Raw genomic sequence first — 115343 nt, forward strand, 5'->3', positions numbered from 1 at the left:
ATGAAACTTATATTTATTTCCTGCGGCGATGCGGACGGATTGATGCCTTTCAGCAAAAGAACCAGCGATTATATGAAGAAAAATAAAATCCCGCACATTTTCTACATCGAACCAGGCGGCCACGACTTCAAGGTTTGGAGAAATGATTTATACATCTTTTCACAATTGTTATTTAAGCCTGTTGATAAAACTAAATTTGATGGATTTACTGTTTTGGGAACGCCTGCAGCAACCAATATCAGGAATGCGCAGTATCCTCAAATCCTTCCCGATGGAAGAGTAATGTTCAAGGTAAAAGCTCCGGAAGCGCAAAAAGTTCAGATTGATTTAGGAAAAAAATACGACCTCAAAAAAGACACAGACGGCTTTTGGACAGGAACAACGGATGTACAAAGCGGAAGCTTTCATTATTATTCTTTGCTGATTGATGGTGTTGCAGTTGCAGACCCATCCAGCGAGACTTTCTATGGAATGGGAAGATACGCCAGCGGAATCGATATTCCCTTTGATGGCGATGATTTCTATGCATTAAAAGACATTCCGCACGGCGATATCCGCATCAAAAATTTCTATTCCAAAGTGACCAATTCTTGGAGAAGAGTTTTCATTTATACGCCACCGGGTTACGACCAAAATCCTTCTGAATCTTATCCGGCACTGTATATTTTACACGGCGGAGGGGAAGATGAAAGCGGTTGGGCAAATCAGGGCAAAACCAATCTGATTTTGGATAATCTGATTGCGGAAGGGAAAGCTAAAAAGATGGTCATCATTATGCCAGATGCGAATATTGGACAGAGCGGACTCCGAAATTTTGGCGAGCGTAATCTTCAGGTGTTTGAAAAAGAGCTGAAAGAATCCATCATTCCCTTTGCCGAATCCAATTACAGAATTAAAAAAGGTAAAGAAAACCGTGCATTAGCCGGACTTTCAATGGGTGGGATTTATACATTGTATGTCGGGATTCAGAATTCTGATATGTTCTCAAGCCTGGGTGTTTTCAGTTCAGGATATATGTTGCCGATGCTTCAGGACGTTGCTGACAAACAGTACAAATTTTTAAATGAAAATAAATCTGCCTTTTCATCCAATGTCAAAAATTTCTGGATTTCTATGGGCGGAAAAGACGATATCGCTTACGAAAACGGTCAGAAAATGCTGAAAGAACTGGATAAAATCGGAATTAAATATTCGTACAGAGATTATCCGGGAGGTCACAGCTGGCCGGTTTGGAGAGACAGTTTGCATCAGTTTGCGCAGGAAATTTTTAAATAAACATTAAATATAAAAATAGAGATTTGTCTTATTTGCTTAATAAAAATAAACTTGTTTGTTCTTGAAAAAGCATTAAGTATTCTTAGAATGATTTGCTAAAATTCTTGTCTGATAAAAATAGAATATAATAAAACAGGTCGCTCTTACAGAGCTTTTAATTCTGAAAATATTGTTTTCTATTAACGGTTCACTCCAAAGGAGCTGTATTTAGTCCCAGCGGGACTTTCTGATAGTAGAAAAAACAAAGTAAAAAAAAACAAAGCTCCGGAGGAGCGACCTGTTGATTTATACTATTAATATTTATAAAGAAAATTGATAAATCAGGCTTAATTTCTTAATGTTCTAATCCAAAATCAATCCACCAATGAATTTCAACAGAATAAAAATAAAAGCACTTATTATCACGGTCGTTATTGTATCGGGAAATATTGTTGCGCAATCTTATCAGAAGACAGATTCAGGATTGATGTTTTCTAATGATAATATGAATGTTGAAGTGAAATTGTATGGAGAAAATACGATTAGAATTATTAAATATCCCGCCGGAAAATCATTTGTCAAAAATAGCTTATCGGTCATTAAACAGGAACAGAAAACTAAATTTTCAGTTTCAGAAAACAATCATATTATTTCATTAAAAACAAATGATTTAAATATTTTCATTGATGCTAAAAGTGGCACGATTACTTATAAATCACCTTCAGGAAAAGAACTATTAAAGGAAACCGGAAGCGATTTCAAACCTTTTAATGATGCGGGAAACCCGACTTATTCGGTGACACAGTCTTTTCAGCTGGAAAAAGACGAACCCATCTATGGCTTGGGAATTTTACAGAACGGGAAAATGTCACAGCGAAATACGGATGTAAAAATGATTCAGAATAACACCTGGGATTTTGTGCCGTTTTTTCAGTCTGTAAAAGGGTATGGCGTTTTTTGGGATAACTATTCTCCGACTCAATTTACCGATAAACCCGACAAAACATCATTCTCATCGGAAGTTGGGGAAGGTGTGGATTATTATTTTATCTACGGAAAAAATGCCGATGGTGTAGTTGCCGGAATGCGAAATCTAACAGGAAATGTGCCGATGATACCTTTATGGACTTATGGTTTCTGGCAGAGCAAGGAACGCTATAAAAGTCAGGAAGAATTGGTGGATGTCGTTAAAAAATACCGTGATTTGAAAGTTCCTTTGGACGGAATTATTCAGGATTGGCAATATTGGGGAAACAATTACCAGTGGAATGCGATGGATTTTATCAGCCCTGATTTTCCCGATGCCAAAAAAATGATACAGGATATTCACGATATGAATGCGCATCTTTCGGTTTCCATCTGGTCGTCTTTCGGACCGATGACCAATCAGTACCGTGAAATGGATAAAAAAGGAATGTTGTTCGATTTCAAAACCTGGCCGGAATCTGGCAGAGAAGTGTGGCCGCCTGATATGAATTATCCTTCAGGAGTCCGCGTTTACGATGCTTACAATCCCGAAGCCAGAAATATTTACTGGAAATATTTGAACAAAGGTGTTTTCAGCCTGGGTGTCGATACCTGGTGGATGGATTCTACGGAACCCGACCATCTCAGCCAAAAACCGGAAGATTTAGATACCAAAACTTATCTTGGTTCATTCCGAAAAGTGAGAAATGCATATCCGCTGATGACAGTTGGTGGCGTTTACGACCATCAGCGTGAAACCACGAGCGACAAAAGAGTTTTTATTTTGACGCGTTCGGCTTTTGCAGGACAGCAAAGATACGCGGCTAATACTTGGTCGGGCGATGTCAACTCTTCGTGGGAATCTTTGCGCAATCAGGTTCCAGCAGGTTTAAATTTCAGCCTGACTGGAAATCCGAATTTTAATTCCGATATCGGCGGTTTCTTTGCCGGTGTTTATAAAAGAAACGGAGGTGCCAACAATCCGATGTTTCAGGAATTGTACGTTCGTTGGTTGCAATACGGAACTTTCACGCCAATGATGCGTTCGCACGGAACCGATGTTCCGAGGGAAATTTATCAGTTTGGAAAAAAAAGAGATGTAGTCTATGATGTAATAGAGAAATTCATCAGATTACGTTACAGTATGTTGCCCTACATTTATTCCATTTCTTGGGATGTTTCTAAAAATAATTCGAGTTTTTTGAGAGCTTTGTCGATGGATTTTTCATCAGACCAAAAAACCTGGGACATTAATAATGAATACCTTTTCGGTAAATCATTCTTAGTAGCACCAATTCTCAATCCTCAATACACACCTGAAAAAATAGTAAAAACCGATGAAAATCAAGGTTGGGATAAAAAAAATGAAACAAAGGAAAATTCTCTTTCCAACATTGATTTTACAGAAAATAAAAAAATAAAACTTTACCTTCCTGCAGGTGCAGACTGGTTTGATTTCTGGACGAATGAAAAACACAAAGGCGGTCAGGAAATCGAAAAATCTGTTAACCTTCAAAGCATTCCGCTGTATGTGAAAGCGGGAAGTATTATTCCGTTCGGCCCAGATGTTCAATATGCTACTGAGAAAAAATGGGACAATCTTACGTTGAAAATTTATCCGGGAACTGACGCAGATTTTATCTTATACGAAGACGAATTCGATAATTACAATTACGAAAAAGGAGACTATACCGAAATCCCTTTCCACTGGAACGAAAAATCAAAAACCTTAACGATAGACTCCCGAAAAGGAAATTTTAAAGGTATGATTGATAAACGGAATTTCAATGTAATGCTTCCTGATGGACAGCATAAATCGGTGAGTTATTCAGGAAAGAAAGTGAATGTCAATTTTAAATAATCTTAAAATATTAATTATGAAATTTTTAAGTTTAATAACGGTTTTAGGATTTTTTCAGATTTCCTTCGCTCAAAATCCGATTATCCAAACCAAGTACACTGCAGACCCTGCACCAATGGTTTATAAGGATACGGTTTATCTTTACACAAGCCACGATGAAGACGATGCCTTCGGATTCAAAATGAAAGACTGGTTGCTGTACACGTCCACCGATATGGTCAATTGGACAGACCACGGTGTAGTGGCTTCGCTCAAGGATTTTAAATGGGTAAATACCGACAACGGTGCCTGGGCGCCACAGGTTGTTGAAAGAAAAGGAAAATTCTATATGTATTGTCCAATGCCCAACAATATGGGTATTGGGGTCTTGGTGGCGGACAGTCCGTATGGTCCTTTCAAAGATCCTATTGGAAAACCTTTAGTGAAAAATTCTTCCGATGATATAGACCCGACCGTTTTGATTGACGATGACGGGCAGGCTTATCTGTACTGGGGAAATCCGAATCTTTGGTATGCTAAACTCAACGAAGATATGATATCTCTTGCCGGACCAATTACCAAAGACCCTTCGTTTGCGAAGGTTAAAGACCAGCCAGATCCTTTCAAATATCAGGAGGGACCTTGGGCGTGGAAAAGAAACGGAATTTACTATATGGCTTACGCTTCTAAATGTTGTCCGGAAGGGATTGGTTATGCAATGGCAAAATCGCCTACAGGTCCCTGGAATTATGGAGGCGTGATAATGGATGGCGACCAGAGATCCAGCGGAAATCATCCCGGTATCATAGATTTCAAAGGCAAATCTTATGTTTTCGGATTCAATCATATGCTTAGAATGCAGACGATGAGCAAACATTACGAACGCCGGTCTGTTAGTGTCACAGAAATTACCTACAATGCAGATGGAACCATTCAGAAGCTTCCTTTCTGGACTACGGATGGTGCAAAAAGAGTGGGCACTCTGGACCCTTATAAAAAAGTTGAAGCAGAAACAATGGCTTACAGCGAAGGTCTGAAAACAGAAATGGTCACAGAATGGGAACGCAATCAACCCTATAACAGAGGTAAAAAAATCACAGACCGTGTCATCGTTACCTCAATTAACAATGGTGATTATATTAAAATCCAAGGGGTAGATTTTTCCAAAGGCGTAAAATCTTTGGATGTAAACGTTGCTTCTCTCTATGGAGGAAAAATAGAAGTACGTTCAGATGCTCTTAATGGACCATTGTTGGGAGTTGTTAATGTTACAGGAAAAGGTGAGGGCGACTTATATAAAACCATTAATACACCTCTGAAAAGTGTTAAAGGAATCCACGATTTATATTTTGTTTTTAAGGGAGAAAAAGACCTTTTCTATTTTGATTGGTGGAAGTTTAATTAAATCCAAATTTTTAAATAATGTTGAAGACGAAAATACTTTTAATTGCTGTAACATTTTTGCTGTCGGGAAATATCTCCAAGGCGCAGTCAACCGTTTGGTTAGACCAGTTGGATTTAAGCGTGGCAACACAGGGACACGGAAAACCCGGCATCAATACTTCGGTGGACGGAAAACCTATAACCATTGCTGGCGAAGTTTTCAAAAGAGGTTTTGGAACACACGCCGAAAGTTCTTTGTTGATTAAATTAAACGGTAAAGCAAAAAGCTTTTCCGCAATGGTGGGACTGGATGATGAAATAAAAGGCCACGAGCCCGCAGTGGAATTCGAGATTTATGGCGACAACAAAAAGCTTTGGTCAAGCGGAATAATGAAATTAGGCGATAAAGCAAAGCCTGTTTCTGTTTCGCTAGAAGGTGTAAAACAATTAGAATTAGTCGTAACAGATGGCGGAAACGGACCGTATTATGACCACGCTGATTGGGCAGATGCTAAATTTGAAACTTCAGACGGTGCAAAACTGATAACATTTAATCCGATTTCATCAGTACCATATATTTTGACGCCAAAACCTGCGGCAACGCCAAAAATTAACTCAGCAGGCGTTTATGGCGTTCGTCCCGGCTCACCCTTTTTGTTCAAGGTTGCAGCAACGGGTGACAGACCAATGACTTTTACAGCAAAAAATCTTCCGAAAGGTTTAACCATAGATTCACAGACCGGAATTATCACCGGAAAAATAGATACAAAAGGAACCTATGAAGTTCTTTTATCAGCTAAAAATGCGAAAGGCTCAAATTCAAAAAAATTAAGAATCGAAAGCGGCGATAAAATAGCTTTAACGCCAACGATGGGATGGAATAGCTGGAACTGTTTTGGGCACGAAGTCTCTGCCGATAAAGTAAAACGTGCCGCCGATGCTTTGGTTAAAACGGGATTGGTAAATCACGGCTGGAATTATATTAATATCGATGATTCGTGGCAGTTCAACAGAGACGGAAAAGACCCGTCTTTCAAAGGGAAAATGCGTGATGAAAACGGTTATATTCTGACCAATTCAAAATTTCCGGATATGAAGGAATTAACCGATTACTTTCATTCAAAAGGTCTTAAAGCAGGAATTTATTCCTCTCCCGGACCTTGGACGTGTGGCGGTTGCGCAGGAAGCTACGGCTACGAAAAACAAGATGCCGAAAGCTACGCTAAATGGGGAGTCGATTACCTGAAATACGATTGGTGCAGCTACGGAGGCGTGATTGACGGTTTGCCCGATAATGACCCAAACAAAGTTTCTTCCCTCAATTTTCAGGGTGGAGGAGATTTGGATAAAGGCGTGAAACCATTTAAACTGATGGGCGATTTATTAAAAAATCAGCCTCGTGATATTGTGTATAATCTTTGTCAATACGGAATGGGCGATGTCTGGAAATGGGGAAATGATGCCGATGCACAATCCTGGCGAACAACCAATGACATCACCGATACCTGGGCAAGTGTTAAAAATATTGCTTTGGCTCAGGACAAAGCGGCTCCTTACGCAAAACCCGGCAACTGGAACGACCCGGATATGTTGGTGGTAGGTGTTGTAGGTTGGGGAAATCCGCATCAAAGCCGGTTGAAACCGGACGAACAATATCTGCATATCAGTCTTTGGAGCATTTTTTCTGCGCCATTACTGATTGGTTGCGACCTTGAGAAACTGGATGATTTTACTTTAAATCTTTTAACGAATGATGAGGTCATTGCCGTAAATCAGGATGCTCTGGGAAAACAGGGCGTTTGTCTTCAAACAATTGGCGAATTGAAAATTTATGAAAAAGACCTTGAAGACGGCGGAAAAGCGGTGGCTTTTGCCAATTTCGGAAGGGAAAAAGTGAAGATGTCTTACAAAGATTTCAGGCAGCTCGGTATTTCAGGTCGTCAAACCGTAAGAGATATCTGGAGACAGAAGGACATTGCAAAAATCAATACATCAAATCAGACATTATTACTGGATATTCCGGCGCACGGGGTGGCTTATTATAAATTTATTTCATCAAAATAATAAAATATGATTCAATTTAAATCAAAATATATCGCATTATCATTTTTACTGGCAGGAATTTGTATTTCTGCCCAAAATCCCGTAATCCAGACTCATTTTACGCCAGATCCTGCACCGATGGTGTACAAAAACAAGATGTATGTCTACACCGGAGACGATATTCCCGGCTATGACTTTTATTATATGACGAAATGGAGGGTATATTCGTCGGATGATATGGCCAATTGGACTAACCACGGTTCTCCACTTTCACTGGAATCCTTTAGCTGGGCTCGTGACAGAGCTTGGGCGGCACAATGTATTGAACGTAACGGCAAATTCTATTGGTACATCTGCGTTCAGACCGTTGATAACAATATGGCGATTGGCGTTGCGGTATCAGACGGTCCGACAGGCCCTTTTAAAGATGCACTCGGAAAACCACTGGTGACGACGGGAACCTGGGATAATATCGACCCGACGGTTTTTGTTGATGATGACGGACAAGCCTATCTGTATTGGGGAAACAGCAAATTATTTTATGTGAAACTCAACAAAGATATGGTTTCTTATGATGGGAAAATCACCGAAATTCCGCAGTCGGTGGAAGCTTTTGGAGGATTGAGACGTCCCGGAAGAAGCGATGAGGTTTTGCAGAAACAGGAACAGTTTAAAGATGTTTTTGTGGAAGGTCCCTGGTTCTACAAACGCAACAAGCAATATTATATGATGTACGCCGGAATGACCGACCGAACCGAATGTCTGTCTTATTCTGTAAGCGATTCACCGACCGGACCGTGGAAATATCAGGGAAAAATAATGACCGGTCAGCCGACTAACAGTTTTACCAACCACGGCGGAATTATCGATTTTAAAGGTAAATCCTACCTGTTCTATCACACAGGATTATTGCCCGGCGCAGGAAGTTACGGAAGGTCCACGTCTATTGAAGAATTCAAATACAATCAGGATGGAAGCATCCCGAAAATTGCAATGACTAAAGAGGGCGTAAATCCCGTTGCAACACTCAATCCCTACAAAAGAAATGAAGCAGAAACGATTGCGTGGTCAGAGAAATGCAGCACTTCCGAAAACAAAAAGACGGGAGTTTATGTTTCCGATACCAGAGTGGGAGGTTATATCAAAGTTCGTTCGGTTGATTTTGAAAAAGGCGCCTCTGAATTTTCAGCTTCAATTGCCGCAGGTGTTGACGGTGGAATTTTAGAAGTCAGATTAGATAAATTGGACGGAAATAAAATTGCCGAGATTGAAGTTCCGAGAACCGGTGGCTGGGAAGAATTTAAAACCCTGACATCAAAAATTTCAGAATCGGTTTCCGGTGTTCACGATGTTTATTTTGTCTTTAAAGGGAAAAACATTACAGCCGGAAGAGTTCTTTTCAATTTCGACCACTGGAGTTTTCAGAAAAAATAAATTAAATTCTTTTGGTAGAATTAATAGCGTAAGACTTTTATAAGCGTTAGCGGCTTTGTGAGACTAAAAAAATATTTATAAAAAAACTTTGCGCACTTAGTTGTTCAAAACCAAAAAGTTAAATATGAAAAAAACAATACTCAATCTCTGTTTAATAGCATATTCGGGAATATCATTTTCTCAGAATCCTATTATTCAAACCAATTATACGGCAGACCCTGCGCCAATGGTGTATAACGACAGGCTTTATGTCTACACCACGCACGATGAGGACGATTCCACCTGGTTTGTAATGAACGACTGGAAGGTCTATTCCACCAACGATATGGTAAACTGGACCGACCACGGAAGCATTCTGAGCTATAAAGATTTCGACTGGGCAAAACGTGATGCCTGGGCTGCGCAATGCGTGGAAAGAAACGGCAAATTCTTTATGTACGTTCCGATGTGGTCTAAAACCAACAATAAAGGAGCGATTGGTGTTGCAGTGGGTGACAGTCCGTTTGGGCCATTTCACGACCCGCTTGGAAAACCATTAGTTCAGAGTGAATGGGGCGATATCGATCCGACGGTTTTTATTGATGACGACGGCCAGGCCTATATGTATTGGGGAAATCCGAAACTTAAAATGGTTAAGCTCAATCAGGATATGATTTCCTATTCCGGCGATATTGTGGAAGTGCCAATGACCGCAGAATCTTTCGGGAAAAGGGATGGAAAAGAAAACCCTGAAAGACCGACAAAATATGAGGAAGGACCTTGGCTGTACAAAAGAAAAAACCTGTATTATCTGTTCTGGCCGGGCGGTCCGCTTCCTGAATTCATTGGATATTCCACGAGTAAAAGTCCACAAGGTCCGTGGAAATATGGCGGAATTGTAATGCCAACTGAAGGAAAATCTTTCACCAATCATCCCGGAATTGTCGATTTCAGAGGAAAATCCTATTTCTTTTATCACAACGGCGCTTTGCCGGGAGGAAGCGGTTTTACAAGGTCGGTAAGTGTTGAGGAACTTAATTTTAATAAAGACTGTTCTATTTCACCCATCAAAATGACAAATGGAATTACCAAAGCCATTGCAACCATTAATCCTTATGCTTTTAATCAGGCAGAAATGATTGCCTGGTCTGAAAATGTAAAATCTTATCAGAACAAAGAAGCAGGCGTCTTCATCAAAGCTAAAAAAAGCGGCGCTTATACCAGCGTGAAAAATGTGGATTTTGGCAAAAAAGGAGCATCAGTATTTTCGGCCAGAGTTGGAACGACACACAACAGCGATGTGACGATGGACGTTCATCTGGACAGTGTAAGCGGACCGGTTGTCGCTACGGTAAAAGTTCCGTTGACAGGCGGAGACGACCGTTGGGAAACTGTGAAAACTGAAGTGAAGGAAAAAATTACCGGTGTTCACGATGTATATTTTGTATGTAATGGAAAAGCAGCAAAGGATATTATGTTTTTCGATTATTGGACTTTTCTTGAAACTCATTAATTATGATTAAACTTTTTTTTAAACTATCACTCGCCTTTAGTATTCTCATTGTGAATACTGTTTTTGCACAGGTTGCAGAAATTTCCAGTCCTGACGGAAAATTGAAACTGAACGTTTTTTCAGAGAATGGAAAAGCGCTTTATAATGTTACTTTTCAAGGAAAAACAATGCTTGATAAATCTCCATTGGGCTTGATTACCAATGAATCTGATTTCTCTAAAAATTTAAAATTCATTGACAGCAAAAAAGATAAGGTTTCCAAAAATTACACCAACGAAAAAATCAAAAAATCACAAGTCAGTTATGCGGCTAATACTCTGACAGTCAATTTTACCAATGCGGATAATTTCAATATCGGAATTGAATTTCAGGTGAGCGATAATAATGTAGCTTTCAGATATGAGATTCAGCCGATGAAAGACCGTTTGAGCGCGGTTGTACAATCGGAAATTACGGGTTACAGATTTCCGTCTCAAACCACAACTTTCCTTTCTCCGATGATGAAGCCGATGACAGGTTTTGCGAGAACCGCTCCAAGCTACGAAAGCGGTTACAAAGCTGATGCAGAATTAGGAACAAAAGCCGATTATGGTTACGTTTTTCCGGGATTATTTCACGTGGGAAATGACGGCTGGATTTTATTGTCTGAAACAGGAGTGAACAGTTTGTACTGCGCTTCTCATTTGGATACGACTTCAGAAAAAAATCTTTACCAGGTTGCTTATCCGAATATGGCTGAAAATAACGGTTTCGGAAGTACCGGAGCTGCCATTTCACTTCCCGGAAAAACACCTTGGAGAACTATCACCATTGGAGATTCTCTGAAACCGATTGTTGAAACGACTATTCCTTTTGATGTCGTAGAACCGATGTATGAACCCTCACAGAAATATAGTTTTGGTAAATCTACCTGGAGCTGGATTTTGTGGCAGGACAACAGTATGAATTATGAAGACCAGAGTCTCTTTATCGATTTAGCATCAAAACTGGGTTATGAATACATTTTGATTGATGCGCTTTGGGACAAAAATATCGGAAAAGAACGAATGAAAGACCTCATTCAGTATGCCAAATCCAAAAATGTCGGGGTATTGCTTTGGTACAATTCCAACGGTGCTGCGAACGACGCGCCGATGGGACCGAGAAATAAAATGAGCTCATCCATCGAACGAAAAAAAGAAATGAAATGGCTGAAAGATATCGGTGTAAAAGGTCTGAAAGTCGACTTTTTCGGAGGCGACAAGCAGGAAACGATGCGTCTTTACGAAGATATTCTTTCCGATGCTAATGATTTTGGATTAAAAATTATTTTCCACGGGGCAACTTTACCGAGAGGCTGGGAAGTAATGTACCCGAATTATGCAGGAAGCGAAGCGGTTTTAGCTTCGGAAATGCTTTATTTTTCAGAAGACGTCCGCAAACAGGAAGCTTTTTTCGCAACATTACATCCTTTCATCAGAAATACGGTCGGAAGTATGGAGTTTGGCGGAACTTTCCTCAACAAATATTTAACAAAATCCAACAAGGATAAAAATAAAAGATATACAACAGATGGTTTCCAGTTGGCAACGGCTGTTCTGTTTCAAAATCCGGTTCAGATGTTTGGTGTAATGCCGAATAACCTGACCGATGCTCCAAAATTCCAGCTCGATTTTATGAAAGAAGTTCCGACGCTTTGGGACGAAACGGTGTTCATCGACGGATACCCTGGGAAATATTCCGTGATTGCCAGAAGACATCAGAATCAATGGTATGTTGCCGGTGTGAACGCTGAAAATGCTGTTCAGAAGCTTACTTTAAAACTTCCGATGCTTGCCGGAAAGTCGGTTAGATTCATCAATGATGATTCGAAAGGGGAAACTTCTGAAAAAACAATTACTGTTGGCAAAAACGGAGAACTCAAAATAGAAATTCAATCCAAAGGCGGATTTGTCATTCATTAATATTTCATTTTAACCCGAAAAATAAATCTCAAAATGGAAATCAGAAATTTCAAATTCTCAACGGTTTTTAAAATTCTCTTTTTGATGATGGCTCTTAGCCATCAATTGTCTTTCGGGAAAATTAAACTTCCCGATTTGGTAAGTGATAAGATGGTTTTACAACGTGATGTCGAGCTTAAAATTTGGGGTTGGGCAGATAATGGTGAAAATATTACCATTAAATTCCGAAACGAAACCTACAATACATCACCGGACAAAAACGGGAAATGGTCTGTCCAATTGAAACCACAGAAAGCAGGAGGGCCATTTGTGATGGAAATTAACGAAATTACGATTCGGGATATTCTGGTAGGAGATGTCTGGCTAGCTTCCGGGCAGTCCAATATGGAAACGCCTATTGCACGTTTAACGGAACGTTTTCCGGAGATTAATGTTTCTGATTTTAATAAAATCCGCTACTTCAAAGTTCCTACACAGAACACTGTGGAATCTGTCCGGGAAAATATAGCATCCGGCGGAAAATGGTTCACAGGGACGGCTTCGGAAGTAATGAATTGGACGGCCTTTGCGTATTTTTATGCGGTAGAAGCGTATGAACACACCAAAATTCCGCAGGGAATGCTGGTTTCCAGTTTGGGTGGTTCGTCAATTCAGAGTTGGGTCAGTCAGGAGCATCTCAAGAATTTTCCTGATGATATTATCGATGAACAGGCATTGTCAGCACTCAATTCTTCAAAACTGGACCAGGGAAGAAATCTTTGGAATCAAAAGGATTTTAATGACGGGAATTGGGAAAAGGCAAAAGTTCCCGGAAAATGGAAAGATAATGGAATCCGCGCAAAAGGAACGGTCTGGTTTCGGAAAAACTTTGAACTGCCTGCGTCAATGGATGGGAAATTTGCCCGATTATATCTGGGAGTAATGGTGGACAGTGATTCGGTTTTTGTGAATGGAAAATTCGTAGGCTCTACTTCATACACGTATCCACCAAGGAAATATGATATTCCGGGCGGAATTTTAAAACAGGGAAAAAATACGATTGCCATTCAGCTGACTTCCAATTTCGGAAACGGTGAATTTGTAGCCGATAAACCGTATAAAATTGTAGGAGATGGCGTTACCGTTGATTTAACGGGCGAATGGAAATATAACATCGGTAGAGATACGAGCAAAGATGAAGAATATAAATCAAAACTGAAAAACCTGAGAAGCACACCTTCCGGATTGTACAACGGAATGATTTACCCGATTCGGGATTACAAAGTCCGGGGTGCTATCTGGTATCAGGGCGAAAGCAATGCCGGTCAATCCGAAGATTATGCAGGTTTGCTGAAAAATCTTATCGAAAATTGGCGGGAAGTATTTCAATGGAATCAGATGCCGTTTTTATTGGTTCAGCTTCCGAATTTTATGGAGAAAACAAACGACCCGAATGCGCCAAGCGGATGGGCAGGAATTCGTGAGGCTCAGTTTAAAACGTCACAAACTGTTCCGTACGCGGCAATGAGTGTCAATTATGATATTGGCGAATGGAATGACATTCACCCTCTCAATAAAAAAGATATGGCAAAACGTCTATTTCTGGCTGCCCGAAAATTGGTGTATGGTGAAAAATTGGTAAGTAGTGGTCCTGTTTTCAAATCGATGAAGGTGGAAAATTCTAATATCATCCTTTCGTTTGACAATGTTGGAAGCGGTTTGCAAAGTAAAAACGGAAATCTGAAACATTTTGCGATTGCCGGAAGCGACAAAAAATTTGTCTGGGCTGAAGCAAAAATTAAAGGCAACACAGTCATTGTGACCAGCAAGGAAATCAAAAATCCTGTTGCAGTGCGATATGCGTGGAGCAATAATCCCGAAGATGCCAACCTGCAAAATAAAGAAGGTTTGCTGGCGTCGCCATTCAGAACGGATGATTGGTAGTTTTTATAATTAAACTGATAGTGCACTTTTATAAGCGATAGCGGCTTTGTGAGCCTCAAAACAATTCTTTTTTAAAATAAAAACTTTGTGAACTCAGTGTTCAAAATTTCACAGTCTGACTAAAAATCAGTAAATATTAAAATAAAATACTCATAAAATATTGATTATGAAGACGATTTTTAACTATTTTTCTCTTTTGATAACATTGGTTTTTACAACGATTGTAAAAGCCGCCGACCCTTTTATTTCTTTTACTAAAACGGAAAACTCGGTTGTGTTGAAAGAGCACAATTCAGGTTTGATGCTGTTTTCAGATAGCGATTCGGATAAAGGAATTCTTCGTGCGGTTGCGAATCTTCAATCTGATTTTCAAAAAGTAACAGGTGTTCAGCCTACTCTTATTTCCCAAAATTCCGGGGCGGGCGGAATGCTCATCATTATTGGCGAAGCTGGGAAAAGCAAAACCATTGATGCGTTGATTAAAGCTAAAAAAATTGACGGAAATTCAATCAAAGGAAAGAATGAAAAATATATCATTCAAAATATCAGCAATCCGTTTCCCGGCGTTTCCGAAGCGATTGTAATTGCAGGAAGCGACAAACGCGGAACGATTTACGGAATTTACGAAATGTCCCAGCAAATCGGGGTTTCACCTTGGTATTATTGGGCGGATGTTCCGGTTGAGAAAAAAGAAAATATCTATTTTAAAAAAGGAATTTACACAGACGGAGAACCTGCAGTAGAATATCGCGGAATTTTCCTGAATGATGAAGAACCTTCGCTCGGAGGATGGGCAAGAGCGACTTTTGGAGGAATCAATTCTAAATTTTACGAAAAAGTTTTTGAACTGATTCTTCGTATGAAAGGCAACTACATCTGGCCTGCAATGTGGGGAAAAGCTTTCTACGACGATGATACTTTGAACGGGCCTCTAGCCAACGAAATGGGAATCATTATGGGAACTTCTCACCACGAACCAATGGCTCAGGCGCAAACCGACTGGCACAGATACATCAAGAAGAATAATTTACCGAATGTCTGGGATTATTCCAAAAATGAGAAGGTTTTGCAGGAATTCTGGAAATCAGGGCTTGAAAGAAGCAAAAACTGGGAAAAATTAGTTACAGTCGGAATGCGTGGCGACGGCGACGAAGCGATGGGAGAGGGAACCAATATTTCCTTACTTGAAAAAATTGTAAAAGACCAGCGCAAAATTATTGCTGACGTAACAGGTAAAAAACCGGAAAAAACGCCTCAGGTCTGGGCTTTGTACAAAGAAGTTCAGGATTATTACGACAAAGGAATGCGGGTTCCGGACGATGTCATTTTATTGTTTTGTGATGACAACTGGGGAAATGTGAGAAAACTTCCGGATCTTTCAAAACCTTTACATAAAGGTGGTTACGGGATGTATTACCACTTCGATTATGTGGGCGGACCGAGAAACTCAAAATGGATTAATATCAGTCCGATTCAGAGAGTTTGGGAACAGATGAATCTTTCCTACGAACATAAAGTGGATAAGGTTTGGGTTGTCAATGTCGGGGATTTGAAACCGATGGAATTCCCAATCAGCTTTTTCCTGGAAATGGCTTGGAATCCGAAACAATTCAATTCAAAAAATCTTTTGAAATACACTGAAAAATGGTCGGCACAGCAATTTGGAGAAAAGCACGCCAAAGAAATTGCAGGAATGATTAATCTTTATACCAAATACAACCGCCGTGTAACACCAGAAACATTGGACTGGAAAACTTACAGCCTTCGAAATTATAATGAATTTGAAACGGTTTTAAATGATTATCGAGCGTTGGCATTAGAAGCTTTACGTTTAAAAGAAAAAATTCCGGCAGAATATCAGGATGCTTATTTTCAGCTGGTTTTATATCCGATTGACGCTTGCAGCAATCTGTATGAAATGTACTACGCGGTGGCAAAAAACAAAGAATTGGCAGCTAAAAAAGATGTTGAAGCTAATGTCTATGCCGATAAAATCAAAGAATGTTTTGACAGAAATGCTTATCTCGACAATCAGTACAACAACGTTATTGCCGGCGGAAAATGGCAGCATATGATGGACCAGATGAGAATAGGATACAAAGCCTGGTTTGACGGAAAAGAAAATATAATGCCCGAAGTTACTCGTGTTTCTGAGTCTGAAGTTCCGAAAGAAAAAGTGTTTCAGGAGAAAAACGGTTATGTTTCCATAGAAGCTGAAAATTTTGCAAGAAATAATAATTCAAACCGAATCCATTGGGAAGTGATTCCTGATTTCGGGAAAACTAAATCCGCTGTGACGACTTTTCCGCAAAATGCTTATCCGAAAGCTGATGAAAATCTTTATCTGGAGTACGACGTAAATTTTGAATCAAAAGGCGAATTTGATGTCCAGTTGTTATTAGCTCCGACTTTGAATTTCAATCATAATAAAGGATTGCGTTATGAGATTTCCTTTGATGGCGGAACTCCGCAGGTTGTCAATTTCAATGGTCACTACAAAGGTGAATTGGGAAGATGGCAATCCGAGCATATCATCAGGTCTTCAACGAAACATCAGATTTCCCAACCCGGAAAACATACGTTGCGATTCCGTGTTCTGGAGCCAGGAATCGTGTTGGAAAAAATATTGATCAATACAGGAGGTTTACAGCCTTCTTATCTGGGGGCACCCGAAAGTGAGATTTCAGCAGGAAAATAATTATTCTTCATTTTTAAAATTTAAAATCAAAAAAACACTCAACGAATTGTCTTTGAGTGGTTTTTCGATTTTATATTCGTTATGATTTTAATTTTTGAAGACTATTTCGGGGAATTTGAAATTGATTTTCGGATTAAATTTAGATTTAAATCAATTAAAAATGATATGATTTGTATACTTTAATAATAAATATTGTTTCTTTTTTAATGTATTTATATAAATGCTTATCATAATGTGAGATTACATGGTGATTATGCTTTAAAATTTTCATTTTTAGAATATGCTTTTAAATCTATATTTCAACGTTACATAATCATTAACATAATGATAACATAATCATAATTAATTCAAATTTAAATTATTCTGTTAGATAATAATTTCTAAAAATATTGTGAATTATAGAAGCTCTAGTATTGTTTTATTGTGTTATTTATTATATTAGTGTTGAAATAACACTTAATTATTTTAATTAATATATGGAAGCAAAAAATTTACTTTTCCGATAATCCGAGATAGGATTAAACAAAACTAAAAATCAGTTCGAAATTTCTTTTTAACTGTTTTACGAAAATTTTTCATTCTATACAAAGATGCTATCCAAAACGGCATCCGGTCATTCTTATGCCTTATCTGAAAAAATAAAAATTTAAAAACTATTGTAAAAATCTTTAAGCTATGAAAAAAACTATTTTAAAATCACTTGGCCAACTTGCCTTTATCGCGATGGTATTCCTAAGTTTTCTGGCAAATGCTCAAACACCGAAAGTCCGAATAGACAATACGCCACGGCAAAAAATTACTGGTTATGGTGGTTTCGTATGCAGTCCGCAGTTTGCCTATGATCATATGACGCCTGCAGAAATCGAAAAAATGTGGGGAACAAATAGTGAAGCCGGATACAATATTATGCGACTTTATATTCCCACAACCAGAGAGAATTGGAACTTGGCTCTCGCCACTGCACAAAAAGCAAAATCTCTAGGTCTGATTATTTTTGCAAGTCCGTGGTCGCCACCTGCAGAATGGAAAACCAACGGAAATGATGCTGGAACATACAATGGTGTAGAAGGTTTTCTCAAACCTGAGCATTACGGAGATTTTGCAAATTACCTGAATGACTTTGTTATTTATCTAAGAAATAATGGTGTTGAGCTGGAAGGTATCTCTCTGCAAAATGAGCCAGATTATATAGTAGAATATACAGGATGCACTTGGACAACTACTCAAATGACCAATTTTCTGAAGAATTATTCAGATATTATTAGTTGTAAGATTATTGCGCCGGAAACTGTGGGATTGTCAAACAACTTTGCTAATGCACTTCTTGCCACAGATGTATTGCCGAAGTTTGAAATCTACGCTGGACATCAATATGGAGGAATAGGTTCTGCATATAAAGGTTTCCTTAATACAAATAAAGAAATCTGGATGACAGAGTTTCTGATCAATTGGAATTCCAATGGCGGCACAAGGAATTTTTCTTGGAACACAGATGCATTTGACTTTGCAAAAAGCATCAATGATGTTATTGTAGGCGGTGGAAATGCCTGGATCCATTATGCTACAAAAAGATATTACGGAATGATGGGAGATGGGCTCTACGGAACGGTAGCTGGCGAAATCACCAAGCGAGGTCATATTCTCTCTCATTATGCAAAATATACAACGGGTTACAAAAGATTGGATGCTATCTGGAGCGACCAAGGCGCAATGCAGGGTTCTGCTTTCATCAATGATTCTGGAGATAAAGTGACATTGATGATTTTAAACTCATCGGCTAATGCCTATACACTGAAGGTGGATTTGCCTTTCTACACGACTTCAGCACAAAAAATTATGACCAATGAAACTTCTAATATGGTTTCCTCTAATCAGACTTTTACAGAAACCTTCCGTCCTACTATTCAGGTCAATCCTTCAAGTGTTATCACTTTTGTTTTTGATAAAAGTAATATCAGAGAAGTTTCCAATATGACGGGTCAGGATGTTAATTACTCTAAAATTGAAAGTCAATCTGTTACCAATCCTGCGTTCGGAACAACGTATCAACTAAGTGGTAAAACGGCAACTTTGTATAATTCTACACCGCTTATCAGCTCCAATATGACAGATGCTAATGGATATATAGCTTTAGATGACCGCTACAATAAATTGGTTTTTCACGTCAATAGTTATACAACGAGCAATCTTGCAACTTCATCTAATACAACTTTATATTATGTTGACAATGCAGGCGTTGTGAAATCTTATAATTATGGAACAGTTAACTTGCCATCGTCTGGCTCGTCCAATTTCGATTTGACGTTTGATATCTCCAGGGCAGTTCTTACAACCGGCTGCAAAGGAATTATTGGACTTAGAAATGGTAATTTCAGTTCTGTATTGACATTCAATTTTGGCGATGTCTATTTTGCAATTTCAAATGAAAAAGCAATGAAGTTTGCCGGCGTTTATTCAGATGGAGATAGCAATCTGATGGATGTTTATGAAAATACATATTACACGTCATTGGATTTTACCAGTGTAACAGGGATCAATACTTCAGCTAACTGGAAAAGTAAAATGGCTAATGCCAATAGTATATTTTATGTTAGTAGTGGAGCTGGATTCCGCAAAGATTCTAAAGCAAACAATGCAAATGTAGTTTCAGGAACTGTTGCTGCATCATTGGAATTATCCGATCAGGGCGGTGACTTTAATGCACCTTTCGCTTTCACTGCGACAGCCGCATCGTATACAAAAACATTGAATGGATATGCCGTGATTGTATTACCATTTGAAGCTAATGTTCCGGTTGGTGTACAGGCTTACAATATGCTGCCTTTGTCATCAAAAGTTTTATGCACCAGTGTTCCGAATGGAAAAATTCCTGCTAATACACCAGTGTTGATTAATGGAAACGGAACGTTTACTTTCACAGGATCAGGATCTGTTTCTACACCAAAAGCGATTGTTTCTAATCAGTTCAATGCAGACTATAGCACGGTAAAAGCTTACACAGGAGGATATGTTCTCAAAACAGTTGGGGGAGTTACAGGATTCTATAAAATAAGCAGTGGAAGCGAGACTGTTCCGGCGTTTAGCGCTTATATTTCGGAAGAAAATGCTTATTCTGCTTCACTTCTGCCATTGGAGTTTGAAACACTTGCGGCTCAGGATATATCTGATTCCAAATTGCAGCTTTATCCAAATCCTGCTAAAAACGAGATTTTTGTTAATTGGAAATCGTCCGATGCAGCTTATTCGATTATTGATGCTAAAGGAAGCCTAATCTCACATCAATCGAAACTTGTCAGTGGTAAAAATAGAATTGATATTTCTAAACTTACTTCCGGAGTATATTTTATTGAAATATACGAAGCAGGGAAAAGCATCAGAACGAAATTTATTAAACAATAATTATCATTCAAATCAAATTTTATTAAAAGTCACCCTTTTATTATGGTGACTTTTTTAATTAATATAAGCTAAAAACCTATTTTTTCGAATAAAAATATAGGTCAGTAGCCAAGCTGTAATTATTATTATCTTAAATTAAGTGTTGTTTATACATTTATTAAAAATAGAATCTTATATTTGTTAATAATCAAATATCGAATGTCAGTCTTTGAAATCGATCTGATATTTTAAATCAATTATAATGAAAAGAATCCTGTTTTCCTTATCCATTTTCATTTGCGCAATCTCATCCGCACAGAATTTCAAATATCCGTTCCAGAACCCCAAACTTCCAGTCGAGCAGAGAATTGAAAATCTTCTCGGATTATTAACAGTTGATGAAAAAATCGGAATGATGATGGATAATTCGAAAGCCGTTCCGAGATTGGATATTCCCGGTTACGGCTGGTGGAACGAGGCGCTTCACGGCGTTGCAAGAGCAGGAACAGCCACGGTTTTTCCTCAAGCCATCGGAATGGCAGCAACCTGGGACGTTCCGGAACATCTCAAAACTTTTGAAATGATTTCCGATGAAGCCAGAGCAAAATACAATAGATCTTTTGATGAATCTCAAAAAACCGGACGTTACGAAGGACTTACATTCTGGACGCCGAACATCAATATTTTCCGTGATCCTAGATGGGGAAGAGGTCAGGAAACCTATGGTGAGGATCCTTATTTGACTTCTGTTTTAGGTGTTGCAGCCGTAAAAGGTTTGCAGGGAAATGACCCGAAATATTTTAAAACGCACGCCTGCGCCAAACATTTCGCCGTTCACAGCGGTCCGGAATGGAATCGTCATTCCTACAACGCTGAAGTTTCCAAAAGAGATTTGTATGAAACCTACCTTCCGGCTTTTAAAGCATTGGTTTTGGAAGGAAATGTAAGGGAAGTGATGTGTGCTTACAATGCTTTTGACGGTCAACCGTGTTGCGCCAACAATACTTTATTGACAGAAATTCTTCGCGGAAAATGGAACTACGACGGAATGGTCGTTTCCGATTGCTGGGCTTTGGCAGATTTCTATCAGAAACAGTACCACGGAACACATCCTGACGAAAAAACTACTGCCGCAGACGCCCTGAAACATTCTACAGATTTAGAGTGTGGTGACACGTATAATAATTTAAATAAATCTCTCGCAAGCGGATTAATTACCGAAAAAGACCTCGATATTTCGATGCGAAGAATTCTGAAAGGTTGGTTTGAATTGGGAATGCTCGATCCGAAATCTTCCGTTCACTGGAACTCCATTCCATATTCTGTTGTGGATTCTGAAGAGCATAAAAAGCAGGCTTTAAAAATGGCTCAGAAATCTATTGTTCTGATGAAAAACGAGAAGAACGTTTTGCCTTTAAATAAAAACATCAAAAAAATTGCTGTCGTTGGTCCAAATGCGGATGACGGACTGATGCAGCTGGGAAATTATAACGGAACACCTTCTTCCATCGTAACGATTTTGGACGGTATCAAAACCAAATTTCCAAACGCAGAAATCATTTATGAAAAAGGAACTGAAGTCGCCGATCCGTCATCCAGAACTTCGCTTTACCAAAACTTTTTAAGCCAGAAAAATGGTGAAAAAGGAATGAAAGTAGCGTTTTTCAACAATAATGAATTCAAAGGAACTCCCGCTAATGTTTCTGTAAATAAAAGCGGAATCAATTACAACAGTTTTGGCGGAACTCAGCTCGCCCCGAATGTCGGAAGAGAAAATACATCGGCTATTATTTCCGGCGTTTTCAAAAGCCCTTACACGGGCGATGTGATTCTTTCGCCATCAACTTCCGATGTTTACACACTTTTTGTTGACGGTAAAGAAATCGCGACCAGAAAAGGTCCAGACGCAAGACATCCTTCAGAATTTCCTGTGAAAATGGAGAAAGGAAAAGAATATCTGATAGAATTACGTCACACCCAAAAAGGAAAATATGTAAGCATCACATTTGACGTGTACAGAAAAGATCCTGTTAATTTCGCTGCGGTTAGGGAAAAAGTGAAAGATGCGGACGTTATTGTCTTCGCAGGCGGACTTTCTCCAAGTCTGGAAGGCGAAGAAATGATGGTGAATGCAGAAGGTTTCAAAGATGGCGATAAAACGTCTATCGACCTTCCGAAAGTTCAGCGTGAATTGCTGGCTGAACTAAGAAAAACAGGAAAACCTGTCGTTTTTGTCCTTTGTACGGGAAGTTCATTGGGTTTAGCGCAAGATGAAAAAAATTATGATGCGTTGATTAGCGCTTGGTACGGTGGACAATCCGGCGGAACTGCCGTTGCAGACGTTTTGGCGGGAGATTACAATCCATCAGGAAGATTACCGATTACATTCTATAAAAATCTGGAACAGCTGGACAATAATTTATCTAAAACCAGCAAACACCAGGGTTTTGAAAACTACGATATGGTCGGAAGAACCTACCGTTATATGACGGAAAAGCCATTATACGCTTTCGGTCACGGGTTGAGTTATTCAAAATTTGTTTACGGAAATGCTAAGCTGGCCAAAAGCACCATTAATTCTAATGAAAACTTGACGATTACAGTTCCTGTTACCAATAATTCGGAAAGAGACGGTGAAGAAGTGATTGAAGTTTATGTGAAAAGAAATAATGATCCTGCGGCACCAGTAAAGACTTTGAGAGCTTTTGAAAGGGTTTTAATTAAATCTAAGGAAACAAAAAATATTCAATTAACGATTTCTAAAGATTCATTTACATTTTATGATGAAAAAGTAGATGATTTGGCTCCGAAAGCAGGAGATTACACGATTTTCTACGGCGGAACTTCCGATGAATCAGGTTTGAAAAGTCTTCAATTACAGGTTAAATAATTTCTGAAACTTAATTTAATCAAAACCTTTTAAGCTTAGAATAAATCTGCAAAATCAAGATAATCTGCGAGAGTCTAAATGTATTCGTCTACAAAATACCAATCAATGAAAACAAAAACCAAAATATTCACAGCCGCTATTTCGCTAAGTGTTGCATTTTTTTCAGCCCAAAATAAAACTATCCAAACCCATTTCCTCGATTTGGACGGAACTTCTACCAACATCAAAATCCAGCCCACGATGTACGGGATTTTCTTCGAGGACATCAATTTTGCGGCAGACGGCGGATTATATGCTGAACTGATTAAAAACCGCAGCTTCGAGTTCGACGAACCTTTGACAGGCTGGAAACAACCCAATACAAAAACGCTTTCTCCAAACTTGGATTCCGGTTTTTTGACAATTATAACCGACAAATCCAAATCCAATAAAAACTACGCAAGAATCACGGTTTGGAATGATAAAAATTATATTCTTGAGAACGAAGGTTTCAGAGGAATTGGTTTGCATCAAGGTGAGAAATATGACTTAAGTTTCAATCTGGAAAATGTGTCAGGAAATATTTCTGCCATCAATACAAGTCTGATTGATGAAAACGGAACAGTGATTTCCTCAGTATCTACCATCATCAAAGGTGGAGGCTGGCAAAAATACAATGCTGTTTTTGTACCTTCCAGAACCGTTGAAAAAGCAAAGCTTCAAATCACTTTTACCGGAAAAGGTGTTGTGAATATGGATATGATTTCACTGTTTCCTCAAGACACCTGGAAAGGCAGAAAAGGCGGTTTAAGAAAGGATTTGGTTCAAAAGTTATATGATTTACAGCCTGGATTTTTACGTTTTCCGGGTGGCTGCATTGTCGAAGGAAGAACTTTGGCAGAGCGATATCAATGGAAAAAAACAATTGGTAAAGTGGAAGACCGCGAAAATCTTATCAATAAATGGAACAACGGATTTGCCCACCGTCTGACACCAGATTATTGGCAGTCTTTCGGACTTGGCTTTTTTGAATATTTCCAATTGGCGGAGGATTTAGGCGCAGAACCACTTCCGATTCTCAGCTGCGGAATGGCTTGCCAATTTAACACAGCTGAACTTGTAAAAATGGAAGATTTAGACCCTTACATTCAGGATGCTTTGGATTTGATTGAATTTGCAAACGGCGATTCCAATACAAAATGGGGAAAAATCCGTACAGAAATGGGACATCCGAAACCTTTTAATATGAAATTTATAGGTGTTGGAAACGAGCAGTGGGGAGCGGATTATATCGAACGCTACAAAGTTTTTGAAAAAGCAATTCACGCCAAATATCCCGATATCAAAATCATTTCCGGAAGCGGACCGTCTCCCGATGGCGAATTTTTCGATTACGGCTGGAAAGAGCTTAAAAAACTGAATGCTCAGATTGTGGACGAACATTACTACAATTCTCCGGAATGGTTCTTAAAAAATGCAGATCGATACGATAAATACGACCGAAGAGGACCAAAAGTTTTTGCCGGAGAATATGCCGCGCAATCGGTTGGCGTTGTAAAACCTGACAATAAAAACAATTGGCTGACCGCACTTTCAGAGGCCGCTTTTATGACCGGACTAGAACGCAACGCAGATGTCGTGACAATGACTTCCTACGCACCGCTTTTCGCCCACGCAGACGGTTGGCAATGGACGCCGGATTTAATTTGGTTCAATAATTTAAAATCTTATGCCACTCCGAATTATTATGTTCAGAAATTATTCTCCAACAACAAAGGAACAGATTTAATTAAAATCTCAGAAAACGGAAAACCGTTGAAAGGGGAGAATAATCTCTATGCATCGGCAGTTCGTGACCTTAAAAAAGAAGAAATCATCATTAAAATTGTTAATGCTAATCCTCAGGAAACTTCAGTTGAAATTAATCCGAAAAATAGTAAAACGGGCAATCAATTAACCAAAATTGTACTGACTTCTGCAGGACTTTCCGATGAAAATAATTTCCAATCAGAAACCATTACACCAAAAGAGGAAACGCAGGCCATTAAAAAAGGAAAGATTTCTGTTGAAATTCCGGCAAATTCTTTAGTGATTTTGAAAATAAAATAGCTTAAAACTACCATAAATAAAGGAGAATTTAAAATTAAGTGTAAATATTACATTTATTTAAAATAGAATCTTATATTTGTTTTAACTCTGATTAAAGAACTAACTCAATCTTTTATATTAAAAGGCTTCCACAGGTTCAGCCTGACAATGGTAAATATTGCGGTTATTATGAGAGCTGTCATCCCGAGCTTGGCGGAGGATTTATCAAATAATTCATAAAAAATTAATTATCCACGTTAATGAAAAAGTACGTTATCGGCTTAGACTACGGAACAGACTCTGTTCGTGCCGTTTTGATTGATACGGAAAATGGGGCAGAACTGGCAACTTCCGTAAGCTATTACCAAAGATGGAAAGAAGGAAAATTCTGCAAGCCGGAAGAAAATCAATTTCGTCAGCATCCGCTCGACCATATCGAAGGGTTGGAAAAAACCATTTCAACTGTTGTGAAAGAAAGTGGCGTTGCGCCGGAAAATATCTTCAGCATTTGTATTGATACGACAGGTTCGTCACCGCTTCCTGTGAATAAGGATGGAATTGCCTTGTCACTTTTGCCTGAATTTTCAGAAAATCCCAACGCAATGATGGTGTTATGGAAAGACCATACATCCATCAACGAAGCTGAAGAAATCAACCATCTGGTAAGAAACTGGGGCGGCGAAGATTATACAAAATTTGAAGGCGGAATCTATTCTTCCGAATGGTTTTGGGCAAAAATTCTTCACATCAACAGAGAAGATGAAGCCGTAAAAAACGTGGCTTATAGCTGGATGGAACATTGCGATTACCTTACCTTTTTACTTTCCGATAATCAGGATTTAGCAACATTTAAAAGAAGTCGTTGTGCAGCGGGTCACAAAGCAATGTGGCACGAATCGTGGGATGGACTTCCTTCCAAAGAATTTCTCGGTCAGCTGGATTCTTCACTGGCAGAACTTCGTGATAGGCTGTACGATAAAACCTATACTTCCGATGAAGTTGCCGGAAATCTGAATGAAGAATGGGCAACAAAATTAGGCTTGACGGCCAATACGGTAATTGCTGTCGGAACTTTCGATGCTCATTCCGGAGCGGTTGGTGCAAAAGTGGAGGAAAATACGCTGATCAGAATTATGGGAACGTCAACTTGCGATATTATGGTGGCTCCCAACGAAATCATTGGCGACAAAACAGTTAAAGGAATCTGCGGACAGGTCGATGGTTCCGTGATTCCGGGATTGATGGGATTAGAAGCGGGGCAATCTGCATTTGGTGATGTTTTGGCGTGGTACAAAGATATTCTGACTTGGCCGACACACCATATTGTGATGAATTCCAATGTCATTGACGAAAATCAAAAACAGTTGCTGAAAGAAGAAATAGAAAACAATCTTATTCGCAATCTCACTTTGGAAGCGGAAAAAATTCCACTTTCGGAGGTGGTTCCGGTTGCCTTGGATTGGATTAACGGACGAAGAACACCAGATGCCAATCAGGAACTGAAAATGGCGATCAGCAACCTTTCCTTGGGGACAAAAGCACCGCATATTTTCAAAGCTTTGGTAAATGCGATTTGCTTTGGAGCCAAAAAAATCGTCGACCGTTTCGAAGAAGAAGGCGTAAAAATCGAAAAAGTAATCGGAATTGGTGGCGTTGCCAGAAAATCACCGTTCATAATGCAGACTTTGGCCAATGTTCTTAATATGCCGATTGTAGTGGCAGCTTCAGACCAGGCTCCGGCTTTGGGCGCAGCTATTTATGCGGCTGTTGCAGCGGGAATTTACCCGACTGTTCAGGAAGCGAGCCAGAAAATGGGTTCCGATTTCGAAGCAGAATATTTCCCACAAGCAGAAAAGGTAGAAAAATATGCAGAATTTATGAAACAATATCAGATTCTCGCAGATTTCACAGAAAATAATATCAAATCAAAGAAAAAGTTGATAGCTGAAAGTTTATAGTTGATAGAAGTTAAAGCAGAAAAGCTCCGTAGGAGTGCCCTGTTAATAGCAAATATGTAAATATTATCATCACAAAAAGAGCCTCGTACAAGCGACCTGTAAATATTTACATTAGTGAAAAACCAACAACCATCAACAAAAAACCATCAACTAAAATTATTATGGCAGCTTAATCCGTCTTCCGCTCCCAATCTTTTTTTGCCAGAGCTTTTTCAACGCAAAAAAAGGATTTCCGCTCAAGCCGGGCTGCGTGCAATTCGACGTTCAAAACTTGAATAAGATTATTCAATAGAGGCGGGCTTTAGCCCGTCTACAAAAGAACGAAAACAAATTCGGCTTTAGCCGAAACGTAAATTTTGGCTAAAGCCAAATGAAAATCAAAAATAAGACATCGGGCTAAAGCCCGACGCAATTGAAAAATAAATATTTGATTCTTAAATCAATTAATATTTCAATCATTAATAAAATAAAAATGAGCATCTATAAAGAATTAAAACGAGAATGTTACGAAGCCAATATGCAACTCGATGCATTAAAGCTGGTCGTTTACACATTCGGAAACGTAAGCGCTGTCGACCGTGACAAAGGAATCTTTGCCATCAAGCCGAGCGGTGTTCCTTACGAATTATTGAAACCGGAAGACATCGTAATTTTAGATTACGATGCCAATGTGGTGGAAGGAAATTTAAGACCATCTTCCGACACCAAAACCCACGCTTATCTTTATAAAAACTGGGAAAACATCGGTGGGATTTCACACACGCACGCTATCTATTCCGTAGCTTGGGCACAGTCGCAACTGGACATCCCGATTTTCGGAACGACCCACGCAGACCATCTGACAACAGATATTCCTTGTGCACCGCCGATGCACGATGATTTAATCGAGGGCAATTACGAATACAACACCGGAATCCAGATTCTGGATTGCTTTAAAGAAAAGAACTTGTCTTACGAAGAAGTAGAAATGGTGCTCATCGGAAATCACGGACCGTTCACTTGGGGAAAAAATGCAGACAAAGCGGTTTACAACAGCAAAGTCCTCGAAACCATCGCCGAGATGGCTTATCTCACAAGACAAATCAATCCTAATGTTCCCCGTTTGAAAGATTCATTAATCAAAAAACATTACGAAAGAAAACACGGCAAAAATGCCTATTACGGACAATAATACAATTAAATAAAGGCTGTCATTCTGAACGAAACGTAGTGTAGTGAAGAATCTCAATTATCAACAGAGATTCCTCGTTCCTCGGAATGACAAAACAAAATAATAAACACTATCAACAATCAACCAACAACAATCAACCAACAACAATCAACTAAAAATATGTTAACACCTCTCAATACGAAAGAAATCTGGTTCATCACCGGAAGCCAGCATTTATACGGTCCTGAAACATTAGCGCAGGTTGCGGAACATTCAGCGAAAATCGTAGAAGCGTTCAATGCTTCGTCTCAAATTCCTGTTAAAGTGGTTTTGAAGCCAACCGTAAAAACAACAGAAGAAATTTTTGAAACACTTACCGCTGCCAACTTTGCAAAAGACTGCATCGGAATCGTAACCTGGATGCACACGTTTTCACCCGCAAAAATGTGGATTCGTGGACTGACCGCTTTACAAAAGCCAATGTTGCATCTTCACACGCAGTTCAACCAGGATATTCCTTGGTCTACAATGGATATGGACTTTATGAACCTGAATCAGGCTGCGCACGGCGACCGTGAATTCGGATTTATGGTAAGCCGTCTTCGCAAAAACAGAAAAGTAGTTGTAGGACATTGGGCTGAAGAAAGAGTTCAGAAACAGATTGGAGAATGGAGTAGAGTTGCCGCAGGTTGGGATGATTGGCAAGGTGCGAAGTTCGCCCGTTTTGGTGATAATATGAGATTTGTAGCGGTTACGGATGGTGATAAAGTGGAAGCGGAAACCAAATTTGGATTTTCAGTAAACACTTGGGGAATCGGAGATTTGGTGAGCGTTGTCAATTCAATTGGTGATGGTGAAATCAAAACCTTAATTGAAGAATATGAAGCTTCATACAAAATGGCAGAATCTCTTCTTTCCGGAGGTTCAAACAGAAAATCTCTGGAAGTTGCCGCAAGAATCGAATTAGGTTTGGAAAAATTCCTGAAAGATGGAAATTTCAAAGGTTTTTCCGATACTTTCGAAGACCTTCACGGCTTGGAACAATTACCTGGAATTGCCGTTCAGAGATTGATGGAAAAAGGTTATGGATTTGCCGGAGAAGGCGACTGGAAAACTGCCGCTTTGGTTCGTGCGATGAAAACAATGGGACAAGGTCTTGAAGGTGGAAATGCCTTTATGGAAGATTATACTTATCATTTAAATCCTTCAAATCCTTCAATTCTAGGTTCACATATGTTGGAAGTTGACCCTGTTTTGGCGATTGACAAACCTTCTTGTGAAATTCATCCATTGGGAATTGGCGGAAAAGCTGACCCGGTTCGTCTGGTTTTCAATTCGAGAGGAAATATCGATTCTTTAAATGCCGCTTTGATGGATTTCGGAAATCATTTCAGACTGTTAATCAACAAAACAAAAGCGTTGGAAATTACCGAAGAATTGCCAAAACTTCCGGTTGCGAGAGTCCTTTGGAAGCCGCTTCCTGACCTGTACACGGCAGCTGAAGCGTGGATTTTGGCAGGTGGAGCGCATCACACGTGTTACAGTGAGAACATCAGCGTAGAACAATTGGAAGATTTTGCAGAGATTGCAGGTATCGAATCGCTTGTTATTGATGAAGATACGAAAATCCGTGATTTTAAGAACACACTTCGCTGGAATGAAATATATTATCGTTAAACTTGCAAAACTTCTAAAAAATGAGAAAAACAAGTATCAACCTGATAATTCTTTTTGCCGTTTTATGTATTTTCGGGTGCAATAAAAAAGAAAATCAATCAAAAACTCAACCGGAAACAATGGAAAACATACAGGTTTCAGATTACGGAGTCACGTCAAAAGGCGATTCCATCAAAAAATATACTTTAACCAACAAAAACGGGATGAAGCTGGAAGTCATTAACTTCGGCGGAATTATCACTTCACTTACCGCTCCCGACAAGAACGGAAAATACGAAGATGTCGTTTTAGGATTTACCAAGCCTGAAGATTATTTCAACGGAAATCCATATTATTTCGGGGCATTGATTGGCCGTTACGGAAACAGAATTGCCAATGCCAAATTTACTTTGGAAGGCAAATCATATGACATCGACAAAAACGACGGGCCAAACAGTCTTCACGGCGGAAAAGAAGGATTCCACACCAAATTCTGGAATATTGAACCAGTGAAAGATGCAAAATTCCCGACTTTGAAACTGACTTACACCAGCGCTGACGGTGAAGAAGGTTATCCGGGAAAATTAACGACAACCGTTCTGTATACTTTGACAGATGATAATGCTTTGGAAATTTCTTACGAAGCGGAAACCGATAAACCGACTGTGGTGAATTTGACTCAGCATTCGTATTTCAATCTTTCAGGGAATTTCTCAAAAACCATTCTTGACCACGAATTGCAGATTAATGCGGATAAATTTACACCAGTTAATGAAACTCTAATTCCTACAGGTGAGCAAAAAGCGGTGAAGGGAAGTGTATTCGATTTCACAGCTTCAAAAGCAATTGGAAAAGATATCAATGCAGATGACGACCAACTGAAAAAAGGAAAAGGCTACGACCACAACTGGATTCTGAACGGAAGCGGATTGAGAAGCATTGCCAAAGTTTATCATCCTGAATCAGGAAGAGTAATGGAAGTTTTGACCGATGAACCGGGCGTTCAGTTCTATTCCGGAAACTTTTTGGATGGAAAATTTGATACAAAGACTGGCGGAAAAAATGAATTCAGAACAGGCTTTTGTTTAGAAACACAACATTTTCCGGATTCTCCAAACCAGGCTTCTTTCCCTTCTACAGAACTGAAGCCGGGACAAAAATACCAGTCGAAAACAATTTACAAATTCTCAGTTAAAAAATAAAGTATGGGAAATTTAGCAACTATTGATATCATCATATTTCTGATTTATTTTGTGGTGGTAGCCGGTTACGGAATCTGGATTTATAACAAAAAAAAATCTGCAGCAACAGGCAGTAAAGATTATTTCCTTGCGGAAGGTTCACTCACTTGGTGGGCGATTGGAGCGAGTTTAATTGCTTCCAATATTTCAGCGGAACAGTTCATCGGGATGTCCGGCGAAGGATTTTTCGTGGGTGTAGCGGTGGCAGCTTATGAATGGATTGCTGCATTGGCGCTCATCATTATTGCCATTTGGTTCATTCCGATTTATCTTAAAAACAAAATCTACACGATGCCGCAATTCCTGGAAACCCGTTACAACAAATCGGTTTCCCTGATTATGGCGGTATTCTGGCTGTTTTTATATGTGATTGTCAACCTGACTTCCATTCTTTATTTGGGAGCTTTGGCGATTGATACATTACTTGGAGGCGACAACCTTCATATCATTATGATTGGACTGCTTCTAATGGCTTTGCTAATCGGTCTTGGCGGAATGAAAGTAATCGGCTACACCGACGTAATTCAGGTGGCGGTTTTGATTATCGGAGGTTTTGCTACCGTTTATATGGCGTTGCAAATTGTTGACCAGAGAATCAACGGAGCGGCTGTAGGAAATGCTTTGACAGGATTTCAGACATTGATGAATGAAGCGCCGCAACATTTCAAATTAATGCTGGAAAAACCGGTTAAAACAACAACGACTTTAGCAATGCCTGAAAATCTGGATGTTCAGAAATATGTTGTTCTTCCGGGCTTGGCGATGTATTTTGCAGGACAGTGGATTGTTAATTTAAATTATTGGGGTTGTAACCAGTACATCACGCAAAGAGCTCTGGGAGCTGATTTGAAAACAGCGAGAACGGGGATTTTATTCGCAGGGTTCCTTAAATTATTTATGCCGATTATTGTAATGCTTCCTGGAATTGCTGCCTATGTACTTTATCAAAAAGGACATTTGCCAGGATTTAATGGTGTGAAAGACGGCGCCTATTCTGCAATATTAGGATTTTTGCCGGTTGGTCTGAAGGGTCTTGCAGTAGCGGCTTTGACGGCAGCAATCGTAGCTTCACTGGCAGGGAAAGTAAACAGTATCTCAACGATTTTCACATTAGACATTTATAAAAAATATTTAAAGTCTGATGCAACGGAAATCCAGATGGTGAGAACCGGAAGATGGGCGATTATTATTGCGATGTTTGTTGCTTTGGCGTTTACTTGGACGGATGTTTTGGGAATCGGTGGTGAAGGTGGTTTTACTTTCATTCAGAAATATACAGGATTTATCAGTCCGGGCGTTTTTGCGATGTTCCTTTTAGGAATGTTCTGGAAAAGAACAACCGGAACTGCAGCTTTGGTAGGCGTAATTTTAGGATTCGTTCTGGCAATTTTCTTCAACAGTTTTGCTGTGGATATTTTCGGGAAAGAAACCTGGTTGTATACGGCTTTCACTTATGAAAAACTGGAAAATGGCGTAGTTCACACGATTACCGAAATTCCATTTTTGATTAATATGGGCTGGTCATTCTTCTTCACGGTTCTGACGATGGTTGGGATAAGTCTTGCAGGACCGAAAGTGAACCCGAAAGCATTTGCAATCGATGCATCAATGTTCAAAGTGGACAACAGAACATTGGTTTTAATTGTTGTAACGTTACTTTTACTGACTGCGCTTTATGTGAGATTCTGGTAAATTTTAAAATATTATAGAAAGGATGTCCCTTGAGGCATCCTTTTTATTTTTTATAATTTTGATTGTATTTTGAAAACCTATTTTCTTTTCATCGATACCGAAACTACAGGAATCCCGAAACGATGGAGTCTGCCTTATTCTGAGAAAGATAATTGGCCTTCCGCAGTTCAGGTGGCCTGGGTTATTTATGACGAAAATGCCCAGGAAATTAAACGTGAAAATTTTTATATTTTTAATGAGGATTTGAAAATCAGCTTGAAGTCATTGAAAATCCACGGTATTACCAAAGAATTCTTAAGTAAAAACGGACAGGAAAGAACATTGGTTTTAGAAAAGCTTTCAACGGATATAAAAGAATTTCAACCATTGATTACGGGACATTTTACAGAGTTTGATATTCACACACTGAGCGCCGATTTTTACAGGGCAAACCTGGAAAATCCTTTTCTGCAGAGTCATTTCTACTGCACAATGCTTAAAAGTAAAGAGTATGTTGTTAATCCGGAAGCTGACTATTTTAAACTGCCTCAGCTTTACGAGTTTCTTTTTAATGAAAAAATGGAACATCTCCACAATGCGATGATCGATGCAGAAATGACTGCAAAATGTTTTTTTGAAATCCGGAAACGCGGAGAGGTTTCAGAAACCGACTTTCAGAATATTCATCAGAAAATCGAATCCGGTTTAAAGTTTTTAACCCATAAAATGAAATAACTATGATGCAGGAAAAAATTATTTCACTTTTAAAAATAACAGAACCTTTTCATCTTTTACCCGAAACTGTTCTTGCAGAAATCTCAGAAACGTTCACAAGAACCGAGTTTTCCAAAGATACATTGGTCTATCGCCAGGAAGTGACGGAAATGAGAGGAGTAGACATTATTGAATCCGGAGAATACGAAACATTTTTTTTCGATGCAGCGGAAAATAAAAGATGTATTTCGATACACCATTCGCCTTATTGTTTTGGGGGAATATCTGTGGTTCTGAACAGAGTACGTGCATTGAAATCGGCGATTGCCAAAAAGGGGACAGTTGTTTATACATTACCGAAAAAGGAATTCTACGAGCTGTGTAACGCGTACGAAGACTTTTTCCATTATTTTACATCAGATTTTGGCAAAAAAATGCTGGATGAGGAATTTTCTCATTTCGTGAAAACGCCTGCAACGTTTGAAGAAAGTTATTTTGCCGCCGACCAGCTTTATTCCAGAAAAATAAAAGGAATTACCTACAAAAGTATTGTTTCCTGTGAAGAAAATACTCCTGTTTTTGAGGTGGCTCAAATGATGGCTACTCATAAAGTAAGCTGCATCTTTGTGAAAAAATCAGCAAGTGAGGAAATTATCGGCTATGCGACAGATATTACCTTGCGAGATAATGTTATCGCCCGCTGCCTGGATTCCAGAATTGCAATTTCTGAGGTGATGGATAATCCTATCGTAAGTATTTCCAGCGATGCCTATCTTTATGAAGCGGTTCTGATGATGTTTAAAACCAAATCAAGATATCTTCTCGTAAAAGATAATGGCGAATATGTAGGTTTTCTGAGCAGAAACCGTCTGTTGAGCGAGCAAGGGCAGAGTCCGCTTGTTTTTATACAATCGGTAAAACAGGCTGAAAGTGTAGAAGAACTTAAGAAAAAATGGAAGCAGGTTCCGGATATTATTACTCAATTGTTGGGAAGGGGAGTGCACGGTGAAATTGCCAGTCAGGTCATTACAACAATTGCTGATACAATAACAGGAAAAGTAATAGAAAAAGTTATCAGGCAGATAGGAAAACCACCTGCAAAATTTGCCTTCATCGTCACAGGAAGCGAGGGGAGAAAAGAACAAACGCTGAGTACTGACCAGGACAACGGCATTATCTATGAAGATAAAGCCAATGAACACCGTGAAATGGTAAGAGAATATTTTCTGGATTTTGCCAAAAAAGTTTCGGATGATCTCAATACCATTGGGTTTGAATACTGCAAAGGAAATTTTATGGCAAGCAATCCCAAATGGACCCATTCTCTTTCTCACTGGAAAAGAAATTACAACCAATGGATCGAAGAATCGGTGCCGGAAACCGCAATGAAGCTTTCCACTTTTTTCGATTTCCGTTTTATTTATGGTGAAGAAAGTATTGTGAAAGATTTGAAGAACTATATTAAGGAAAAATTAGCTTCGCCCAATCAGCTGTTTTTTGCTCATATTGCCAAAAATGCTCTACAGTACGAACCGCCTTTGACTTTTCTGAAAAGAATTAAAACCCAGACCATAGGGAAATCAGAGGTTTTCGATATCAAAACTGCGATGTCGCCAATTGTAGATTTGCTTCGGGTGTATGCGTTGAAAAACCAGTTGGAAATAGAGAATACCGGCGAACGAATGAAAAAGCTGACGGAAATAGGAGTTTTCACGCAACAGCAATACAATGAAATGCATCAGTCTTACTATTATCTGATGGCACTTCGGCTAAAAAATCAGGCGGACCAGATTAATATTGATAAAAAGCATCCTGATAATTATATCGAAATCAGTAAACTTACCAAAATAGAGCGTGTCACTTTAATCGAAATCTTTAAAACCATTGCCAATTTCCAGTTGGGAATCAAAGTGAAATTTACAGGAAGTTTTTAAGTTTAAATCTTAAACATAAACCCTTCCGCAATTTTCTTATTGTATTTTTCTTCATCGAAAGTGTAAAGAAAAGACCCTTTTTTAGACGAGCTCATATCTTTTCCTTCCGTTTTCACAAGAATATCCAGCGCATTGATTTTGCTGATGAAATTCCGCTTGTCATACTGTTCGTTGAAGATGGCTTCGTATAAAGTCTGCAGATCTTTCATCGTGAATTTTTCCGGCAGAAGCTCAAAACCGATAGGTCGTGTGGAAGCTCTTCTTCTCAGCCTCAGAACGGCATCTTTCACCATTTCATTATGGTCGAAAATTAAGGTCGGAAAATCCTGTAGGTCAAACCATTTTGCGCTATATTTTTCATTGATCTGAATATTTTTTTCAATATTAATCAGTGCATAATACGAAATCGACATAATTCTCGCCGTCGGTTCGCGGTCGATTTGAGTATAGGAATTGAGCTGTTCAAGATAAATATTTTCCAGTCCGGTAAGTGTGTTCAGGACACGCTGTGCCGCTTCATCAGAGGTTTCCTCGTCCCCGATAAAACCACCCATTAATGACCATTCTCCCATTTTCGGTTCAAAATTCCTTTGTACCAGAAGGATCTTGAGATTTTCACCATCGAACCCGAAAATAATGCAGTCAACAGCTACCAGATGTCGTGGAAAATGAGAATAGTCTTGTGTCATCGATTATAATTTTTATGCAAAGTTAATGCTTTTAGGCTTTGATTTTACAGTTGAAACCATATAAATGTATTTTATACACTTTATTTTGCTTTTTATTTTTAAAAAATCCAAATTTCATCATTTACCTTAATATTTTGGGAGCAATTAATAGCTCTGAAGCTTACATTTTATTCATCAAAAACATTAAAAACAGATGAACTCAATGTTAAAAATATGTTAAAATTAAGTTTCCTTTCATTTTAAATTTACTTGAAAACAAATGCCAAGGCTTAGTCTTAAAAATACGATAAGTTATTTATATAAATTACCAACATCTATATTGGATATTCCGTATTCATTTTTTATACAAGCAATTTCTTTGTATGGTTCTGATTATCGTGATTTTTCATAATCTTAATTTTTATGATAAGTCCTTGCTGTTTTCAGCTTTTTTCCAAGACTTTAAAATAGACTTTTTTTTGATTCCATCGGCTTATTCTGCAAAATTCTTTGTCATATTGATTCTTTCTTTTATTTTTAGAAATGTTGAATAGACATTTATTAATGAATAAAAAATCGCTGATAGTATTTTTAGGTTTAGGCACGCTTGCTTTTGGGCAGCTGAGCAAAACGGTCAGTTATTTTCCGCTGAATAAGGTTGCTTTGTCTGAAAGTGTTTTCAGCAGGGCGATGCAGACGGATAAGAACTACATTATGTCGATGGATGCCGACCGTTTACTGGCGCCCTATCTGAAAGAAGCAGGACTTAATCCTAAAAAAACAAATTATCCCAACTGGGAAAACACAGGATTGGATGGTCACATCGGCGGCCATTATATTTCAGCTTTGGCGTTGATGTACGCTTCTACAGGCGATGCCAAAGTAAAACAGCGCCTCGATTATATGATCGATGAGCTGGAGCGTTGCCAGAATCTTTCAGGAAACGGCTATATTTCCGGCATTCCGAATGGCAAAAAAATCTGGAAAGAAATCTCTGATGGCAATATCCGCGCATCGGCTTTCGGATTGAATGACCGTTGGGTTCCTTTATATAATATTCACAAAATATATTCAGGTTTACGAGATGCCTATTGGTATGCAGACAGCGAAAAGGCAAAGAAAATGCTCATCAAGCTTACCGATTGGATGGCTGATGAAGTTTCCGGACTTTCCGATGAGCAGATTCAGGAGATGCTGAGAAGCGAACACGGAGGACTGAACGAGGTTTTTGCCGATGTTTACGACATTACCAAAAATAAAAAGTATCTCAAGTTGGCGCATCGTTTTTCGCATCTGGCCATTTTAAATCCATTACTGATTCACGAAGATAAGCTGACAGGAATTCACGCCAATACCCAGATCCCGAAAGTAATTGGTTTCAAAAGAATTGCCGATTTGGAACATAATAAGGAGTGGAACAGTGCGGCAGATTTTTTCTGGGCTAATGTTACTCAAAAGCGTTCAGCAATTATCGGTGGAAACAGCGTCAGCGAACATTTCAATCCAACTACTGATTTCAGCGGAATGATTAAAAGCATTGAAGGTCCCGAAACCTGCAATACTTACAATATGCTGAAGCTGACCAAAGAACTTTTTGCCACAAACCAGAAGTCGTCTTATCTGGATTATTACGAAAGGGCTTTATACAATCATATTCTTTCCACTCAAAATCCTGAAAAAGGTGGTTTTGTGTATTTCACACCGATGCGTCCCGGTCATTACAGGGTGTATTCTCAGCCGGAAACCAGTTTCTGGTGTTGCGTTGGTTCGGGGATGGAAAATCACGCGAAGTATGGCGAAATGATTTATGCGCATTCGGATAATGATTTGTATGTCAATTTGTTTATTCCGTCTGTCTTAAAATGGTCTGAAAAGAAATTGGTGCTGAGACAGGAAAATAATTTTCCTCAGACCCCTTCCACAAAATTAATTTTTGATCTTACCCCAAAGTCCGAAATCAATTTAAAATTAAGAGTTCCGGAATGGACAAATGCTTCACAGATAAGCGTTTCCATCAATTCAAAAAATACCAATATTCCTGTCGATTCCGAAGGTTATATCAATATCAGCAGAAAATGGAAAAAAGGCGATGTCATCGAAATGAAAATGCCGATGCATCTTTCTGCGGAACAGCTTCCTGACAATTCAGATTATTATGCATTCAGATATGGACCCATCGTTTTGGCAGCCAAATATGGCAAAGAAAATCAGCAGGGATTGTTTGCCGATGACAGCCGTGGCGGACATATTGCACACGGACCACAGATTCCTCTGAATGATATTCCGACGATTTTAGGATCTTCGACAACTGTTTTGGATCATTTAAAGCCTGTTAGTGAAAAAGATTTAACATTTAAAATTAGCGGTCTTTATCCTCAGAATAAATTCAGCAACGGGTTGGAACTTGTTCCGTTTTATCAGGTTCAGGAAGAGCGTTACATCATCTATTTTCCTCAGGCAACTCAGGATAAAATCGAAATCATTCAGCAGAAAAAAGCTCAGGAAGAAGAAGCTGTCCGAAAACTAGACAATATCACAACAGACAAAATTCAGTTAGGCGAGCAACAGCCGGAGTCCGACCACTTTTTTGACAGCAAAGATGCTTACGATGGCTATATGGAAGACCGTCATTTCCGCGATGCTAAAGGCTGGTTCAGTTATCAAATGAGAAACAAGGATAAAAATGCAAAATATCTTTACCTTCTGTATTTCGATGCCAATAACAATCGTACATTGAATGCCGAAATCAACGGAATCAAAGTATTTTCAAAAGATTTTGAAGGAAAAATGGGAAGTTCACCACAAATATTGTTAATCCCAGTTCCCGAGTCGGAAAAGAATAAAGAAACGCTCACTGTAAAATTTATTTCAGGCGAAAAATCTCTGACTCCAAAAATTATTGAAGTGAGATTACTGAACGAATTACCAAAATAAAAACTAATATGTCAAATAATATTTTCACTAAAGTTTTAAGCTTATTGCTATGCTTTTTTCTCCTTTTTTCTGAGGCTAAAATCATACTTCCCGCATTGGTTTCAGACGGAATGGTTTTACAGCGCAACCAGAAATTGAACATTTGGGGAAAAGCCGATGCCAATGAAAAAGTAGAAGTGAAATTCCTCAACAAAAGCTACAAAACCACTGCAGACCAAAACGGTAACTGGAAAATCGTGCTTCCGGAGCAAAAAGCAGGCGGTCCATACACAATGACCATCAACGAAATTACTCTTAAAGATATTTTGATTGGCGACGTTTGGCTGGCTTCTGGACAGTCGAATATGGAATTGCCTATGCAAAGACTGACGCCATTGTATGCTAATGAAATTAAAAACGCAAATAATCAGAATATCAGGTTTTTTACGGTTCCTCAGAAATATAATTTCAAATCGGCACAAACTGAATTGGATGGTGGAAAATGGGAAGCGACAAATCCTCAAACCATTCTGAATTTCTCTGGTGTTGCCTATTTTTTTGCTAAAGATATCAGTGAAAAAAATAAAGTTCCGGTAGGAATTATTCATTCCAGTTTGGGAGGTTCTCCGATTCAGGCTTGGATGGATGAAAATTCTTTGAAAAAATATCCTGAATATCTGCAAGAAGCCAAAAAATGGCAGAACGATGATTTGATAAAATCCACAGAATCTTCAGAACAGGCGCTTAGCAAGGCTTGGTATGCGGAATTAGACCAAAGCGATATTGGGCTCAATCAACATTGGGAAAAATTTGATTTAAATGATTCTGATTGGAAAACGATGCAAATTCCTGGTTCTTGGGAAGACAAAGAAGGTTCTTTCGATGGTTCTGTTTGGTTTAGAAAAGAAATTATTTTAACAAAAAATCAGGCAGGAAAAGCAGCATTTTTGAATCTTGGAAGAATCAAAGACGCTGATGTAACCTACATCAACGGGACAAAAGTCGGAAACGTGACTTATGAATATCCTCCACGTTGGTACGACGTTCCAGCAGGAATTTTGAAGGAAGGTAAAAACGTCATTGCTGTGAGAGTTTCCAACGGAAGCGGAAAAGGACAGTTCATTGCCGATAAACCGTATTACCTTGAAATCGACGGACAAAAAATAGATTTAAAATCCGAATGGAAATATAAAATCGGGGCAAAGGTCGACAGAATGGCTCCCGGACAAACCTTTATACGTTGGAAACCGACGGGATTGTACAACGCGATGATTAATCCTTTAATTAATTATAATATAACGGGGGCAATCTGGTATCAAGGCGAAAGCAACACCGGAAAACCTAAAGAATATGGCGATTTATTAACCACGATGATTACAGACTGGAGAAACAAATTCAATAACAAGGAAATGCCATTCGTCACCGTTCAATTGGCTAATTTTATGGAGTCAAAAGCACAGCCGATAGAAAGTAACTGGGCGGAACTCAGAGATCAGCAGCGTAAAGTGTCATTACAAGTTCCGAATGCCGGACTTGCAGTAATCATCGACATCGGCGAGTGGAATGACATTCATCCGCTCGATAAAAAAACGGTGGGAGACAGGCTGGCTTTGCAGGCGATGAAATTGGCTTACGGAAAAAACATCATCGCGGACGGACCGGTTTATCAATCAATGAAAGTTGACGGAAATAAAATCGTTCTTACTTTCAAAAAAGGAACCGATGATTTTGCGCCAGTTTCAGAATTGAAAGGTTTTGCCATCAAAAATGCCGATGGAAACTGGTCTTGGGCAAAAGCAAAAATCGAAGGTAAAACAATTGTGGCTTGGAATGACTCGGTAACAAATCCTGTTGCAGTCCGTTACGACTGGGCAGACAATCCCGATGGAAACCTGAAAACCAAAACGGGACTTCCTGCATCGCCTTTTACAACGGAATAACTCAAGGCTTAAATTCCTTAATTTAAATAAACTTGTTTATTTCTAATTTATTTAAACATTAAGGATTTAATAATAAGTAAAAATTTTAAGAAATAACAAGTCAATTTTATTCAAGAAAACTTAAGCCTCTTAAATTCTTAATGTTTAAAAAATCTTTCATCTATCAGTCTATTATCTATTTATCTCAATAAAAAACAACCATAAACTATATGAACAATCCATCTCAGAAAATATCTGTCGTTGAAAAAATCGGCTACAGTTTGGGAGATTTAGCGGCCAATCTGGTTTTCCAGACTTTGGTGACTTACTTAGCTTATTTTTACACCGATATCTACGGATTAAAACCGGAAGACGCCTCCATCATTACTTTGATTGTCGGGCTCATTGCCGGTTTCGGGTTCAATCCGCTGGTCGGCGCTTTGGCAGACAGAACACGAACCAAATGGGGGAAATTCCGTCCGTGGATTTTATTTTCTGCTGTTCCGCTCGGTGCAGCAGCACTTTTTGCATTCAGTACACCCAATTTTTCGTATCAGGGAAAAATGGTTTATGCAGCAGTAACTTACACAATTTTATTACTCCTGTACGCAGCTAATAATTTACCTTACGCAGCACTGAGCGGAGTTATTACAGGCGATATGGGCGAACGAAACAGCATTTCCTCTTATCGTTTTGTAGCGGTGATGTTTGCCCAGTTTTTCGTACAGGTCTTTATGTTGCCAATAATTTTATCGGCAGGGAAAGGCGACAAAGCAGCCGGAATCGAAATTGTGATGACCTGGTTAGCAATTATCGGAACGATTATGTTGCTCATCACATTTTTCACCACCAAAGAAAGGGTCATTCCAAAACCGGAGCAGGAATCCTCTTTGGGAGCCGATTTAAAGGATTTGAAGAAAAATAAGCCGTGGATAATAATGTTGGTAGTTACAGCCTTGATTTTCATTACTTTGGCAATGAAAGGCGGTTCATACGTTTATTATTTCAACAACTACGTTGATGAAACTTCTTTGAAAAATTTCATTTCGCCGATTACCGCTTTTTTCAGTTCCATCGGAATGAATTTCTTCGGAGAAGACCCTCGTTCAGCTGGTTTCGGGCTGTTCAATGCCGGCGGAATCATTATGATGATTGTTGGGATTACCTTCTCAAAAAGATTTGCCGATAAATACGGGAAAAGAGATGCGTTCATCGCTTCCCTGTTTATTTCAACTTTATTTATCGTTGCATTCATCTTTTATCCGCCAAAATCAGTAGGATTGATGTTCCTTTCCCAGATTCTGCACGGCTTTTTCTACGGAATCAGCACACCGTTGCTTTGGGCAATGATTGCCGATGTAGCCGACTATTCCGAGTGGAAAAACAACAGACGTGCCACAGCAATTATTTTCTCTGCAATGATGGTTGGACTAAAAGTAGGGTTGAGCATCGGAAGTTCATTGGTTTCTTCCATTATCGGACATTACGGCTATATTTCATCCGAAGGTACAGAAAACGTTGTCCAGCCGGAATCCGTTGCAAACGGTGCTCAGATGCTGGTCAGTATTTTTCCTGCCATTCCGTTCTTTGCGGCGTGTGGATTATTAATGTTCTACGAAATCAACAAAAAAATGGAAACCCAAATCGAACAGGAACTCAAAGAAAGAAGGAAAAAAGAAGATTAACTTTGGTTTTGATTGTTTGGGCAGCTTAATCCGTCTTCCACTCCCGCTTTTTTGTTCCGCTTTGCTCCACAAAAAGAGCTCCGTTCAAGCCGGGCTGCGAGATTCAGCATAAAAACAAATTTTACCATTAAAGACAATATGGGTTATTCTTTAGATTTAGAATTTTAATAAAGAAAATAAAAATAGCAAAAGCTCCGTAGAAGCGAACTGTTAATAGCCAATATATAAGATAAGCCATCAAGCCTCGTAGAGGCGACCTGTTAAAGTTTCAGGATAATTAATAAAAAAATTAACAATGAAAAAAATAGCCGCATTATTAGGAATTTTAGCCTTGACCGTTTCCTGCAAAACAGCAAGTTCGGCATCCTCAAAAGATTCCCTGAAAGATGCCTACAAAAATAAATTCTACATCGGAACCGCAATGAGCCTTCCGCAAATTGACGGGACTGATGTAAAATCGGATGAAATCATCAAAAAACAATTCAGTTCCATTGTTGCGGAAAACTGTATGAAATCGATGTTCATTCAGCCTCAGGAAGGAAAATTTTTCTTCGATGATGCAGATAAATTCGTAGAATTTGGGGAGAAAAATAAAATGTTCATCATCGGTCACACGCTGATTTGGCATTCACAATTACCAAAATGGTTTTTCGTAGACAAGGACGGAAAAGATGTTTCTCCCGAAGTTCTGAAACAGAGAATGAAAAGCCATATTTCAACGTTGGTCGGCAGATACAAAGGTCGTGTAAAAGGTTGGGATGTGGTGAACGAAGCCATTATGGAAGACGGAACGTATCGCAAAAGCAAATTTTACGAAATTCTCGGCGAAGAATTTATTCCGCTTGCTTTCCAATATGCGCAGGAAGCTGACCCGAATGCCGAGCTCTATTACAACGACTACAACGAATGGTTTCCGGAAAAAGTAAAAACCGTTACCAAAATTGTTAAAAATCTAAAATCCAGAGGAATCCGCATCGATGGCGTTGGAATGCAGACCCACGTTGGATTGGACAATCCGAAACTTGAAGAATACGAAAAAGCAATCGTTGATTATGCTGCAGCAGGCGTAAAAATCAATGTTACCGAAATGGAAATCAGCGCACTGCCTTCACCGTGGGGAACTTCAGCCAACGTTTCCGACAAAGTAGAGTATGAAACCAAAATGAATCCTTACACCAAAGGATTACCTGAAAATGTGACAAAAGAATGGGAAAACCGTTATCTGGATTTCTTCAGACTGTTCCTGAAACATCAGGATAAAATCAGACGAGTGACATTGTGGGGAGTTACCGACAATCAATCCTGGAAAAACGATTTCCCTGTAAAAGGCAGAACCGATTATCCGCTTCCATTCAACAGAAATTATCAGGCAAAACCTGTCGTTGAGAAAATCATTGAATTAACAAAAGAAAAATAAAATCAGCTTTTAAGATTTCAAAAATAAAAATAAATATTTTTCTCGCAGATTTAGCGAATTAAGCAGATTTTATTTAAATAATCTGCGAAATCTGGAAAATCTGCGAGAAATTTAATTCAAAATCTAGTATCTAAAAATCTAAACTATAAAATGAACAAAGCAAAATACCTTTTCCCAAGCGATTATATGGCAGACCCTTCCGTACACGTTTTTGAAGGAAAACTTTACATTTATCCATCACACGACCGTGAAAGCGGCATCGAAGAAAACGACAACGGCGACCATTTCGATATGAATGATTACCACGTTTTCTCCCTTGATGATGTGGAAAACGGAGAAGTTACAGACCACGGTGTTGTCCTTTCGGTGAAGGATATTCCTTGGTCGGGAAGACAGTTATGGGATTGCGATGTGGCTTTCAGAAATGACAAATATTATATGTATTTTCCTTTGAAGGACAAAAACGACATTTTCAGAATTGGCGTTGCAGTAAGCGATAAACCTTACGGACCATTCATTCCTGAGAAACATCCGATGATGGGAAGCTACAGCATCGACCCTTGTCTTTTTGAAGATAACGGAAAACATTATATGTATTTCGGAGGAATCTGGGGCGGACAATTGCAACGTTACAGAAATAACAAGGCTTTAGAATCTGCCATTCTTCCTAACGATAATGAACCTGCCATTTCATCAAAAGTAGTGATGTTAAGCGATGATATGCTGGAATTTGGAGAAGAGCCGAGAGATGTCGTGATTTTGGACGAAAACGGAAATCCTCTACTTCACGGCGATAAGCATCGTTTTTTTGAAGCATCCTGGATGCATAAATACAATGGAAAATATTACTTTTCTTATTCCACTGGAGACACGCATTTGATTTGCTACGCAACAGGCGATAATCCTTATGGTCCGTTCACTTTCCAGGGTGAAATTTTGACGCCTGTTGTGGGTTGGACTACGCATCACAGCATTGTGGAATTTAAAGGAAAATGGTATCTGTTCTTCCACGATTCTGTTCCAAGCGGCGGAAGAACGTGGCTGAGAAGTATGAAGGCTATTGAAATTGAATACGATAACGACGGTAAAATTAAAACGATTGAAGGACTGGAAGACAATCAATAGGAACGGGCTTTAGCCCGTTTAAAAAAAGTGATAACCATTTGGCTTTAGCCAAAACTTAAATAATTTTAAAAATTTAAGAATGCAACATTTCCGACATTACATATTACTGTTTCTAATCCTTCCGTTAATAGCTTTTGCTGAAGACGGAAGTCAGTTATGGCTGAGATATCCGGTCAATCCAAAGCCAAGAAATATTGTGAATTCAAACAGTAAAAGTCCGACTATTGAAATTGCCAAAAAAGAACTGAACCAACATTGGGCAGGACAAGCTATTGATTTAAAGATTGACAGATTTCCGGAAAATTTTAAAGACGGATACAAAATCGTTTCTACTCCGAAAAAAATCAGCGTTTTAGCAAAAACAGACTTAGGATTACTGTACGGAAGCTATCATTTGTTGAATTTACAACAGCAGAAAACCAATTTTTCTAATCTAAAACTTGAAGAAAAACCTTCCTACGATGTACGCATTCTCAACCATTGGGACAATCTCGACGGAACCATTGAACGCGGTTACGCAGGGCATTCGCTTTGGAAATGGGAAGACTTGCCGAACACCATTTCGCCGAGATACGAAGAATATGCAAGAGCGAATGCATCCATCGGAATCAATGCAACAGTTCTTAATAATGTGAATGCTTCACCAAATATGCTTCGTGAAGACTATCTTAAAAAAGTCAAAGTTTTAGCCGATATTTTCAGACCTTACGGAATCAAAGTTTACCTGTCTGTCAATTTTTCTTCGCCAAAAGTTTTGGGCGGATTACAGAATTCAGACCCATTGAATCAGGATGTTCAGAAATGGTGGAAAGATAAAGCGGCGGAAATTTATAAATTAATTCCTGATTTCGGAGGATTTTTGGTAAAAGCCAATTCCGAAGGACAGCCCGGACCGCAGGATTACGGAAGAACCCACGCAGACGGAGCTAATATGATGGCAGATGTTTTGAAACCTTATGGCGGAATCGTGATGTGGAGAGCATTTGTATACAGTCCGAGCAAAGAAGACCGTGCAAAACAAGCTCACCTGGAATTTGTTCCGTTAGACGGAAAATTTAGAGATAATGTCATTATTCAGATTAAAAACGGACCCATAGATTTTCAGCCGAGAGAAGCATTCAATCCACTATTCGGGGCATTGAGAAAAACTTCAGAAATGGTCGAATTTCAAATTACCCAAGAATATTTGGGACAAGCCAATCATCTGGTTTATCTTGCGCCGCTATTCAAAGAAACTTTGGATAGTGATACTTTTTCGGATGGAAAAGGTTCTACGATTGCTAAAATTACAGACGGAACATTACGACCTGCAAAACTGACGGCCATTTCAGCAGTTGCCAATATCGGGGAAGATAAAAACTGGACGGGACATCACTTTGCACAGGCCAATTGGTACGCTTTCGGACGTCTGGCCTGGAATCACAATTTGTCATCAGAACAGATTGCAGATGAATGGATTGAAATGACTTTTACGGATAATAAAAACTTCGTAAATCCGGTCAAAGAAATGATGCTTACTTCACGCGAAACTGCCGTAGATTATATGATGCCGCTTGGTCTTCACCACATTTTTGCCGGCGGGCACCATTATGGTCCGGAACCGTGGGGCGATTACAAAGGCGGAAGACCCGATTGGTCACCGGTTTATTATCATCAGGCCAATGCAGAAGGAATCGGATTTGACAGAACAAAAACGGGAAGCAATGCCGTTTCGCAATATTTTCCACCGCTTAACGAAATCTATGGAAACATCAAGACAACTCCAGAAAACCTGATTCTATGGTTCCATCACGTTCCGTGGGATTATAAAATGAAAGATGGAAAAACACTTTGGGATGAGCTGTGCTATAAATATGATTTGGGTGTTCACGAAGTGAGAGATTATCAGAAAACCTGGGACAAAATGCAGCCTTATATTGATCAGCAAAGATTCTCTGAGGTTCAGGATAAACTGAAAACTCAGGCAAAGGATGCCGTTTGGTGGAAAGATGCGTGTCTGTTGTATTTTCAGACATTTTCCAAAAGACCCATTCCGTCTGATATTGAAAAACCTGTTCACCAGCTTGAAGATCTAAAGAAAATCAAGCTCAATATGGGACATCACAATTAATCAACTTGTTTAAATTTAAACAAATAACTTTCTAAATCTTTTGAGAGAGGAAGTTGTTTGTTTTACAAATTAAGTGTAAATTTAACACTTAAATAAAATTAACAATATAATCTATGAAATTTTTTATTGACACTGCCAATCTTGATCAGATAAGAGAAGCTCAGGATCTGGGAATTCTCGATGGCGTTACCACCAATCCATCTCTGATGGCAAAAGAAGGCATCAGCGGAAAAGAAGCTATTTTGCAGCATTACAAAGATATTTGCGAAATTGTAGACGGCGATATTTCGGCAGAAGTTCTCTCCACGACTTACGAAGAAATGATCAAAGAAGGCGAGGAACTGGCAGCCATTCATCCCAATATTGTAGTAAAAGTTCCCATCATCAAAGACGGAATCAAGGCGATCAAATATTTTTCCCAAAAAGGAATCCGTACCAATTGTACATTAATTTTCTCGGCAGGACAGGCACTTTTAGCGGCAAAAGCAGGAGCAACTTATGTTTCTCCATTCTTAGGAAGACTGGATGATGTTTCCACAGATGGTCTTCATTTAACCCAGGAAATCAGAACTATTTTCGATAATTATGGATATGAAACTGAGATTTTGGCAGCATCTGTTCGTCACTCGATGCACATCATCAATTGTGCAAAAATCGGTGCCGATGTCGTAACTTGTCCTTTGCCTCCGATTTTGTCACTGCTGAAGCATCCTTTAACGGATTCCGGCTTGGAGCAGTTCATCAAAGATTCACAAAAAATGCAATAAAATTATGCACGATATTCAAAAATTAAAAAATATTGCTTCGCAGGTGCGCAGAGATATTGTAAGAATGGTTCACGCCTGTCAGTCGGGACATCCGGGAGGTTCATTAGGATGTACAGATTTTCTCGTGGCTCTTTATTTTGATGCGATGAAAAGAAAAGAGGGATTTGATATGACAGGAAAAGGCGAAGATGTCTTTTATCTTTCCAACGGTCATATTTCTCCTGTTTTTTACAGTGTTTTGGCGCACGCAGGCTATTTCGACAAATCTGAGCTGGCAACTTTCAGAAAACTGAACTCCAGGTTACAAGGGCATCCGACGACGCACGAGCATCTTCCCGGAGTTCGCATTGCATCTGGTTCGCTTGGACAGGGATTGTCTGTGGCAGTCGGTCACGCAGTCGGAAAAAAATTAGATAAAGACCCGAATCTTGTTTTCAGCCTTCACGGCGATGGCGAATTGCAGGAAGGACAGAACTGGGAAGCGATTATGTATGCTTCTCACAACAGAGTTGACAATCTTATTGCAACGGTAGATTATAACGGGCAGCAGATTGACGGCCCAACATCCAAAGTCCTTTCTCTGGGAAATCTTAAAACTAAATTTGAAGCCTTTGACTGGAAAGTACTTGAGGTAGAAAACGGAAACGATATGGAAGAAATTCTGAAAGTTCTGGACGAAGCCAAATCTTTAACAAGGAAAGGTCAGCCGATTTGTATTCTCCTGAAAACGGAAATGGGTTACGGTGTCGATTATATGATGGGAACTCACGCGTGGCACGGGAAAGCACCGAATGACGAGCAATTACAAAAAGCTTTAGATCAACTCGAGGAAACTTTAGGTGATTATTAATTTGAGAATTATTTGGGCAGCTTAATCCGTCTTCCGTTCCCGCTTTTTTGTGTCATTGCGAACGAAGTGAAGCAATGACACAAAAAGAGCTCCACTCAAGCAGGGCTGCGAGAGATTCGCCGTTCCCAAAAAAAATAAATTATCGATAAAGTCAGAAGATTAAATTTCTTAGCTGAGCGAAGCGCCTTTGCGAACGAAAAAATATCCTCAATAAGATAAAAAAATCTTTGCGCTCTTTGCGTTTAAAACAAAATCAACAGATTAATCAAATGAAAAAATATACCTACACAGAAAAAAAAGACACCCGAAGCGGCTTCGGAGCCGGAATGGCAGAATTGACCGATAAAAATCCCGATGTTGTCGGACTTTGCGCTGACCTGATTGGCTCATTAAAATTTGAAAAATTCATCGAAAAAGCACCGGAACGTTTTTTCCAGATCGGAATTGCAGAAGCCAATATGATTGGAATGGCAGCAGGTCTGGCAACGGAAGGCAAAATTCCGTTCACGGGAACTTTCGCCAACTTTTCTACGGGAAGAGTGTACGATCAGATTCGTCAGTCGGTGGCTTACTCAGGGAAGAATGTGAAAATTTGTGCTTCTCACGCTGGCTTAACTTTAGGTGAAGATGGTGCAACACATCAAATTCTTGAAGATATTGGATTGATGAAAATGCTTCCCGGAATGACTGTCATCAACACCTGTGATTACAACCAGACGAAAGCGGCAACCATTGCCATTGCAGATTACGAAGGTCCGGTTTATCTACGTTTTGGACGTCCCGTAATTCCTGTTTTTACTGATGAAAATCAAACATTCGAAATCGGAAAAGCGTGGATGGTAAATGAAGGAAAAGATGTTACGATTGTTGCAACAGGGCATTTGGTTTGGGAAGCCATTAAAGCCGGAGAAATTCTGAAAGAGCAGGGCATCGATGCGGAAATTATTAATATTCATACTATTAAACCTTTGGATTCGGAGGCCATTCTTAGTTCCGTTAAAAAAACAGGTTGTGTAGTAACTGCGGAAGAACATAACAGATTAGGCGGATTGGGCGACAGCGTTGCACAGCTTCTGATTACAGAATATCTTGCACCACAGGAATATGTTGCCGTAAACGACAGTTTCGGAGAAAGTGGAACACCCGACCAGCTGATGGAAAAATATGGTTTAACTGCAAATGACATCGTGGCAGCGGTTAAAAAAGTGATGAGCAGAAAATCAGAAAGCCTGTAATATTGCATTGTTAGAAAATGTGTTTATTACCACAAGGAACACAAAGTTCGCACGAAGGTCACAAGTTTTGTGCTCCTTGTGAATCTCTTTGTGCTCTTAGTGGTTAAAAAGAAGGTCATCGAAACAGAAAAAGAAGAAGGTCTCTGTTATCAATATGAAATCCGTCAAGTCACCAACTGTCTTCTCCGATTGAGCAGGACAGTCACCTAAGCAGAAAACCGTAACTTTAGTCATTAATTTAAATTTAAACTTAAACTTTCCATTCAATATAATTTGCAGATTTTATGCAGGAGAATTTAATAAATTACACAAATGAGGCCTTTCGGTCAGCTTTTGAATCGGAGCCGGAACGAATTTTTCTTGCCCCGGGAAGAATCAATATCATTGGAGAACACGTAGATTACAGCGACGGTTTTGTGCTTCCGGCTGCCATTGATAAGCACATTTGCTTTGCCGTAAAAAAAACGGATGATTCTACAATTTCTTTTTTTGCGAAAGATTTCAATGATTCTTTCAGTTTTGATGTTAATGAAAAACAGTTTCCGGTCTCGCAGACGTGGGTCAATTATTTGTTGGGCGTTTTTAATGTCATTCAGGAATCGGGAAAAGAAGTCGGAGGTTTGCAGATTGCTTTCAGTAGTACGATTCCGATGGGTTCAGGTCTGTCATCATCGGCAGCTTTGGAATGTGGTTTTGCTTATATTCTCAACGAAATTTTCGATTTACATTTGAATAAAAAAGAAATAGCAGTCATTGGTCAGAAATCCGAACATACTTTTGTAGGCGTAAAATGCGGAATTATGGACCAGTTTTCTTCAGTCTTCGGAAAAGAGCATAAAGTGATTATGCTCGATTGCAATTCTTTGGAGCATCAGTATTTTGAAGCTAATATTGACGGTTACAGCTTGGTTCTTTTTGACAGTTGCGTAAAACATACCCATCTCACTTCCGGTTACAACGACCGAAGAAGAGATGTTGACAACGGTAAAAAAATATTATGGGAAAAGTTTCCTGAGATAAAGAAATTCAGGGATTTCAGTTTTGAAATGCTGGATGAAGTAAGAGGAGAAATGGGCGAGACGTCATACAAAAGATGTTTTTACCTTTTGAAAGAAATAAAAAGGGTAGAGCGGGCCGCAAAAGCTTTATCAGGAGGTGATGTAGAATATCTTGGTCAACTTTTGAATGAAACCCATTCCGGACTTTCGACAGAATTTGAAGTAAGCTGTGATGAGCTCGACTTTATAGTTGAGGAAACTTTAAAGGAGGAAGGCGTTTTAGGAGCAAGAATTATGGGTGGCGGTTTTGGCGGCTGCAGTATTAACCTTATTAAAGATGAAAATGTTGATGAAGTTATTGACCATATCAGTGCTCAATATAAACAGGCTTACAACATCGAAATGAAAGTCTACAGAGTAAAAATATCGGACGGAATTAATGAATACAAAGAAAATGAATTCGTCATTTAATCAAAAAAATCATCCTCACAGAAGATACAATCCGCTTTTGGACGAGTGGATTCTTGTTTCTCCACAAAGAGCAAAACGACCTTGGCAGGGGCAAACAGAAAAAACATCAGAAGAACAGCTTCCCGCTCACGACCCGAATTGTTATTTGTGCTCAGGAAATATCCGTGTTAACGGCGAGAAAAACCCTGACTATAAAGGTGTTTACGTTTTTGATAATGATTTCGGTTCGCTGATGAAAGACGATGTTGAATTTTCTGAGGAGACTTCAGATTTCTTTTTATTAAAGCCTGAACGAGGGATCAATCGTGTTATTTGCTTTTCAGAAAATCACAGTCTTACGTTGCCAGAAATGGAAGTTGGTGATATTAATAAAGTTGTTGACGTTTGGCAAAATCAATATAAAGAACTGGGAAATCTGGATTACATCAACCACGTTCAGATTTTCGAGAATAAAGGTCAGGTGATGGGTTGCAGCAATCCGCATCCACACGGACAGATCTGGGCGCAGTCTTCGATTCCTTCGATTGTTTCAAAAACACAGGAAAATCTTAAAAAATATTTTGACGAAAAAGGAACTTCTCTTTTGGAAGATTATGTGAAAAAAGAGGTGGAAATTAATGAAAGAATAATTCTTGAAAATGAGGATTTTGTCGCATTAGTTCCTTTCTGGGCAGTCTGGCCTTACGAAACGGTGATCGTGAGCAAAATAAAAATTGAAAATCTGGCTGAGTTCTCCGAAAAAGAAAAATTATCTTTAGCATCAATTATAAAAGATTTAACCACGAAATACGATAATCTTTTTGAGATTTCATTTCCTTATTCGGCAGGAATCCATCAATCACCAACCGACGGAAAACCGCACCCTGAATGGCATTTTCATATGCACTTTTATCCACCATTGCTAAGAAGTGCTGAAGTGAAAAAATTTATGGTCGGCTACGAAATGTTGGCAGAAGCTCAGCGTGATATTACGCCGGAGCAGAGTGCTGAAATCTTAATTAATCTTTCAACTATTCACTATAAAAGTAAGTAAAAAGATAGTTTTATCTTTGCGGAGCTTTTGTTAATCATAGGAAATCAGAAGATTTTCTATAAAATTAAATTTATGAACGACATTAAACTGATTGTCACCGATATGGACGGGACTTTTCTTAATTCTCAATATGAAGTGAGTCCAGATTTCCCACAAATTTACCTAGAATTGAAAAAAAGAAATATCCTTTTCGTGCCTGCAAGTGGAAGACAAATGCCTGGAATTACTCAGTATTTTACAGAAATTGAAGATGAAATCGGTTTTATTGCGGAAAACGGCGGTTATGTGGTTTATAAAAATGAAGAATTGTTTGCGGACAAATTAGAACATCAATTCGTTATCGATATCATTAAAGCAGTTCGGGAAATTCCTGGCGCAAGAGCGGTTCTTTCTGCAAAGAAAAAAGCGTATTACGAAAGTGATGATGAGACATTTGTTAATTATTTTACCAGATATTACACAGAAAATCAGAAGGTTGATGATTTGACTTTGGAAGTTGATGATGATGCTTTTAAAATTGCCATCTATCATCCGGAAGGTGCTGAGAAAAATATTTATCCTTATTTAAAACATTTCGAAGACGAAAATCTGGAGGTTGTAGTTTCGGGGCAATATTGGGTTGATATAATGAATAGAGATATTAACAAAGGAAAAGCTTTAGAAATAATACAAAAAAAACTGAATATCCTTCCGTCTCAAACAATGGCTTTTGGTGATTATATGAACGATATTCAGATGCTTAAAAATTCAAAATATTCTTACGCGATGCAAAATGCGCATCCTTCTGTGAAAGAAGCAGCCAATTATGAGGCTGGAAATAATGATAGTTTTGGGGTTTTGGAAGCTATTAGTGCGTATTTAAATCTTGATTATAAAAGAGTAATCGTATAAAAGTCTGAATTAAATTTATTTTATTTAAAAATGTAAACACAGCGACAGAAGCTGTATTAAAGTTAAAAATAAAAAGGAATTTAGAATAGGGTTAATTGAAAATTTTGATAACTATTTAATTACTTTTCCTATTACCCTAAAAATGAAAAACCTCTTAAAATCAAAGATTTAAGAGGTTTTTTTGTACCCAGTGCCGGAATCGAACCGGCACATCTTTCGATACTAGAGTTTGAGTCTAGCGCGTCTACCAATTCCGCCAACTGGGCTGATGTTTGTTTTAAATTGGTGTGCAAATATAGGATTATTTTCTAACCGATGAAAATGAATTTGAATTATTTTTTCTCATTAATTCGTAACATTGTGTTAATCAGAAAAATATTTTTCCTAAAATTCTATTTCCAAACCATCATAAGCTAAATGAATATCGTCTGGAATCTCATTTTCGACTTCTTCGTGGAAGCCAAGATGATGACTAATATGAATTAAGTATGTTTTTTTTGGTTGAAGTTCCTTTACTAATTCCAAAACCTGAGGCAAAATAAAATGCGAATGATGAGGTTCTGTTTTTCTAAGACAATTAATAATAAAAAAATCTAAGTCCTTCAGTTTCTCTTTTTCCTTATCATCAATTTTACTCGCATCAGTGATATAAGCCAGATTTTTAAATTTAAAACCAAGAATGTTAATCTCAGAATGGATAATATCAATTGGCTGAACTTTCACTTCATCAAAAAGTGTAAACTGCTTGTCAATTTCAAATAAATCGAAACTTGGTGCTCCTGGATATTTATGGTCTTGAAAAGCGTAAGGAAAACGGTCTTTGATTTCTTTAGCAACACGGGAATTACAATAAATTGGCATTGAAGCTTTGTTTTTGAAAATCAAAGGTCGCAAGTCATCAAGACCAATTATATGGTCATTATGTTCGTGCGTAATCAGCACCGCATCGATTTGCTCCTCCTGATTCGTCAACATTTGCTGACGAAAATCGGGACCACAATCAATTAATATTTTCTTTCCAGAGTCGGATGTTATTAGTGCAGAAGTGCGTAAACGCTTATCTTTTTGGTCGTTGGAAAGACAGACAGGATGATGGCTACCAATAACAGGAATGCCTTGTGAAGTACCAGTTCCTAAAAATTTTAAAAGCATTTTTGTTTTTGCTGTTATTTTGGTAAATTTACAAAATAAATCTAATTCTTTGTGATAAAGCCAAAACTTACCCCAAAACAGAAAGCTTTAGCTATTAATCTCGATTCTTCAATTTACGGAACTTTTGCGGAGATAGGCGCGGGACAGGAAACTGTTCGTCATTTCTTCCGAGCTGGTGGCGCTTCTCAAACTATTGCAAAGGCGATGTCTGCTTACGATAAGGATTTTTCCGATGCCATCTACGGTAAGGAAGCTAAAAACCGATACGTAACTCAGAACAGACTCAGAAAAATGTTGCGTTATGAGGTGGCTCTTATCGAGGAAAGAATCCCAAGAGAGAATAATCCGGGTAAAAAATTCTTTTCTTACGCCAATACCGTTACAACCATCAATTTTGATAAAACGACTAAGGGTCACGGTTGGGTAGGAGTAAGGTTTCAAAATTCTGAAAATGAGGAGTATAATGAAATAATCATTCACGTAAAATTCAAAGAAACGAATCCGACTTTGCAACAGGAAACTTTGGGAAGTTTGGGTGTTAATTTGATCTATGGTGCTTATTTTTATACAGATAATCCGAGAATTCTTGTAGAATCTTTGTACGACGACCTTTCTTTGGATAGATTGGAAATTGATATGATAGATTTCAGCGGACCGGCTTTCAAATATGTAGACAATCGTTTGATGAGTCTTCAGTTGGTTAAATTGGGGATGACAGATGCTGTGATTTTCAATTCTCAGGGAAACAATATGTTACCGGCTGATATTCTTTACAAGAAAAATATTTTTGCGGTAAGAGGTAGTTTCCGACCTGTAACAAGGGTGAATATTGATATGTTTGAGCACGGTTTGGAAATGTTCAATCAGGATAATTCCTGCGACCACGAGAATACACAGATTCTTTTTGAAATTACGATTTCTAATCTAAGAGCTGCTGGAGATATTGACGAAAGAGATTTCCTGGATAGAGTTGATATTTTGGGAACTTTGGGCTACACGGTAATGATTTCCAATTTCTCAGAATATTACCGAATGGTAGATTATTTCTCTACATTTACAAATCAGCATATTGGTGTTGCAATGGGAGTTAATAACCTTTTAGATGTTTTCGATGAGGAATATTACAAAAATCTTCCGGGAGGAATTTTGGAGGCGTTTGGTAAGTTCTTCAAAAAGGATATGCGCGTTTATCTTTATCCTTACAAAAACCCTGAAGATGGCGAGTTGCTGACTTCTGAAAATCTGAAAGTTCAGGATAATCTGAAAGAATTATATAAATATTTCAAACTCAATAAGAGAATTGTAGACATTCATAATTACAATCCGAAATTCTTGGAAATCTATTCCAGAGAGATTCTTAAAAAAATCGTTACGCACGAATTGGGTTGGGAAGAAGAATTGCCGAAAAGTGTGGCAGAAATGATAAAAGAACGCGGAATGTTCGGTTACAAAGAATTAACTTTTGAAGGATTAAATTAACAACAATGGTAGAACTTAAAAAAAGACTTTCAATCATCTTGGAAAGTCCACAAGATACAAACGTAAAACTTCTGAAAATCTGTCAGCTTTTGGATAAAGAAATTGATTATTACAACTGGACAGGTTTCTATTTCAAAAACGGCGACAAAGACGAGTTAGCTCTTGGACCTTATGTGGGCGCAGTTACAGACCACGTGATTATTCCTTTTGGAAAAGGGATTTGCGGACAGGTGGCCGTTTCTGGAGAGACTTTCGTAGTTCCAGATGTTCATTCTCAGGATAATTATTTGTCTTGCTCCATTGATACAAAAGCAGAAATTGTAGTTCCAATCTTCAAAAACGGAGAAAATATTGGACAAATCGATATCGATTCTCATACCATTGACCCATTCACAAAAGAAGATGAAGAAATGCTGAAATGGCTTTGTGACGAGGTTGCAAAGATTTTATAATTAAATTTTCTATAAAATATTAAAGTCGCATCTACTGCGACTTTTTTTATTGATTGATTTTTGTCAAAAGGTCTCGATAATATTCCCCACACTTCGCCAGATGTGTCCCATACCAAGAAAAAGCTTCGCCGTCAACAATCTTAATTTTTTGACTTTGACAAACTTCTTGGATTTCCTCAATATGTTTTTCTTTGAAGGGAAAAGGCTCTGACGAAAGAAAAATCAAATCTGCCTCTTTCAAATCTTCCAACTGGATTTCCGGATATCGTTTCTCATTTTTAAATAGATTTTCGAATCCCAATTCTTCCAAAATCCTTGAAATAAAAGTGTCGCCACCAACTGTCATATAAGGATTTTTCCAAATCAGATAAGCGACTTTCAAACGTTTTTCAGATTTCTGAATATCAAAAGCTTCGTAAGTTTTCAGATTGAAAAACTGTGCTTTTTCTTCTTTACCGAATAGATGCCCCAGTTGTTTCAATAAATAATAATTGTCTTCCAGAGTTTCAACATTCGTTACCAAAACTTTGAAATCTTTCATCAATTCCTCAACTTGTTCTTTGATATTTTCCTCTTTGTTGGCAATGATGAAGTCTGGTTTTAGTGATTTGATTTTATCTAGGTTAAGGTTTTTCGTTCCGCCAATCATTTCAACTTTATCAACCCGATCTTTTGGATGGATGCAGAATTTTGTCCGACCAACAATTTCGTCAGTCGTCAAACCCAAATCAAACAAAGCTTCCGTAATCGAAGGAACTAATGAAATAATTCTCATAAATAAAACGCTTTGATTTCGCTCAGTGTGACAATAATTAATTTCTTGAGATTGAGGCTCTCGAAGACCTTAAATATAAAAAAACTCTCTCAAAAACAAGAATTTCTGAGAGAGTTTAATATTGTAAAAATAATAATGAAAATGAATTGTGAAATTTTCACATCAACTCATCATCATATCAAATTAATCTTCTTTTTTAGTCGCTTTTTTAGCAGCAGGCTTTTTAGCTGGAGCTTTTTCCTCTTTAGCTTCTTCTGTTTTTTCAGCAGTCTTTTTTGCAGGAGCTTTTTTAGCAGCAGGTTTTTTCTCTGTTTTTTCAGCTTTCTCTTCAGATTTTGGCTCTTCAGCAACTTCTACAGCAGGAGTTTCTGGTTTTACAAAACTTTCAGGCGTGATGTAACCCGCTTTTTGAAGCAAGTTGTACCATTGAGCCAATTTTTTAATATCAGACTCATAAACTCTTTCCACATCATAGTTAGGAAGAGATTCGGTCATAAAAGCTCTTAGTTCTTCGCTGGAAGATTTGTGGTTAATCGTTGGTTTGTAGTCGTATTTTTTTGCAATATTTTCAAAAACTTCGAACAAAGGAACTTCTTTATCAAATGTGAACATTGCGATGTTATCCAAAAGACTTACCTGGCTGGAGTTTGAGATACTCGCTTTTTTCTTAGTCGTAATGTCCTCAACGATAAAACCGTTTTTAAGTTGAGAAACCAATTTGAAAAGTCCCGGTTTTCCGGAGATTGAAATAATTTTTTCTAACTGCATTTTAATATTTTTCTTTAGTAAATTTTATATTTTAAATTGTCTGATGTTTTCAAAGTTGTAAACTTCCAGCATCCATCTTCCAGCTACTTAGGAAATCTCATTTTATAACTCACAGCTACTTCGCCATTAGCAATTTTCTGAAGTTTCCCTTTCACGATTTTTTTCTTCAACGCACTTAAGTGGTCTGTAAAAAGAATTCCCTCGATGTGATCATATTCGTGTTGAATAACTCTTGCTCTGATGTCGGAAAATGTATCGGTATGTTTAACGAAATTTTCGTCGTAATATTCTATTTTGATGGTTGATTTACGCTTTACATCTTCACGAACTTCCGGGATGCTCAAACAGCCTTCGTTGAATTTCCATTCCTCGCCGGATTCTTCCAGAATTTTAGCATTGATGAAAACCTTTTTGAAGTCTTTCAGCTCATCAGCAATATCTTCGTAATCTTCGTCATCTGAAAGTGGGGAAACATCCACAATGAAAAGTCTAATGTCCAAACCAACTTGAGGCGCAGCCAAACCAATTCCGTTCGCTCCGTTCATCGTTTCAAACATATTATCGATTAGGGTTTGCAACTCAGGATAATCTTTTTCGATTTCGTGAGCTTTTTTTCTCAAAACGTTGTCGCCAAAGGCTCTAATTGGTAGAATCATCTTTTCTGGTCTAAAAAATTTTGCAACAATATCGTCGCACTTACTTTGTCAATCAATCCTTTTTCTTGTCTTTGTTTTTTGTTTTTTCCACTTTGGCTAATATAAAAAGAAGCCATTTTGGAAGTAAAACGCTCATCCAGACGATTGATTTTTTTCTCAGGAAAATCCTTTTCAAATACCGAAATAAATTTCTGAATCTCAGTTTCGATTTCGGACATATTTCCTTTCAAATCTGTGGGAAGTCCTATGACAACTTCGTCTACACTGTTTTCAGAAAAATACTTTTTCAGAAAATCGACAAGCTTCGGAGTCTCAACTGTCGTCAGTCCGCTTGCAATAATTTGTAAGTCGTCTGTTGCAGCAATTCCTGTTCTTGCTTTTCCGTAGTCTATTGCTAGGATTTGTCCCATAAGTCTGCAAATTTACAAAAATTTTCAGCTTATGAAAATTAAAAAAGCCCTGCAAAGTTGATGGGCTTTGCAGGGCTTTTTGCTAGATGGATTCGAGTTAATTTTGTTTCATTTCCTCAACCAATAATTTAATTTTATCGATGTATTTTCCATAAAAATGTCTGAACCACCAGTTTCCGATAAAGTATAATAAAGATAATCCGAAAAGAACTGACCCTATAAAAACCAATGTTAAATAACCGTTGGTGTAATGATGTGTGTGTGGAATAGACTCTATCACGATGATCATTTCACAGACAAAAAAAGGGACAAAGCTTAAGTAAAAAGACAAATAATACTGTTTGTTCAGTTCAAATTGATGCAACAAATCTTTTAACGAGTCGTAAGTTCCCAAAGTCGGATTACTTATTTCCTTATAAAGCTTAAAGAATTTACTAAAGAAAAATACAGTTACCAAAACCATAGAAACAACCAAAATTTCTATGTATAAAGTGAATCTAAAAGGCAGCTGGAAAAACCAGATAACAATCAAAATAAAAGGCATCAAAACAACAGTTGACCAAAACTCATAACGCATATTTTTCCTGATCCTTTCCAAAGGATGGTGTATCTGTCTCTGTTTCTCCGGCGAAATCTCCGGTGTCTCGGAAACGTCTTCTTTATTCCAAAGTGATTTAAGATTATCTAAGTCCATATCTTTGATAGTTGATAGTTGATAGTTGATAGTTGTTAGGCTGAGGCTCTCGAAGCCTGTTTATTAATTAATTCCTTTAACTTTTCTTTCGCACGGTTTAGTTTTACTCTTGCATTACCTTCCGATATTCCCATTTGTTCTGCCATTTCTTTTCCCGAAAAATCTTCCAGGTAATAGAAGATCAGAGCTTTGTCAATAGGATTCAGCTTTTGGATGGATTCATACATCAGCTTCAGGTTTTGTTCGTCTTCGTGGTTGTATTCGTCTTCTTTTATTTTGTAGAGCGAGACATCATCATTTTGGATGAAGTTCCGTTTTTTCTCAGATTTCAGAAAGATAATTGCTGTGTTCAGCGCAATTCTGTAAAGCCAGGTTGAGAATTCACTTTTACCTTCGAATGTTGAAAAAGACTTCCAAACCTGATAGATAATCTCCTGAAAAAGGTCATTCTGATCATCACGATTATCCATATACATTTTGGAAATCTTGAAGATGATTCCTTTATGTTTATCGATTTTCTCTAAAAATTCTTTCTCAGATGAACCCATTTTTGTTTTAACTCTGTTCGGTTAGTAATGATATCAAAAATTTGTTACAAAAAATAATTTATGATTTTTATTTGGGCAGCTTAATCCGCCTTCCGCTCCCAATCTTTTCACTCCACTACGTTGCGTAAAAAGGATTTCCGCTCAAGTCGGGCTGCGAATTCAATATAAAGTAACATTGCTATAAAATAGAATTTTGTCATTCCGTAGGAGTCAAACCATTATATTTAAAAGTGTTGAGATTTCTACGGAATGATAAAGTTTACGTTCAACTCTTATTTGAGTAAAGCGTCTTTGCGACTCTTAAAAATATTTTCAATAATGTATAAAAATCTTTGCGCTCTTTGCGTTTAAAAAGATGCAGTAATTTTCATATTTTTGTAAAGATTAAGAATCATTCATAATTCATCACTTATAAATAACCCGATGTCTTTAAAAATTTCAGGACTGACTAAAAAATTCGGAGAGCAGATTGCGCTAAACGATATCAATATAACAATCGCTAACAACGAAATAATCGGATTGCTCGGCCCCAACGGAGCCGGAAAATCCACGCTGATGAAATCCATAACAGGCGTTCTGAAAATCGACGAAGGGGAAATTCTTTTGGACGAAAAAAACATCTCAGAAAACGAAATCGAATCCAAAAAGAAAATCGGTTTCCTTCCGGAAAATAATCCACTTTACAACGAGATGTTTGTGAAAGAATATCTGCAATTCGTTGCGAATCTTCACAATATCAAAAAAGAAAGTGTAGAGCAGGTCATCGATTTGGTTGGCATTACGCCGGAAAAATTAAAGAAAATCAGCCAGCTTTCCAAAGGTTACAAACAAAGAGTTGGGTTAGCGCAAGCCATTTTGCACGAACCGGATTTATTGATTCTCGATGAACCAACCAATGGATTAGACCCCAATCAAATTGTCGAAATCCGAAATGTCATAAAAGAAATTGGGAAAGAAAAAACCGTGATTCTTTCTACACACATTATGCAGGAAGTTGAAGCGCTTTGTTCGCGTGTGATTCTGATTCATCAAGGTAATATCATTCAAGATTCTCCGATTTCAGAATTCAAAGGGAAGTTTGGAAGTTTGGAGGAGGCTTTCCAAAGTTATACGGTTTAATTATAAATGATATTTATGAAGCTTAGTAAAATCGGTTTCAGAAAATCAATTAAATAAACACAAGATTTGTCATTCTGTAGGAAATCTAATCATTATATTAAAACGTGTTGAGATTCCTACGGAATGACAAAATAGAGTTTTTAGCTAAGCAAACCGTCTTTGCGACTCTTAAAAATATTTTCAATAAATAATAAAAAATCTTTGCGCACTTTGCGTTAAAAATATTACAATTTGAACTTCGCTCAAATCATTCTTCCGCTCAATCTCAAAGGAACTTTCACATACAAAGTTCCAGCGGATTTTTTGGATAAAATTGAAATCGGAATGCGGGTTCTTGTTCCGTTTCGTGGGAAGAAAATCTACACAGGAATTGTTGCAGAATTATTCTATGATTTCGAAGAAACTTTTGTTCCGAAAGAAATCATCAACTTATTAGACAATCAACCGATTGTTCCAAAACAACAGTTGGGTTTTTGGAATTGGTTGAGCTCATATTATCTCTGTAATTTGGGTGAAATTTACCGTTTGGCGTTTCCGTCTTCTCTCAAGCTGGAAAGTGAAACTTACGTCAGATTGTTGTCAGAAAGAACAATTGACTGGCAAAATCTGGACGCGAACGAAACTTATCTTCTTCAAGCTTTAGAGGTTCGTCAAATGCTGAATTTGCAGGAAATCGAAGCCTTCATTCCCAAAAAAGAAATCATCAAAACCATCAATGCGCTGATTGATGAGCGATATATTTCTGTGGATGAAAAAATCACTGAAAAATATAAAGCGAAAGAAATTGCTTATCTGAAAATCAATGAGGAAGCTTTGGTTTCAGAGAATTTGGCAATGATTCTTTTGAAACTCGATAAAGCGAAAAAACAAAAAGACCTTTTCCTCAGTATCCTTTCCAAACAAATTGACAATCCGGAAAATCCAATTCGGAAATCTTTGGTTTTTGATGAAGGCAATTTCGTCAATCAACAACTCAAATCTTTGATAGAAAAAGGTTGGGTCACAGAATATTTTCTGGAAAAAGACAGGATCGATTCTTACGAAGGTGAAATCGAAGAAATTGAAGAACTTACGGGAAATCAGAAAAAATCCATTTTGGAAATCAATCAGGCTTTTGAAGAAGATAAAAATGTGCTGCTTCACGGTGTGACTTCATCGGGAAAAACGCACATTTATCTTGAGAAGATTGAAGACTGCGTCAACTCCGGAAAAAATGTTCTTTTGCTTTTGCCAGAGATTGCTTTGACCAAACAAATCACAATCCGTCTGGAAAAAAAATACGGCAAAAAACTAGGTTTTTATCATAATAAACTGACTGATTTTGAAAGAGTAGAAGTTTGGCGAAAAATCAAAAAAAATGAGCTTCAAATTCTGATTGGAACGCGTAATTCTTTGTTTTTACCTTATGAAAATCTAGGGTTAATCATTGTTGACGAAGAACACGATTCGGCTTACAGACAAAGAGACCAGCACTTCTTTTTCAATGCGAAAGATTCTGCGATGATGTTGGCAGAATTTTATCAGTCAAGAGTTATTCTCGGTTCGGCAACGCCTTCTTTGGAAAGCTACGATCTGGCGATGAAAGACAAGTTGCGTTATGTTTCTATTAATGAAAGATTTGGGGAAGTGGATTTGCCAATATTTGAAATCATCGATATCAAAGAAGCGCAAAATCAGAAGAAGATTGTTGGGAATTTCAGTCAAAAAATGGTTGACGAAATTAATCTTCAATTAGACCATAAAAAACAAACCATTATTCTTCATAATCGCCGTGGTTATGCCAATGTCATCGAATGTGAAACTTGCGGCCACGTCACTTATTGTAGTAATTGTGATGTGGTAATGACCTATCACAAAGCTTCCAACGAACTCAAATGCCATTATTGTGGCCATCGTTCCGGAAAGCCAACAATTTGCCCAAGCTGTCACGGTGAAAACCTGAATACAAGAGGTGTTGGCGTTGAACAAATCGAAGAAGAAACCAAAAATATCTTCTCTGATTCGGAAGTGGACAGGATGGATGTGGACTCGATGCGAAAGAAATTTGCTTACGAGAAACTCTATGAAAAACTGGAAAACGGTGAGACCGATATTTTGGTCGGTACGCAAATGATTTCTAAAGGTTTAGATTTTGATAATATCGAATTGGTCGCCATTCCAAAAGCAGATTCTCTGATTCACGTTCAGGATTTCCGTGCGGAAGAAAGAGCTTATCAATTGATTACTCAAGTTGCAGGACGAGCAGGACGAACCTCGGGGAATGGAAAAATTCTGATTCAGACTTACAATCCGTCGCATTCGGTTTTTGAATTGATTAAAAATCAGGATGTTAAAGAGATTTATAATTACTTCTTAGATGAAAGGAAAAAGTTTCTTTACCCACCATTTGTGAAATTAATAATGATTGAACTGAAACACAGGAAAGAAGACAAAATAAACAGAGCTTCTCAGTTTTTGGGCTCGATTCTCAGAAAATATATTCCGGAAGAATGCATTCTTGGTCCGGAGAAATCACCTATAGCAAGGCTTAATAACCTTTATCAGTATCAGATTCTTCTCAAATTCCCCAAAAACAAAAACTACAGAATCTACAAAGAATTGCTTCTGAAATCTTTTGATGAATTTGACGAAATCACAGCTTACAAATCTGTGAAAAAAGATTTATTTGTTGATTTTTAACAATTTTTAACGGCTTTTCAGATTTTTTATTACGGTTAAACCGTAAATCGACGGCAATATTCTCTAACTTTACTTAGTTATGATAATAAGATTAGACAATCTTAAACCTTAATTAATAAAAATTCAATAAAAATTGTAATTGTTTTGAGAATGAATAAAATCAAAAATTATTTTTCAATCATCGCAATTGGTTTTTCCTCGTTTGTATTTTCGCAAGGAAGCGTCGCAGTTTCTACATTTCCACAAGTTGCTGATCAGCAAAGTCTTGTAAAGGATATTACCGCAGAAAAGGCGCTGTTGTCTCCGAAAGAGCAAATCGAGTTCAATATCAATAAGATGTTTACAGACCCGGTTCTGAGAAATGCTAATTGGGGATTTGTGGTTTACGACCCCAAAACAGAAAAAATTGTAACAGCTTACAACGAAACAGCACCATTAATTCCAGCTTCTACAACCAAATTATTAACAACAGAAACGGCATTTTCTTTATTAGGAACGCAGTACAGATGGAACACTCAGTTAGAATATTCTGGCAGTATTGATGTTGAAGGCGTGTTGACAGGAAATCTCTATATCGTCGGAAGTGGCGACCCTTCTTTAGGTGGAAATAGAGGCGGCGCAGCAAGTTATACGCAGATTGTTAATCAGTATCTAGATGCTATTAGAGAAAAAGGAATCAGGAAGATCACAGGAGATATTATCATCCAGACGGCGATTTTCAAGGAGAATAAAAAGCAGGAACTTCCGCAAAATATTGTTTGGTTAGAGCAAGCTAATTATTTTCTACCAGTTGGAACAACCAAAGATATTGATCCAAAAAATGAAAAGTTGCTTATTAGTCAATCTAATAATCCATTTAATCAAGCAAAAAAGTATTTTTATATTTCGCCTTATACCAACAAGGCTGTCTATGCCGATAAATTCGAAGGCGCTTGGGTAACGACAAAAGTGGCTGAACCACCTGCTTTTTTGGCTAATAAGTTGAGAGAAGGTCTGGTTAAAAATAAAATCACCGTTTCTGGAAAAGTAACTCCCAAAATTGTTGACAGAGAACCGGAACCAAGAGAAATTTTGACGATTTACAAATCGCCGACTTTAGCTGAAATTGTCAATTATACCAACCAAAGAAGTGATAATGGTTATGCAGAAGCTTTGTTGAAGTCTAACGGTTTCCAGAAATTAGGCGACCAAACGGTAGAATCCGGAAGATTGGCTGTAACTGACCATTTACAATCTATCGGTTTCGATTTGAATGGACTGAATTATATGGACGGTAGCGGATTATCAAAAGCACATACTGTGACACCTATTTCTCAGGTTAAATTTTTGGCCAAGATGATGAAGTCGCCCTATTATAAAGAATATTTCGAATCTTTGCCTATCGCAGGACAATCTGGAACTTTGAAACATATGTTTATGGTGAATTCCAACGGACAAATTTTTGCTAAAACAGGAACTTTGAATGGTGTGAAATGTCTGGCTGGCTACATCAAAACAAGAAGTAACAAAACGCTGGCTTTTTCTTTATTGATTAACAAATTTTCAGGTTCTGTTGCTCAAGTAAAAGACAGAATGGAACAGTTGCTGGATCCGACTTTAGATTTGTAATAATCAATATTTTATAAATTAAAAACTCATCTCGTCAGGATGAGTTTTTTTTGTAGCTTTGAGGTAAAATTTTTAAATAAAATGAAACAATTTTACACATTAATAATTACTTGTTTAACGATTAATATTATTTTTGGCCAAATTCATAATATCGATCGAAAAGGGTTGATAGAATCTGAAAAAAGATCTGCTTCCCGTTCGATTCTGGATGTAAATGTGAATCCGAATACATTAAATTACGATTTGCAGTATGTTAGAATGGAATTAGATCTTGATCCTACACAGCAGTTCGTTTCCGGAACCATGACTTCTCATTTTAAGATGCTGGCAAATTCCTCTACTATTTATTTTGATTTGGCAAAGATTCTGACAGTTTCTACGGTAAAATATCACGGTCAGAATTTAACCTTTCAGCAATTGAGTTCAGATGAAATTAAAATTAATTTTCCAGTAGCTTTGACAGCTCAGACTACGGATTCTTTATCAATAACTTATAATGGAGTTCCTATTAATACCGGTGCCTTTGCCAGTTTTGAAGCAGGAACTACACCTGCCGGAGATCCGGTCTTGGCAACATTGTCTGAGCCTTATGGGGCAAAAGGTTGGTGGCCAACCAAACAAAGTATGAATGATAAAATAGAGAAGATGGATATCAAAGTGACCACTCCTGCTCAATATACAGTAGGTTCAAATGGAAAACTGATGTCCGAAACTATCTTAGGAAACGGAAAAAAGTTGACCTATTGGCAAACCAATTATCCAATTCCTGCTTATCTTTTTGCATTAGGAATTTCCAATTATACAAAAATGAATTCCACTATCACAACTACAGGAAGCTCGTTTCCTTTCCTGAATTATGTTTATCCAGCTTATGCGAATGCAAATACCCAGGCAAGTCTAGACTGGACAACAACTTGTATGCAGAATTTTGAAGACAACTTTGGATTATATCCGTATAGAGACGAAAAATATGGACATATGCAATTCAATTGGGGTGGTGGCATGGAGCATGCGACAATGACTTCAATGGTTAGTTTTGGTCAAGGCTTGATTTGCCATGAGTTAGCACATCAATGGTTTGGAGATAAGCTAACTTGTGGGACATGGAATGACATCTGGCTGAATGAAGGTTTTGCAACATTTGGTGAGCATTTAACTTATGAAAAATTATTAATGAGTCCTTCTCAGTTTCAAAATTATCTTGCAAATGAGATAAGTGATATCACAAGTATCCCGGACGGAAGTGTGTACGTTCCTGATTCTGGATTGAGTGATATCGGCAGAGTTTTCGACGGAAGATTAACTTATGCTAAAGGAGGTTTTGTTTTAAGGATGATAAAATGGATACTTGGTGATAGCCAGTTCTATACAATGCTGAAAGCTTATCAGAACAATCCTGCTTTTGCTTACAATTATGTAAAGACTAATGATTTCAGAGATTTTTTAAGTTCTTTTACAGGAAAAGATTTCACAGAATTTTTTAATGACTGGATCTATGGTGAAGGTTATCCGAGCTATCAGATCAGGTGGACTCAGAATGCCACAAGCAAAAAACTGACTTTTCGTGTTGGACAGACAAGAAGCAGTTCTACTGTCAGCTTTTTTGAGATGCCGCTTCCAATCAAAGTGACAGGATCTGGAGGACAAACCGCTTATTTTGTTTTGGATCATACTTCTAACAATCAATATTTCACACAAGATGTGACTTTTGATGTGACCAGTGTTGAATTTAATTATGAAAAACAAATCATTACAAAAGGTTCTACGGTGACAAAAGATAATAATCTGGCTGTTAATGATATCAATCAAAAAAATATTAGTGTCTATCCAAATCCGGCAAAATCTTTCATCAAAATTTCTGGTTTACATCAATCTGTGGATTATGAAATTCTTTCAATCGATGGAAAATTAATCAAAAAAGGAACTTCAAATCCAGATTCAGAAATCAATATTTCCACATTAATGAGAGGAACTTACATTTTGAAATTCAATAATCAATCAGTTAAGATTATTAAAGAATAACTCAAAAGTTAATTTATCACAAAAAAGCGCTTTATTAAAGCGCTTTTTTTATTTTTGTTAAAATCGAAAATCAATAAAAATGATATCACAAAAATTCCTTGAGAACATCACAAACGAATTGACAAACATAGAAAACGACGGGCTTTTCAAAAGAGAAAGAATCATCACATCACAGCAAAGTGCCGAGATAGAAGTTGCTGGGAAAAAACTTTTGAACTTTTGTGCCAACAATTATTTGGGATTATCCAATAACCCTGAAGTGATGAAAGCTTCGCAAGATGCAATAGATTCTCACGGTTATGGGATGTCGTCGGTTCGTTTCATTTGCGGAACTCAGGATATTCATAAAGATTTAGAAGCTAAGATTTCTAATTTCTTGGGAATGGAAGACACCATTCTTTACGCTGCTTGTTTTGATGCGAATGGTGGTGTTTTCGAACCATTGTTTTCAGAAGAAGACGCAATCATTTCTGATGAGCTGAATCACGCTTCTATTATCGACGGGGTGCGATTGTGTAAATCTGCAAGATACCGTTACAAAAACAATAATATGGAAGATCTGGAAGCACAATTAATTGCAGCTTCTGAAAAAAATCACAGATTCAAAATTATTGTGACGGATGGTGTTTTCTCAATGGATGGAATTGTAGCAGACCTAAAAGGTGTTTGTGATTTAGCGGATAAATATGATGCTTTGGTAATGGTGGATGATTCTCACGCAACTGGATTTATTGGTAAAACAGGTCGTGGCACGCACGAAGCTAATGATGTTATCGGAAGAGTGGATATCATCACTTCAACTTTAGGAAAAGCTTTGGGTGGTGCTTTGGGAGGATTCACTTCGGGAAAAAAGGAAATCATCGATATGTTGAGACAACGTTCTCGGCCATATTTATTTTCCAATTCATTAGCGCCTGGGATTGTTGGTGCGGCTTCCAAGGTTTTAGATATGATTTCTGATGATACTTCTTTGAGAGATAAAGTGATGGAAAATGCAGAGTATTTTCGAAAAGAAATGAAAGCTAAAGGCTTCGACATTCCAAACGGCGATGCAGCGATTGTCCCAGTGATGTTGTACGATGCAAAGTTAGCACAGGAAATGGCAGAAAAACTTTTAGCTGAAGATATTTACGTGATTGGATTCTTCTATCCCGTTGTTCCAAAAGGAAAAGCGAGAATCAGAGTTCAGCTATCAGCAGCTCATTCAAGAGAACATTTGGACAAAGCTATTATGGCTTTTGAGAAAGTAGGAAAAGAATTAGGAATTATCTAAAATAAAATCGCTTTCCAATTTTGAAAGCGATTATTTTTTTAACAAAAAACCAGCAAATCAAATTTGCTGGTTTATATTTTAAGAAGAAAATCTTAGGATTATTTCTTACCACCGTAAGCTTTGTCCTTGATTCTTGCTTTTTTACCTCTAAGGTCTCTGAAGTAGTAGATTCTAGCTCTTCTAACTTTACCTTGTCTGTTAACTTCAATTTTTTGAAGTGCAGGCATATTGATAGGGAAAACTCTTTCTACACCTACATCACCAGACATTTTTCTGATAGTGAAAGTTTTAGTAAGACCTGTTCCTCTCAATTGGATAACTGTTCCTTTGAAGAACTGAGTTCTTGTTTTGTTACCCTCTTTAATTTCTGTGTACACAGTGATGGTGTCACCGGCTTTGAATTCTGGGAATTCTTTTTTCGTAATGTACTTGTCTTGTACGTACTTTAATAAATCCATTTTTTATAATAAAAAATTTGTTTTGTCAAGCTAAGCAACATTCACGTCCTTCGTCAGAGGTTGATTAACAGGTTGCAAAAATATAAATAATTTTCATAACTGCAATACAATCTGAGAATTAAATTTCAATTATTTAATTTCCAGCAATTCTACATCAAAAACCAAAGTACTGTTTGGGCCAATTTCTTTGCTAACTTCTTGTTCCCCATAAGCCAAATGCGGCGGAATTGTAAACCTGAATTTACTTCCTACAGACATCAACTGCAAACCTTCTGTCCAACCTTTGATAACTCTGTTAAGAGGAAAAGAAGCTGGTTTTCCACGTTTTACAGAGCTGTCAAAAACTTTGCTTGTAATGGTCGTCCCGTGATAATGACATTTCACTGTGCTTTTAGCTGTTGGTTTTGGTCCTTCTGTTTCTACAAGGATTTCGTATTGCAAACCGCTTGGCAAAGTCGTTACGCTTTCTCTTTTTCCGTTTTCTACCAAATAATCCTGACCATCTCTCAGGTTTTTTTCAGCCAGTTCTTTTTTTCTTTTGAATAATAAATCCGCTACACCCATTTCTAAATTTTTTTCAAAGGTATTTATTCTCAGTCGATTCATCAAAAAATTGCAATTATTTCCCGTAACTTTGATGAGATAAGAAAAGATAAAACAATAGATTAGGAGCTTAATCCCGCTGTCCACTGTATCTTTTTTATTTTTTTACAAGTTTTGTCACTTCGATTGAATCGAAGTCCATAAAAAAATAAAAAAGGATGCCGTTCCCATCGGGGCTAGGTATTTCGTCAACGATTCAAGTTTTGTCATTAATAGTAAGATTTGTCAAAAGATTAAAATTAAAAGGATTAAAAAGTCAAAGTCAACAACCAGTTTGTCATTAAGTTTTACGTCTTCGCGAGCCTTAAAAATATTTTCAATAATGTCCAAAAAATCTTTGCGGACTTTGCATTAAAATTATTAGATAATACATTATGAACAAAGAAATCGAAAACAAACTCATCCACAAAAACACCAAACCAACAAGTATGAGAATTCTGGTCTACGATTTTCTGAATTCCCAACCATTCGCCACCTCACTATCCGAAATCGAAAATCATTTTCAGAATGCCGACCGAACCACCATTTACCGAACCTTGAAAACCTTCGAAGAAAAAGGAATCGTTCACAGCATTCAGGAAAATTCAACCACAAAATACAAGCTTTGCCACGATGATTGCGACGAGAAAACGCACAAAGACTGGCATCTCCATTTCTACTGCAAAATCTGCAAACAGACCACCTGCAAAGAAGATATTTCGTTCCCCGAAAGTATGAAAACCAATTTCAGGATTGATGAAATCAGACTTTTCGCCAAAGGCATCTGCGAAAATTGCCTCGAATCGACTTTCAACAATTAAGTAATTTGTATCAGCCTGAGGCTCTCGAAGATATCATTCCATAAAACTTTGCAATAGCATTGCATTTGCATTAGCAATATCTTTGTTAAAAATTATTTCGATATGGAAGAGTGTTGCAGTACAAAACCGAAGAAAGAACACAACCACGGAGCTCACGACCACAGTGACCACGACCATTCTCACGGTAATTCAAAAATTGCATTATACACCAGTTTAATCATATTTTTTTCTGGACTCATTTTGGATTTCTGGATTAAAGCCGGTTGGTTTACCAGCAATGGTTGGCTGAGATTTAGCTGGTATTTCGTGTCTTATATATTAGTGGCGTTCACAGTTTTCAAAGAAGCATTGGAACTGGCAAAGAAATTAGATTTCTTCAATGAGTTTTCTTTGATGGGAATTGCTACTATCGGAGCATTTGCAATTGGCGAATTTCCGGAAGGTGTTGCGGTAATGCTATTTTATACAATCGGCGAAATGTTCCAGGAATCCGCTGTTAATAGGGCTCGAAATAATATCAAATCATTATTAGATGTTCGTCCAAAAGAAGCCACGGTTTTCCGGGATGGAAATTGGAAAACCATTTCTCCGGAAGATGTCAAAATCGGGGAAAAGATTCAGGTGAAAGTAGGAGAGAAGATTCCGTTGGATGGTGTTTTGTTGTCAGAAAAAGCAAGTCTCAACACATCAGCTTTAACAGGTGAAAGCAAACCCTCATCAATCCAAAAATCAGAAGAAGTTCTTGCCGGAATGTTGAACCTCGACCAAGTCATCGAAATCGAAACGACCAAATTATTTGAAAATAGTTCGATTGTAAGGATTCTCCAAATGGTTCAGGATGCAAGTTCCAGAAAAGCCAAAACCGAATTATTCATCAGAAGATTTGCGAAAATCTATACACCTATTGTCTTCTTTTTGGCACTTTTGGTGACACTTATTCCATATCTTTTTGTTGAGAATTATGTTTTCAGAGATTGGCTATATAGAGGTTTGGTCTTTTTGGTTATTTCTTGCCCTTGTGCTTTGGTGATTTCGATTCCGTTGGGATATTTTGGCGGGATTGGTGCCGCTTCCCGAAACGGAATTTTGTTCAAAGGTTCTAATTTCCTTGATATCATTGCGAATGTTACGACTGTAGTGATGGACAAGACAGGAACATTGACGAAAGGTGTTTTCAAAGTTCAGGATATTGTTCCGGAGAACATTTCGAAAGAAGATTTTCTTTCCATTTTATCTTCTGTTGAGAGTCATTCTACGCATCCGATTGCAAAAGCCGTTTCAGAGTTTCACCCTTCTGATCAGATTCCCGAATCTGTAGAGGAGCTTTCCGGAAAAGGAATCAAGGCGGTTATTAATCAGCAAAGAATTCTTGCCGGAAATACAAAGCTTCTGAAAACTTTCAATATCAATTATCCGGAATTCTTGGAAGAAATTGTTGAGACAACAGTTGTTTTAGCTATTGATAACGAATATAAAGGTTACATCACAATTTCTGATGAAGTAAAAGAAGATTCAGAATTGGCAATTAATCAATTGAAAAATAATGGCATAAAAACGGTGATGTTAAGCGGAGATAAAGATTCTCTGACTCAAAATATTGCTAAAAAACTAGGAATCGATTCTGCTTTTGGAGGCTTGCTTCCGGAAGGAAAAGTTGAAAAACTGGAAAATTTGAAAAGCAATCCGAAAGAAGTTGTCGCTTTTGTTGGAGACGGAATCAACGATGCGCCCGTTTTAGCTTTGAGTGATGTCGGAATGGCAATGGGAGGATTAGGTTCCGATGCTGCGATTGAAACTGCGGATGTTGTCATTCAGACAGACCAACCTTCTAAAATTGCAACCGCTATCAAAATTGGGAAAGCCACCAAGAAAATTGTTTATCAAAATATCGGTTTGGCTTTTGGAGTCAAAATTATCGTATTGATTTTAGGCGCTGGAGGATTAGCGAATATGTGGGAAGCGGTTTTTGCAGATGTTGGTGTTGCGCTTTTGGCGATTCTAAATGCGGTCCGGATCCAGAATATGAAGTTCGGTTAATCTAATTTGTTTTACATAATTTAATTACGCTCGCAGATTTGGCGGATTTAGCAGATTTTTCATCTGCATAATTTGCTAAATTTGCGAGAAGAATTAACTGCTTCAGATTTATTTTAAAAAAGTAATCTACAAACCATATCCGATCATTTTTCAATTATCCTCGGAAAAAACTTAATTTTTCAAAATCATTTGTCCACTGAGAAAATAGTTTTATCTTAGTTGAAAATGAAATTATGTTAAGAACTGCCGTGTTTTGTACACTTTTATTGTCTCAATTTGGGACAGCTCAAGGCTTTTTAAAGACTCAAGGTCAAAAAATTGTCAATTCTAAAGGAGAAAATGTTTATTTAAAAGGTCTCGGACTGGGCGGTTGGATGCTTCAGGAAGGCTATATGCTGAAGACGGCGGATTTTGCAGGACCTCAATATCAAATCAAAGAAAAGATTGCAGAAGTAGCAGGTGAAGATGGAAAAGACGAATTCTACAAAGCTTATCTCAAAAATGGGATTACCAAAAAAGACATCGATTCTTTAGCAAAATGGGGATTCAATTCTATAAGACTTCCAATGCATTATAATCTTTACACTTTACCAATCGAAAAAGAACCTGTGAAAGGACAGAATACTTGGTTGGAAGAAGGTTTCCAAATGACGGATAATCTTTTGAAATGGTGCGAGGATAATAAAATCTATTTAATTCTTGACCTGCACGCTGTGCCTGGCGGGCAAGGAAACGATGCTAATATTTCGGATAACGACAAGTCAAAACCAAATCTTTGGGATAGTGAAGAGAACCAGAAAAAAACCATTGCACTTTGGAAAAAGCTAGCGGAACGCTATAAAGATAAGGAATGGATTGGCGGCTACGATTTGATTAACGAACCTAACTATCCGTTCACAGGAAAAAATCCGAATGGAACCGACGAGATGTCCAACGCGCCACTTTGGAAGCTTCAGAAAGATATTACGGAAGCCATTCGCCAGGTTGATAAAAAGCATATCATCATTCTCGAAGGTAACGGTTGGGGAAATAATTACAATGGTTTGCCAAAACTTTGGGATGATAATTTGGTTTTGAGTTTTCACAAATATTGGACAACTAATTCTCAAGATGCTATCCAGAATATTATCGATTTAAGGGAAAAATTAAATGTTCCGGCTTGGTTAGGCGAAACCGGAGAAAATTCCAACGTTTGGTTTACCGAACTCAATCAGTTGTTATTGAAAAATAATATCGGTTATGCTTATTGGCCAATGAAAAAGATTGACAATATCGCGGGTGTAACCAATGTAAAAATCACTCCAGATTATCAGAAGTTATTGAATTACTGGAAAAATGGAGGACAAAAGCCGACAAAAGAATTCGCCAAGAAAACATTGATGAAGATTGCTGATAATTATAAATTGGAAAATGTAGAAGTGAAGAAGGATGTCATCGATGCATTGTTCCGCCAGGTGAATGATGAGAGCACAAAACCTTACAAAAACCATAAAGCGCCGGGAAGAATCTTTGCGACGGAATATGATTTGGGAAGATTTGGAAGCGCTTATTCTGATAACGATTTCCAAAATCTTTGGGTGAGTAATGGAACTCATACAGAATGGAACTCCGGAAATAAAATGAGAAATGATGGCGTTGATATCTACGCTTGTAATGATAAAATCACCAACAAATACTATGTTGGGAAAACTGAAAAAGGAGAGTGGGTGCAATATACTGTGAATAGCAATCTGGCTAAGAAGTATAAGTTGAACATCAGATATAATAATGAATCCACTCAAGCATCTGAATTGGTCATCAAAACAGAAAATGGTGATGATTTGGGCAATATAAAATTAGCTCCAACCGGAAAAGTCTGGAAAACAGTTTCTGTAAATAATATCAACTTAACGAAAGGAGAAAACAAACTCAGATTGTACTTTGAAGCTGGAAATGCTAATCTTAATTACTTCGAACTTCAATAAAAAATTAAATTTTAAACAAACCAATAAAACCGAATGTTGAAAAATGTTCGGTTTTTTCTTTGTAAGACAAACTTTGGCTTGATATTGTATAAGGTAATTTGTTGTAATAAATTAATTTGTAAATTAGAAAGAAGAATTTTCGTAACAATCACGATTTTTTTTTGACTACTTAATAAAACTAAACTATGAACAAATTCTTTTCTTTAATCTTTCTGTTCTGTTTTTCATTTGTTTTTTCCCAAAGCACGCTGAGTGTTTTTAGAGCGGACAATCATAAACCTATCAAAGGCGCAAAAATCTATTGCAACAACCAGTATATAACGGAAACCGATGAGAAAGGTGTAGCCACTTTCACAACCAAATGTTCCAAAGTAGATGTGGAAATCAATGGATTTATTGGGGACGAAGTGGTTGTTGACAAAATAATGGAATTGGAACTGGACAGACAAAACGCCAAAACCCACGAGATAGAAGGTGTTGTACTTTCCAACGAAAGCGACCCGAGAGCTTTGGCAATCATAGATAAAGTTTTCCGAAGTTTTAAAGATAATTCTCCTAATGCATTAGATTCTTATTCCTACAAGTCGTATGAGAAAATGTCTTATGATGTAGACGAAGACAGCATCAGAGAGTACAGAAAGTTCATAGACGCAAGAGAAGATTCATTATCAAAGCTTCCGAATCGTGAGTTTGCCCAGAAAGATAAAAAGAAAAAAGATTCGATAGAAGGTGAACAGATGATGTCGGTTATCAAGGACAGCAAAATGTTTCTTTGGGAACGTGCGATGCAGTTTTTGTATTCTAAAAAATATGGCGAGAAAGTCAATATCCTGGATAATAGAATCTCCGGCTTGAAAAATCCTGTTTATGAGATGCTGGCTCTGAGATCCAACAGAGACAAAATCCCAAGAGAAATCCTTCCTGAAAACAGAAGCCTTTATAGATATTTCTTAACAGACTCCATCGATATTGATGGCAGAGAGAATTTCGTTATCCGGTTCCGTCAGGTGGATTACAAAGTGCCTGTTAACCGTAGAAAATACAACGGTTATCTGTACATCGACAAAGAAACTTATGCCATCAAAAAAATCGAGAGTAATAGTAAAGTAAGAACAGACGGAAGCATCACTTCGGTTTGGATTCCGATTCAAAACAAATGGTTTCTGAAGACCGAGAACCTTAAAATCAAAATGGGTTCATCAGAATTTTCGACAGTTAAAAAGAAAGACAACGAGACGGCTGAAGAGAAAAAAGAGCGATTATCCAAAACCAAAAGATTTGGGAATTATGCTTATATGAAAGCCGATTATTTCGATTTCCAAACGCCTGTAGAACTCAAAGCATCGCAGTTTAGTGGCTATACAATGGGCGTTCAGAATGCAGATGGAACATTGTTGGATCAATACAGAACCGATAGTCTTACAACCAGGGAAAAGCAGACTTATGTCAAGATTGACAGTCTCGGGAAAAAATATACGCTGGACAGCAAAGTCAAAGTTTTAACGGCATTACTCAGAGGAAAATTCACGGTGGGACTGGTAGATATTGATCCTTTACAAACCAAATACAATCGTTACGAAGGTTTCAGATTAGGCGCTGGCTTTAAGATGAATGAGCGTTTCAACCGTTACATTTCGCCTGATGTTTATCTGGCTTACGGCTTCAAGGACAGAGATTGGAAGTACGGTGCAGGGATCGACTTCCGAACCACTTTGGAAAGAAATTCTTTCTTCCGAATCGAATATTTCCACGATGTGGCCGCTTCGGGGAGGTTCAGCCAAAATCTTTGGAATATGAAGATGTCCATCAATAATACGGGAATGTCTATTCAGAACGATAAATATTATAAATATGACGGTTTCCGCGCAGGTTATGAAATCGATCTTTCTAATTCTTTAACTTTAAATGTCTCTGCAAAAAGACAGACCGAAGAAGCAGGATTCGATTATCAGTTTATGAATCAGTCCGGGCAGTTTACGACATTCAGCTCGTTGGCGACGATCAAATTCTCTCCGAATAGTAAAAACATTATGACGCCTGCCGGAAAATATACATATGACCAGAACTTTCCGGAGGTCTATTTCAACTATGAACAAGGCTACAAAACTTTGGGCGGCGATTTCAATTATAGCAGACTGGATGTTCTGTACACACATCAGTTCAGGACTATTTTAGGAAATACCGGGACAAGAGTTTATGGTGGTTATTATCTAGGCGAAGCACCAATATGGCACGCTTTCGAAATGGGTGGTTTGGATTCTAATAAGAATACAGGCATCTTATCCAATTTCAATTTCACGACCTATCTTGGATTCGCTACGATGACTGCAGGGAAATATTTCAATGATAAGTTTGCCGGCTACTTTATCACGCATCGCATTCCTTGGTATTTCAAGAGTTTTGGTAAGAACACGTCCAGTTTTGATGTTATTTATAAAGGTGTGATTGGTAATATGAAAAACCCGGAATATCATCAGTTCGAATTTTCGCCTTTGGATCATCTGTACCAGGAAGTCGGTTTCGAATACAACAACTTCCTGAGTTCCCGTTTTAATTTAGGTTTCTTTTACAGAGTCGGGCATTATGCCAATAACAATTTTAAAGATAATTTTGCAGTCCAGCTCAAGCTCAAACTTCTAGAATTTTAAAAATGAACGATCTATTCAAGCAACAGGTTTATGAAGTTGCCAGATTGATTCCCAAAGGTCGGGTGTCTACATACGGTGCTATTGCAAAGGCAGTGGGTTATCCCAATCATTCCCGCCACGTGGGCAATGCGATGGGTGGCTGTCCCAAAGATGTTCCGGCGCACAGGGTTATCAGCAGTTCCGGGAAATTATCTGTCCCATCGTTCCGGGAAAGGTTGGAAAAAGAAAATGTGGTGGTACAGGAGAACTGGAAGATCAAAGATTTTAAATCCCTTTTTTGGGATCCATTGGAGGAATTATAATTAATAAATGTCCCTTAGTTACGAGCTAAGGGATTTTCTTTTTCATAATTAATGACAGAAATTGACTCCTATTTATAATGAAATTAATCTCAAAAAAGACCCTTTCGCAAGTCCTATGAATAGGACATTTGAGAAGACACTTAAAAACAACTTGATGTTTTGATGAAAAGATCAAGTTGTTTTAATCAAAAGGTCAAGATGTTTTTTATAAAACGACTTGTTGTTTTTCATTCTGTTTGTAGATTTTTATCTACAGATGGAAAATATTAATTCAATTTGCTTTTTTGTTTAATTAAAATTTATACATTTATCTCATTCAATAAAATTTAATTTTTAATTAAAAACACAAACAATGTCTATTAAATTTAATGTAGTTCCGCGGAAAAATCCAAGAGATTTGGAAGCACCAGCAAAGTATTACGCCAATATCGTGGGTGATGGCAAAACCACTTTGTCTGATCTTGCAAAGCACGCCAGTACAATGTCCACTGTTTCAAAAGCCGATATCCTTGCCGTTCTGGAAAGCACTTTCGAGAAGATTGCTCAGGATGTAGCCGATGGTAAAATTGTTTACGTAGGAGAATATTTCACCTTGCAAGCTGGCGGATCTAGTGTGGGTGCAGAAACAGAGAAGGAAGTGACGGCTGCCAATATCAAAACTGTAAAAGCGGTGTTCCGCCCCGGTAAAATGATAAAAGATGCTTTGAAGCTGGCCACGTTCCAGAAGAAAGGCTAAGTTTTTTGGTTGATGATTTTCCCGCAGATCTCATAGTATTGGTTGGTGGATTGTACTGTCTTAATCATTTGTGTTTTTTTGCTATTTTGGTCTGCGGGATTTATTTCTTAAAATATAACTTAATAAAAAAAGCCATCTCTATTGAGATGGCTTTTTGGTTGATATTCGTGATGAGACTTTATTTAAAAGCTTCAATTGTTTTGTTGATGGCATCAATCTGTTGATTGATGGTTGGGCTGTTCGGATTGTTTTTCAGAACTTCCATTTTCTTGTTCAGACCGTCTTTCAGCATTTGTACAATCATCATTTTCACTTGTGGATTGTCCGGCATTTGAGATTTTGCCTGAACCAAAACTTTAGTTACTTTCTCAGTCGCTTTCAGGTTGTCAGAACTCATAATCCAATTGTATCCTTCCTCAGCAGATTTACCTAAAGTCGGATCCTGGAATTTGATAAAAGGGTAGAAGGCAACCGTTGTCCCGATAGCCGGCATCTGTTTTTCTATCTTTTTAGATACAATAAGTGGAAGTAATTTTGAAATCAAATCATCTGAGGCACCGTCCAGATCAATGTTTTCAATAGATGCTGCTGCTTTTGACGGATCCAATTCTGCAATTCCTGCCAATGAAGAACTTTTTACAGCATTAGAAACAGCATTCAATCCTTTTTCATAGATAGAACTGTACTTAGCATTTTTAGTTTTTGCTAAAGCTGAAATTGCTGCTGCCTGAACCAGAGTTTTCGGATCATTAGAAGCCAATTTTTCGACCTCAACAGTCAAAACTTTTGCTTGTTCAGGAATCGTTAAATCGATTTGTTCCAATGCTTGTTCTCTGATTCTGAAGAAAGGATCTTTCAATGCTGCTGCCAACAATTTGATGCCTGCAGGATTTTTCCCAGCATCTTCTTTAATATTGCTTAGAGCGATGGATTTGCTCTTGTATTCTTTAGATCCCGTGAACTGAAGGAAACTTTGTTCTGGTGTTTTAGTCTCCGTAATATCTGCAACCAGGATTCCGTCAGCATTGATATTAATCAAATCAGGTGTTTTAGAAGAATCAAAAGTGAAGGTATTTTTCGCCTTGGCATCTACCCAAACTTGTTTTCTGATTGGTTTTCCGTTATCATACACATCAATTGCCAAAGGAAACTCAAAAGGCTGATCCTGAGATTGATTGATGACCACAGTTACTTGCTTTTTAACAGGTTCGTAAGTTGAAGTATAGCTCAATTTCGGATGTCCGCTTCCGAAATACCATTGATTGAAGAACCAGTTCAAATCTTTTCCAGACACTTTTTCGAATGCTAATCTTAACTGATGTGCTTCGGCATTGCCATATTCATACGTTTTTAGATAGTCATTCATTCCGGCAAAGAAAGCATCATCACCAAGATAATTTCTCAACATATGAAGAATTCCACCACCTTTCTGATAAGTTACCAAGTCGAAAACATCTTCACGGGAAGCATAATCGAATCTCACCAAATCCTTTTTGAAATCTGCAGGATTATGAATGTAATGGTTCACATCTTCCATCTGGTGATAATCGGCTTGATCTTTTCCGTACTTATATTCGTTCCACAGATATTCTGAATAGTTGGCAAAAGATTCGTTAACCGTTAAGTTACTCCAGCTTTCTGCTGTAACCAAGTCTCCAAACCAGTGGTGGAACAATTCGTGAGCAATGGTATCTTCCCATTTATTCTCATCGATTAGTTGTCCAGGTTTCTGAAGAATATCACTTCCGTGAAGCGTTGCCGTTGTATTTTCCATTGCTCCGGAAACATAGTCTCTTCCTGAGATTTGCGCATATTTTGCCCAAGGATAATCATAGCCTAACTTCTTAGAAAAGAACTCAATCATTTCCGGCGTGTTTCCGTAAATCTGTTTTGCATAAGGCTCATATTCCTTTTCGATGTAATAATCGACAGGAATATTTCTCCATTTATCCTTCACAATAGCGTACTCTCCAACGCCCATAAAGAAAAGGTAAGTTGAATGTCTTTTATCCATCACCCAATGGTCGGTTCTCATATTTCCGGATTCTTTTTGAGAATCTTTCAGAATACCGTTGGAAAGGGTAACATATTTATCAGGAACAGTCATATAGATTTCCTGAGTTGTTTTCTGGTTGGATTTATCAATTGTAGGGAACCAGGCTGAAGAAGATTCTGTTTCACCCTGAGTCCATATTTGAGTTGGTTTATCTGGGTCTTTGCCCTGCGCATTGATGAAATAAAGACCTTTTGCATCGCTGATTGCTTTGCTTCCCTCTTGTTTTACTTCATTCGGACGGGCTGTATATTTGATGTAAACTGTGTAATCCTGATTCTTCTGATATGTTTTATCAAGGGTGATTTTCAGCTCATCGTTTTTATAATCGAATTTAAGAGGGGATTTAGAACCATTTTTGTCCAAAGCTACTTCGTGAATCAACATTCCTTTTGCATCAAGAACCAATTCGTTGGTCGCATAGAAAAACGGACTTGCAGTCAGCCATTCTTCGCCATTCATTTGTTCTTTCTGATAATCGAAATTGACTTTCAGTTTGGTATGTTTTAGCTCTGTAGTTTTGGTATGAGTTGCTCTGTAAGGAACGTTTCTGCCAGAAGTTTCCGTCTGTGCAAAAGTGATATTTGAATTAAAAATTGCACCTAGAAAGAGTGCCGCAATGAATATTTTTTTCATTCTTCCGAATTTATCTCGTTGATTATTTTAAATAATTATCTGTATTGATTTTTAGATAATTGTTACAAAAAAAGTGAAGGTTTCGGGCTTCACTATGTATTTATTTTCCTAAAAGTTTTGTTACATTTTCAGGATTACCTTTTGAAGGTAAAAATAATAAGATTTCAACAGAATCAGTTTGAATATCAAAATATACTTTCACTTGTTTCTTTCCTAATAAAGCAAATCTTAATTGCTGTCCGAATCTACTGTAGGATAAGAAATTATTTTATCATTCAATGATTGTTTAAATCTTTTCAAATCTGTTTTGAATAGTTTTAATTCTTTTTGAGTCCAGCGATAATTCAAAAAATCAGTTATTTCCTGGAGGCTTTTAATAGCTTCCTTTGAAAAAACTATTTTCATTTTTTATTAAAAATAGAATCAATTAATTCATCTGAAAACTCTTCATATTCTCCGTTTTTGATTTGGTTTCTGCTTTGTTCAATTAATTGCTTAAACTCGTCAGAACTTTCAATCTCTTCCCAGGAATAAGTTTTATTATCCTCAGTAATCTCAACATTCTTCACCCCTTTTATCTGAGACAAAAGTTTTTTAATGAAAGGAACATCTGCATATTCTTCTAAACTGATTCTAATTTCCATAATTTCAGGATTTTAATCAAAGTTAATGAAATTATTACTAAAATTATATCGCCACCGGCGCTTTAATCCCCGGATGCGGATCATAATTTTCCAAAGTGAAATCTTCAAAATCAAAATCAAAAATATTTTTGATTTCCGGGTTCAGTTTCATTGTTGGTAAAGGTCTGGTTTCTCTCGAAAGCTGTTTCTGAACCTGCTCAAAATGATTGTTATAAATATGAACATCGCCAAAAGTATGAACATAATCGCCAACTTCAAGTCCTGTCACCTGCGCCACCATCATCAATAAAAGAGCATAACTCGCAATATTGAAAGGAACCCCCAGGAAAACATCCGCACTTCTTTGGTACAATTGAAGCGATAATTTTCCATCAGCAACATAAAACTGAAATAGAGCGTGACAAGGTGCTAAAGCCATATTCGGGATTTCAGCAGCATTCCAGGCAGAAACAATTAATCTGCGGGAATCCGGATTTTTTTTGATTTGCTCAATGACTTCGGAAAACTGGTCAACCACTTTTCCGTCGGCTCCGCTCCAGCTTCTCCACTGTGCTCCGTAAACAGGACCTAAATCCCCGTTTTCATCTGCCCATTCGTCCCAAATAGAAACGCCGTTGTCTTTCAGATATTTGATATTCGTATCACCTTTGATGAACCATAGCAATTCATAAATAATAGATTTCAAGTGAACCTTTTTCGTCGTTACCAAAGGAAACCCTTTCGACAAATCATAACGTAGCTGGTAGCCAAAAACACTGCGTGTTCCTGTTCCTGTTCTGTCGGTTTTATCGGTTCCGTTATCTAAAATATGCTGAAGTAAATCAAGGTAGTTTTGCATTTTGAAAGCTAATAATTAGGATTACAAAATAAAGAATTTTAAATTTAAAAAGCATCCAAAAACACAAATATTAGTAATAGAAAAAAGCATCCACAAAAAGTGAATGCTTCCTAAAATATGTATTTCTAAATGTTAAATCGCTGTATAACCGCCGTCAACAAGATGATAACCACCAGTCATAAAAGACGATTTATCAGAACTTAGGAAAAGAACCAATTCTGCAACTTCTTCCGGTCTTCCCAATCTTCCCATCGGATGCTTAGAAATCAAAGCTTCTTTCATATCTCCGCTTGCACTTTCCAAAAGTGGTGTTTCGATATAAGCTGGACCGACTGCATTGCAACGGATATTTTTCTGTCCGTATTCCGCTCCAATGTTTTTGGTTAAACCAACAACTGCGTGTTTTGAAGTCGTGTAAGCCGAAGAAAGCGGTGCCGCAACTGTTCCGTGGATGGATGCGATATTGACGATAACGCCGCCGCCGTTTTTCTCCATTTGGGTTAATTCATATTTACAGCCATAAAAAACGCCGTCAAGATTCACATCAAGAACTTTTTTCCAACTGTCGATGCTGTAATCGCCGGTTAATTTTTGTTCGCCACCAATTCCTGCATTGTTGCAGGCAATATCTAATCTTCCGTAAGCTTTTACAGTCGCATTGACAAGTGCTTCAACTTGTTCAGGATTCGAAGTATCTGCTTTTACAAAAGTCGCTTCTCCGCCTTCTGATTTTATTTCTTCAACTGCCGATTTTCCGTGTTCTTCATTGATGTCGGAAACGATAACTTTTGCGCCTTCTTTAGCGTATAATTTTGCGATTGCCAGTCCAATTCCTGAACCTGCACCTGTAACCAAAGCTACTTTATTGTCTAGAATTTTCATAATAAATGTACTATTAATTGATATTAAAGTTACAAAAATGATGCAAACGAAACCCCTAAATCGTTAATTATTTCATAAATGTTTCTTTTTGAAGCAATAGTAAAATTTGTAGTCGGAAAAATCTTGGTTTTCTTCTATAAAATCCGTCGGTTCGTCTAATAGATTTGATATTATTTTTTATATGAGACAACTTTGTTCCCGTAAAACAGACGAACAATGCAAAAATATCTCATCATAACGCTTTTCATCGGAATCCTTGCTCCGGCTCAAAAAGTATGGACGCTTGAGGATTGTCTTGATTATGCTGTAGAAAACAACATTACCGTGAAAAAAACGGTTTTGGACAAGACAACTGCTTCCTTGAATTATCAACAGCAGAAAAATAACAAACTTCCGACAATCTATGGCTCTTCATCGATTGGTTTAACGAATGGTTCCAGTATCGACCCTATTACGAGTTCATTTGTGAACCAGAATATTTTGTCAAATAGTTTCGGTTTAAGTGGCAATATGACGATTTATCAGGGGAATAAACTGAATCTTCAAATCGAACAGAATAAAATGATTCTCGACCAGTCTTCATTATATCAGAAACAAGCTGAAAACAATATCGTTTTGAATGTTTTGAATGCTTACTTACAAGCTTTATATTATTATGAAGGAATCGAAAGTGCAAAATATACAGCAAGTTCTTCCGCTCAGGAATTGAAACTAACTCAGACCAAATTTAAAAACGGAGCGATTTCGAAATTGGATTTGGCGGATGTTGAAACTCAGGATGCGCAGAATCAATACACGGTTGTGAACAGTGAAAATCTTTACAATCAACAGGTTTTGAAACTGAAACAATTATTGGAACTCGACCCAAGTGTTGATTTTCAAATCGAAAAAATAAAACTGACGGATTTAATGGAATCCATTCCGGATAAACAACAGGTTTTTGCTCAAGCCATAGAAAATCTTCCGGATTTGAAAATTTATGATTCCCAAAACGAGATTCTTGCAAAAGCACTTGAAATCACAAAAGCAGGTTACAAACCGACACTTTCTGCAACGGCAGGATTGAATACAGGTTTTACGAGCACCCAGGATTATAGTTATTTTACTCAAATTAAAAACAATTTCAACAAATCAGTTGGCTTATCTCTCAACATTCCGATTTTCTCGAAAAAGCAAAATGATACGAATGTCAAACTAGCTCAAATCGATATTGAACAGAATAAACTCGATAAAATAAGTGCAAGCAAAACTTTGTATTCATCCATTGAAACAGCTTGGCAGAACGCAATAGCGAATCAGGCTCAGCAAAAATCATCGAAAGTGGCAAGAGACAATGCAAAACTCGCTTATGATTTGGCCAGTAAAAAATATGAATTCGGTGGTTTGACAACAACGGAATTGGCGGTAAGCAGAAACACGTATCTGACGAATGAGCAAACGTATCTTCAGTCAAAATATATGGCAGTTTTGTACACACAGTTACTGAATTTTTATCAAGGAAAAACTTTGACAACGAACTAAACTTAAATCTCTAAATAAAAATAAACTTGTTTATTCCTTAAATATTAAACATTAAGAATTTTAGAAAATTAAAATTGAATATTTAAGAATTGATAAATCAATCTGAATAAGAATATTAAGGCATTTAACTTAAATACTTAATGTTTAAAAACAGAAAAAAGAAATTAAAAATCCAGAGCTATGAATCCAAAATATAAAAAATACTTCAAAAATTCCATTATCGTTCTTGTTTCAGCGATTGTTATTTTCTTCGTTTACAAATTTTTCTCAGCGGAAAAAAATGCCAATATCACGGTTCAGACGGTGAAATTATCAAAGCAGGATGTTACAACTTCGGTTACGGCAACGGGAACTGTAGAACCAGTTGATACGGTTCAGGTGGGAACGCAGGTTTCTGGTTTGATTGATAAAATTTATGTCGATTACAACAGCGTTGTGAAAAAAGGACAGCTTTTGGCAGAAATTGATAAAACCAATCTTCAGGAATCGGTGAACAATGCTTTAGCTCAATATAATTCGGCGCTTAACAATCTGAATTATTACCAGCAGAATTACAACCGTCAAAACAGTATGTACAAAGCTGGGGTTATCAGCAAAGCCGACTACGAACAAGCTTCTTATCAGGTGAAAAATGCGGAACAAACAGTTAATCAAAGCAGAACAACACTTTCGCAGGCGAGAACCAATTTGAGTTATGCTAATATCTATGCGCCGATTGACGGTGTTATTATGAGCAAAGAAGTGGAAGCAGGACAAACTGTCCAAGCAAGTATGACGACTCCGACGCTTTTCACGATTGCAAAAGATATTACGAAAATGCAGGTTCAGGCAGATGTGGATGAAGCCGATATCGGAAATGTTGCAGACGGACAAAGAGTCACTTTCACAGTGGATGCGTTTCCCGAAATGGAATTCAAAGGAACAGTAAGACAGCTTCGTTTAAGTCCGAAAACTTCGTCCAATGTTGTGACTTACACCGTAATTATCGATGCTGATAATTCCGAAGGAAAACTGAAGCCTGGTTTAACGGCAACGATTACGATTTTCACTCAGGAATTAAAAGGTACAAATACGGTTCCCGCTTCGGCAATCGCTTTCAGTCCTGATACGGAAACTTTGCAGAAATATTATCAGCAAAATCAAATCACGGCGAAAATTCCTGAAATCAAAACAGGAAAAGGCAAAGAAAAATACATTTGGATTAAGAATAATGACGGAAGTCTTTCCCAAAAACAAATCACAATCGGAATCAATGACGGAATCAATATTCAGGTGGTTAGCGGACTTACAGGAAACGAACAAATCGTAACCTCACTTGACGAACAGACAGAACCAGTTGCAAAATCGAGCGGAGACGGAAACAGTCCATTTATGCCGAAAAGACCTAGCAATAACAACAAAAAGTCAAGTTCAAACCAAGGTCCACCGAATTAATATTAATTCAAAGTTTTGAGTTTAAAGTTCAATGTTAAACTCAAAACTGAAATCAATAAACCTTAAACTTAGAACTTTAAACCTTGAACTAAAAGAAATGAAACCCATCATCAAAATAGAAAACCTGAAACGCGAATTCAAAATGGGCGACGAAATCGTTCACGCTTTGAAAGGTATTGATTTGACTATCAACGAAGGCGAATTTGTGACGATTATGGGAACCAGTGGTTCGGGAAAATCAACATTCCTTAATGTTTTGGGATGTCTCGACCAGCCGACTTCAGGAACTTACGAACTGGACGGCGTTTTGGTCAAAGATTTAAACAAAAACCAACTGGCGGAAATCAGGAATACCAAAATCGGATTCATATTTCAGTCCTACAATTTATTGGCTAGAACCAGTGCGCTGGAAAACGTAGAACTGCCTTTGCTCTACAATTCCAAAGTGTCGGCGGAAGAGAGAAGAGAGCGTGCTGTGAAAGCCTTGAAACAGGTCGGTTTGGAAAGCAGAATGGGACACGTTCCGAGTCAGCTTTCAGGCGGGCAACAACAGAGAGTTGCGATTGCGAGAGCCTTGGTCAATCATCCGATAATCCTTTTGGCAGACGAAGCAACCGGAAATCTTGACACCAGAACTTCCTACGAAGTGATGAATCTTTTTCAGGAACTCAACGACCAAGGAATTACGATTGGATTCGTAACGCACGAGGACGACATAGCGAGATTCAGCAAACGAACCGTGATTTTGCGGGACGGATTAATCAAGGAAGACAAAACCGTAGAAAACCGACTGATTGCCAAAGACGAATTAATAAAACTTCCAAAAGCAGAATAATTTTTTGGGTAGCTAATCCGCCTTCCGCTCCCAATCTTTTTTGCAGACGATTTTGGTCTAAATAGAACTTGAAGGTTGGCAAAAAAGGATTTCCGCTCAAGTCGGGCTACGAGAGATTCAATGTTAAATGCAGTGTTTGTCATTCAGAACAAAACAAAGATGAGTGTAGACTCTCAAAATAAAAAGACAACGAAATAATAAACTTGTTCAAATATATTTAGAAACCAATGAAGATGAATTAATGAAGTAAACTTTTTGCAAACCCACAATGCCGATGAAAATGCCGAAGCAATGTAGCAGGAAAATGAACCAGATAATGAAATGATTATGAAGAAGTCAGGTTTGCAGAAAGTTTTTTTTGAAGAAGCCGTAGACTTCAATATGAATAGCCGCGGGTAAAACCCCTGGAATTGAAAAAATAGATTTCAAGAACCCGATAGGGTTCAATCCCAATAGCCATAAGTTTCAACCTATGGAAAAAAATGAAGAGGAATTAATGTTGTGAACTTTTTGCAAACCTATAATGCAGACGAAAATGTAGAAGCAATGAAGCTGAAAAAATGAACCAGACAATGAAAAGAGTAATGAAGAAGTCAGGTTTGCAAAAAGTTTTTTTTAACGTACAACTAATCGACATAGGATTTGGAGGCGTTAAGAAATTTTGAAGAATTTACGTCAAGAAAATTCTACTGTTTGAAGCCGATGCTGGAAAAGCGGAGGAGGCAAGTTTTAGAATTTTTAGGAAATTATTTAAAATTTTAGCCGTAGAATCCAAGTCTTGAACTTTTAGTTCTTTTGTTTCAAGACAAAAGAACTTAAATAAAAAAATAATCAAAATGAATTTCATCAATTTATTAAAAATAGCCTGGAAAGCCATTCTCCTCAATAAAACCAGAGCAATGTTGACGATGCTCGGAATCATCATTGGTGTGGCTTCAGTGATTGCAATGTTGGCAATTGGAGAAGGCTCCAAAGAAAGCATCAAGAAAAATATTTCCAGTATGGGTGCGAATCTTATTACGATTCGCCCTGGAGCGGGAATGATGGGCGGTGTTCGTTCAGGTCCTTCAGCGATGCAGACTTTGACTTTGGCAGATTATGAAGCTCTGAAAGCTCAGGCAAAATTGATTAAAGATATTTCGCCTTTGGTGAACGGGAGCGGACAAAGTATCGCGGGTTCCAACAACTGGCCGACTTCAATCTATGGCGCATCTCCCGAGTATCTGAAAATTCGAGATTGGGGCGTGGATGAAGGTTCTATGTTCACAGAAGATGACATTGAGTCTTATGCGAAAGTTGCTGTTATCGGAAAAACAGTTCAGGAAAATCTCTTCCCAAATGAAAATCCGATTGGAAAAATGATTCGTTTCAAAAATATTCCGTTCAAAGTGATTGGCGTTTTGAAGGAAAAGGGTGAAAACACATTCGGGCAAGACCAGGATGACATTATTATTGCGCCTTACACGGCGGTTCAGAAAAGAGTTTTGGCGCAGACTTACCTTCAGTCGATTGTCGCCTCTTCTCAAAGTGAGGAAGATTCTGAAAATGCAGTGAATGAGATCAAATCCATTATGGAAAATCAGCACAAGATAAAACCTGATGAAGACAACGATTTCAATGTTTCTTCCCAGCAGGAAATCATCTCAATGTTCAGTTCGACCAGCGAAATGTTGACGATTCTTCTCGTTGCAATTGCAAGTATTTCCTTACTCGTCGGCGGAATCGGAATTATGAATATTATGTACGTTTCCGTAAAAGAAAGAACTAAGGAAATAGGTCTTAGAATGGCGATTGGAGCCAAAGGAAATGACATCCTGATGCAGTTTTTGATAGAATCGGTTTTGATTTCCATTACAGGCGGCGTTCTCGGTGTTTTGATTGGCTTGATTGCGACATTCTGTATCAAACAATTTGCAGGCTGGCCAGTAAGCGTGACGATGATTTCGATTGTGATTTCCTTTGTGGTTTGTACAATTACAGGTGTTTTCTTCGGATGGTATCCTGCGAGAAAAGCGGCGCAAAGTGACCCGATTGATGCTTTGAGATATGAGTAATTGTTTTCAAATAAGACTTAATTTTCTTATTCAAAGATAAACTTGTTTATTTCTTAAACATTAAGGATTTTAGGATATAAGGCAACCTTTAAATTTAAGAAATTGATGAATCAATTTTAATGAAAATAATTAAGAAGACAACTTAAATTCTTAATGTTTTTATAAAGAATTAATTTAAAAATGAAAAAGAAATTATGCTGAAAAAAATCTTAAATTCACTACTTCAAAACTTTCACAAATCCTCAATTTTCAAGGGATTGAATAAATTCAAGTTTTAAAAAATCAACGATGTGTCTGAATTTTTCTAATTTTTATTTTCTCGCTGATTTAACAGATTTCGCACATACTAATATTTGAAAATCTGTGTAATTTGCAGAATCTGCGAGAGCTTCCAACTAAATTTAAAAGGATTTTGCAAATTTTTTAATTCACTAAATTAAAATGATAAACCTAAAAAATAAAAACCTAGAAATGAGCCTTCATCTTTTGATATGGCTGGTTTTGTTCTTTCTTCCTGCCGCGTTCACCATTGGTTCGGAGACAGATTGGAGTGCGATTTTCAGACACTTTTGGTTGCAGTTGTTTTTCCTTGCGATTATATTTTATCTCAATTATTTTATCATTGTCAAATGGCTTTTTGAGGATAAAAAACTTTGGTTTTTTGCATCCAATTTTTTGTTATTGATTTTGCTGATTTTTGTCAAAGGTCAGATTTTCGAATTACTCGAACCAGACCGACCAAAAATGCTGGGAAAACGTCCACCAGATGGTTTACGTTACTTTTTCGATTTCCTGATTTATCTGATTCCTGTTGCGTTTTCTATTGCGATTAATGCCAGCAAAAAAATGCAGAAAGCTGAGGAAATGAAAATTGAAGCTGATAATATCAAACTGCAGTCTGAACTTCAACATCTTAAATATCAACTTCAGCCACATTTCTTTTTCAACGCACTTAATAATATTTATTCCTTAATTGATTTTGATTCGGAGAAAGCGAAACAAAGTGTTCACAGTCTGAGTAAATTGATGCGTCATCTTTTATACAAAACTGATGTTGATAAAATCAGCCTTTCGGAAGAAATCGATTTTTTGAATAAATACATTGATTTGATGTCATTAAGATTAAACGACAAAACAAAAGTTTACACCAACTTTCCAACGAAAATTCCGAGTTTGGAAGTTGCTCCGTTGTTGTTTATTTCAATTGTGGAAAATGCCTTTAAACACGGCGTTTCGGCGACTCAACATTCGGATATTAGTTTTAAAATGGAAGTTTTTGAAGACGAAATTCAGTTCACCGCTTCCAATTCAAACTTTCCAAAAACGGATACAGACAAAAGCGGTTCAGGAATCGGCGTCGAAAATCTGAAAAAAAGACTAAACTTGCTTTATCCCGAAAAACACGAGTTTCATTCTTGTCTGAACGACGGAATGTACATTGCGGAAGTGAAATTGAAAACGAAATAAAATTTTAATTTTAAAAATCACTATCTTTGAGTAAGTTATATGTAATGCAACAGTCGTCTAAACTTCATCCAGATCTTTCTAAAATTCCAAGATTTCTTTTTTGGGACACGAATTTTGATGAAATTGATTGGAAAAACAAATATGTAGCTGTCATCAAACGTGTTTTTGAGCGTGGTGACGATGAAGCGAAGATTGAAATTGAAAATTTTTATGGTAAGGATTTGATTAATAATGTTTTGAAATCTAAATCAACCAAGCCAATGCATCTTCATATTAATAAATAATGTTGTTTTTTTCCACTGTTTCTCCAGAATTAAAATCTGCTCTTGAAATTGTGATGAATGCTGAGATTCTGAAACCTTTTCGTTTGGTTGGAGGAACTTCTCTTTCGTTGCAGCTTGGACATCGCATTTCTATTGATATCGACCTCTTTACTGATGCAAATTATGGAAGTATTGATTTTGGAGAAATAGAAGAGTTTCTAAAGACAAAATTTTCTTTCATCAAATTTTCTTCTGAACTTACATCTTTTGGTAAATCTTACTTTGTTGGAAATAGTCAGGATAATGCAGTCAAATTAGACATTTTTTATTCTGACCCATTTATTGATAATGAGTTATTGCTTGATGATATTCGTATGGCAAGTCTGAAAGATATTGCAGCAATGAAAATTGAAGTCATTCAAAATGGCGGAAGAAAAAAAGACTTTTGGGATTTACACGAGCTTTTGGAGCATTTTTCTCTAAACGAAATGTTGGAGTTTAATAAAAAACGCTATCCCTTCAGTCACGATTTTGATTTGATTATTAAAAATTTTACCAATTTTGAAATTGCTGATGATGACTTTGATGTTTTATGCCTGAAAGGAAAATACTGGGAAATCATCAAATCTGATTTTGAAAATCTCATAAAGAAATTCACAAATAAATAATGAAAAAAATTACCTGCCTCATCGCCGACGACGAACCAATGGCGCTGAATCTTATCGAAAGTTATGTTCTGAAAACGCCTTTTCTGGAACTGAAAGCCAAATGCAACAGTGCTATAGAAGCGATGCAGATTTTGGAAGAAGATAAAGATATTGATTTATTTTTCCTGGATATTCAAATGCCTGATTTGACAGGTTTGGAATTTTCAAAGCTACTTCCCCAAAACAGTCGTGTGATTTTTACGACCGCTTTTGACCAATATGCGATTGACGGTTACAAAGTAAATGCTTTGGATTATCTGCTAAAACCGTTTGATTATAATGAGTTTTTAAATGCTTCTACCAAAGCCAGAAATTATTTTGAATCTCAGAAGCCAGTTCCAATTTCAAAGCCTGAAAAAAAGCAGGAGTTTTTCTTTGTGAAATCTGAGTACAAACAAATTAAAATTAACTTTTCCGAAATCCTTTACATCGAAGGTTTGAAAGATTATGTGAAAATATATCTGAAAGACAATCCCAAACCAATTCTAACTTTGATGAGTCTAAAAAAACTGGAAGAAGAATTGCCATCTGAAAATTTTATGAGAATTCATCGTTCTTTTATCATTGGTCTTGATAAAATTGAAGCTATTGAAAGAAATCACATCGTTATCGGAAAAGAACAAATTGCCATTGCCCCGAATTACAAAGATTCTTTGATGGAATATATTGGCGGAAAGAGTTTGTAAATTCCCCTCTTTTGGAGGGGTGTCGAAAATTCAGAAAGAATTTTTGACGGGGTGGTTTAAAAGATATCTACAATTTTCTGATTCATATTATTTAGAGAAAAAGCTTCACCTTTTTGTTTCCCATTCATCGCTTTTGCCAAAGGAGATTCGGGAGAAATACAAATGATTTTCTGATTTTCAAAAGTGATTTCGCCTAAAGAAACGGAGATAAAAAACAAACCTCTTTCAGTTTTTACAATCGCTCCTTTTTCTGCTTTATCAGAAGGTTTTATAAGAATTGTTTTTAGAAAATCCTGTTGTCTCAATACTTCATTCAGTTGAACCTGTAGATTATTGATTTCCTGCTGAAGCATTTCTCTTCCCGTTTCGTACTTGTCGCCCATTGAACTTTTGGTGTCGTTGTTAGAGGCTCGGGTTTCTGCAATCAGTTTTTCGAAATTGCGGATTTTTTCGGAGAGTTTTTCCTTGATTGTTTTTAGAAGAAAAGCTTTTTCCATTAGTATAAAGTTATTTTGACATCCGTATTTTTACCATTGATAGATTTTAATTTCCCACTTACAGATTTATCAAAAGTATCATCCCAATATTCAAAAGTTGTATTTCCAATTTGTTTGATTTGCTCATATTTGGAAGAATCGAAAACGTAATTATCTCTGTACCCAATAGCGATATTTCCTATTTTTCTAATTTTTCCATAGTTGTGTTTATCGGCAAATTCATCATCAAAATATTCGATTTTGATAGAACCAATATTTTTTAATTTCTTGAATTTTATTTTGTCAAAAGTCTCATCTCTCCAATAATCAAGATTAACATCGGCGATAGATTTAGGTTTTCCGTATTTTACACCATCGAAATTATAATTGTCCCAATAAACTATCTTCTTATTTCCTTGAGTTTTGAGTTTTCCATAAGTTGCGTCATTATTAAAATCATCATAATATGAAAAATTTCCTTCGCTGTTTTCAAGATAAAACCCCAAATAATCTCCTGATTCACTAATTTGAAAATGAATATCATTTAATTGAATTTCATATCTCAACAATCTCGAACTTGATTTTCCAATAACCGCTGTTAAAACTTTTTCCTGAGAAAATAGTGGTTGAAAACCAAATATTAATGTAACTAGTAAAAGTATTTTCTTCATAAAATTATTTAATCAAAGTCAATCCCAACTTCTCAGCTTCATTAATCACAAATTCTCTTGCTTCAGCCTTATCATTTTGAATTTCGCCTTCAAGAATTGCCTCTTTCACTTTTTCTTTTAAGATTCCAATTTCTTTTCCAGGCTTCAGGTTGAACATTTCCATAATTTCTTCACCTGAAATTGGTGGCTGAAAATTTCTTACTTGGTCTTTTTCTTCAACTTCTTTTATCTTTTGCGCTACATATTCGAAGTTCTTTTTGAAACGAGCTTGCTTTGAATAATTTTTGGTCGTGATGTCCGATTTGCAAAGCGTGAAAAGATCTTCCATATCTTCTCCGGAATCAAAAAGTAAACGTCGCAAAGCTGAATCAGAAGCATCATCCGTAATCAAAGCGATTGGTCGTGCGTGCATTCTTACCAATTTCTCAACATATTTTTGTTCCGCTCCAAGAGGAAGTTTCAGACGTTTGAAAATCGGCTTAATGAGTTTTGAACCAAGAAATTCGTGACCGTGAAAAGTCCAGCCAATTCCTTCTACAAACTTTTTAGTCGGCGCTTTTCCGATGTCGTGAAGTAAAGCCGACCAACGAAGCCAAAGTTTATCTGTATTTTCAGAAATATTATCAACTACTGCTAATGTGTGGTAAAAATTATCTTTATGTGTTTGTCCGTCGATATCCTCTATGCCTTTTAGAGCAATCAATTCTGGAAGAATGTAGTTCAAAAGTCTGGTTTCTTCCAATAATTTTAAACCTTTTGAAGGTCTGTCGGAAAGCATTATTTTATTGAACTCAACCATAATACGTTCCATCGAAACAATTTTCATTCGTTCAGACTCTTCTTTGATGGCTTTCAAAGAATTTTCTTCGATTTCGAAATCCAGAGTTGTTGCAAAACGAATGGCTCTCATCATTCGCAAAGGATCATCGGAATAGGTTTGATGAGGTTCAAGAGGAGTTCTCAAAATTTTGTTGGACAAGTCCCGCATTCCTCCAAATGGGTCAATCAGTTCTCCAAAATTATCTTTGTTGAGAGAAATTGCCATTGCATTGATGGTAAAATCTCTTCGTTTTTGGTCGTCTTCCAAAGTTCCGATTTCTACAGATGGTTTTCTGGAATCCTCACTATAGCTTTCTTTTCTGGCACCAACAAATTCCAGTTCCAAATCTTTGTAGCGGAACATCGCAGTTCCATAAGTTTTGAAAATGGCTACTTTGGTTTTTGGGTCGATTTCTTTCGCTATACTTTCAGCGAGTTCTATTCCGCTGGATTCTGTGACAAAATCTATGTCGGTTGGTGCTTTTCTTTTCATCAGCAAATCTCTTACGAACCCGCCAACAGCGTAAACAGATTGTCCGTTTCTGTCGGCGACTTCAGAAATGATTTTGAAAAGTTTGAGGTTTTTATTTTGGTTGAGGTTGATAAACATTTTATTACTTCAAAAAAGAGTATTTAGATACAAAGTTCGCAAAGATTCATTAAGTACTAGCTGCTTTTAAGTTTGCAAGCTGTTTTACTTAGCAAGAAAATAATTGGAACTCTGGTTTTATTTGTTTGCAAAGATAATTCTTTTGAGAAAAGTTTCTACTATGCGCAGCTGCGTAAGCGATAGTAGCGGATATCCTTTTTTGTCGGCTTGCAAGCCAACGAAAAAGATAGGAGCGGATAGCGCGGTCTTCATATTTTTTGATTGGGGAAAGCTGTCGGGAAAAATATGGAGATACGCCCCAAATTTTTGAAAATCAGGACTTTTTGTCTTTTGGTTTTGCTTTGATTGTTGGAAATCAGACATTTTGCTATGAAAAAATATGCGGTATTCTTTTTGAGATTATGATCAATACAAAAAGTAGTTTTTTTTCATAGTTTATTTTTCCGGCGGATGGTCTTGCAAAAGGTCATCCGCCGGTTTATTTATTCGCGGAGGATTTTGATTTGGTTATTGTTCCAGACTTTGATGACGGACGAACCGGAAAACTCCGAAACCTTATCGTGATTATCTTCTACTATATAGTCAACCGCATTTTTGATTTCGTTCGAGATATCACTGAACTTCATTGGGGATTTTTGTCCGCTGAGATTGGCTGATGTTGAAACAAGAGGTTTGTTTAGTTTTGTTATGAGTTTTTTGCAGTAATCATTTTTTACGATTCGGATTCCTACACTTCCGTCTTCTGCCAATAATTCTTTCGGGAGATTTTTCGGATTTTCATAAACTATTGTTACAGGTTTTTCGCTCAAATCGATGATTTGCCAAGCCATCTCAGGGACGTCTACCAAATCCTGCAGTCTTTTTTCACACTCTACTAATATAATAAGAGATTTGTTTTGCTCTCTTTTCTTAATGTCAAATATTTTTTTAATGGCTTCCGGATTGGTCGCATCACAACCAATTCCCCAGATGGTGTCGGTTGGGTAAAGTAGGGTTCCGCCGGATTGTAAAATTTCTATTGCTTGAGTAAAGTCCATTTTGAGTGCAAATTTTGGTAAAAATCAAATATTAATGACTGTTAAAGCTTTTAATTGATTGATTTTCATTGGTTTGATTGGTTTGGGTGAAATTTTTAGATAAAATTATCTGCCGCAAATTTAACAAATAATGAACAGACTTTTAAAACTCATTAACCTGTTAAACTTGATTTAACATAATATGATTTTTCGTAACGCTTAATTAAAGAATATTTAAAAATACTTATACATTCCAATCGATTCTCATATCATTTCTTTGGCAACGAAGAAAAAGGAAAGTAAAAAAATGAAAGCAAAAACTATAAGCATCAGTGCTTTGTTTCTTTGTATGCCAATGTCTCTTTTGTTGGCGCAAAATACCCAAGATACTCTGAAGGGTGAAAAGAAAATCGACGAAGTTAAAATCATCGGTAACACTAAAAAAAGTACGGAATCCAACATTATCGCTACTCAGAGAAAATCTGTGGAGGTGATAGAAAGAGTAGGTTCTGTACAGTTGGAAAAACAAGGAATTGGTGATGCTGCCGTAGCTGTTACAAAAGCAACTGGTTCCCAAAAACAAGAGGGAAGTGGACAGATATTCATTCGTGGACTAGGTGATAGAAACAACTCAACAACCATCAATGGACTTCCGGTTCCTTCCAATGATCCAATATACAAAAATCTTGATTTATCTATTATCAAAACAGATATGATTGATTTTGTGGGATTGGAAAAAGTCTATCAGCCAAAACTTTGGGGTGATATCTCAGGGGCTAACGTAGATATTGTGACCAAAGTTTATACAGGCAAGCCTTATTTTAAAGTTAACTTAGGCTCTTCTGTTAATACAAATGCGCTTAGTAAAAATAATTTTTATCTTCAGGATGGTCCCAATTATTTTGGATTCAAACAGCTTAATAAACCTAGTAATGCATTATTAGCAACACAGGGTTATGCGTTTTCTACATCTTGGAACAATAGACAGGTAGCGACACCCATAAATTCTTCTCTTGGTTTTGATTTTGGAACTAATTTCAAAGTAGGAAGCCAAGGTAAACTGAGTATTTTCGGCTATGGATCTTTTGATAACGACTATTCTTTTGTAGAAGGGAACATTGGTTCATCTTTCAATAATGAAGGTTCTGCATTGAAACAATTGAATGGACAAGAGTTCAAGTACCTTACAAATACAACTGGTTTATTGAATGTTAATTATCGTATCAATGCCAATCACAATATTAATTATAGTTCTAATTACATCCATACCACAGAACAAAAATTAGGAAATTACAGTGGCTACATTCGTGATGTCAACGAGCTTTTAAACGAAAATCAAGAACGCATCGAAGTTGCAAATATGAGAAGAGCGTTGTATAAAACCAATGACCTGTTTATCAATCAGCTTCGTGGAGAGCATAAGATTTCTGATCCGTTCAAAATTGTTTGGAATCTTGGATACAATAGATTGGACAGCAGAAGACCTGATAGACAACAGAATATCTCTGTATATAATATAGAAACAGGTAATAATTATTTTGCTAATAGTAATCCTGGAGCCAATCAAAGATATTTTGATAAGTTGATAGAAAATGATTACGTTGGTGATCTTCACGCAGACTATAACTTTTCAGATGACCTTAAAGTAACTTTAGGATATAGCGGAAGAAAGAAGGATAGTGATTTCAGAGCATATCAATACAATTTCAGGATTCTTCAGCCACAAGGCAACTATTATTTGGATCCGCAAAACTATGATGGCTTCTTTAATTTGGGTAATTACACAACAGGTAACTTATTTCAGATTGCAACATTCTGGGGAGATATAAAAGATCCTCAACAAGCTCTTAAGCCACAGTTTTATGAGTCAGAGTTGTTTAATAATGCTGGGTATGCTAATGTAGAATATAAATTCAATGAAAAATTCACGGGGCAACTAGGACTTCGCTATGATAATATCGATCAGAAAATCACTTACATGACAGCTATTTTCTCAAATGGAGGGATCATTAATAAAAATTATTCAAAACTACTTCCTTCATTGAATTTAAAATATGCGGTCAACGACAAAAATAACCTCAGATTTTCAGCTTCCAAAACATACACAACACCACTCCTGATAGAGTTAGCGCCTTACGAGTATGAGGAAATTGATGAATTAAGTTTTGGAAACGTAGATCTTAATCCTGCAGACAACTACAACGTGGATTTGAAATGGGAATGGTTTCCAAAAAGAGGGGAGGTTATCTCTGTTACCGCATTTGGGAAATACATTATTGATCCAATTGCAAGAGTTACAGTCAACTCATCATCCAATTCGGTTTCTTTTGTTAATACAGGAGATAGTGGAAGGGTATTCGGAGCAGAGTTAGAAATCAGAAAAGACTTATATGAAGTAGGCAATACTCGCTTATATACATTCCTCAATGGTTCTTATATCAATACACAACAGGATCTTGACAACGACAAAGTAGTTGCAGAAAATCCAAACTCCAGAGTCTCTGTAGATTTCATAAAAGACAAAGACAAGATGCAAGGTGCTTCCGATTTTCTTGCCAATGTCAATTTGGGTTGGGAGCAAAAATGGGGAGACAAGAACGCTTTAGATTTTGTTGTTTCATACTCATATATATCAGACAACATCTATGCATTAGGGTATCAGACAAAAGGAAATATTGTAGACAAAGCTATCAATACTTTGGATGCAATTGTAAAAGTTAAGCTTTCCAGTGGCTTAGGTATCTCTTTTACGGGAAGAAACTTATTGAATCCCGAGTACAAAAGAGTACAAGCCAACCAAAACGGCGATGTAGCGGTTAGAAATTTCAAAAAAGGAATGAACTACGGAGTTGGATTCTCTTATGAATTTTAAAAAATAACAACATATTAATCTATAAAAATAAAAAAATGAAAAAATCGTATTTAAAACTGATTGCAGTTGCATTCATAATCTCAACAACAACGGTAACATTTGTATCTTGTAGCAATGACGATGATGATATACCTGCTGTAACACCTACTGGTATTGCTTCCAATCCGGCAGATTTCAAAGGTGAAGTTAAATCTGGAGAAACTGTAACACTAGATGCTACCAAGATTTATAAAATTACAGGTGCTGTAATCGTACGTGAAGGTGGAAAATTAGTAATTCCTGCAGGTACAAAATTAGAAGCTTCGGGAGGTACTTCTGCTTTCGTAGTAGTGGAGCAAGGTGGACAGATTTTCGCAAACGGAACAGCGTCCGCACCTGTTGTTTTCACATCACCTACTGCTACGCCAGGAAGCTGGGGAGGTGTCGTTCTTTGTGGTAGAGCACCTATCAACAAGGGAACTACAGCAACTTCAGAAGTGGGGAATGCAACCTATGGAGGTACAGTAGCTAATGACAACTCTGGATCTATGACTTTCGTAAGAATCGAGTACGCTGGAGCTATCTTCACTGGAGAAAAAGAATTCAACGGGCTTTCTCTTTTCGGAGTAGGTAATGCTACTAAGATTGACAATATATCTTTAGTAAATGGTTCTGATGATGGCATCGAATTTTTCGGTGGAACTGTAAATGTTTCAAACATCGTTTCTATTTATAATGAAGATGATGCTTTTGACTGGACAGAAGGTTGGAACGGTACTGCAACCAACATTTATACAAAAAGAAGAGCAAATGGTGTGGGTAATAGAGGAATTGAAGCAGACAACAACTCAAACAACAGAGATGCTAATCCAAGATCCAATCCAACTATCAAAAATGCTACATTCATCGGAGCTACTTCTGGAGAAGCGGATGGGATGAAACTTAGAGAAGGAACTCACGCTACAATTGACAATGTGGTTTTATCTAACTGGACAACTGGCATCAACGTAGAGCACGATCAGTCTGTAACTTTCTTCAACGGAGCTAACAAAATCACGAATGTAAAATTCGAAAATATTGTAACAAAAGCTTCTGTAAAAGCAACTGCGGGAAGTCCTGCTGCAACACTTTTGGATAAAACTTATACAGAAAATGCTAACGCAACTGGTGCTGGTAGCGGTACAGCTACACCAACTTGGGCAAATGGATGGGCTGGATTGTAAGATCCTTAATTTAGAAAATTTCTTTTTTCTTCATATCAAATCAAAAAATTATTTGAACCTGCAGGTCCTCTGCAGGTTTTTTATTTATATTCTTACATCTGTAAGTTATATTCTCGCGCCTGAAATTTATATTCTTACGATTGTAAACTATATTGGAGCAATTGTAAACTATATTCTTGCACCTGTAAGTTATATTCTCGCTACTGCAATTTATATTCTTACGACTGTAAACAATATTGGAGTAACTGTAAACTATATTCTTGCGTCCGAAAACTATATTGGAACATCCGGAAACAATATTTTCCATTCCAAAACAAAAAAATCTGCCCAATCCCCAAAATCTACGAGAGATTTTCCAGCATATTAAAATAACAATTCCGAAATTTGCCATCAACCATCAACCATCAACCATCAACCAATGAACATCATCCTCGCATCCACATCCACACTCTTCGGCGGACAATACTTGGAATACCTCAAACCAGAACTCCAGATTCTTTTTAATGGAATTGAAGAATTAATTTTTATTCCTTTTGCAAGACCAGGCGGAATCTCCCACGAAGATTATACAGCCAAAGCAAAAGAATTTTTTGCAACAATTAATATCAACGTAAAAGGTCTTCATGAGTTCGATAATAAAGAAGAAGCCATTAATTCAGGCAAAGCTTTTTTCACAGGTGGAGGTAACACATTCCTTTTAGTAAAAACGCTCCACGAATTAGGATTGATGAATATCCTGAAACAAAATGTAGAATCAGGAAAACCATATCTGGGTTGTAGCGCAGGAAGCAACATCGGCGGGATCAATATGAAAACAACCAATGATATGCCCATCGTCTATCCGCCGAGCTTCGAGTGTATGGGATTGATTCCTTTCAATATTAATCCACATTACCTAGACCCCAATCCTGAAATAAGACACAACGGTGAAACCAGAGAAACCAGAATCAAAGAATTCTTGACTCAGAACGATATCAAAGTTATTGGGCTGAGAGAAGGAAATTGGATCAGAAAGATAGATGATAAAATCACTGTAGAAGGGTCTGAGCTGACTAAAATCTTCGAAGTAGGAAAAGAACCTTATGAAGTAGAATCAGGAACCGAATTATAAAACCAGGTCAATGAAAAAAAATATAGGATTTATATTAGTGTCAATTGTATTTGGCTCAAAATCAATTCGAGATCAGGGATGGTTCAAAACAATTCGATGCAAGGATCACAGTCCAGAATTGTGAGGGCGATACTTGTAGCGGAGAAGGCGTCGTAGAATTAATTAATAAAAAATCGAAAAAAGTTTTCCAAACACTCAGATCGGATGACCTTTATTTTTATTTGAACAAAAATCAGAAGCCAAGCGTCAATGTTATCCAATTGTACAATGAGCAGAGTCCGCTGATCTTTGATGATTTCAATTTTGACGGAACAGAAGATATTGCTGTAAGGAACGGAAATCAAAGTGGTTATGGCGGACCATCTTATGATATTTACGTTTACAATTCTACCAGGAAACAATTTGTTCCTAGCGAAGAATTAACAGCCTTGGCCTACGAAAACCTCGGAATGTTCCAGACAGATCACAAACGTAAACGCATTATTACTTTTGCAAAAGATGGTTGTTGTTGGCACATTACCACAGAATATGCAGTAATTCCCAAGAAGGGACTTCAGAAAGTCTATGAGTTTAAAGAAGATGCGATGGACGGCGAGTATGTTACAGTCACTACGAGAAATCTCATCAATAATAAGTGGACAAGTAGATCAAAAAAATATAAGATCAAAGATTATTACAAAGATTAAAAAATGAAGATACAGAAAGAAATAGATTTTATCCTGGCAGTTGATGCCTTGAAAAATGTACAGAGAAGAAATTATAACGCAGACGATTCCAGAAGAGAGAATACGGCAGAGCATAGTTGGCAGATCATCATATTGGCTCAGATTCTTTTTCCTTACGCTAAAAACAATACAGAAATCAATTTATTGAGAGTTATTAGAATGTTGTCCATTCACGATTTGGTAGAAATAGATGCTGGCGACACTTTCCTCTTCGACGAAGAAGGAATGAAAGGAAAATTCGAACGTGAAAAACTAGCAGCGAAGAAAATTTTTGGAATTTTAGATGAACCACTTTTCTCAGAATTTTATAATCTCTGGATAGAATTTGAGGAAGAAGAAACACCTGATGCTATTTTCGCTTGCGCCATTGATAGAATAATGCCTTTTATCCTTAATTCTTATACATCAGGTAAAAGTTGGACAGAAGCCGGAGTTACCGAAAAACAGGTAAGAAATATGTTAGAAAACGCCATTTGCAGAGCTTCAGACGATATGGGAGATTGTTTTCAATTACTGATGAAAAAATGCTTCGACGAGAATAAGTTTTCTTAAAAACAATATAAAAAACGCTTCCAAATTTGGAAGCGTTTCTATTTTATAAATAAGTCTTAATTATTTAGTCGCTGGAGTTTTTGCAGCAGGAGCACTATTTGCTGGTGCTTTTACAGGCGCTTCAGATTTCGCTGGTGTAGGAATAGAAGGTACTGTTTGCGATGGCTTTCCTGTAAGAATGATACTTAAGAAAATCAAAACTACAATTGTAGTTCCCAAAGTCCAAGTTGCTTTTTCCATAAAATCATTGGTTCTCTGAACCCCGAAGTTAGCAGCAGAAGCACCTCCGAAAGTTCCGGAAAGTCCGCCTCCTTTTGGATTTTGCGCCATAATGATGATAACTAATAAAATGCTAGCAATGATAATTAGAATCATAAACAGCGTAAATATTGTGCTCATAGTATTGTCTTGAAATAAATTTTGAAGCGCAAATATAGGGATTATAAATCAATAAATAAAAACTTATTTCTTAATAAACTTCACAATATTAGTTTCGTTGCTGAGGGAATTTAAATAGATGAAATTACTCATTGTTACAATTACAGCAATATTTAATACCTTAGCTAAGTTTTTAAAATTAATTATTAATGAAACTAAAACATATTCTTGTTGCAACAGCAGCGCCTTTTATGATGAATGCACAACAGGTAATGACACCGGAAATAATGTGGACGCTTAATCGACTTGGTGTTCAGTCCGTTTCTCCGGATAATTCTTCTCTGATTTACAAAATCAGCAAAACAGACCTTAAAACCGAAAAATCAAACTCCGAAGCTTTTTGGCTTAATCTTTCAGGACAATCTACCAAAATTGATTTGGGTAAGAAAAGCCTAATCCAATGGGATAATAATGGAATTTATGCTTTAGAAAATAATAAAATTTTCCTGTCAAAAGATTCAGGAAAAACTTGGTCAGAGTTCTATAATATTGGAGAAGTTGATAATATTGTCATTTCTCCAGATGGTAAAAAGGTAGCTTTTAGTAAGGCTGTTCATATTGAAAATCTTTTAGGAAAGGATAAATATAAAGACTTACCAAAAACAACGGCTCAAATTTATACAGACCTCAACCATCGTCATTGGGACGCGTGGAATGAAGGTTCTTACAATCACGTTTTTGTTGTTAACGTTTCAGAATCTGCGGATAAAGCGAAAGACTTGTTGGAAGGCAAAGCTTTTGACTCACCTCAGAAACCGTTTGGCGGAGCAGAGGATTTTGTTTGGAGTCCGGATTCTTCGGAATTGCTTTATGTGACTAAAGCGAAATCTGGTGCAGAATATGCTCAAAGCACCAACACGGATATTTTCGCTTACAATCTGGCTTCAGGAAAAACTACGAATTTAACAGAAGGAATGATGGGTTACGATGTGAATCCGAAATTCAGTAATGATGGAAAATTCCTGCTTTGGAATTCGATGGAGAGAGACGGTTATGAGGCAGATAAAAACGATATTGTGATTATGGATTGGAAGTCCAAAGCAAAAACCAATTTGACCAAAGCTTGGGATGAAAGTGTAACAGGTGATGTCAAATGGGCTTCGGATTCCAAATTGATTTATTTCACTTCAGCTTTCAGAGGAACTAAGCAATTGTTCTCGGTTGATGTCAAAAACAAAACTGTAAAACAATTGACGAAAGGTGATTTCGATATCAATGATGTTGTTTTAGAGAACAAAGGAAAACTTTGGGTAACGAAAACCGATATCAATCATAATGCGGATTTATTTGAAGTTGATTCTAAAGGTTATTTGAAACAAATTACTGACATCAATAAAGACAATTATTCCACATTGGTTCAGGGAAAATCTGAACTGAAAATGGTAAAAACCACAGACGGAAAAGAAATGGGCGTTTGGTTCCATTACCCACCCAACTTTGACCCGAACAAAAAATATCCAACTTTGGTTTATTGCCAAGGTGGACCACAATCCGGATTGACACAGTTTTTCTCCACAAGATGGAATTTCGCTTTGATGGCGGCTAACGGTTATATCGTAGTTGCTCCGAATAGAAGAGGGATGCCAGGCTGGGGAGTAAAATGGAATGAAGAAATCAGCGGCGATTGGGGTGGACAACCAATTAAAGATTACTTATCTGCAACCGATTTTGCTAAAACTCTACCTTATGTAGATGGAAATAGATTAGCGGCAGTTGGAGCAAGTTATGGCGGTTATTCTGTCTTTATGTTGGCTGGTGTTCACGAAAATAGATTCAAAACTTTTATCGCGCACGACGGATTGTTTGATATGAAATCTTGGTACGGAACAACAGAGGAACTTTGGTTTGCGAACTGGGATTTGGGTGGAAACTATTGGCAGAAACCAACGCCTAAAGCTTATTCAGAATTCAACCCAAGTAATTTTGTGGACAAATGGAACAAACCGATTATGGTTATCCAAGGCGGAATAGATTTCCGAGTTCCTTATGAGCAAGGCCAGGAAGCTTTCCAAGCCGCAAAACTAAAAGGTCTTAAAACCAAATTTCTTTATTTCCCGAACGAAAATCACTGGGTTTTACATCCGCAAAACGGTTTGGTTTGGCAGAGAGAATTCTTTGATTGGCTTAAAGAAACACTTTAGAAAATTCCCATCCTTTGGAGGGTGGCCAAAAATTTGAAAAAATTTTGCCGGGGGTGGTTCAAATATTTTAAATTGCAGTTGAAATTTTTCGGCTGCAATTTTTTATTTTTAGCTGAATATAAAAAACACAAATATGAAATTTTATTACCACTATTTTTTATTGGTGCATTTGCCAATGCTCAGGTTTCTAACGTTGTAAGACATCCAGATTCTTACAAAAATTTTCCTTACGAAGGTACAAGAATTATTCAGGTTGATGAAGTCAATTCTCCTGATAATGAAGATAATGTTTTCATTTTTTCTAAAATCGAGAAAGGTGCAAAACCCGACAAAATGACGTTTCAAAGATTTACGAAAGTTGATGGAAACTGGAAAGTTGTTGCGAAAAAGCAGATGACTCACGATGGGATTTTAAGTGCTTGGGGACAACGGAAAGCGTTTGCAGATTATGACAAAGACAAAAGTATCGACGCTTTATTTATCTACGCCTTGAACGATTATGATCTAAAGCAACAATCTGTTCATTTGATTTTTTCTAAGAAAGATAAGCTTTATGAGATTTCTACTTCGGCAGAAAGTGGCTATACGAAAGATATTTATTCCGATAATTTCAAAACTTTGCCAGAAAATATTCAAAGTAAAATTTTAGAATATTGGAATAAGTTGGATAAAGAATAATTTTTGACCCCCTCAGAGTTCAAAACTCTGAATTTTTTTTTGATTAAAATGAAATTACTCAATCTCAATCGCCCAACCCGCTTTCCAATCTTGATGCTTCTCCAATTTAACAATCCCAAATTTCTCCGTCAATTCTTGATTATGATTTTCCAAATCTGCAATGCCTTGCCAAGGTTCTAAACAAACAAAATCCGCATTTTTCGCAGCCCAAATTCCGAAATAAGGAAAATTAGAAAAAGTGAAAATGACTTTGTGATTATTTTTATTATTTCTCAAAATCAATTCTCTGCTTTTCATCGTTGTCATCACCAACGCATCTTTTGCGAATAATTCGTCAGACAACGGAAGCGTTTTGTTATCTAGCTCAATGGTTTGCGTTTCGTTGCTGATGAGGTTATCAATCAACGGATGAATTTTCAGTTTTTCATCATCGGAAAAAGCAATTTCGTAATCGTTATAGTTCAGACCATTTTCTGTGTCGATTGCAAATCCCGGATGTGCGCCGAGAGAAAAATACATTTCTTTTTCAGACAGATTTTTCACTTGATAAGAAACCGTCAGTTTGTTCTCAACCAAAGCATATTTGATTTCCAAACTGAATTCGAATGGATAAATTTTCAAAGATTCTTCATCAGATTTCAATTCAAAAATAACTTCATTTTCAGATGAATTTTTCACTTCAAAAGTTCGTCTTCTTGCAAAACCGTGGCGAGGCAATTCATAAGTTTTACCTTCAAAAATATATTGTTCATTTTTCAAAGCGCCGACAGTCGGGAAAAGAACAGGACTTTGTCCGCTCCAAAAATCAGGATTACCGCTCCACATTATTTCTTTCCCGGTTTCGAGATTGATGAGAGACGTCAATTCTGCTCCAAGTTCATTGAAAGTTGCTTTTAGTTTATTATTTTGAATCGTTATCATATTGTTAATTTACTTAAATGATTTAAAAATATTGGTAGAAATCTTATCAAAAACCGTTCTTTCATTCTCATCATACTGCAAAATGGCGTAGGCAAAAGCATCATTTTTGAGAATCGTTTTTTGATAAAATATCTTTCCGTTTTTATAACCTGAGATTACAAAAAATGTCTTTCCGCGTTTTTGATAAGTTATTTTTGTGGCTGTATTTTTAGCGAGACTTTTGAGGTCTGCGTCAAATTGTTGTTTCAAAGATATTGTTCTGCCTTCTGCATCCAGATTATTTCGTCCAAAAACTCTTAGAGTTTCTTCGTGCTTATGATTGGTAAAAATTCGTCCATCACCATTAGAACTTTCGGGCTCTGGTGTCATCAATTGTATTGGATAATCAACACAATATTGAAAACGAACATTACAATAGTTATCATAGTTAAGATTGGCTTGTACAAAGGCATTTTTTGATTGTGCATTTCCAAAACTAACAGTCAGAAAAGCAAAGAAACCCCAAATTTTTAGCATAAAATCATTTCATTTTTGAATCAACAAATATCTATAATAATCTTTGAATTTTTAGTCTATCATCCAAAAGTCTATCATCTGTCTTCTCAATTTACAATATTTTCCTAAATTGCCGTTTAATAAGCAATAATGAAAGGTCTTAATTTTCTGAAACGCATCAATAGCTGGGTCGTATATATTATATTGACTTCCATCGTTGCAGGAATTATTATTTCCTCCAACTTCCTGATTCAGCATCTTAGAAGTAAAGAAACTGAAAGAATTAAGTCTTTGGCAACAGCAATGCGTTATCTTCAGGATACCGATGTAGATTCGAGATTCAGCGAGTTAGCACTGTATGTCATTAGTGAGAATGAAGATTTGCCCATCATTGTTACCAACAAAAAAAGAGAAGTTTTAGAAAGCCGAGGTATTTCCGAAGAGATTCTTAAAGACAAAGAAAAACTAAAGGCAAAAATGACTGAAATGGAAAGCAAATATCCGCCTTTCGAGATTCAGTTGCCGGATTTTAATAATCAATATTTGTATTATGATAATTCGGATTTGATGAATTATTTGCGCTATTATCCTTTACTATTAGCATTATTCATTTCATTATATCTCGTTTTTTCATTTTGGTTTTTACGATTACTGAAGAAAACTGACGAAGGTTTTGTTTGGGCAGGATTGGCCAAAGAAACGGCGCATCAGATTGGAACGCCATTGTCGTCAATGATTGGCTGGGTCGAGATTATGAAGCTCGAAGATGAAAATGGAATGGGCGTGAAAGAACTCGAGATGGATGTCAACCGACTCAAAACCATTTCCGAAAGATTCTCCAAAATCGGTTCTATTCCAACACTTAATGATTTGGATATCAATGAAACTGTTCAGCAAAATTTCGATTATTTGAAATCCAGAATTTCCACCAAGGTTGAATTTACTTTAAGGAAAACCTACGAACCGGTTTTGGTTCCTCACAGTCAGATTCTAATGAGTTGGGTGATTGAAAATCTTGTAAAAAATGCGGTTGATGCAATGAAAGGCGAAGGGAAACTGGAATTGTCCCTTTACAAAAAAAATAAAAACGTTTACATCGATGTAACTGATACAGGTTGCGGAATGACCAAACAACAAATCAGAAATGCTTTCAAACCTGGATTCTCCACCAAAAAACGAGGTTGGGGATTAGGTTTGTCATTAACGAAAAGAGTAGTATCAGAATATCACAAAGGCGACGTGAGAATTGCTCAATCTGAAGTAGGGAAAGGAACGACTTTTAGGATTGTTTTGAGGGAAGAGCAGAAGTAAAAACTAATGATTTATAATTTTTTAATTTTATAAATAAACATAATTATGAATGAAATTATTAAATCTTATGAATTTTTTAATATCAAAGAAAATCTTCATAAAGAGATTAAAGAATCTATACTTCCTTTGTATGGAGAATTTGAATATAGTAAGCCTAATTCTGATAGATATGGTAGAATTAAAATAAAATTAGATATAGAAAGAGATTTAGATTCTTTAAACGAGATTGAAAAGAAATTAATTGAAGATTATGAATCGCTTGAACAGTTTTATTCTTTAAAAGAAAAATACAGTAATGACTTTTTTGTTGAGAAAATTGATTTTGATAGTTACAAGTCTTTAAATATTAGTAGATATCATACTTACAAATGGGATGTAAATGAAAATATTTTACCGAAAGAATTTGAAACATATATAAAACCAGAACTAATAAATTTTATCGAATTATTTTCTCTTTTTCAAAAAGAGAATAACAAGATTTATTGTTTTTCTGTAATTGACGGAGCTTATAAAAACTCCGAAAGACCAGGCCACTTAATGGCAACAAAGCTTGCAATTATAAATTTATTTCAAAAAATATAAAAGCTCTACGATTCGTCTCAATGAATATTCTAATTTAGAAAATTCCCTTTGATTTCAAAATCCATATCTTTGCAAAATGAATAAAACCACTTTTGCAGATTTCGATTTACCGGAAAAGATTCTTGATGTTCTAGCCGATTTAGATTTATTTGAACCGACGCCGATTCAGGAAAAAAGTTTAAAACCGATTCTTTCAGGTCGCGATGTGATGGGAATTGCACAGACCGGAACGGGAAAAACTTTAGCTTATTTGCTTCCTGTTCTCAAAACTTGGAAATATAACAAATCCGGGAATCCTACAGTTTTGGTTTTAGTTCCTACAAGAGAATTGGTAGTTCAGGTTACAGAAGTTTTAGAAAAACTGACGAAGAATATCACTGCAAGAGTTATCGGAGTTTATGGTGGGAAAAACATCAATACGCAGAAATTGTTGTTCAATGATGGCTGCGATATTTTGGTCGGAACACCAGGTCGCGTGATGGATTTGTCGATTGATAATGCGATTTCTCTTAGAGAAGTTAATAAATTAATCATTGACGAGTTCGACGAAATGCTGAATCTAGGTTTCCGTCCACAACTGACTCATATCTTCGAAATGATGAAAGAGAAAAGACAAAATATCCTTTTTTCTGCAACAATGACCGAAGCTTTAGACGAAATATTAAATGAATATTTTGCTTCTCCAATCGAGATTTCTTTAGCAAGGTCGGGAACACCTTTGGAGAAAATTGCTCAGACTGCAATTCCGGTTGATAACTTCAATACAAAACTTAATTTGCTAATTCATCTTCTGAAAACTGAGGATAATCTTGAGAAGATTCTAATTTTCGCAAATAATAAAAAACATGCAGATTTAATTTTCGAAAAACTAAATGTTGAATTTCCCGATGAATTTGGTGTCATTCACTCTAACAAATCTCAGAATTTCAGATTAAGAGTAATGCAGGAATTCACGAATGAAGAATTGCGTGGCGTGATTACAACAGATATTATGGCGAGAGGTTTGGATATTCCGGATATTTCGCATGTTTTCAACTTCGAAGTGCCTGAAGTTCCTGAGCAATACATCCACAGAATTGGTAGAACCGGTCGTGCGGACAAAGACGGAATCGCAGTGACTTTCTACACCAAAAAAGAAGAAGCTCAACTTCTTGACATCGAATTGTTGATGGATAAAGAAATCAATAAAACTGAATTCCCAGAGGAAGTAACCATCTCAAAAGTCAAAATCGCGTCTGAACAGGATGAAGTAAAAATGAAATTCCTGACCACTGCAAAACTTAACGAAGGCGAATCTGCTTTCCACGAGAAAAAAGATAAAAACAAGAAAATCAATCTTGGCGGCCCAAGCAAGCGAAAAGCGCCTAAGAAATTTGGAGCGAACAGAGCGCAACAAAAGCAAAAGTCAAAAGCTAAGAGAAAGAAATAAAAACACGCCTCAGAATTTTCTGAGGCATTTTCTATTTGTTGAATACCAGTACAAATTTGTCAGCAATTCCGTCATTATTAGCATCATAACCAAAGAATGGATCAGCCAACTGTAATTCATTATTATTTATAGAATTAACATTAATTGAGTATTGATTGTTTGTCCTACTAGATTTGAATGTGATATTATTTTGACTGTCGTCATAACTAAATGTTCCATTTTCTATCTCATCCACTACACAGGAGCCTACAAAATTGTCTTTAAAAATAGTTAGAGTGTAATTATGATTTGAAAATTGATAGCTTCTCTTTTCTGGACAATCTGTAATTGCTTCCGAGAATAAAATCGAATTGTCTTTTCCGGACATTATTTGTTTTTTTATATAATTCCAATTTCCTTCAAAAGAGGATTTTATTTGTAAATCATCATCATCTTTCCGACAAGAAACAATTACTAATGAAGCAAAAGCAAATAGAATAAGTTTTTTCACGGTATTAATTTTCCACAAATAAAAAGAAAATATAGTAATAAAGAAAATCAACTCCTAATCCACTTCCAAATCTCCTTCAAAGTCGCTTTATTTCCGTACATCAAAATTCCCACTCTATAGATTTTCGCAGCAATATAAACCATTAGTAGAGTAGAAGCAATCAAAAGGAAAATCGATAACAAAATCTCCCAAAGCGGCACACCAAACGGAATCCTCGCAATCATCGCAACTGGCGAAGTAAAGGGAATGATCGACAACCAAAAAGCCATCGGCCCGTCCGGGTTATTCATAATTGTGAAGCTTCCGTAAAGTCCCAACATCAAAGGAACAATCGCAAACATCGTGAATTGTTGCGTTTCGGTCTCATTATCAACAGCACTTCCGATTGCTGCATACATCGAGCTGTAAAAGATGTATCCAAACAAAAAGAAAAATACGAAAACACCAATAATTCCTATATAATTCATATCCAAAAGAATATGAGAAACTTCGGTTGCGATTTGTTGAAAATCCATATTTTTCATTACCTCACTTTGTTCTGCAGGTATGTTTTTCTGCATCGCAGCAAATCCTGTATTAAGAAAGAGCGCAGCAGTCACAGACATCGCAATCCAAATGATAAACTGGGTTAAAGCAACCAAAGTCACACCCAGGATTTTCCCCATCATCAGTTCAAATGGTTTTACAGACGAGATGATGATTTCCACAACACGGTTGTTTTTTTCTTCCAAAACGCTTCTCATTACTCTGACACCGTAAATAATGATGAACATAAAAACCACGTACATCAATCCAAAACTCAACGCAGTCTTAATTCCAAAAGCGAGGTCACTTTCCGGCCGGTCGCTTTCCGTCACGTTTTGAGAAATGATTTTGAAGCTTTTATCAAGATTCACGATTCTGTCCTCGGAAATTCCAAGCGTCTTGATTTTTTCTTTTTTCAAAATTTCGCTCAAATCTCTGGAAACCGCACTTTTCGTATCTACACCGATTTTCTTATTTGTCAATAATTTTGTTCCGTTTTCCAATGCATCAAAATTTTTGTCTTTCAATTCCGGGATGATGAGAATTCCGTCCGAACCTTTTAGTTCTTTCAGATTTTTAACCAATGCATTTTCCGTATTGGTTGGGACAAAAGTGTAAGTAATATCTTTTGTAGACTTCAGTTGTCCGGCAAAGATTCCGCTTTTGTCAACCACTTCAAATTTGTATTCCGCTTCGTTAGCCTTGAACATAAAGCCAATCAAAGCACCAAATCCAATAATCATCAGCGGAGCCAAAAGTGTCAGGATGATAAAAGATTTTTTCTTAACCTGCGTCAGAAATTCTCTTTTTGTTATGAGGAATATATTTTTCATTCTTTTTGTAAAAAGTAAAATGTATTAAGTAAAAAGTAAATCAATTATGGATTATCAGTTATCAATTATGACTTAACTGCATTAATGAAAACCTCATTCATACTCGGGATTTTCTCATTGAAGGTTCGTATCGTTCCGGCTTTCAGAAGGTCTTGAAGCAAAATATTCTGATTCTCCGTATTTTTCAATTCAAAATTGAACAAACCATTCGCCGTTCCAAGATTTTCGATTTGATATTTTCTCGTCAGTTCTTCCAGGTTTTCAGAATTCACATCTGATAAAACCACAGAAAAAACATTCTGCTTAAATTGTTCCCGAACATCAAAAACTTTCCCGTCCAGAACTTTCTTAGAATTGTTGATGAGCGCTACAAAATCACACATTTCCTCAACACTTTCCATTCTGTGAGTCGATAAGATTATTGTCGTTCCTTCGTTTTTCAGGCGAATGATCTGGTCTTTGATGAGGTTCGCATTCACTGGGTCAAATCCTGAAAAAGGCTCATCCAGAATCAATAATTTCGGACGATGCAGAACCGTTACCACAAACTGGATTTTCTGCGCCATTCCTTTCGACAGTTCGCTTAGCTTTTTCTTCCACCATTGGTCGATATTAAGTTGCTCAAACCAGAATTTCGCTTGCGAAAGCGCTTCCTGTCGGGACATTCCTTTCAGTTCCCCAAAATACAAAAGCTGGTCGCCCACCGTCATATTCTTGTAAAGACCACGTTCTTCCGGCATATAACCGATGTTTTTGATATGTTCCGGATTCAGTTTTTCGCCGTCGATCCAAACATTGCCTTCATCAGCCTGAGTGATTTGATTAATGATTCGGATAAACGACGTTTTTCCGGCGCCATTTGGTCCCAAAAGCCCGTAAATACTGGCAGTAGGAACTTCAATCGAAAAGTCCTGAAGTGCAATTTTCTTACCGGCGTTGTATGTTTTTTTGATATGTTCTGCTCTCAGCATACAGATGTTTTTTATTTTTAGGAGCAACAAGATTGGTGCTTCGGTTCACTTTTCAAACCCGCTGTCCGCTATATCTTTTTTGTTTTTCGGAAAAAACAAAAAAGGATGCCGCTACCATCGGGGCTATGTTGAGGTTTCGTCTTTCTTTTCAACAATTTTTGAAACCTCACAAAATTAGTTTAAAAAAGACAAAAATGTTACAGAATACGAAATTAAAAATATGATATTAATTCTTTGATGAGCGTCAGCGTCTTTGCGAGCCCTAAAAATTTTTTCAATAATTTCAAAAAATCTTTGCGGACTTTGCGTTTCAAAACCCCAAAGTCGAATTTAAAATAATTAAATTTGCGCAACAAAAGCAATTCGCTAAAATCCAAACTATGACTCAAGAATTTTTGGGAAATTCCCAATTCCAGATATCCAATCAACTAGTTTCCGCAAGCTGTCCTTCTAATATCGCATTGATTAAATATTGGGGAAAATACGAAAATCAGATTCCTGCCAATCCAAGTATCAGCTATACTTTGAACCATTGCAGAACCAATACGACGATGGAGTTTTTTGCAGGAGAAGATTTTTCTGTTCAGACTTTTTTAGCAGGAAATGAAGAAAAAAAATTCGCTGAGAAAATTGAAAAATATTTCAAAAATATTGAGCCATATCTACCTTGGATTCTGAAAGGAAAATACATCATCAAAACCGAAAATACTTTTCCTCACAGTTCAGGAATTGCAAGTTCAGCTTCAGGTTTTGGAGCAATTGCAAAATGTCTGATGAATTTGGACCAACTATTTTCAACCGACAACCATCAACCATCAACCATCAACCAAAAAGCCAGCTTTTTGGCAAGATTAGGAAGCGGAAGTGCTTGCAGAAGTCTTTATGAAGGTTTGGTAGTTTGGGGAAAAACCGAAGAAGTGGAAGGAAGCTCGGATTTATTTGCTGTCCAATATCCGAATGAGGAAATCCATCCGATTTTCAAAAACTTCAATGATTGGGTTTTGCTGATTCACGAAGGTCAGAAATCTGTTTCTTCAACCGTTGGTCACGGATTAATGAACACCAATCCTTACGCCGAGAGACGTTTCCAGGAAGCTCACGAGAATTTTACCAAACTGAAAACCATTCTCTCATCAGGTGATATGGAAGGCTTCATCAAATTGGTTGAGCATGAAGCTTTGACACTTCACGCAATGATGATGATGAGCGAGCCGGCTTTTATCCTAATGCAGACGGGAACTTTGCAAGTGATTAATAAGATATGGGATTTCAGGAGAATTACAGGATTATCATTATTTTTCACATTAGATGCTGGAGCGAATGTTCATTTGCTTTTCCCGAATGATATAGATAACGACGGAATTATAGATTTCATCAAAACAGAACTGATTCCATTGACACAGAAAGGTGGAGTAGTGAAAGATGTTATGAGATGGTAAGATGTTTAAAAAATAAGGATAGGCATTTCGTAAGGAGGAATCGATATTATTATCAAAAAAACATTCCAGATAAAATTGTTGTTGAAAACAGCAAGATGACTTATGCTCAATATTTT

The 115343-nt window shown here is 37.2% G+C and carries 91 protein-coding genes and 1 tRNA gene (2 of these 92 cut by a window edge); 65 read left to right on the top strand and 27 right to left on the bottom strand.

The window, feature by feature from the left end; genetic code table 11:
- The 19 genes from KI430_RS00185 to KI430_RS00275 form a co-directional block, all read left to right on the top strand.
- Window positions 1–1275 carry the 3' portion of an alpha/beta hydrolase-fold protein gene (locus KI430_RS00185; RefSeq protein ID WP_248876289.1) on the top strand. The gene continues 651 nt to the left of window position 1, outside the view, so only the last 1275 of its 1926 coding nucleotides appear in the window; its start codon lies beyond the left edge, outside the window; it ends in the stop codon at window positions 1273–1275.
- A gap of 364 nt (window positions 1276–1639) precedes the next feature.
- Window positions 1640–4081, top strand: a complete 2442-nt coding sequence (locus KI430_RS00190) for a TIM-barrel domain-containing protein (protein WP_248876290.1) — start codon at window positions 1640–1642, stop codon at window positions 4079–4081.
- 16 nt (window positions 4082–4097) lie between these two features.
- A complete protein-coding gene (locus tag KI430_RS00195; protein WP_248876291.1) occupies window positions 4098–5465 on the top strand; it encodes a glycoside hydrolase family 43 protein in 1368 nt (455 codons plus the stop codon).
- 17 nt (window positions 5466–5482) lie between these two features.
- On the top strand, window positions 5483–7507 hold the full coding sequence (locus KI430_RS00200; RefSeq protein ID WP_248876292.1) for an NPCBM/NEW2 domain-containing protein: 2025 nt from the start codon (window positions 5483–5485) through the stop codon (window positions 7505–7507).
- A gap of 6 nt (window positions 7508–7513) precedes the next feature.
- Window positions 7514–8920 (top strand): glycoside hydrolase family 43 protein, encoded by a 1407-nt coding sequence (locus tag KI430_RS00205; RefSeq protein ID WP_248876293.1) that lies wholly within the window; start codon window positions 7514–7516, stop codon window positions 8918–8920.
- 124 nt (window positions 8921–9044) lie between these two features.
- Window positions 9045–10412, top strand: coding sequence for a glycoside hydrolase family 43 protein (locus tag KI430_RS00210; protein ID WP_248876294.1), 1368 nt, complete (start codon window positions 9045–9047; stop codon window positions 10410–10412).
- A 2-nt stretch (window positions 10413–10414) separates the two neighbouring features.
- On the top strand, window positions 10415–12355 hold the full coding sequence (locus KI430_RS00215) for a glycoside hydrolase family 97 protein (RefSeq protein WP_248876295.1): 1941 nt from the start codon (window positions 10415–10417) through the stop codon (window positions 12353–12355).
- Window positions 12356–12388: 33 nt separating this feature from the next.
- Window positions 12389–14278 (top strand): sialate O-acetylesterase, encoded by a 1890-nt coding sequence (locus KI430_RS00220; protein ID WP_248876296.1) that lies wholly within the window; start codon window positions 12389–12391, stop codon window positions 14276–14278.
- Window positions 14279–14444: 166 nt separating this feature from the next.
- A complete protein-coding gene (locus KI430_RS00225; protein WP_248876297.1) occupies window positions 14445–16976 on the top strand; it encodes a glycosyl hydrolase 115 family protein in 2532 nt (843 codons plus the stop codon).
- A 675-nt stretch (window positions 16977–17651) separates the two neighbouring features.
- Window positions 17652–20375, top strand: coding sequence for a T9SS type A sorting domain-containing protein (locus KI430_RS00230; protein ID WP_248876298.1), 2724 nt, complete (start codon window positions 17652–17654; stop codon window positions 20373–20375).
- 241 nt (window positions 20376–20616) lie between these two features.
- On the top strand, window positions 20617–23244 hold the full coding sequence (locus tag KI430_RS00235) for a beta-glucosidase (protein ID WP_248876299.1): 2628 nt from the start codon (window positions 20617–20619) through the stop codon (window positions 23242–23244).
- Between the two features lie 105 nt (window positions 23245–23349).
- Window positions 23350–25332 carry an alpha-L-arabinofuranosidase C-terminal domain-containing protein gene (locus tag KI430_RS00240; protein ID WP_248876300.1) on the top strand — a complete coding sequence of 661 codons (1983 nt, stop codon included), beginning with the start codon at window positions 23350–23352 and terminating at the stop codon, window positions 25330–25332.
- 239 nt (window positions 25333–25571) lie between these two features.
- Window positions 25572–27269, top strand: coding sequence for a ribulokinase (locus tag KI430_RS00245; RefSeq protein WP_248876301.1), 1698 nt, complete (start codon window positions 25572–25574; stop codon window positions 27267–27269).
- Window positions 27270–27741: 472 nt separating this feature from the next.
- Window positions 27742–28440 carry an L-ribulose-5-phosphate 4-epimerase gene (locus KI430_RS00250; RefSeq protein ID WP_248876302.1) on the top strand — a complete coding sequence of 233 codons (699 nt, stop codon included), beginning with the start codon at window positions 27742–27744 and terminating at the stop codon, window positions 28438–28440.
- Between the two features lie 159 nt (window positions 28441–28599).
- Window positions 28600–30096, top strand: coding sequence for an L-arabinose isomerase (gene araA / locus KI430_RS00255; protein WP_248876303.1), 1497 nt, complete (start codon window positions 28600–28602; stop codon window positions 30094–30096).
- 20 nt (window positions 30097–30116) lie between these two features.
- The gene (locus tag KI430_RS00260; protein ID WP_248876304.1) at window positions 30117–31277 is read left to right on the top strand and encodes an aldose epimerase family protein; all 1161 of its coding nucleotides are present in this window, start codon (window positions 30117–30119) and stop codon (window positions 31275–31277) included.
- A gap of 3 nt (window positions 31278–31280) precedes the next feature.
- Window positions 31281–33008, top strand: a complete 1728-nt coding sequence (locus tag KI430_RS00265; RefSeq protein WP_248876305.1) for a sodium:solute symporter family transporter — start codon at window positions 31281–31283, stop codon at window positions 33006–33008.
- A gap of 69 nt (window positions 33009–33077) precedes the next feature.
- Window positions 33078–33722 (top strand): 3'-5' exonuclease, encoded by a 645-nt coding sequence (locus KI430_RS00270; RefSeq protein ID WP_248876306.1) that lies wholly within the window; start codon window positions 33078–33080, stop codon window positions 33720–33722.
- A 2-nt stretch (window positions 33723–33724) separates the two neighbouring features.
- Entirely contained in the window at window positions 33725–35635 is a 1911-nt protein-coding gene (locus tag KI430_RS00275; protein WP_248876307.1) for a DUF294 nucleotidyltransferase-like domain-containing protein, read from the top strand.
- A 2-nt stretch (window positions 35636–35637) separates the two neighbouring features.
- On the opposite strand, the gene KI430_RS00280 is transcribed toward KI430_RS00275, so the two are convergent.
- Window positions 35638–36324 (bottom strand): NUDIX hydrolase, encoded by a 687-nt coding sequence (locus KI430_RS00280; RefSeq protein ID WP_074235334.1) that lies wholly within the window; start codon window positions 36322–36324, stop codon window positions 35638–35640.
- A 543-nt stretch (window positions 36325–36867) separates the two neighbouring features.
- On the opposite strand from KI430_RS00280, the gene KI430_RS00285 reads away from it, so the two are divergent.
- The 12 genes from KI430_RS00285 (at window position 36868) to KI430_RS00340 (ending at window position 53717) form a co-directional block, all read left to right on the top strand.
- Entirely contained in the window at window positions 36868–39237 is a 2370-nt protein-coding gene (locus KI430_RS00285) for a glycoside hydrolase family 127 protein (RefSeq protein WP_248876308.1), read from the top strand.
- Window positions 39238–39245: 8 nt separating this feature from the next.
- On the top strand, window positions 39246–41156 hold the full coding sequence (locus KI430_RS00290) for a sialate O-acetylesterase (RefSeq protein ID WP_248876309.1): 1911 nt from the start codon (window positions 39246–39248) through the stop codon (window positions 41154–41156).
- Between the two features lie 209 nt (window positions 41157–41365).
- A complete protein-coding gene (locus tag KI430_RS00295) occupies window positions 41366–42820 on the top strand; it encodes an MFS transporter (protein ID WP_248876310.1) in 1455 nt (484 codons plus the stop codon).
- A 295-nt stretch (window positions 42821–43115) separates the two neighbouring features.
- The gene (locus KI430_RS00300) at window positions 43116–44237 is read left to right on the top strand and encodes an endo-1,4-beta-xylanase (protein ID WP_248876311.1); all 1122 of its coding nucleotides are present in this window, start codon (window positions 43116–43118) and stop codon (window positions 44235–44237) included.
- Between the two features lie 150 nt (window positions 44238–44387).
- Window positions 44388–45362, top strand: a complete 975-nt coding sequence (locus KI430_RS00305; RefSeq protein WP_248876312.1) for a glycoside hydrolase family 43 protein — start codon at window positions 44388–44390, stop codon at window positions 45360–45362.
- Between the two features lie 79 nt (window positions 45363–45441).
- Window positions 45442–47472: an alpha-glucuronidase gene (locus tag KI430_RS00310; RefSeq protein WP_248876313.1), complete on the top strand. Its 2031-nt coding sequence runs from the start codon at window positions 45442–45444 to the stop codon at window positions 47470–47472.
- A gap of 113 nt (window positions 47473–47585) precedes the next feature.
- On the top strand, window positions 47586–48239 hold the full coding sequence (gene fsa, locus KI430_RS00315; RefSeq protein ID WP_248876314.1) for a fructose-6-phosphate aldolase: 654 nt from the start codon (window positions 47586–47588) through the stop codon (window positions 48237–48239).
- A gap of 4 nt (window positions 48240–48243) precedes the next feature.
- Window positions 48244–49089, top strand: a complete 846-nt coding sequence (locus KI430_RS00320; RefSeq protein WP_248876315.1) for a transketolase — start codon at window positions 48244–48246, stop codon at window positions 49087–49089.
- Window positions 49090–49358: 269 nt separating this feature from the next.
- Window positions 49359–50324: a transketolase family protein gene (locus tag KI430_RS00325; protein WP_248876316.1), complete on the top strand. Its 966-nt coding sequence runs from the start codon at window positions 49359–49361 to the stop codon at window positions 50322–50324.
- Between the two features lie 284 nt (window positions 50325–50608).
- Complete coding sequence (gene galK / locus KI430_RS00330; RefSeq protein ID WP_248876317.1) at window positions 50609–51793, top strand: galactokinase; 1185 nt, start codon at window positions 50609–50611, stop codon at window positions 51791–51793.
- Entirely contained in the window at window positions 51777–52826 is a 1050-nt protein-coding gene (locus tag KI430_RS00335) for a UDP-glucose--hexose-1-phosphate uridylyltransferase (RefSeq protein WP_248876318.1), read from the top strand. Before galK ends, KI430_RS00335 begins: the two co-directional genes overlap by 17 nt.
- A 72-nt stretch (window positions 52827–52898) precedes the next feature.
- Window positions 52899–53717 (top strand): Cof-type HAD-IIB family hydrolase, encoded by an 819-nt coding sequence (locus tag KI430_RS00340; RefSeq protein ID WP_248876319.1) that lies wholly within the window; start codon window positions 52899–52901, stop codon window positions 53715–53717.
- A gap of 184 nt (window positions 53718–53901) precedes the next feature.
- Here KI430_RS00340 and KI430_RS00345 read toward each other — a convergent pair.
- Together KI430_RS00345 and KI430_RS00350 are read right to left on the bottom strand one after the other, a co-directional pair.
- Window positions 53902–53983: transfer RNA gene (locus tag KI430_RS00345), tRNA-Leu, on the bottom strand.
- 118 nt (window positions 53984–54101) lie between these two features.
- The gene (locus KI430_RS00350) at window positions 54102–54869 is read right to left on the bottom strand and encodes an MBL fold metallo-hydrolase (protein WP_248876320.1); all 768 of its coding nucleotides are present in this window, start codon (window positions 54867–54869) and stop codon (window positions 54102–54104) included.
- A gap of 54 nt (window positions 54870–54923) precedes the next feature.
- On the opposite strand from KI430_RS00350, the gene KI430_RS00355 reads away from it, so the two are divergent.
- Together KI430_RS00355 and KI430_RS00360 are read left to right on the top strand one after the other, a co-directional pair.
- Window positions 54924–56348: a TonB-dependent receptor gene (locus KI430_RS00355; protein ID WP_248878381.1), complete on the top strand. Its 1425-nt coding sequence runs from the start codon at window positions 54924–54926 to the stop codon at window positions 56346–56348.
- 5 nt (window positions 56349–56353) lie between these two features.
- A complete protein-coding gene (locus KI430_RS00360; protein ID WP_076783800.1) occupies window positions 56354–56800 on the top strand; it encodes a GAF domain-containing protein in 447 nt (148 codons plus the stop codon).
- Between the two features lie 46 nt (window positions 56801–56846).
- Here the strand turns inward: KI430_RS00360 and KI430_RS00365 are convergent, their stop codons facing one another.
- The 6 genes from KI430_RS00365 to KI430_RS00390 form a co-directional block, all read right to left on the bottom strand.
- A complete protein-coding gene (locus tag KI430_RS00365; RefSeq protein WP_248876321.1) occupies window positions 56847–57575 on the bottom strand; it encodes an ABC transporter substrate-binding protein in 729 nt (242 codons plus the stop codon).
- 183 nt (window positions 57576–57758) lie between these two features.
- Entirely contained in the window at window positions 57759–58343 is a 585-nt protein-coding gene (locus KI430_RS00370; RefSeq protein WP_248876322.1) for a DUF5606 domain-containing protein, read from the bottom strand.
- An 83-nt stretch (window positions 58344–58426) separates the two neighbouring features.
- Entirely contained in the window at window positions 58427–58999 is a 573-nt protein-coding gene (gene def / locus KI430_RS00375) for a peptide deformylase (protein ID WP_248876323.1), read from the bottom strand.
- Window positions 58996–59409 (bottom strand): Holliday junction resolvase RuvX, encoded by a 414-nt coding sequence (gene ruvX, locus KI430_RS00380; RefSeq protein WP_248876324.1) that lies wholly within the window; start codon window positions 59407–59409, stop codon window positions 58996–58998. The genes def and ruvX overlap by 4 nt, the downstream gene beginning before the upstream one ends.
- A gap of 97 nt (window positions 59410–59506) precedes the next feature.
- The gene (locus KI430_RS00385; RefSeq protein ID WP_248876325.1) at window positions 59507–60103 is read right to left on the bottom strand and encodes a hypothetical protein; all 597 of its coding nucleotides are present in this window, start codon (window positions 60101–60103) and stop codon (window positions 59507–59509) included.
- 35 nt (window positions 60104–60138) lie between these two features.
- Window positions 60139–60651, bottom strand: coding sequence for an RNA polymerase sigma factor (locus tag KI430_RS00390; RefSeq protein ID WP_248876326.1), 513 nt, complete (start codon window positions 60649–60651; stop codon window positions 60139–60141).
- Window positions 60652–61074: 423 nt separating this feature from the next.
- On the opposite strand from KI430_RS00390, the gene KI430_RS00395 reads away from it, so the two are divergent.
- The 5 genes from KI430_RS00395 to kbl all read left to right on the top strand — a co-directional run bounded on the left by KI430_RS00395 (window position 61075) and on the right by kbl (window position 69352).
- The gene (locus KI430_RS00395) at window positions 61075–61770 is read left to right on the top strand and encodes an ABC transporter ATP-binding protein (RefSeq protein WP_248876327.1); all 696 of its coding nucleotides are present in this window, start codon (window positions 61075–61077) and stop codon (window positions 61768–61770) included.
- A gap of 231 nt (window positions 61771–62001) precedes the next feature.
- Window positions 62002–64449, top strand: coding sequence for a primosomal protein N' (gene priA, locus KI430_RS00400; protein WP_248876328.1), 2448 nt, complete (start codon window positions 62002–62004; stop codon window positions 64447–64449).
- Between the two features lie 150 nt (window positions 64450–64599).
- Window positions 64600–66057, top strand: a complete 1458-nt coding sequence (gene dacB / locus KI430_RS00405) for a D-alanyl-D-alanine carboxypeptidase/D-alanyl-D-alanine-endopeptidase (protein ID WP_248876329.1) — start codon at window positions 64600–64602, stop codon at window positions 66055–66057.
- 81 nt (window positions 66058–66138) lie between these two features.
- On the top strand, window positions 66139–68079 hold the full coding sequence (locus KI430_RS00410) for a M1 family aminopeptidase (RefSeq protein ID WP_248876330.1): 1941 nt from the start codon (window positions 66139–66141) through the stop codon (window positions 68077–68079).
- A 79-nt stretch (window positions 68080–68158) separates the two neighbouring features.
- The gene (gene kbl / locus KI430_RS00415; protein ID WP_248876331.1) at window positions 68159–69352 is read left to right on the top strand and encodes a glycine C-acetyltransferase; all 1194 of its coding nucleotides are present in this window, start codon (window positions 68159–68161) and stop codon (window positions 69350–69352) included.
- 98 nt (window positions 69353–69450) lie between these two features.
- On the opposite strand, the gene rplS is transcribed toward kbl, so the two are convergent.
- The gene (rplS, locus tag KI430_RS00420) at window positions 69451–69810 is read right to left on the bottom strand and encodes a 50S ribosomal protein L19 (protein ID WP_089770508.1); all 360 of its coding nucleotides are present in this window, start codon (window positions 69808–69810) and stop codon (window positions 69451–69453) included.
- A gap of 129 nt (window positions 69811–69939) precedes the next feature.
- A complete protein-coding gene (locus KI430_RS00425) occupies window positions 69940–70374 on the bottom strand; it encodes an FKBP-type peptidyl-prolyl cis-trans isomerase (protein ID WP_248876332.1) in 435 nt (144 codons plus the stop codon).
- Between the two features lie 413 nt (window positions 70375–70787).
- Here KI430_RS00425 and KI430_RS00430 point away from each other — a divergent pair, with 413 nt between their 5' ends.
- The 6 genes from KI430_RS00430 to KI430_RS00455 all read left to right on the top strand — a co-directional run bounded on the left by KI430_RS00430 (window position 70788) and on the right by KI430_RS00455 (window position 78900).
- Window positions 70788–71213, top strand: a complete 426-nt coding sequence (locus tag KI430_RS00430; protein ID WP_248876333.1) for a Fur family transcriptional regulator — start codon at window positions 70788–70790, stop codon at window positions 71211–71213.
- A gap of 102 nt (window positions 71214–71315) precedes the next feature.
- Window positions 71316–73250 (top strand): heavy metal translocating P-type ATPase, encoded by a 1935-nt coding sequence (locus tag KI430_RS00435; RefSeq protein WP_248876334.1) that lies wholly within the window; start codon window positions 71316–71318, stop codon window positions 73248–73250.
- Window positions 73251–73483: 233 nt separating this feature from the next.
- Window positions 73484–75214 (top strand): cellulase family glycosylhydrolase, encoded by a 1731-nt coding sequence (locus KI430_RS00440; RefSeq protein WP_248876335.1) that lies wholly within the window; start codon window positions 73484–73486, stop codon window positions 75212–75214.
- A 185-nt stretch (window positions 75215–75399) separates the two neighbouring features.
- Window positions 75400–77862 carry a DUF5686 family protein gene (locus KI430_RS00445; protein ID WP_248876336.1) on the top strand — a complete coding sequence of 821 codons (2463 nt, stop codon included), beginning with the start codon at window positions 75400–75402 and terminating at the stop codon, window positions 77860–77862.
- A 2-nt stretch (window positions 77863–77864) separates the two neighbouring features.
- Window positions 77865–78164 carry an MGMT family protein gene (locus KI430_RS00450; RefSeq protein WP_248876337.1) on the top strand — a complete coding sequence of 100 codons (300 nt, stop codon included), beginning with the start codon at window positions 77865–77867 and terminating at the stop codon, window positions 78162–78164.
- A gap of 352 nt (window positions 78165–78516) precedes the next feature.
- Window positions 78517–78900 (top strand): DNA-binding protein, encoded by a 384-nt coding sequence (locus tag KI430_RS00455; protein ID WP_248876338.1) that lies wholly within the window; start codon window positions 78517–78519, stop codon window positions 78898–78900.
- Window positions 78901–79078: 178 nt separating this feature from the next.
- On the opposite strand, the gene KI430_RS00460 is transcribed toward KI430_RS00455, so the two are convergent.
- The 5 genes from KI430_RS00460 to KI430_RS00480 all read right to left on the bottom strand — a co-directional run bounded on the left by KI430_RS00460 (window position 79079) and on the right by KI430_RS00480 (window position 83953).
- Complete coding sequence (locus tag KI430_RS00460; protein ID WP_248876339.1) at window positions 79079–81589, bottom strand: M1 family metallopeptidase; 2511 nt, start codon at window positions 81587–81589, stop codon at window positions 79079–79081.
- Window positions 81590–81817: 228 nt separating this feature from the next.
- Window positions 81818–81994: a hypothetical protein gene (locus KI430_RS00465; protein WP_248876340.1), complete on the bottom strand. Its 177-nt coding sequence runs from the start codon at window positions 81992–81994 to the stop codon at window positions 81818–81820.
- Window positions 81991–82233, bottom strand: coding sequence for a hypothetical protein (locus KI430_RS00470; protein ID WP_248876341.1), 243 nt, complete (start codon window positions 82231–82233; stop codon window positions 81991–81993). The genes KI430_RS00465 and KI430_RS00470 overlap by 4 nt, the downstream gene beginning before the upstream one ends.
- A 43-nt stretch (window positions 82234–82276) precedes the next feature.
- A complete protein-coding gene (locus tag KI430_RS00475) occupies window positions 82277–83071 on the bottom strand; it encodes a thymidylate synthase (protein ID WP_248876342.1) in 795 nt (264 codons plus the stop codon).
- 132 nt (window positions 83072–83203) lie between these two features.
- A complete protein-coding gene (locus KI430_RS00480; RefSeq protein ID WP_248876343.1) occupies window positions 83204–83953 on the bottom strand; it encodes an SDR family NAD(P)-dependent oxidoreductase in 750 nt (249 codons plus the stop codon).
- A 216-nt stretch (window positions 83954–84169) separates the two neighbouring features.
- Here KI430_RS00480 and KI430_RS00485 point away from each other — a divergent pair, with 216 nt between their 5' ends.
- The 8 genes from KI430_RS00485 to KI430_RS00520 all read left to right on the top strand — a co-directional run bounded on the left by KI430_RS00485 (window position 84170) and on the right by KI430_RS00520 (window position 92920).
- Window positions 84170–85474, top strand: a complete 1305-nt coding sequence (locus tag KI430_RS00485) for a TolC family protein (protein ID WP_248876344.1) — start codon at window positions 84170–84172, stop codon at window positions 85472–85474.
- 180 nt (window positions 85475–85654) lie between these two features.
- On the top strand, window positions 85655–86908 hold the full coding sequence (locus tag KI430_RS00490) for an efflux RND transporter periplasmic adaptor subunit (RefSeq protein WP_248876345.1): 1254 nt from the start codon (window positions 85655–85657) through the stop codon (window positions 86906–86908).
- Window positions 86909–87005: 97 nt separating this feature from the next.
- A complete protein-coding gene (locus KI430_RS00495; protein ID WP_317231439.1) occupies window positions 87006–87743 on the top strand; it encodes an ABC transporter ATP-binding protein in 738 nt (245 codons plus the stop codon).
- An 836-nt stretch (window positions 87744–88579) separates the two neighbouring features.
- A complete protein-coding gene (locus KI430_RS00500) occupies window positions 88580–89797 on the top strand; it encodes an ABC transporter permease (RefSeq protein ID WP_248876346.1) in 1218 nt (405 codons plus the stop codon).
- Window positions 89798–90238: 441 nt separating this feature from the next.
- Window positions 90239–91264 carry a sensor histidine kinase gene (locus tag KI430_RS00505; protein ID WP_248876347.1) on the top strand — a complete coding sequence of 342 codons (1026 nt, stop codon included), beginning with the start codon at window positions 90239–90241 and terminating at the stop codon, window positions 91262–91264.
- A gap of 26 nt (window positions 91265–91290) precedes the next feature.
- Window positions 91291–91548 carry a DUF6922 domain-containing protein gene (locus KI430_RS00510; RefSeq protein ID WP_248876348.1) on the top strand — a complete coding sequence of 86 codons (258 nt, stop codon included), beginning with the start codon at window positions 91291–91293 and terminating at the stop codon, window positions 91546–91548.
- A complete protein-coding gene (locus tag KI430_RS00515; protein ID WP_248876349.1) occupies window positions 91548–92195 on the top strand; it encodes a nucleotidyl transferase AbiEii/AbiGii toxin family protein in 648 nt (215 codons plus the stop codon). Before KI430_RS00510 ends, KI430_RS00515 begins: the two co-directional genes overlap by 1 nt.
- The gene (locus tag KI430_RS00520) at window positions 92195–92920 is read left to right on the top strand and encodes a LytR/AlgR family response regulator transcription factor (protein WP_248876350.1); all 726 of its coding nucleotides are present in this window, start codon (window positions 92195–92197) and stop codon (window positions 92918–92920) included. The genes KI430_RS00515 and KI430_RS00520 overlap by 1 nt, the downstream gene beginning before the upstream one ends.
- Before the next feature lie 56 nt (window positions 92921–92976).
- On the opposite strand, the gene KI430_RS00525 is transcribed toward KI430_RS00520, so the two are convergent.
- The 5 genes from KI430_RS00525 to KI430_RS00545 all read right to left on the bottom strand — a co-directional run bounded on the left by KI430_RS00525 (window position 92977) and on the right by KI430_RS00545 (window position 96533).
- A complete protein-coding gene (locus KI430_RS00525) occupies window positions 92977–93417 on the bottom strand; it encodes a GreA/GreB family elongation factor (RefSeq protein WP_248876351.1) in 441 nt (146 codons plus the stop codon).
- Window positions 93417–94067, bottom strand: a complete 651-nt coding sequence (locus KI430_RS00530; protein ID WP_248876352.1) for a hypothetical protein — start codon at window positions 94065–94067, stop codon at window positions 93417–93419. Before KI430_RS00530 ends, KI430_RS00525 begins: the two co-directional genes overlap by 1 nt.
- A gap of 4 nt (window positions 94068–94071) precedes the next feature.
- Window positions 94072–95496, bottom strand: coding sequence for a CCA tRNA nucleotidyltransferase (locus KI430_RS00535; protein ID WP_248876353.1), 1425 nt, complete (start codon window positions 95494–95496; stop codon window positions 94072–94074).
- Between the two features lie 117 nt (window positions 95497–95613).
- A complete protein-coding gene (locus KI430_RS00540; RefSeq protein WP_248876354.1) occupies window positions 95614–95859 on the bottom strand; it encodes a hypothetical protein in 246 nt (81 codons plus the stop codon).
- A 119-nt stretch (window positions 95860–95978) separates the two neighbouring features.
- On the bottom strand, window positions 95979–96533 hold the full coding sequence (locus tag KI430_RS00545; protein WP_248876355.1) for an L-threonylcarbamoyladenylate synthase: 555 nt from the start codon (window positions 96531–96533) through the stop codon (window positions 95979–95981).
- A gap of 286 nt (window positions 96534–96819) precedes the next feature.
- On the opposite strand from KI430_RS00545, the gene KI430_RS00550 reads away from it, so the two are divergent.
- From KI430_RS00550 to KI430_RS00575, 6 genes are read left to right on the top strand one after another with little or no spacing between them, the layout of a single operon-like run.
- The gene (locus tag KI430_RS00550; protein ID WP_248876356.1) at window positions 96820–99384 is read left to right on the top strand and encodes a TonB-dependent receptor domain-containing protein; all 2565 of its coding nucleotides are present in this window, start codon (window positions 96820–96822) and stop codon (window positions 99382–99384) included.
- Between the two features lie 35 nt (window positions 99385–99419).
- Window positions 99420–100586 carry a hypothetical protein gene (locus KI430_RS00555; RefSeq protein WP_248876357.1) on the top strand — a complete coding sequence of 389 codons (1167 nt, stop codon included), beginning with the start codon at window positions 99420–99422 and terminating at the stop codon, window positions 100584–100586.
- 52 nt (window positions 100587–100638) lie between these two features.
- Complete coding sequence (locus KI430_RS00560) at window positions 100639–100953, top strand: hypothetical protein (protein ID WP_248876358.1); 315 nt, start codon at window positions 100639–100641, stop codon at window positions 100951–100953.
- Between the two features lie 51 nt (window positions 100954–101004).
- Window positions 101005–101697, top strand: coding sequence for a dipeptidase PepE (pepE, locus tag KI430_RS00565; RefSeq protein ID WP_248876359.1), 693 nt, complete (start codon window positions 101005–101007; stop codon window positions 101695–101697).
- Window positions 101698–101747: 50 nt separating this feature from the next.
- Window positions 101748–102383 carry an XAC2610-related protein gene (locus KI430_RS00570; RefSeq protein ID WP_248876360.1) on the top strand — a complete coding sequence of 212 codons (636 nt, stop codon included), beginning with the start codon at window positions 101748–101750 and terminating at the stop codon, window positions 102381–102383.
- Between the two features lie 3 nt (window positions 102384–102386).
- Window positions 102387–102974 (top strand): HD domain-containing protein, encoded by a 588-nt coding sequence (locus tag KI430_RS00575; RefSeq protein WP_248876361.1) that lies wholly within the window; start codon window positions 102387–102389, stop codon window positions 102972–102974.
- Window positions 102975–103034: 60 nt separating this feature from the next.
- Here the strand turns inward: KI430_RS00575 and secG are convergent, their stop codons facing one another.
- Window positions 103035–103373: a preprotein translocase subunit SecG gene (secG, locus tag KI430_RS00580; RefSeq protein ID WP_248876362.1), complete on the bottom strand. Its 339-nt coding sequence runs from the start codon at window positions 103371–103373 to the stop codon at window positions 103035–103037.
- A gap of 188 nt (window positions 103374–103561) precedes the next feature.
- Here secG and KI430_RS00585 point away from each other — a divergent pair, with 188 nt between their 5' ends.
- Together KI430_RS00585 and KI430_RS00590 are read left to right on the top strand one after the other, a co-directional pair.
- Complete coding sequence (locus KI430_RS00585) at window positions 103562–105553, top strand: alpha/beta hydrolase family protein (protein ID WP_248876363.1); 1992 nt, start codon at window positions 103562–103564, stop codon at window positions 105551–105553.
- A 72-nt stretch (window positions 105554–105625) separates the two neighbouring features.
- The gene (locus tag KI430_RS00590) at window positions 105626–106231 is read left to right on the top strand and encodes a hypothetical protein (protein WP_248876364.1); all 606 of its coding nucleotides are present in this window, start codon (window positions 105626–105628) and stop codon (window positions 106229–106231) included.
- Window positions 106232–106285: 54 nt separating this feature from the next.
- On the opposite strand, the gene KI430_RS00595 is transcribed toward KI430_RS00590, so the two are convergent.
- The gene (locus KI430_RS00595) at window positions 106286–107152 is read right to left on the bottom strand and encodes an aldose 1-epimerase family protein (protein ID WP_248876365.1); all 867 of its coding nucleotides are present in this window, start codon (window positions 107150–107152) and stop codon (window positions 106286–106288) included.
- A gap of 9 nt (window positions 107153–107161) precedes the next feature.
- A complete protein-coding gene (locus KI430_RS00600) occupies window positions 107162–107668 on the bottom strand; it encodes a hypothetical protein (protein ID WP_248876366.1) in 507 nt (168 codons plus the stop codon).
- A 129-nt stretch (window positions 107669–107797) separates the two neighbouring features.
- Here KI430_RS00600 and KI430_RS00605 point away from each other — a divergent pair, with 129 nt between their 5' ends.
- The 3 genes from KI430_RS00605 (at window position 107798) to KI430_RS00615 (ending at window position 110969) form a co-directional block, all read left to right on the top strand.
- Complete coding sequence (locus KI430_RS00605) at window positions 107798–108958, top strand: sensor histidine kinase (RefSeq protein WP_248876367.1); 1161 nt, start codon at window positions 107798–107800, stop codon at window positions 108956–108958.
- Window positions 108959–109003: 45 nt separating this feature from the next.
- Entirely contained in the window at window positions 109004–109540 is a 537-nt protein-coding gene (locus tag KI430_RS00610) for a hypothetical protein (protein ID WP_248876368.1), read from the top strand.
- Window positions 109541–109616: 76 nt separating this feature from the next.
- Entirely contained in the window at window positions 109617–110969 is a 1353-nt protein-coding gene (locus tag KI430_RS00615) for a DEAD/DEAH box helicase (protein WP_248876369.1), read from the top strand.
- Between the two features lie 31 nt (window positions 110970–111000).
- Here KI430_RS00615 and KI430_RS00620 read toward each other — a convergent pair whose 3' ends face one another.
- The 3 genes from KI430_RS00620 to KI430_RS00630 form a co-directional block, all read right to left on the bottom strand.
- Window positions 111001–111459 (bottom strand): lipocalin family protein, encoded by a 459-nt coding sequence (locus KI430_RS00620; protein WP_248876370.1) that lies wholly within the window; start codon window positions 111457–111459, stop codon window positions 111001–111003.
- A 47-nt stretch (window positions 111460–111506) separates the two neighbouring features.
- Window positions 111507–112817 carry an ABC transporter permease gene (locus KI430_RS00625; protein WP_248876371.1) on the bottom strand — a complete coding sequence of 437 codons (1311 nt, stop codon included), beginning with the start codon at window positions 112815–112817 and terminating at the stop codon, window positions 111507–111509.
- Window positions 112818–112882: 65 nt separating this feature from the next.
- Entirely contained in the window at window positions 112883–113788 is a 906-nt protein-coding gene (locus KI430_RS00630) for an ABC transporter ATP-binding protein (protein ID WP_248876372.1), read from the bottom strand.
- A 380-nt stretch (window positions 113789–114168) separates the two neighbouring features.
- On the opposite strand from KI430_RS00630, the gene KI430_RS00635 reads away from it, so the two are divergent.
- Window positions 114169–115227 (top strand): diphosphomevalonate/mevalonate 3,5-bisphosphate decarboxylase family protein, encoded by a 1059-nt coding sequence (locus KI430_RS00635; RefSeq protein WP_248876373.1) that lies wholly within the window; start codon window positions 114169–114171, stop codon window positions 115225–115227.
- Window positions 115221–115343: the 5' end (the start) of a hypothetical protein gene (locus KI430_RS00640; RefSeq protein ID WP_248876374.1), read on the top strand. 456 nt of this gene lie beyond the right edge of the window; the window shows 123 of its 579 coding nt (coding positions 1–123); its start codon is at window positions 115221–115223; the stop codon falls past the right edge of the window. Before KI430_RS00635 ends, KI430_RS00640 begins: the two co-directional genes overlap by 7 nt.

Source organism: Epilithonimonas zeae, from assembly GCF_023278365.1.
Lineage (GTDB): Bacteria > Bacteroidota > Bacteroidia > Flavobacteriales > Weeksellaceae > Epilithonimonas > Epilithonimonas zeae_A.

Coding starts and splice junctions, on each gene's coding strand:
- KI430_RS00190 (WP_248876290.1), top strand. CDS start 1,640: ATGAATTTCAACAGAATAAAAATAAAAGCACTTATTATCACGGTCGTT.
- KI430_RS00195 (WP_248876291.1), top strand. CDS start 4,098: ATGAAATTTTTAAGTTTAATAACGGTTTTAGGATTTTTTCAGATTTCC.
- KI430_RS00200 (WP_248876292.1), top strand. CDS start 5,483: ATGTTGAAGACGAAAATACTTTTAATTGCTGTAACATTTTTGCTGTCG.
- KI430_RS00205 (WP_248876293.1), top strand. CDS start 7,514: ATGATTCAATTTAAATCAAAATATATCGCATTATCATTTTTACTGGCA.
- KI430_RS00210 (WP_248876294.1), top strand. CDS start 9,045: ATGAAAAAAACAATACTCAATCTCTGTTTAATAGCATATTCGGGAATA.
- KI430_RS00215 (WP_248876295.1), top strand. CDS start 10,415: ATGATTAAACTTTTTTTTAAACTATCACTCGCCTTTAGTATTCTCATT.
- KI430_RS00220 (WP_248876296.1), top strand. CDS start 12,389: ATGGAAATCAGAAATTTCAAATTCTCAACGGTTTTTAAAATTCTCTTT.
- KI430_RS00225 (WP_248876297.1), top strand. CDS start 14,445: ATGAAGACGATTTTTAACTATTTTTCTCTTTTGATAACATTGGTTTTT.
- KI430_RS00230 (WP_248876298.1), top strand. CDS start 17,652: ATGAAAAAAACTATTTTAAAATCACTTGGCCAACTTGCCTTTATCGCG.
- KI430_RS00235 (WP_248876299.1), top strand. CDS start 20,617: ATGAAAAGAATCCTGTTTTCCTTATCCATTTTCATTTGCGCAATCTCA.
- KI430_RS00240 (WP_248876300.1), top strand. CDS start 23,350: ATGAAAACAAAAACCAAAATATTCACAGCCGCTATTTCGCTAAGTGTT.
- KI430_RS00245 (WP_248876301.1), top strand. CDS start 25,572: ATGAAAAAGTACGTTATCGGCTTAGACTACGGAACAGACTCTGTTCGT.
- KI430_RS00250 (WP_248876302.1), top strand. CDS start 27,742: ATGAGCATCTATAAAGAATTAAAACGAGAATGTTACGAAGCCAATATG.
- araA (WP_248876303.1), top strand. CDS start 28,600: ATGTTAACACCTCTCAATACGAAAGAAATCTGGTTCATCACCGGAAGC.
- KI430_RS00260 (WP_248876304.1), top strand. CDS start 30,117: ATGAGAAAAACAAGTATCAACCTGATAATTCTTTTTGCCGTTTTATGT.
- KI430_RS00265 (WP_248876305.1), top strand. CDS start 31,281: ATGGGAAATTTAGCAACTATTGATATCATCATATTTCTGATTTATTTT.
- KI430_RS00275 (WP_248876307.1), top strand. CDS start 33,725: ATGATGCAGGAAAAAATTATTTCACTTTTAAAAATAACAGAACCTTTT.
- KI430_RS00280 (WP_074235334.1), bottom strand. CDS start 36,324: ATGACACAAGACTATTCTCATTTTCCACGACATCTGGTAGCTGTTGAC.
- KI430_RS00285 (WP_248876308.1), top strand. CDS start 36,868: ATGAATAAAAAATCGCTGATAGTATTTTTAGGTTTAGGCACGCTTGCT.
- KI430_RS00290 (WP_248876309.1), top strand. CDS start 39,246: ATGTCAAATAATATTTTCACTAAAGTTTTAAGCTTATTGCTATGCTTT.
- KI430_RS00295 (WP_248876310.1), top strand. CDS start 41,366: ATGAACAATCCATCTCAGAAAATATCTGTCGTTGAAAAAATCGGCTAC.
- KI430_RS00300 (WP_248876311.1), top strand. CDS start 43,116: ATGAAAAAAATAGCCGCATTATTAGGAATTTTAGCCTTGACCGTTTCC.
- KI430_RS00305 (WP_248876312.1), top strand. CDS start 44,388: ATGAACAAAGCAAAATACCTTTTCCCAAGCGATTATATGGCAGACCCT.
- KI430_RS00310 (WP_248876313.1), top strand. CDS start 45,442: ATGCAACATTTCCGACATTACATATTACTGTTTCTAATCCTTCCGTTA.
- fsa (WP_248876314.1), top strand. CDS start 47,586: ATGAAATTTTTTATTGACACTGCCAATCTTGATCAGATAAGAGAAGCT.
- KI430_RS00320 (WP_248876315.1), top strand. CDS start 48,244: ATGCACGATATTCAAAAATTAAAAAATATTGCTTCGCAGGTGCGCAGA.
- KI430_RS00325 (WP_248876316.1), top strand. CDS start 49,359: ATGAAAAAATATACCTACACAGAAAAAAAAGACACCCGAAGCGGCTTC.
- galK (WP_248876317.1), top strand. CDS start 50,609: ATGCAGGAGAATTTAATAAATTACACAAATGAGGCCTTTCGGTCAGCT.
- KI430_RS00335 (WP_248876318.1), top strand. CDS start 51,777: ATGAATTCGTCATTTAATCAAAAAAATCATCCTCACAGAAGATACAAT.
- KI430_RS00340 (WP_248876319.1), top strand. CDS start 52,899: ATGAACGACATTAAACTGATTGTCACCGATATGGACGGGACTTTTCTT.
- KI430_RS00350 (WP_248876320.1), bottom strand. CDS start 54,869: ATGCTTTTAAAATTTTTAGGAACTGGTACTTCACAAGGCATTCCTGTT.
- KI430_RS00360 (WP_076783800.1), top strand. CDS start 56,354: ATGGTAGAACTTAAAAAAAGACTTTCAATCATCTTGGAAAGTCCACAA.
- KI430_RS00365 (WP_248876321.1), bottom strand. CDS start 57,575: ATGAGAATTATTTCATTAGTTCCTTCGATTACGGAAGCTTTGTTTGAT.
- KI430_RS00370 (WP_248876322.1), bottom strand. CDS start 58,343: ATGCAGTTAGAAAAAATTATTTCAATCTCCGGAAAACCGGGACTTTTC.
- def (WP_248876323.1), bottom strand. CDS start 58,999: ATGATTCTACCAATTAGAGCCTTTGGCGACAACGTTTTGAGAAAAAAA.
- ruvX (WP_248876324.1), bottom strand. CDS start 59,409: ATGGGACAAATCCTAGCAATAGACTACGGAAAAGCAAGAACAGGAATT.
- KI430_RS00385 (WP_248876325.1), bottom strand. CDS start 60,103: ATGGACTTAGATAATCTTAAATCACTTTGGAATAAAGAAGACGTTTCC.
- KI430_RS00390 (WP_248876326.1), bottom strand. CDS start 60,651: ATGGGTTCATCTGAGAAAGAATTTTTAGAGAAAATCGATAAACATAAA.
- KI430_RS00395 (WP_248876327.1), top strand. CDS start 61,075: ATGTCTTTAAAAATTTCAGGACTGACTAAAAAATTCGGAGAGCAGATT.
- dacB (WP_248876329.1), top strand. CDS start 64,600: ATGAATAAAATCAAAAATTATTTTTCAATCATCGCAATTGGTTTTTCC.
- KI430_RS00410 (WP_248876330.1), top strand. CDS start 66,139: ATGAAACAATTTTACACATTAATAATTACTTGTTTAACGATTAATATT.
- kbl (WP_248876331.1), top strand. CDS start 68,159: ATGATATCACAAAAATTCCTTGAGAACATCACAAACGAATTGACAAAC.
- rplS (WP_089770508.1), bottom strand. CDS start 69,810: ATGGATTTATTAAAGTACGTACAAGACAAGTACATTACGAAAAAAGAA.
- KI430_RS00425 (WP_248876332.1), bottom strand. CDS start 70,374: ATGGGTGTAGCGGATTTATTATTCAAAAGAAAAAAAGAACTGGCTGAA.
- KI430_RS00430 (WP_248876333.1), top strand. CDS start 70,788: ATGAACAAAGAAATCGAAAACAAACTCATCCACAAAAACACCAAACCA.
- KI430_RS00435 (WP_248876334.1), top strand. CDS start 71,316: ATGGAAGAGTGTTGCAGTACAAAACCGAAGAAAGAACACAACCACGGA.
- KI430_RS00440 (WP_248876335.1), top strand. CDS start 73,484: ATGTTAAGAACTGCCGTGTTTTGTACACTTTTATTGTCTCAATTTGGG.
- KI430_RS00445 (WP_248876336.1), top strand. CDS start 75,400: ATGAACAAATTCTTTTCTTTAATCTTTCTGTTCTGTTTTTCATTTGTT.
- KI430_RS00450 (WP_248876337.1), top strand. CDS start 77,865: ATGAACGATCTATTCAAGCAACAGGTTTATGAAGTTGCCAGATTGATT.
- KI430_RS00455 (WP_248876338.1), top strand. CDS start 78,517: ATGTCTATTAAATTTAATGTAGTTCCGCGGAAAAATCCAAGAGATTTG.
- KI430_RS00460 (WP_248876339.1), bottom strand. CDS start 81,589: ATGAAAAAAATATTCATTGCGGCACTCTTTCTAGGTGCAATTTTTAAT.
- KI430_RS00465 (WP_248876340.1), bottom strand. CDS start 81,994: ATGAAAATAGTTTTTTCAAAGGAAGCTATTAAAAGCCTCCAGGAAATA.
- KI430_RS00470 (WP_248876341.1), bottom strand. CDS start 82,233: ATGGAAATTAGAATCAGTTTAGAAGAATATGCAGATGTTCCTTTCATT.
- KI430_RS00475 (WP_248876342.1), bottom strand. CDS start 83,071: ATGCAAAACTACCTTGATTTACTTCAGCATATTTTAGATAACGGAACC.
- KI430_RS00480 (WP_248876343.1), bottom strand. CDS start 83,953: ATGAAAATTCTAGACAATAAAGTAGCTTTGGTTACAGGTGCAGGTTCA.
- KI430_RS00485 (WP_248876344.1), top strand. CDS start 84,170: ATGCAAAAATATCTCATCATAACGCTTTTCATCGGAATCCTTGCTCCG.
- KI430_RS00490 (WP_248876345.1), top strand. CDS start 85,655: ATGAATCCAAAATATAAAAAATACTTCAAAAATTCCATTATCGTTCTT.
- KI430_RS00495 (WP_317231439.1), top strand. CDS start 87,006: ATGAAACCCATCATCAAAATAGAAAACCTGAAACGCGAATTCAAAATG.
- KI430_RS00500 (WP_248876346.1), top strand. CDS start 88,580: ATGAATTTCATCAATTTATTAAAAATAGCCTGGAAAGCCATTCTCCTC.
- KI430_RS00505 (WP_248876347.1), top strand. CDS start 90,239: ATGATAAACCTAAAAAATAAAAACCTAGAAATGAGCCTTCATCTTTTG.
- KI430_RS00515 (WP_248876349.1), top strand. CDS start 91,548: ATGTTGTTTTTTTCCACTGTTTCTCCAGAATTAAAATCTGCTCTTGAA.
- KI430_RS00520 (WP_248876350.1), top strand. CDS start 92,195: ATGAAAAAAATTACCTGCCTCATCGCCGACGACGAACCAATGGCGCTG.
- KI430_RS00525 (WP_248876351.1), bottom strand. CDS start 93,417: ATGGAAAAAGCTTTTCTTCTAAAAACAATCAAGGAAAAACTCTCCGAA.
- KI430_RS00530 (WP_248876352.1), bottom strand. CDS start 94,067: ATGAAGAAAATACTTTTACTAGTTACATTAATATTTGGTTTTCAACCA.
- KI430_RS00535 (WP_248876353.1), bottom strand. CDS start 95,496: ATGTTTATCAACCTCAACCAAAATAAAAACCTCAAACTTTTCAAAATC.
- KI430_RS00540 (WP_248876354.1), bottom strand. CDS start 95,859: ATGTCTGATTTCCAACAATCAAAGCAAAACCAAAAGACAAAAAGTCCT.
- KI430_RS00545 (WP_248876355.1), bottom strand. CDS start 96,533: ATGGACTTTACTCAAGCAATAGAAATTTTACAATCCGGCGGAACCCTA.
- KI430_RS00550 (WP_248876356.1), top strand. CDS start 96,820: ATGAAAGCAAAAACTATAAGCATCAGTGCTTTGTTTCTTTGTATGCCA.
- KI430_RS00555 (WP_248876357.1), top strand. CDS start 99,420: ATGAAAAAATCGTATTTAAAACTGATTGCAGTTGCATTCATAATCTCA.
- pepE (WP_248876359.1), top strand. CDS start 101,005: ATGAACATCATCCTCGCATCCACATCCACACTCTTCGGCGGACAATAC.
- KI430_RS00575 (WP_248876361.1), top strand. CDS start 102,387: ATGAAGATACAGAAAGAAATAGATTTTATCCTGGCAGTTGATGCCTTG.
- secG (WP_248876362.1), bottom strand. CDS start 103,373: ATGAGCACAATATTTACGCTGTTTATGATTCTAATTATCATTGCTAGC.
- KI430_RS00585 (WP_248876363.1), top strand. CDS start 103,562: ATGAAACTAAAACATATTCTTGTTGCAACAGCAGCGCCTTTTATGATG.
- KI430_RS00595 (WP_248876365.1), bottom strand. CDS start 107,152: ATGATAACGATTCAAAATAATAAACTAAAAGCAACTTTCAATGAACTT.
- KI430_RS00600 (WP_248876366.1), bottom strand. CDS start 107,668: ATGCTAAAAATTTGGGGTTTCTTTGCTTTTCTGACTGTTAGTTTTGGA.
- KI430_RS00605 (WP_248876367.1), top strand. CDS start 107,798: ATGAAAGGTCTTAATTTTCTGAAACGCATCAATAGCTGGGTCGTATAT.
- KI430_RS00610 (WP_248876368.1), top strand. CDS start 109,004: ATGAATGAAATTATTAAATCTTATGAATTTTTTAATATCAAAGAAAAT.
- KI430_RS00615 (WP_248876369.1), top strand. CDS start 109,617: ATGAATAAAACCACTTTTGCAGATTTCGATTTACCGGAAAAGATTCTT.
- KI430_RS00625 (WP_248876371.1), bottom strand. CDS start 112,817: ATGAAAAATATATTCCTCATAACAAAAAGAGAATTTCTGACGCAGGTT.
- KI430_RS00630 (WP_248876372.1), bottom strand. CDS start 113,788: ATGCTGAGAGCAGAACATATCAAAAAAACATACAACGCCGGTAAGAAA.
- KI430_RS00635 (WP_248876373.1), top strand. CDS start 114,169: ATGACTCAAGAATTTTTGGGAAATTCCCAATTCCAGATATCCAATCAA.